The 102,253-nt window shown below is 41.8% G+C and carries 77 protein-coding genes and 3 tRNA genes; 24 read left to right on the top strand and 56 right to left on the bottom strand.

The annotated features are described in order from the left end of the window. Positions 1 to 221: 221 nt before the first annotated feature. The 12 genes from ACHWSC_RS07810 to ACHWSC_RS07755 all read right to left on the bottom strand — a co-directional run bounded on the left by ACHWSC_RS07810 (position 222) and on the right by ACHWSC_RS07755 (position 21,963). Positions 222 to 2,573 (bottom strand): glycosyl hydrolase family 95 catalytic domain-containing protein, encoded by a 2,352-nt coding sequence (locus tag ACHWSC_RS07810; protein WP_394676380.1) that lies wholly within the window; start codon positions 2,571 to 2,573, stop codon positions 222 to 224. Positions 2,574 to 2,579: 6 nt separating this feature from the next. After that, positions 2,580 to 4,565: a sialate O-acetylesterase gene (locus ACHWSC_RS07805; RefSeq protein ID WP_394676379.1), complete on the bottom strand. Its 1,986-nt coding sequence runs from the start codon at positions 4,563 to 4,565 to the stop codon at positions 2,580 to 2,582. A gap of 96 nt (positions 4,566 to 4,661) precedes the next feature. Beyond that, positions 4,662 to 6,860 (bottom strand): alpha-galactosidase, encoded by a 2,199-nt coding sequence (locus ACHWSC_RS07800; RefSeq protein ID WP_394676378.1) that lies wholly within the window; start codon positions 6,858 to 6,860, stop codon positions 4,662 to 4,664. A gap of 12 nt (positions 6,861 to 6,872) precedes the next feature. Then, positions 6,873 to 9,101, bottom strand: a complete 2,229-nt coding sequence (locus tag ACHWSC_RS07795) for a glycosyl hydrolase family 95 catalytic domain-containing protein (RefSeq protein ID WP_394676377.1) — start codon at positions 9,099 to 9,101, stop codon at positions 6,873 to 6,875. 34 nt (positions 9,102 to 9,135) lie between these two features. Beyond that, positions 9,136 to 10,731, bottom strand: a complete 1,596-nt coding sequence (locus ACHWSC_RS07790) for a solute:sodium symporter family transporter (RefSeq protein WP_394676376.1) — start codon at positions 10,729 to 10,731, stop codon at positions 9,136 to 9,138. Positions 10,732 to 10,747: 16 nt separating this feature from the next. Beyond that, positions 10,748 to 11,788 carry a GntR family transcriptional regulator gene (locus tag ACHWSC_RS07785; RefSeq protein WP_394676375.1) on the bottom strand — a complete coding sequence of 347 codons (1,041 nt, stop codon included), beginning with the start codon at positions 11,786 to 11,788 and terminating at the stop codon, positions 10,748 to 10,750. Between the two features lie 13 nt (positions 11,789 to 11,801). Continuing rightward, positions 11,802 to 13,823 carry an alpha-galactosidase gene (locus ACHWSC_RS07780; RefSeq protein WP_394676374.1) on the bottom strand — a complete coding sequence of 674 codons (2,022 nt, stop codon included), beginning with the start codon at positions 13,821 to 13,823 and terminating at the stop codon, positions 11,802 to 11,804. An 11-nt stretch (positions 13,824 to 13,834) separates the two neighbouring features. Beyond that, positions 13,835 to 15,013 (bottom strand): DUF4998 domain-containing protein, encoded by a 1,179-nt coding sequence (locus ACHWSC_RS07775; RefSeq protein ID WP_394676373.1) that lies wholly within the window; start codon positions 15,011 to 15,013, stop codon positions 13,835 to 13,837. 20 nt (positions 15,014 to 15,033) lie between these two features. Continuing rightward, complete coding sequence (locus ACHWSC_RS07770; protein WP_182983601.1) at positions 15,034 to 16,221, bottom strand: DUF5000 domain-containing lipoprotein; 1,188 nt, start codon at positions 16,219 to 16,221, stop codon at positions 15,034 to 15,036. A 25-nt stretch (positions 16,222 to 16,246) separates the two neighbouring features. Next, positions 16,247 to 18,172 (bottom strand): RagB/SusD family nutrient uptake outer membrane protein, encoded by a 1,926-nt coding sequence (locus ACHWSC_RS07765; RefSeq protein ID WP_182983600.1) that lies wholly within the window; start codon positions 18,170 to 18,172, stop codon positions 16,247 to 16,249. Between the two features lie 13 nt (positions 18,173 to 18,185). Next, positions 18,186 to 21,377 carry a TonB-dependent receptor gene (locus tag ACHWSC_RS07760; RefSeq protein WP_346069615.1) on the bottom strand — a complete coding sequence of 1,064 codons (3,192 nt, stop codon included), beginning with the start codon at positions 21,375 to 21,377 and terminating at the stop codon, positions 18,186 to 18,188. A gap of 280 nt (positions 21,378 to 21,657) precedes the next feature. After that, positions 21,658 to 21,963 (bottom strand): hypothetical protein, encoded by a 306-nt coding sequence (locus ACHWSC_RS07755; RefSeq protein WP_075993880.1) that lies wholly within the window; start codon positions 21,961 to 21,963, stop codon positions 21,658 to 21,660. 240 nt (positions 21,964 to 22,203) lie between these two features. Here ACHWSC_RS07755 and ACHWSC_RS07750 point away from each other — a divergent pair, with 240 nt between their 5' ends. The 3 genes from ACHWSC_RS07750 (at position 22,204) to ACHWSC_RS07740 (ending at position 25,013) form a co-directional block, all read left to right on the top strand. Continuing rightward, on the top strand, positions 22,204 to 23,076 hold the full coding sequence (locus ACHWSC_RS07750; protein WP_394676372.1) for an AraC family transcriptional regulator: 873 nt from the start codon (positions 22,204 to 22,206) through the stop codon (positions 23,074 to 23,076). A gap of 134 nt (positions 23,077 to 23,210) precedes the next feature. Continuing rightward, entirely contained in the window at positions 23,211 to 23,543 is a 333-nt protein-coding gene (locus ACHWSC_RS07745) for a hypothetical protein (RefSeq protein WP_394676371.1), read from the top strand. Positions 23,544 to 24,047: 504 nt separating this feature from the next. Next, on the top strand, positions 24,048 to 25,013 hold the full coding sequence (locus ACHWSC_RS07740; protein ID WP_394676370.1) for a DKNYY domain-containing protein: 966 nt from the start codon (positions 24,048 to 24,050) through the stop codon (positions 25,011 to 25,013). Between the two features lie 413 nt (positions 25,014 to 25,426). On the opposite strand, the gene ACHWSC_RS07735 is transcribed toward ACHWSC_RS07740, so the two are convergent. The 7 genes from ACHWSC_RS07735 to ACHWSC_RS07705 all read right to left on the bottom strand — a co-directional run bounded on the left by ACHWSC_RS07735 (position 25,427) and on the right by ACHWSC_RS07705 (position 39,639). Next, positions 25,427 to 26,890 (bottom strand): polysaccharide lyase 6 family protein, encoded by a 1,464-nt coding sequence (locus ACHWSC_RS07735; RefSeq protein WP_394676369.1) that lies wholly within the window; start codon positions 26,888 to 26,890, stop codon positions 25,427 to 25,429. Between the two features lie 28 nt (positions 26,891 to 26,918). Continuing rightward, a complete protein-coding gene (locus ACHWSC_RS07730; RefSeq protein ID WP_394676368.1) occupies positions 26,919 to 27,686 on the bottom strand; it encodes a hypothetical protein in 768 nt (255 codons plus the stop codon). A 24-nt stretch (positions 27,687 to 27,710) separates the two neighbouring features. Continuing rightward, positions 27,711 to 29,273: a RagB/SusD family nutrient uptake outer membrane protein gene (locus tag ACHWSC_RS07725; protein WP_394676367.1), complete on the bottom strand. Its 1,563-nt coding sequence runs from the start codon at positions 29,271 to 29,273 to the stop codon at positions 27,711 to 27,713. Positions 29,274 to 29,331: 58 nt separating this feature from the next. Next, positions 29,332 to 32,430 (bottom strand): SusC/RagA family TonB-linked outer membrane protein, encoded by a 3,099-nt coding sequence (locus tag ACHWSC_RS07720; RefSeq protein WP_394676366.1) that lies wholly within the window; start codon positions 32,428 to 32,430, stop codon positions 29,332 to 29,334. A gap of 204 nt (positions 32,431 to 32,634) precedes the next feature. Beyond that, positions 32,635 to 34,770: a TIM-barrel domain-containing protein gene (locus ACHWSC_RS07715; RefSeq protein ID WP_394676365.1), complete on the bottom strand. Its 2,136-nt coding sequence runs from the start codon at positions 34,768 to 34,770 to the stop codon at positions 32,635 to 32,637. Between the two features lie 6 nt (positions 34,771 to 34,776). After that, on the bottom strand, positions 34,777 to 35,916 hold the full coding sequence (locus tag ACHWSC_RS07710) for a glycoside hydrolase family 105 protein (protein WP_394676364.1): 1,140 nt from the start codon (positions 35,914 to 35,916) through the stop codon (positions 34,777 to 34,779). A 417-nt stretch (positions 35,917 to 36,333) separates the two neighbouring features. Then, positions 36,334 to 39,639 (bottom strand): TonB-dependent receptor domain-containing protein, encoded by a 3,306-nt coding sequence (locus tag ACHWSC_RS07705; protein WP_394676363.1) that lies wholly within the window; start codon positions 39,637 to 39,639, stop codon positions 36,334 to 36,336. Between the two features lie 465 nt (positions 39,640 to 40,104). Here ACHWSC_RS07705 and ACHWSC_RS07700 point away from each other — a divergent pair, with 465 nt between their 5' ends. Further along, positions 40,105 to 40,581, top strand: coding sequence for a hypothetical protein (locus ACHWSC_RS07700; RefSeq protein ID WP_394676362.1), 477 nt, complete (start codon positions 40,105 to 40,107; stop codon positions 40,579 to 40,581). A gap of 77 nt (positions 40,582 to 40,658) precedes the next feature. On the opposite strand, the gene ACHWSC_RS07695 is transcribed toward ACHWSC_RS07700, so the two are convergent. The 4 genes from ACHWSC_RS07695 to ACHWSC_RS07680 form a co-directional block, all read right to left on the bottom strand. Further along, positions 40,659 to 41,471, bottom strand: a complete 813-nt coding sequence (locus ACHWSC_RS07695) for a M48 family metallopeptidase (RefSeq protein ID WP_075994938.1) — start codon at positions 41,469 to 41,471, stop codon at positions 40,659 to 40,661. Between the two features lie 126 nt (positions 41,472 to 41,597). Next, entirely contained in the window at positions 41,598 to 42,248 is a 651-nt protein-coding gene (plsY, locus tag ACHWSC_RS07690; RefSeq protein ID WP_075993893.1) for a glycerol-3-phosphate 1-O-acyltransferase PlsY, read from the bottom strand. A gap of 15 nt (positions 42,249 to 42,263) precedes the next feature. After that, positions 42,264 to 43,121: a carboxylating nicotinate-nucleotide diphosphorylase gene (gene nadC, locus ACHWSC_RS07685; RefSeq protein WP_394676361.1), complete on the bottom strand. Its 858-nt coding sequence runs from the start codon at positions 43,119 to 43,121 to the stop codon at positions 42,264 to 42,266. Between the two features lie 77 nt (positions 43,122 to 43,198). Next, positions 43,199 to 43,657 (bottom strand): DUF4783 domain-containing protein, encoded by a 459-nt coding sequence (locus ACHWSC_RS07680; RefSeq protein ID WP_394676360.1) that lies wholly within the window; start codon positions 43,655 to 43,657, stop codon positions 43,199 to 43,201. A gap of 173 nt (positions 43,658 to 43,830) precedes the next feature. Here ACHWSC_RS07680 and gpmI point away from each other — a divergent pair, with 173 nt between their 5' ends. The 4 genes from gpmI to ACHWSC_RS07660 all read left to right on the top strand — a co-directional run bounded on the left by gpmI (position 43,831) and on the right by ACHWSC_RS07660 (position 48,917). Next, positions 43,831 to 45,363, top strand: coding sequence for a 2,3-bisphosphoglycerate-independent phosphoglycerate mutase (gene gpmI, locus ACHWSC_RS07675; RefSeq protein WP_394676359.1), 1,533 nt, complete (start codon positions 43,831 to 43,833; stop codon positions 45,361 to 45,363). Then, positions 45,344 to 45,931, top strand: coding sequence for a hypothetical protein (locus ACHWSC_RS07670; protein WP_205400572.1), 588 nt, complete (start codon positions 45,344 to 45,346; stop codon positions 45,929 to 45,931). The genes gpmI and ACHWSC_RS07670 overlap by 20 nt, the downstream gene beginning before the upstream one ends. Before the next feature lie 213 nt (positions 45,932 to 46,144). Beyond that, entirely contained in the window at positions 46,145 to 46,459 is a 315-nt protein-coding gene (locus ACHWSC_RS07665; protein WP_157626199.1) for a hypothetical protein, read from the top strand. A 163-nt stretch (positions 46,460 to 46,622) separates the two neighbouring features. Next, positions 46,623 to 48,917 (top strand): TonB-dependent receptor domain-containing protein, encoded by a 2,295-nt coding sequence (locus ACHWSC_RS07660; protein WP_394676358.1) that lies wholly within the window; start codon positions 46,623 to 46,625, stop codon positions 48,915 to 48,917. A 98-nt stretch (positions 48,918 to 49,015) separates the two neighbouring features. On the opposite strand, the gene ACHWSC_RS07655 is transcribed toward ACHWSC_RS07660, so the two are convergent. Next, positions 49,016 to 49,570: a ferritin gene (locus ACHWSC_RS07655; protein WP_120336483.1), complete on the bottom strand. Its 555-nt coding sequence runs from the start codon at positions 49,568 to 49,570 to the stop codon at positions 49,016 to 49,018. Between the two features lie 236 nt (positions 49,571 to 49,806). Beyond that, positions 49,807 to 50,463: a tetratricopeptide repeat protein gene (locus tag ACHWSC_RS07650; RefSeq protein ID WP_070563675.1), complete on the bottom strand. Its 657-nt coding sequence runs from the start codon at positions 50,461 to 50,463 to the stop codon at positions 49,807 to 49,809. 342 nt (positions 50,464 to 50,805) lie between these two features. Between ACHWSC_RS07650 and lon the strand changes: the two genes are divergently transcribed. Continuing rightward, positions 50,806 to 53,283, top strand: a complete 2,478-nt coding sequence (gene lon / locus ACHWSC_RS07645; RefSeq protein ID WP_394676357.1) for an endopeptidase La — start codon at positions 50,806 to 50,808, stop codon at positions 53,281 to 53,283. A gap of 242 nt (positions 53,284 to 53,525) precedes the next feature. On the opposite strand, the gene dctA is transcribed toward lon, so the two are convergent. From dctA to ACHWSC_RS07605, 8 genes are all read right to left on the bottom strand, one after another. Beyond that, entirely contained in the window at positions 53,526 to 54,788 is a 1,263-nt protein-coding gene (gene dctA / locus ACHWSC_RS07640; protein ID WP_394676356.1) for a C4-dicarboxylate transporter DctA, read from the bottom strand. 133 nt (positions 54,789 to 54,921) lie between these two features. After that, on the bottom strand, positions 54,922 to 56,832 hold the full coding sequence (locus ACHWSC_RS07635; RefSeq protein ID WP_394676355.1) for an amidophosphoribosyltransferase: 1,911 nt from the start codon (positions 56,830 to 56,832) through the stop codon (positions 54,922 to 54,924). 120 nt (positions 56,833 to 56,952) lie between these two features. Then, positions 56,953 to 58,830 carry an Nramp family divalent metal transporter gene (locus ACHWSC_RS07630; RefSeq protein ID WP_394676354.1) on the bottom strand — a complete coding sequence of 626 codons (1,878 nt, stop codon included), beginning with the start codon at positions 58,828 to 58,830 and terminating at the stop codon, positions 56,953 to 56,955. Positions 58,831 to 58,914: 84 nt separating this feature from the next. Next, entirely contained in the window at positions 58,915 to 59,517 is a 603-nt protein-coding gene (locus ACHWSC_RS07625; protein WP_309362345.1) for a 2'-5' RNA ligase family protein, read from the bottom strand. An 81-nt stretch (positions 59,518 to 59,598) separates the two neighbouring features. Then, the gene (locus ACHWSC_RS07620; protein WP_394676353.1) at positions 59,599 to 61,554 is read right to left on the bottom strand and encodes a gamma-glutamyltransferase family protein; all 1,956 of its coding nucleotides are present in this window, start codon (positions 61,552 to 61,554) and stop codon (positions 59,599 to 59,601) included. 121 nt (positions 61,555 to 61,675) lie between these two features. Beyond that, positions 61,676 to 63,352: a sodium/sugar symporter gene (locus ACHWSC_RS07615; RefSeq protein ID WP_394676352.1), complete on the bottom strand. Its 1,677-nt coding sequence runs from the start codon at positions 63,350 to 63,352 to the stop codon at positions 61,676 to 61,678. A gap of 51 nt (positions 63,353 to 63,403) precedes the next feature. After that, a complete protein-coding gene (gene xylA / locus ACHWSC_RS07610) occupies positions 63,404 to 64,732 on the bottom strand; it encodes a xylose isomerase (protein ID WP_075993907.1) in 1,329 nt (442 codons plus the stop codon). A gap of 1 nt (position 64,733) precedes the next feature. Further along, positions 64,734 to 66,218, bottom strand: coding sequence for a xylulokinase (locus tag ACHWSC_RS07605; protein WP_394676351.1), 1,485 nt, complete (start codon positions 66,216 to 66,218; stop codon positions 64,734 to 64,736). A 120-nt stretch (positions 66,219 to 66,338) separates the two neighbouring features. Here ACHWSC_RS07605 and ACHWSC_RS07600 point away from each other — a divergent pair, with 120 nt between their 5' ends. The 4 genes from ACHWSC_RS07600 (at position 66,339) to ACHWSC_RS07585 (ending at position 69,457) form a co-directional block, all read left to right on the top strand. Continuing rightward, a complete protein-coding gene (locus ACHWSC_RS07600) occupies positions 66,339 to 67,361 on the top strand; it encodes a LacI family DNA-binding transcriptional regulator (RefSeq protein WP_394676350.1) in 1,023 nt (340 codons plus the stop codon). Positions 67,362 to 67,457: 96 nt separating this feature from the next. Beyond that, the gene (locus tag ACHWSC_RS07595; protein WP_394676349.1) at positions 67,458 to 67,946 is read left to right on the top strand and encodes a hypothetical protein; all 489 of its coding nucleotides are present in this window, start codon (positions 67,458 to 67,460) and stop codon (positions 67,944 to 67,946) included. A 1-nt stretch (position 67,947) separates the two neighbouring features. Further along, positions 67,948 to 68,421 carry a hypothetical protein gene (locus tag ACHWSC_RS07590; protein WP_201667396.1) on the top strand — a complete coding sequence of 158 codons (474 nt, stop codon included), beginning with the start codon at positions 67,948 to 67,950 and terminating at the stop codon, positions 68,419 to 68,421. A 13-nt stretch (positions 68,422 to 68,434) separates the two neighbouring features. Next, positions 68,435 to 69,457, top strand: a complete 1,023-nt coding sequence (locus ACHWSC_RS07585; RefSeq protein WP_394676348.1) for a WD40/YVTN/BNR-like repeat-containing protein — start codon at positions 68,435 to 68,437, stop codon at positions 69,455 to 69,457. 124 nt (positions 69,458 to 69,581) lie between these two features. Here ACHWSC_RS07585 and ACHWSC_RS07580 read toward each other — a convergent pair whose 3' ends face one another. Beyond that, entirely contained in the window at positions 69,582 to 71,657 is a 2,076-nt protein-coding gene (locus ACHWSC_RS07580) for a Na+/H+ antiporter (protein WP_145329712.1), read from the bottom strand. 88 nt (positions 71,658 to 71,745) lie between these two features. After that, positions 71,746 to 73,128 (bottom strand): phosphoglucosamine mutase, encoded by a 1,383-nt coding sequence (gene glmM, locus ACHWSC_RS07575; protein ID WP_120336231.1) that lies wholly within the window; start codon positions 73,126 to 73,128, stop codon positions 71,746 to 71,748. Positions 73,129 to 73,328: 200 nt separating this feature from the next. Here glmM and ACHWSC_RS07570 point away from each other — a divergent pair, with 200 nt between their 5' ends. Both ACHWSC_RS07570 and ACHWSC_RS07565 read left to right on the top strand, forming a co-directional pair. Then, on the top strand, positions 73,329 to 73,910 hold the full coding sequence (locus tag ACHWSC_RS07570; protein WP_075993913.1) for a phosphatase PAP2 family protein: 582 nt from the start codon (positions 73,329 to 73,331) through the stop codon (positions 73,908 to 73,910). After that, entirely contained in the window at positions 73,910 to 74,719 is an 810-nt protein-coding gene (locus ACHWSC_RS07565; protein WP_075993914.1) for a ZIP family metal transporter, read from the top strand. The genes ACHWSC_RS07570 and ACHWSC_RS07565 overlap by 1 nt, the downstream gene beginning before the upstream one ends. 5 nt (positions 74,720 to 74,724) lie before the next feature. Here ACHWSC_RS07565 and ACHWSC_RS07560 read toward each other — a convergent pair whose 3' ends face one another. Next, complete coding sequence (locus ACHWSC_RS07560; RefSeq protein WP_075993915.1) at positions 74,725 to 75,174, bottom strand: MarR family winged helix-turn-helix transcriptional regulator; 450 nt, start codon at positions 75,172 to 75,174, stop codon at positions 74,725 to 74,727. Positions 75,175 to 75,303: 129 nt separating this feature from the next. Between ACHWSC_RS07560 and ACHWSC_RS07555 the strand changes: the two genes are divergently transcribed. The 4 genes from ACHWSC_RS07555 (at position 75,304) to ACHWSC_RS07540 (ending at position 79,617) form a co-directional block, all read left to right on the top strand. After that, positions 75,304 to 75,543, top strand: a complete 240-nt coding sequence (locus ACHWSC_RS07555) for a FeoA family protein (protein WP_046672175.1) — start codon at positions 75,304 to 75,306, stop codon at positions 75,541 to 75,543. Continuing rightward, positions 75,543 to 77,645, top strand: a complete 2,103-nt coding sequence (gene feoB / locus ACHWSC_RS07550) for a ferrous iron transport protein B (protein ID WP_088162631.1) — start codon at positions 75,543 to 75,545, stop codon at positions 77,643 to 77,645. The genes ACHWSC_RS07555 and feoB overlap by 1 nt, the downstream gene beginning before the upstream one ends. Positions 77,646 to 77,651: 6 nt before the next feature. Beyond that, positions 77,652 to 77,813: a FeoB-associated Cys-rich membrane protein gene (locus ACHWSC_RS07545; RefSeq protein ID WP_075993917.1), complete on the top strand. Its 162-nt coding sequence runs from the start codon at positions 77,652 to 77,654 to the stop codon at positions 77,811 to 77,813. 385 nt (positions 77,814 to 78,198) lie between these two features. Continuing rightward, positions 78,199 to 79,617, top strand: coding sequence for an amino acid permease (locus tag ACHWSC_RS07540; RefSeq protein WP_075993918.1), 1,419 nt, complete (start codon positions 78,199 to 78,201; stop codon positions 79,615 to 79,617). Positions 79,618 to 79,688: 71 nt separating this feature from the next. Here the strand turns inward: ACHWSC_RS07540 and ACHWSC_RS07535 are convergent, their stop codons facing one another. The 3 genes from ACHWSC_RS07535 to mnmA form a co-directional block, all read right to left on the bottom strand. Continuing rightward, positions 79,689 to 80,231 carry a GNAT family N-acetyltransferase gene (locus ACHWSC_RS07535; RefSeq protein ID WP_145329702.1) on the bottom strand — a complete coding sequence of 181 codons (543 nt, stop codon included), beginning with the start codon at positions 80,229 to 80,231 and terminating at the stop codon, positions 79,689 to 79,691. A 51-nt stretch (positions 80,232 to 80,282) separates the two neighbouring features. Beyond that, positions 80,283 to 81,347, bottom strand: coding sequence for a PA0069 family radical SAM protein (locus ACHWSC_RS07530; protein ID WP_145329700.1), 1,065 nt, complete (start codon positions 81,345 to 81,347; stop codon positions 80,283 to 80,285). 185 nt (positions 81,348 to 81,532) lie between these two features. Continuing rightward, the gene (mnmA, locus tag ACHWSC_RS07525) at positions 81,533 to 82,624 is read right to left on the bottom strand and encodes a tRNA 2-thiouridine(34) synthase MnmA (protein ID WP_046672147.1); all 1,092 of its coding nucleotides are present in this window, start codon (positions 82,622 to 82,624) and stop codon (positions 81,533 to 81,535) included. A 188-nt stretch (positions 82,625 to 82,812) separates the two neighbouring features. Between mnmA and ACHWSC_RS07520 the strand changes: the two genes are divergently transcribed. Both ACHWSC_RS07520 and ACHWSC_RS07515 read left to right on the top strand, forming a co-directional pair. Next, positions 82,813 to 82,885 (top strand) — tRNA-Phe (locus tag ACHWSC_RS07520). 42 nt (positions 82,886 to 82,927) lie between these two features. Continuing rightward, positions 82,928 to 83,000 (top strand) — tRNA-Phe (locus tag ACHWSC_RS07515). Positions 83,001 to 83,241: 241 nt separating this feature from the next. Here ACHWSC_RS07515 and ACHWSC_RS07510 read toward each other — a convergent pair. The 8 genes from ACHWSC_RS07510 to fucP form a co-directional block, all read right to left on the bottom strand. After that, complete coding sequence (locus ACHWSC_RS07510; RefSeq protein WP_120336224.1) at positions 83,242 to 84,033, bottom strand: SDR family oxidoreductase; 792 nt, start codon at positions 84,031 to 84,033, stop codon at positions 83,242 to 83,244. A gap of 181 nt (positions 84,034 to 84,214) precedes the next feature. Beyond that, positions 84,215 to 85,042 (bottom strand): amidohydrolase family protein, encoded by an 828-nt coding sequence (locus ACHWSC_RS07505; protein ID WP_394676347.1) that lies wholly within the window; start codon positions 85,040 to 85,042, stop codon positions 84,215 to 84,217. A 25-nt stretch (positions 85,043 to 85,067) separates the two neighbouring features. After that, entirely contained in the window at positions 85,068 to 85,925 is an 858-nt protein-coding gene (locus ACHWSC_RS07500; RefSeq protein WP_394676346.1) for a fumarylacetoacetate hydrolase family protein, read from the bottom strand. Between the two features lie 41 nt (positions 85,926 to 85,966). After that, positions 85,967 to 86,731 (bottom strand): SDR family NAD(P)-dependent oxidoreductase, encoded by a 765-nt coding sequence (locus ACHWSC_RS07495; protein ID WP_394676345.1) that lies wholly within the window; start codon positions 86,729 to 86,731, stop codon positions 85,967 to 85,969. 2 nt (positions 86,732 to 86,733) lie between these two features. After that, complete coding sequence (locus tag ACHWSC_RS07490) at positions 86,734 to 88,047, bottom strand: alpha-L-fucosidase (RefSeq protein ID WP_286735326.1); 1,314 nt, start codon at positions 88,045 to 88,047, stop codon at positions 86,734 to 86,736. Between the two features lie 49 nt (positions 88,048 to 88,096). Next, positions 88,097 to 89,755, bottom strand: a complete 1,659-nt coding sequence (locus tag ACHWSC_RS07485) for a UxaA family hydrolase (RefSeq protein WP_394676344.1) — start codon at positions 89,753 to 89,755, stop codon at positions 88,097 to 88,099. Positions 89,756 to 89,757: 2 nt separating this feature from the next. Beyond that, the gene (locus ACHWSC_RS07480) at positions 89,758 to 90,090 is read right to left on the bottom strand and encodes an L-rhamnose mutarotase (protein WP_046672141.1); all 333 of its coding nucleotides are present in this window, start codon (positions 90,088 to 90,090) and stop codon (positions 89,758 to 89,760) included. A 10-nt stretch (positions 90,091 to 90,100) separates the two neighbouring features. Further along, positions 90,101 to 91,366, bottom strand: coding sequence for an L-fucose:H+ symporter permease (gene fucP, locus ACHWSC_RS07475; RefSeq protein WP_201669475.1), 1,266 nt, complete (start codon positions 91,364 to 91,366; stop codon positions 90,101 to 90,103). Between the two features lie 144 nt (positions 91,367 to 91,510). Between fucP and ACHWSC_RS07470 the strand changes: the two genes are divergently transcribed. Then, positions 91,511 to 92,374 (top strand): AraC family transcriptional regulator, encoded by an 864-nt coding sequence (locus ACHWSC_RS07470; protein WP_394676343.1) that lies wholly within the window; start codon positions 91,511 to 91,513, stop codon positions 92,372 to 92,374. On the opposite strand, the gene ACHWSC_RS07465 is transcribed toward ACHWSC_RS07470, so the two are convergent. The 8 genes from ACHWSC_RS07465 to ACHWSC_RS07430 form a co-directional block, all read right to left on the bottom strand. Next, on the bottom strand, positions 92,363 to 93,334 hold the full coding sequence (locus ACHWSC_RS07465; protein WP_394676342.1) for an NAD(P)H-quinone oxidoreductase: 972 nt from the start codon (positions 93,332 to 93,334) through the stop codon (positions 92,363 to 92,365). The genes ACHWSC_RS07470 and ACHWSC_RS07465 overlap by 12 nt on opposite strands. Then, entirely contained in the window at positions 93,331 to 96,009 is a 2,679-nt protein-coding gene (locus tag ACHWSC_RS07460) for a TonB-dependent receptor (RefSeq protein WP_394676341.1), read from the bottom strand. The genes ACHWSC_RS07465 and ACHWSC_RS07460 overlap by 4 nt, the downstream gene beginning before the upstream one ends. A gap of 223 nt (positions 96,010 to 96,232) precedes the next feature. Further along, positions 96,233 to 96,760 (bottom strand): ferritin, encoded by a 528-nt coding sequence (locus ACHWSC_RS07455; protein WP_145329685.1) that lies wholly within the window; start codon positions 96,758 to 96,760, stop codon positions 96,233 to 96,235. Positions 96,761 to 97,134: 374 nt separating this feature from the next. Beyond that, the gene (locus tag ACHWSC_RS07450) at positions 97,135 to 97,527 is read right to left on the bottom strand and encodes a DUF6686 family protein (protein WP_286735318.1); all 393 of its coding nucleotides are present in this window, start codon (positions 97,525 to 97,527) and stop codon (positions 97,135 to 97,137) included. A 229-nt stretch (positions 97,528 to 97,756) separates the two neighbouring features. Continuing rightward, positions 97,757 to 98,119, bottom strand: a complete 363-nt coding sequence (gene hpf, locus ACHWSC_RS07445) for a ribosome hibernation-promoting factor, HPF/YfiA family (RefSeq protein WP_088162635.1) — start codon at positions 98,117 to 98,119, stop codon at positions 97,757 to 97,759. A 14-nt stretch (positions 98,120 to 98,133) separates the two neighbouring features. Beyond that, entirely contained in the window at positions 98,134 to 99,015 is an 882-nt protein-coding gene (locus ACHWSC_RS07440; protein ID WP_120336217.1) for a tyrosine-type recombinase/integrase, read from the bottom strand. Between the two features lie 101 nt (positions 99,016 to 99,116). Further along, positions 99,117 to 99,311 (bottom strand): 30S ribosomal protein S21, encoded by a 195-nt coding sequence (gene rpsU / locus ACHWSC_RS07435; protein ID WP_046672133.1) that lies wholly within the window; start codon positions 99,309 to 99,311, stop codon positions 99,117 to 99,119. Positions 99,312 to 99,401: 90 nt separating this feature from the next. Then, positions 99,402 to 100,034, bottom strand: coding sequence for an HAD family hydrolase (locus ACHWSC_RS07430; protein ID WP_394676340.1), 633 nt, complete (start codon positions 100,032 to 100,034; stop codon positions 99,402 to 99,404). An 89-nt stretch (positions 100,035 to 100,123) separates the two neighbouring features. Here ACHWSC_RS07430 and ACHWSC_RS07425 point away from each other — a divergent pair. Continuing rightward, a tRNA-Ile gene (locus tag ACHWSC_RS07425) sits at positions 100,124 to 100,197 on the top strand. Positions 100,198 to 100,728: 531 nt separating this feature from the next. On the opposite strand, the gene ACHWSC_RS07420 is transcribed toward ACHWSC_RS07425, so the two are convergent. Next, positions 100,729 to 101,142, bottom strand: a complete 414-nt coding sequence (locus ACHWSC_RS07420) for a hypothetical protein (RefSeq protein ID WP_394676339.1) — start codon at positions 101,140 to 101,142, stop codon at positions 100,729 to 100,731. A gap of 647 nt (positions 101,143 to 101,789) precedes the next feature. Between ACHWSC_RS07420 and ACHWSC_RS07415 the strand changes: the two genes are divergently transcribed. Next, on the top strand, positions 101,790 to 102,253 hold a 464-nt coding region (locus ACHWSC_RS07415; RefSeq protein WP_394676338.1), incomplete at its 3' end, for a hypothetical protein.

Raw genomic sequence — 102,253 nt, 5'->3', positions numbered from 1 at the left:
GAGCCCGTGTAGGGTACAGCTATCGAAAGACAGAGTGCCATTATACTGGCCTCAGGACCGAAGGACAGGCCCTTGATCAAAGGCCATTGTCTTGTCTTTTCTGTTTTCATATTTACTTTTTTTGTTTATAAGGTGCTTTTATCTTGAAATTTTTGACACAAAGCATCCCCTATCATGCAAAAAATTGCATGATCCAATTCGGTTGAGGACGCTATGTTTTGTTATTTTTCTTTTGTACGATAGGCGATCCAGTTATGATCTATACATACGTTAAGTTGTTGTGATTTGGGTGAATAAATCTGATAGTTCAGTATCTTACCATCTCTCCATTCCATATCTAGTGTGTGATTTCCCTTGATGCGCATCCCCCTCACCCGGCCTTCTTTTTTCCAGGCCTGAGGCACCGCCGGTAGAAGATACACCGTATCCTGATGGGACTGCACCAGCATCTCAGCAATACCAGCTGCTCCACCAAAATTACCATCGATCTGAAATGGGGGGCCTGCTGTTAGCAAATTGGCGTAAACACCACCACCGGCGCCATAATTGATATGTGTATCGACACGTGGGGTCATGAGTTGCCGAAATAATTTATAAGCCCGTTCGCCTTCATGCAATCTGGTCCAAAAGAGTAGTTTATGAGCAATAGCCCAACTCGGTCCATCATCCCCCCGCACATCTAGGCTTTTTTTAGCGGCAAGCTGCCAGTCTGGATGTTCATCATAACGAATCAGATAGCCCGGATACAAACCGTACAGATGCGAGATATGCCGATGCTGCGGATCCACCTCTTCATAATCTTCAATCCATTCCATGATGCGGCCATCTTTGCCTAGCTGCACAGCTGGTGCTAAGCGTTTCAGTTGCGCCGCAACCTGCGTTAAAAAAGGATCCGATTGTTTGCCCAATAATCCCGCTGCATGGATGATATTTTCAAATAATTCGCGTACGATCTGATTATCTATCGTTGGTCCCATCGTGACATTTGCCTGCTGCCCATTCGGGAGCTTGAAGGAATTTTCGGGAGATACAGAGGGCGAAGTCAACAGCCAGCCCTTGGTTGGATGTTCGGTCAGGGCACTGGAGTAAAACTGTGCTGCCCCATAGAGAATCGGGTATATCCGCCGTAGATAGTCCATATCTTCGGTATAGAGGTAATGCTCCCAAAGGTTATTGCAGAGCCAACCCGAGCCCGCATTGGCAATGCCCCAGGAAGCAGACTCTCCGGGTTCGGTATAGCCCCATACATTGGTGATCACATGGGCTACCCAGCCCGGTGCGTTATAATACGCTTTCGCGGTTTTTGCCCCCGGGGCCATAAGGCCTTCCACAAGCCCCACCAAGGGTTCATTGAGCTCGCCCAAATTGGCCGCACCGAGGTGCCAATGGTTCATCTGCACATTGATATCCAGGTGGTAGTCCCCATTCCAGGGCGTCTGAATCTGATTTGCCCATAAGCCCTGTAAGTTTGGTGGTAGCAAGCCTAAGCGCGTACTGCTGATACTAAGGTAGCGACCATACTGATAGAATAGAGCTGCTAATCCTGGATCTTGATCCGGTTCTTTACCGAAGGCCACCAAACGCTCATCGGTCGGCAAGTTGTCTTTCGACTGCCCTAATCGGAGCGACAAACGGTTGAACTTTGCCAAATAGTTTCGTAAATGTTCGGCATACTGCTGGCTATAGGATTTTTTCAACGCCTTTGTTAGCGTTTCAGCTGTCGCACGCTCAAAATCCTTACCTTTAAAATCAGTATCTGTTGCCACGTAAATTAGCACCTCGTCAGCCTGTTGAATAACAATAGATTGTCCTTTTACAAGCTGTTTCCCTCCTTTTATCTGCGCGCGGACACGTGTTTTAAACTGCATTCCTTTACCGTCCACACCATTGTCCAATTGTCCGAATAAAATAAGCTCGCCATCCTCGGTCTTGGTAGTAGCCTTTTCGGGGCGGTCAATCTTGATTTCCAAGCTAATCTGTCCTTTTTTGCTGCTCTGTAAACGAATAACGCCCAGGTCATCAGCAAAGCTTGTCCAATATTCGCGGCTATACCTGACGCCTTTGTGCTCATAGCTTGTTTTTGCCATCGCCTTATCGAGGTCCAATTCCCGGCGATAGTTCTGCACTGCGTTGAGATCCGTTTGTCCGTCAAAGGCAAGCATCAGATTGCCGAGCACTTGATAACAGCCCCATTGCTTGCCGCCCGATCCGGGGCCCTTGCAGATAAAATGCTGGTCTATCAGACGCTGAGCAAGGTCGTTTTTCCCACTTTTGATCAGATTTCGAATACTATCCAAATACCTGCTGGCCTCATAATTATTGGCATCCTGAGGGCTTCCCGACCATAGGGTGATATCATTGAGCACAATATGGTCATTCTTCAATCCACCATCGGGCATCATACCAATTTTTCCATTACCCAGTGGTAAAGTCTCCTCCCATTGTTTTGCCGGCTGCCGATACCAAAGTTTGCCGCCCTGCACTTGCCCAAATAAGTTGCCCGAAAAAAAGAAAACCACAAGCGTGCAGAGTAACTGACCTTTCCGAAGATTTATTTTTGATGATCTATTCATGTGGTTTTAGTTTTTTGTCCAGTCATCAGTTCGGAAGGGAGATCCGGGTATTCCGGCTTCGTTGTATAAAGTCAGATCCGGGTTATCGGCCCAGCCGTAGCGCACTGCGACAGGAGATGGTACTTCTTTGGCAGATACGATCAGCTTATTTCCGACCTGTTTGACTTCTGCAGGATAAAAAACCTGATCGGCACCAGCAATTGTGAAACTACCGTTGCGGTTATCCGCTCCTTTCAGCACCAGCTTTTTGCCCATGGGGTTAAAGCTAAGTTCCATTTCTGCTGCTTTTGTCGTCCAATGCTGAAGGACAGGACCCGAATAAGGGATCTTCTTGCCATAGAGCTGCGCTGTTGCGATCCAGCCAAGCCTTCTACCGACATCCTGCTTATTTTTCGGATGGATATCTTGTGCATCGCCGATATCCGTTATAACAGCCATACCTGTATAAGGCAATTTGAGTGTTTGGCGCTGGGCTTCCCGTAATCTCGCCCAGGAAGAAGGCTGCGGTGTTACACTTTTCGCTTTAAAGTTGGCCAGTTGAACAAAATAAAAAGGCATCTTTTCATTGTTCCACTGCTGGCGCCAGTCCTGAATCAGTGCAGGCAGCAGTTGCTGATAAGGAGCGTCTTTTGAATCTGCGTTACTTTCACCCTGATACCAAATGGCGCCTTTTATTTTAAAATCCACAAAAGGTTTAACCATGGCATTGTAGAGCACAGTCGGTCTGTTGGGCCCCTCCATCGCATTAGGTTTTGCCGGCAGCTTCGCCAGATCATAACCTACTTTACATTTCCAGTCTCCAACGAGAGATAGCTGTTCGCCATTTGGCCCTTCCAGTCGCGGTTGTTCTGTACCACCATATATTCCACCATCGCCGGCTCCATCAAATACGCGAACGGCGATATGCAATAGGCTGCCGTTGTTGGCCGTTGCAGGAACCGTATACTTCCGAATCTGGTCGTAACCGACAGTTTCACCCACTTTTGTACCATTGACATAAGTGATGTCGTTGTCATCAATCGCTCCCAAAATCAACTTGAGGGGTTTACCTTGCCAATGTGCCGGTAGTTCAACGTCTTTGCCAAAATAAACGACACCATCCATTCCCGGAAACAGGTTCTTGTCAAAAAAGCTCGGAATAGTAATCGTCGACCAGCTGCTTTTATCCAATTGTGGGGCAAACCACTCGTCTTGCGTTGCTGTCTTCACCTGATCCTGTTGCTCGGCGACGCGATTCCATTCGGCCAGATCTTTCGCATAGATTTCCTGTGCATCCGGACGTTGAATTTTTTCAATGGCCGCCGTATAGGTTGAAAAAGGTGAAAGTGCCTCCCGGCTCATCCAGGCTTCAATAATTGTTCCGCCCCAGGAGGAATGGATTAGGCCAATGGGAATGCCTGTTTTCTCGTAGATCTCGCGTGCAAAAAAATAGGCTGTTGCCGAAAACTCCGGAATACTTTGTGGCGTCACCGGATTCCATCCACCGGACTCGACCTTCACTGCGGTGGTAGGTTGATTGGCGGTTGCTTTTGGAATCTGCAAAATACGAATATTGGGAAAGTTGGCTGCTTTGATTTCCTGCTCAAAGTTATTGATCTTACCCCAGCCCGCCAGGGGCATTTCCATATTTGACTGTCCTGAACAAAACCAGACTTCACCGATCAGAATATTTTTTAGGATCAATTGATCACCATCGTTGATGGTAATTTGGTAGGGTCCACCGTATTTCGGTGTCTCCAGATAGACTTGCCAGCCTCCCTGCTGATCGACCTCAACCTGATAGTTCTTGTTGTTCCAGCTGGTGTTTATGCTAAGTTCCTTGCCGACTGCGGTACTGGTTCCCCAGATCTTGACCTTTTCTTTCTGCTGCAGCACCATATTGTCGCCAATAAAAGCCGGCAGCTGTACTTTGGCCTGTAGGGTAGAAAATCCACTGGCAACGCTGAGTAGCAGGGCCAACAAAGTCCGTTTATACTGTTTAGGTTTTATCATGATTTTTGAGTTTGTTGCTCAATTGGGTTTATACATTTGGCACATCCAAAGTCCCGGCTGTTGGAGTCGGAGCTTCAGATGTACCACCGTTATTTTTTAAAGTGCCGATATTTTTAGTAAAACACTGGGACGATTGCTATTCAGGTCTGGATTTACGCCAACTTTCATCAGGTAGTCGCCCGAATAAGTTTGTCCCTGACCTAAGCTCGACTTGGTTCCCGGATACAGGTTGATTTCCTCCACGCGGTATTGCTTTTGGGCATCCAGTCCTTTTAAACGGACAGGATCGGTTGTGCCGATACCATAGCGGTTATTGACCAGGTAGTTGAAAATGACAGCCTCGGTTTTTTGGCTATTCACGTAGCTAAGGGCGGCAAAGTCACCTTCACGTGGATCGGCCAGACGATACTGCTCCCCATGCCATATTGTTCCTTTAAGCGCGTCGTAATTCTTTACCGCCTGCTGGCAGAATAACAGATCCTGTTCTTTCAGGTGGCTCACCACAATATCAAAACCCAGTTTGCCCATCATGGCTACATCCGTACGGAATTTGAGGGACTGTTTTCCCCAGTCTGTCACATGGTTTGAGGTGCTGATTGCCGGGAAAAAGTACGAATACTCGTACTGCATAAAAATACGCTCCAGAGGGTCTGTATTGTCCGAAGGCCAAAATTCGGTAAAGTACCGAAGTGCCGCATAGTCCACACGACCACCACCGCCCGAACATAACATCATCGGCACTTTCGGATACTTCGAACGAATGCGCTCCAGCACTTTATAAAGACCTTCCACATAAGAAACATAGAAAGCACCCTGGTCTTTTAGAAATGCGGAATGCGCATTGTAAATGACCGCATTACAATCCCACTTGATATAGGCCAATGCCGGATTTTTGGTAAACAGGTCGTCCAGAATCTGGAAAACAAAATCCTGCACCTTGGGATTTGTCAGATCCAGGATCAACTGATTACGGAAGTAATGTTCTTCCCGTTGCGGCTGTTTGACAACCCAATCCGGATGTTGCTCGTAGAGTTCGGATTTGGGGCTAACCATTTCGGGTTCTACCCAGATACCGAATTTAACGCCTTGCTTGGTCGCTTCTTCGACAAGTGTTGCGATACCATTGGGCAGTTTTGTCCGGTTCGGTTGCCAATCTCCTAGACTGGAATGATCGCTGTTACGCGGATATTTATTTCCAAACCAGCCGTCATCCAATAAAAATAGATCTACGCCTAGTTTTTTGGTATCCTGGAGCAAACCTTTTAATTTTTGTTCATTAAAATCAAAGTAGGTCGCCTCCCAATTGTTGAGTAAAGTCAGGCGTTCGCCATTTCCATCCAGCAGCTGATATTTACGGGCCCAATTGTGCAGATTTCGGGAGGCGGTGCCTTTTCCCTTCGTCGACAAGGTATAGATCAATTTGGGTGTTGTAAACTCCTGGTTGCTGGCTAATTTTACATTGGAAGCATAGTTATTTATGCCGGCAATGATACGTAGGTTATTGAGGTAATCCACTTCAAAATCCACCTTAAAATTTCCACTATACCCAAGGCTTGCCATCAGTACTGTCCCTTCATCTTCGGATGCCGCCTTGCCCAGTGACACCATAAAGGAAGGTGGCTGGAATAAATTCGCGCGCGTTCCGAGCTTACTGTCCAGCACTTTAATGCCATGTGTTAACGGAGCCTCGTCCACCTGCATTTCTTTTGCCCAGTCGCCATGGTACTGCCGTAGCCAATACGCGTTGGAGCGCAGGGTCAGATTGGCCGAAGCAAATTTTTCCAGCGTGACGACTTTCTTTTCCTTATTCTGGATCGTTGCCCACTGCTCAATGATATCTTCATTCAAAAACGATTTGTAGTGTAAAACGACATAAATATCGTATACCGGATCTTTTAGGGTGATATCAAGCTGTTTGACATTGGCATCCAGGTCTTTCACCGCATGCTTTTCATAGCGCAGGTCCAGGGAGCGGTTACCATCGGCATGAACAACACTGATGGCTGGTTCCAGTAGGTTTTTCGAACCTGAGGGGGTATACGCCGCATTGGAGAGGCCACTATAATCGGTCAATTGCTTATAACCACTTGCAATGGTCGAGTACTCTTTAGAATCACTCAATTTTTCACCGTAATAGAGCATTTTCAGTGTTTTCGTGGAATCGTACTCCAACACTAAGGCATTCGATCTGGTTTCAATAGGAATCTGTTTGGACTGCGCCTGTGCCTCCAGATGGACAAGCCCCTGGGTCATCAAAAGCCCGAGTACAACATGTTTAAAATGATGGGTTGGCATATATAAATAGATTTAGGATTTGTTAACGAACTTGACTATTTTGTTTGCTTTCAATTGAATCTTATAAAGGTATTTACCATTGATTTCCTGCTGTGGACTTAGACCTGCCAATTGGGAAGGACTTAACACCTGAATCGTTTGATCTTGCGGCGATGAAAGAATAAGCTGCCTAATGCTGCTGTTGTTCCATTCCATCTTTTCGATGTGTACATTGCCCCGAGCTTTGAGTCCCTTGACTGTTCCGGCCGACCAGCGATCAGGCAGTGCAGGAAGTAATTCCAGCACATCCGTCTGCGACTGCAGCAACATTTCACTCACCGCAGCCACATAACCCAGGTTGCCATCAATCTGAAAAGGTGGATGTGCGCAGAGCAAGTTGGCGTAAACGCCACCGCCATTGTTGTAATCAATACCATCGCCGCCAACGAGGTTAATGAAATTAGTTAGGATTTTATAGGCGTGATTCCCATCCTGCAAGCGGGCCCAAAAAGCCACCTTCCAGGCCATGGACCAACCGGTGGATTCGTCGCCTCGCGCGGTCAGCGTAACTCGTGCAGCTTTGGCCAGTTCCGGTGTTTTTAAAACAGAGAATTGGTTACCGGGGTACAAACCAAACAGATGCGAAACATGGCGATGCTTGTCCTGTGGATCATCACGATCCGTTTCCCACTCCTGCAACTGTCCCCATTTACCGATTTTGGGTTTGAGCAGCGCATCGCGAAGTGCCATGATATGTTTACGGTAATCGGCGTCCATATTTAAAACTGTGCTCGCCTGGATGTAGTTGTTAAAGAGATCGTAAATAATCTGATGGTCATAGCTCACGGCATCCTCTGTGGGGCCATGTTCCGGCGACCAGCCCTTTGGCGCCACCACAGTGCCGTCTGCTCTTCGAACCAAACGATCATCCCAGAACTCACTTATTTCTTTTAAAATCGGATACGCGAATTCGCGTAGGTATTTCTCGTCCATGTTAAAGGCATAATGCTCCCAGAGCGCCTGTGCATACCAGGCACTTCCAGGGGTATTCCAAAGAAAGCTCTCCCCACCGAAGATATTATTTTCGGTCTTTACGGTCCAGCCCCTTACGCCCGGAAATTCCTTTTGTGTATTTATTTTTTTCACCTCACGCATGCTATTGATATAATCGAGGTAAGGCCAGGCCGATTCACGCAGATTAGCGACTTCTGCAGGCCAATAGTTCATCTGTACATTGATATTGGAATGGTAATCTGAGCGCCATGGTGGATTGTTACTGTTGTTCCAAAGCCCTTGCAGATTTGCAGGCAAACCACCTTTCCGTGAGGAACTGATCAGCAGGTAACGTCCATATTGGTATACCAATGCTTCCAAAGCCGGGATCGGCTGTTTTTTATACGCCTCCAACAGCGCTTTTGTTGTTTGCTTGGCGTCCAGCTGGCTATGGTCGAGATCAAGCTCAACGCGGTTAAACAGCGCTGTATAATCTGCAACGTGCCGTGCCAGGAGCTTATTTACGCCATATTTTTCCGCTTGCTGCAGATAACGTTCATTGACCTTCATCGGTTCTTCGGCCGACTTCCATTTGGTTGCCCGTGTATTGGCGTAATCTGTTGCGGCACTCAGCAGCAGAACAATTCGATCGGCAGATTTTACGTTAAGGACAGCCTGTCCTTTTTCATCTGTCGTTTTGGATAGTGAACCACCGACGACCTGCACGCGTACCTGTGCGGCATACCGCATGCCATTGTCGAGCGTTCCCTGAAACCACAGATGACCATCTTCTGCCTGCACCGGCTGCCCATGTGCATCCTGAAGTGCAATCTGGGCATTGAGTTTCCCTTTTTTACTGTTCGCATACTCAAATACCATGACCTGATCGGGCTGACTCGCAAAATACCGGCGATTGATTTGCTGTCCATCCTGCTGATAGGCTATTTCATGTAAGCCCTTATCCAAATTCAATTTCCGGCTATAAGCGGTAAAGGATTTATTGACGTCGGAGTCAAAGCGAACAAAAAGATCACCAAAAGCCTGATAGGCACCTGTTTCCTGTTCATCACCTGTCCAGAGGCTATTTTCATTAAATTGAATATGTTCCTGATTTACGCCCGCGAAGATCATCGCGCCAATTCGTCCATTTCCGATAGGGTATGCTTCGGTCATCCAATCTTTGGCAGGTCGATCATCCCATAAATAATACCGTTGGGCCTGGGAAGTGCCAAAACAAATGATCAAGAGTGTTAAGAGAACGTATTTCATTTTTGTGTGCATCAACATAGCGGTTTATACAATTTTATTGGGCAATGCCCAAAGGTGAAAAAACAAGGTATATGACAATCATCAGGACAATCAAAATTGCGCCCACACCATAGCGGCCTTTCCAATAAGCTTCTTTATCCTGGCCCGAAAACTCAAATTGATACTCCGATAGATAGTTTGGCTGGCTCAGTTTACTTCCCCCCCAAATGACCAGTGCCACAGCGATAAACAACAGCGCGAACAGGTGCAGATAGTGTAGCTCTGTTTTCCAGACAAACACCAGAAAAAAATAACTGAACATGTATAAAAACAATCCAATCTGTGCCATGCGCGGTGTCACACGGCGGGATAAAATCCCCAAGATCATAATGGTGAAAATGGGCATATTAAATAAGCCCGATACGGTCTGTAAATAGGTATAAAATCCATCGTGGGCAAAAAGGATAAAAGGGGCAATAAACATCGCTGAAATTGAAATAATCAATTCGAACAATTTTCCTTTTCGCACCAATTCCTTTTCACTGTATGGTCTCTTTCTATAAGCCAGATAGGGTTTGTAAATATTAAAAATAAATAAACTGCCGCAGCTCTGCAGTCCTGCGGTATACGTTGTCATCGCAGCGCCAAAGACCAAGGCCAAAGAAAAACCGATCAGGATATCGGGGAAAATTAAAACAATAAGTTTCGGAAAAACAGAAGCCGTAGGCTGTACATGCGGCAACAGATGCACAGCCAAAAGCCCCGGCAGATTGATCAGCAAGGGCATAAGGAGCTTACCACCCGCAGCCAAGGTCATCCCTTTTTGGGCCTCCTTTAAATTCTTAGCACTCAGGGTCTGCTGTGCAATATAGGGTTCCATCCCCCAGTAATAGAAATTGATCAGCAGCATTCCCGTAAATAAGGTCGAAAACGGGACCGCATCATGCTTTCCGCCGACAGCATTGAGGTGCTCTTTTTTTTCATGCAGTAACTGCGCTAGACCCGACCAGATATCGCCACCTCCAAGGTGCCAGAGCGCAAAAACAGGAATGAGCACAGCAAGTAAAAACAGACATAAGCCTAAGCTTAAATCTGATAAGGAAATCAGCTTGAGACCACCCAAAATACTATATAAACTACCTATCACGCCTAAAGCCCATACCAGCAACCAGATGCTCTGCCAGTACGTAATATGTAATAGTGCCGGGACATCAAACATGGTCGCAAGGCTCAATGCTCCACCATACAATACAGGAGGCAGCAAATTGACAATATATCCAATCAAGATGAGGATAGAAACCAGCATTTTTGTTTTGGTGTCAAATCGCAGCGCCAAGAAATCCGGAACCGTCCGAAAGCCATGCTTAAAATAAATAGGTAGCAGAAACTCCGATACCAAAAGCATGGCAACAACGGAACTAATGCCCCAGCCGATAACTGAAAGATTATTGATATAAACCGATTCGTTTTCACCTATAAACTGGTTGGCGCTCAAGTTTGTCAACAGCAAGGCTGAACCAACCATCCAAAAGCTATTGCTCTTTCCAGCAAGAAAGAAGCCGTTGAGCGTCGTGGAATAGGTGGTCTTAAATTTCCATAAGGACCATAGCGCAACCAAACCGGTAAAAAGACAAAAACTAAAAATTATCATCGTAAAACTTTCTTTTTTATACAGAGCCGCGATCTGCCAATGTTGTCGGCACCACTTCCCGGATCAATGTTCTTTCGAGCACAAACTTGGCTGCTTCCGATCCGATACGTGCAAAACTTGTCGAAAAGGTGGTAATACCACCGCTGATAATCTCTTTGATGACATCATCATTATGCGATAAAATCCCCAGATCCTCGCCCAAGGTCCAGCCCTTTTGCAGCACCTCTTTTAACATCTGATAGAGCTCCGGATTGTGAATGGTAAAATACAGTTTCCCTTTTTTTAGATCCCCTACATGGTACTGCTTTTCGATACGTCCTTTTATCTTATGGTCTTTCAGAAAGCGTAAGAAAGCATTTTTGATTTCATTGGGTTCGGCTGTATTTTCCCTAAAATAGAAGATCACTTCTTTATACTTTTTGATCTTTGGTTGTAGTTGCTGGAATACGGCATAGGTGGCTGCTTCAAATTCCTGAGAAACATAAGAATATTCCGCGCCCAAATCCATCAGCCGGTCGATAATCAATAGTTTTGACACAGGAATATTTCGCAATAAACGCTCAGAATCGGCATTTTCAATCGGAGCGACAATATATACCGTATAGCGTCCCTGAATACGATTGAAAATATCTTCAAAGGTTTCCATATTGTTGTGATGGAAAAAAAGATCGACCGTCACTTCCTCCGGAAGATTGGTCCGCAATTCGGATACCAAGGTATCCTGAAAAGTATCGTAAGCATATAACAAGACGGCAACTTTCTGTTTCAACTGCGTATTATTACTGACTACAAAATATCCTTTTCTATTTTTGGATTCCACCACGCCATGAGCAATCAGGTCGCGGTAAGCTTTGGCAAAGGTTTCGCGTGCATAGCCTAGGTATTGGATCAAGTTATTGACAGAAGGCAAACTGGCGTGCACCTCCAGTTCATTGGCATCAATGGCATCCAACACGCCCTGTACGATACATTCATGTTTCGAAAGCCCATTTAAAGCTTCCAATCGTTTGATCCGATCGATCAACGCCTTAAACTGTTCTTCTTTGGTTATCTTCATATAATATTATTAACTAAAGAGCAATCTCAAGCAATTTTGCTCCTGCTTGCTCAAAGGCAATGGGATTTTTAGCAGTAAATTCCTGCGCTGTTTTTTCAAACAGTTCCACCGCCTTATAGGTTGTATTTGGCTCCAGGCCAATCTGTTTAAAATCTATGTTTATTGCTGCCGGGGCTGTATTGTAATTAAATACGGCCACATACAGCGTTGTTCCAATCTTTTTGTAATAATACGTATTTGCTGCTTTTCCTTCTACAAATCCTGCCGGACGGAAGCTTTTACCGTCGGCTATAATTTTTAGAATTTCGGGATCCTGCAGATATTGATTCATCTTTGGCTGCCAGTTTTCTTTTTTCGATAGGTCATCACCAAGGATAATGGTCCCCGTTACCACACCGGAAAGCAATCTTGCCTTATTGACTTCGGGGCTTTCATCATGAAAGACCAGGTGGTCGGCATCGATAAAATCGTAAAGATAAGTTTGCCACCAGCCGTAACTAACGCTGTTTAGCGTATATTGAGTTTGATCGATCGTCTTCCAGGCGTCGCAGGCTATTCTGCGCATGTGTGCAAATTGGGCTGTCGCCAGGGATGGTGAAATTGCGGCATAGATCAACATTTTACCCTGCAGCACGTCGACGAGATGTTTCATCCCCACAGCATAAGCCTGCATACCTGTCTGAATTTTCTTATCGTAAAAACCTGTGGATTCGATTGCCGCATGAGAGAGGAAATCGACCTTGATCATTCGGAAGCCACAGTCGACCAATTTGCCCAAGATCACATCCATACGGGCCAACGTACCGGGATGTGTCGGATCAAGAGCCCGGCCACCGTCTAAATTGTGGTAGCCTTTTTGGGTTTTGGTCCAAAGCTGACCAAAGGTAAACTGGCTTCCCTCTGCCTTGCGGTCGGGGCCACTTCCATGCCCCCAGTCTGTAAAAGGAGCCCAATACACACCGGGTTTGAGGCCCAAAGAATCACAATAGCGAACAAATTGCTTCAGCTGCGTGTAGTCGCCTGACATACCTCCCGGCGTCATATTATCCCAAAAAGAGTCAAGATCTATAAAAGCCTCGCCATCTGCGTTCCGGAAATAAGGAATATCTTTTGCGAAATAGTCTGCTGTGCCTGTGGCATTCTGAAAATTAAGTTTTTCCTGTATCACACCCCAGCTGTTCCAGCCGACAGGTGTGGCTCCTTGCCACGATTTCACATAGGCCGGCGATAGCTTCCGGTGTATTTTAGCATAGTTTTCGAGCCCAATGCGCCAATCCTTGTCGTAAGACACGAGGTATTTTGGGGAGCGAATGACATCCCCCTTTACCGTCCCGTGCGCCATGGAATCACGTGTAATAGTTACATCTGTAAATCCCGCCTGTGCTGCCAGGTGAGTATATTTCCCCTGATCTCCTTCGATCGCGATACCCGATTTCCAGACGGATTGATCCAATGAACCAATCAACAGACCTTTTCCGCTGTCCTTGTCGTATACAACACCGACCTCGGCGCTGCGCTTACTATCCATTGCAAGGACATTGTTTTCATACGAAATAAACGTATCGTTATCAAAAGGAACAGCCAGCTGATACAAGGATTTTCCTAGACCGGCAATTGAAGCATTTGACCAGATCGGCACAAGTTCATTACTGGCTATATTTTTACCCCTAACTTCCAGCTCAAGGATGACACCATCTATTGTGTCGTAGAAATAAAAATGCTGCAGCAATGTGATGCCCTGTTGGGTTTTAACAGAAATGGTATACTGTATACCTTTGCCCAAATTATCCTGAATAGGCTTTTCTGTGACGCTGCGGGTTCCTTTCAGTTTATCAGTGCTAATTTTTTGTCCATTAGCAAGTGCCAGATAGGCACTTGCTTGATGTATATAGGCGACTTGATCTTTACTTAGTGAGTATGTTCCATCTTGTTTGTTATAAGTCAACGTTAGGCCGTTTTTCTTGACCTGAAAAGGCTGCGCGTATAACATGAAGGTACATAGCATAAAACTTAGCGCGAAAATAACTGTCTTCATTCTGCTTGATATTATTGTAAATTGATTTGAAAAGCGTTGATCTTCATGTAATGGTCAGGTTGAAAATTGACCAGCATTCCCATATTGACCGTAACCTTTTCTTTGATTTCAAAATAAACGCCATCTGATTTAACATCAGCATGGGCCATTGCCTGTTGAATCTGCTCAAGATCTGGAATTCCACTGTTTGCTTTGCTAACAACCAGTTTTGCTGGTGGTTGATCATAATTTGTCCAGGATAAGTTACAAAAAAAACGATACTTACCGGGTAATAAGGTTACTTTTTGCTCTATTTTACCATTTACGATAGCCGGAGCTCCCCAGCCTGCTTCTATGTTGACCACACCGCCATCGTCCGATCCAAAACCACCGTAACCGTTATGGTTTTTCATGGCGGCGTTTGTCATCCAGTTGTCCAAAACTCCCCAGCGATTGCCGTCATAGACCGTCGCTGTAAATGGTGTTTTGTAATTCTGGAGGTACCAAGGTGTGATATTGTCTTTTTTCACAGCCAATTTGGTCGATTTAACCATAAAGGTATCGATGGCCGAACTATCTGGTCTGAACACGGTGCGATACGAAACTTCGGCACCAGGAAGATAGCGTTGAAGACCAATCTTTTCATCCTGATTTTTAGTACGCACCACGGTATCTGTGGTGCCACCATCCCAATTTCTATACGCGATACGCAGTCCATCAAAGCCCATGGTTTCCGATACATTTTGCAAACCCAATTGCAGTTGCTGTCCAGCAATAAAATTCTGTTCGAGTACCACACGTTGGTAAAGTCCTTCGCGATAACGATCGCCATATACGTTCCCCACCACATAGGTCGGAACAGAAAAGCGCCCTGCGGCGTCCACACTACGAATTTCTAAATTCATAGGCCCTTCAGGCAGTTTGTCGATTAAATAACGTACGGTATCCACCTTACCCGTCAGTTTGACCGGTATTTTCATCGAATCCTGCTTACTGTTCCAATAGATCCGTAGCTCAGACACACCCGAGGAAGCCCTATAGACACCTTCTACTTGTATACGGTATTTTCCCGAACGAACTCTAATCGAGTCGAGCTTTGCCGGGTAGATAATTGCTTTCCCGTCTGTGTACTCGGTAAACTCGTCCATTTTGGAACAAGCCGCCAACAGCGCCACGATAAACAAAGACAGCAATACGATATATCTTTTCATAACTTTGCTTTTTAAATTGATTAATAAACGCCCCATACCTGAATTTGGTTAATCTGCATAAAATAACTACCCCGCCAATTGCGCAGATTGCGAATGCGCAGGTATTTGTATTTCGGAGCATCTTCCGGTAGATCAAATGACCAGCCAGAGGTACCATACACTTCGTCTGCATTGGTATTTGTTCCCGACGGTGTTCCCGATGGTTTACGTACCGTGCAGGTAGCCAGTTTGGCCCAGGACTCCCAAGAGCCATCCAAATTCGGCGTATTGCTTCCCCAGATCTCAAAATCACGTAAATTTCCCTTATCGTAGAAGCCATTTTCCCGTCTCGGAAAGATCACCACGCGGCTTAGTTTTGCTTCTCTACCGATCGAGAAAGTGACCGATTGCGGTACCCCGGCATTCTCTACCGTATAAAAGCTTGGCCATTTGCCCGTATTGAGATTGCCATCCCATAGATTATCCATAGAACCGTAGAGGATTTGCGCATCTCCAGGCAAGCGTAATGGCGTAAACAATTGCCGGTTAAACAGATTTTCCTCCAATGGCGTAATCGACGTGTACAGCGTATCGGATTTATTTAACCAGCGATCACGGACATAAAATGCGAACTTCATTTCTTTGGATTTCAATCCACGGACATTATATAGGATGATGGAATCCTGTCCATAGTAGTTATCTAAGGGCAGGTACTCCCCATTGTTGAGCGAGTCTACCATCGGTACGATTACCACATTTCCTTTTTCCTTATTGGTCGAGGTAATGCGGATACCGCCAAAGGCAGCTGTTACTTTCATCTCACCAAACACCAGATTAAAGATCGGCGTCTTCGGTTCAACAATGACATCTACGGGATCCGACACAACCTCAGCCTTGCTTACCGCGTATAATTTAACGGTTTGCGGCTTAGTATCGGGGAATCCATCAATTAAGATCTCATTGGTGTACGTCGATGATTTGACAACACGGGTGGCGCCACTCGCCATCACGTATTCGGCTTTGACATAAAGTATGTTGTCATTCTCCGGAAGGCTATAATGTATGGTTGCCTGTCCATAACCATTCACGACGGAGGGATGCTGTACCAGTCCCGGTTTGGTCTGGTCGTCTTCCATTAAGGTCCAGCCCTTTTCCTCTTTACAGCCGAGCAGTAAAAACAGCAGGCCAGCCATGACATAGATACTATTGCGATATATTCGTTTTTTCATGATTTTCTTCAATTTAATACGCTAATTACCAGCCTGGATTTTGTACCAAATTCGGGTTGACCAACAGATCGCTTTCTTTAATCGGCCAAAAATAGTCCCTTGGTGCCACGAATCGTTGTTGATAGAAGGTCTGTTCCTGATAGAAAAGCTCCGGATGGTCCTTATCCTGATTGCGATCCCAGCCCGTGATATTTTTGTTGAGTTCCTGCGCGGCAAGCTTCCAGCGTCTCAAATCCCAAAAGCGGGAACCTTCAAAGCTCATCTCAATATTACGTTCACGTTGTATAATTGCACGGAGCCCTTCTTTTGTCGTCGGTTTGGCGCTATTGAAAGCATACTTTGCCCAGGATTCTTTCACCCCTTCCAGACCGGCGCGCTTGCGAATTTTATCGAGATAGAGGAATACATCGGCTGTCGGTCCTTCACTTTCGTTCAGCGCCTCCGCATACATCAGATACAGGTCGGCAAGCCGTAGCATAGGCCAAGGATACTCTTCGATATGCGAGCTGTTTCCATCCTTAAAGGCAAATTTCCAGTTGACCAGCTTCTTTGGGTAATAGGTTGTGATCGGCACGGAAACACCACTACCAAATAGACCTAAACGAAGCTGTGTTGTCCAGGTATTTTCGTCTGTCTGACTTGGGCTGTTTTCCATGTACCAGACCCCACCGTCAAAGCCCACATTGGCGTAGAAACGATTTTCACGGTCAAAATGCAAACGCGCTGTTCGGTAATTTTCGATATTGTTGAAGCGCTCGTCATGCGTTCCGGCACGCAATTGGTTTTTATTGCTAAAATCAAGGGTTTTGTCTTCATCCATCGGCACCCCGTTTTTCGTATAAAACTGTTCAATGATTTTAATTGTCGGGGCCAAGGTACCGTTGACGCTGTTATTGCCGGCATTATTCGGATCGATGTGCGCCATGGACGAGTACTGCAGCTGCCATGTGCGCGAATTCGAATTCCCCCAGATGATCTCGCGGTTCCATTTTTCCGTCACAGCGTTACGAATGCTCATCTGAATCATTGTAGTATTCGACAGTGGGCGTACCGGTGTTGGAAATTCGTATAGATTCATGCCCAGCTCCTCGCAGGCAGCAATTGCTTCTTTTGCAGCCTGCGCTGCTTTACGCCATTTCTCGGCTTGGAAGCTCTGATTAAAAAATAAGGTGCCGTCTACATTTTTAAAGGTTGCATAATCCGTATTACCATTGAATAATGGGCTTGCTGCATATAATAGGACTTTCGCCTTGATGCCTAAGGCAATCGGTTTTGTGATATGCCCCAGATCAGTTACTGGCGACTGCACCGCACTTGGCAGCTTACTTGCGGCCTCATCCAGTACCTTCACGATATAATCCGCTACCTGGTCGATCGGCTGACGCTTTACCTGTGTCTCCTCAATTGGTGCTGTGACAGGAACATTGACATCCATAATGGGAATAGGTCCATAATGACGCATCAGCATAAAATGATAATAGGCTTTTAAGAACAGCACCTCACCCTCCCAGGTGGTACGTTCGTCTTGCGTCATATCGCGTACCTTTTCGGGATTTTGAATGTTTTCCAAAAAGATATTACAGTCGCGAATGGCATTGAACATCGACCGTTCGCGAACATTATTGATTATATGTCCGTCCCAGTAGTTGACATAAGGATCGGTGACACTTTGATTGCCACGAGCGATATTCCAGTTTGTCCCGTTGATACTCCGCGTTGGGTAATCCAGCCAGAGCTCATCTCCTGCCATAAAAGCGGGATTTATAGTCGGTTCACCGTCATTGGGCAAATAAGAATAGCAGGTTGCCAGATATTTGATTGCTTCGCTACGCATGGTAAAGGCATTATCTATTGTGGGGGCATTGTCGGGTACGACATCCAAATAGTTGCAGGATTGAAAAAACAATAGACCTGATACCACCATCGATTTAAATACAGTTAACTTTTTCATGATACATTGTTTTTTATAATCCTACATTGATTCCGATATTATATACCGCCTGAACCGGGTAACCCAAACCATCACCACCCATTTCAGGATCCCACATTTTAAATTTGCTCCATACGGCAAGATTCAGGGCATTGGTATAAATGCGGATATTGGACATCTTCCAGCGATCCAGGATCTTCTTTGGTACTGTATAACCCAATTCAACAGATTTTAGGCGAAGGAAGGCACCATTGCGCATCCACCAGGTCGAGAATTGATTATTGTTGTTATTGAATCCGTCGGTCAATCGTGGCCAAAATGCACGGATATCCTGATTATCTTCCGACCAGTGACTATCGGCCACCTGTTTTAACAGCCCGTTTTGATAGGGGCCATTGATGGCGAAAGGCGTGATATTTCCGGGATTGATAAAAAACGATGAACGTGCAGAGCCTTGTAGGAAAGCACTGACATCAAATCCTTTGAAACCGACGGTGAATCCCATACCGTAGATAATTTCAGGATCCGTTGGAAAACCGATGGGCACTTTATCCAGATCAGTTATTTTGCCATCACCGTTAATGTCACGGTATTTGATATCACCGCCCATTGTTTTCAATGCACCACCAAAATTTTGCAATGGCGAGTTATCGGCTTCAATATCATCTACAAATAAGCGTTCGGCGATCAAACCATATTGTTGTTTAATCGGATACCCTAAGTGTGTCAGGTAAGATAAATTTGCCGGATAGTTTGGCTCTTCGTTGGTCAGCAAGCGATTGGTCGCATAGGTCATATTACCGCGCAACTGCGTCCACCAGGTATTTGCAAAGGATTTGTTGTAATCCAGCGCCAGGTCAAATCCCTTGCTTTCCGCCTTGCCCATATTGGATTGAATATCGGCCTGAAAACCTGCAGTCGTCGGAATCGTTGAGCGTACCATTAAGATATCACTTCGCTTGGAATTGTAATAGTCGAAGACAACACCCAATCCATTTTTAAGATTCAGGTCAAAACCTGCATCAAATGTTTTGGCACGCTCCCAAGTAATATTGGGATTGGCGTAACGCGAGATGGAATAACCCGGTCTGGTATAATCCCAAAGATTTCCCCAGGAAAATCCTTTTCCGCCGTCATTTGGATTAACCTGTGATAAATAGAAAAAGCGGTCGCGGTCGTTACCGATCTGGTCGTTACCCACCAAACCATAAGTTGCCCGTAGTTTTAAACGAGATACCACCGGTGTCATAAACTCAAACATCGGCTCTTCCTGGAGGTTCCAACCTACCCCAAAAGAGGGGAAAAAGCCAAATCGTTTATCTTTAGAAAAGCGCTCGGAACCGTTGTAACCAAAGTTTGCTTCGAAAAGGTATTTATTTTTATACGCATACGTTGCGCGTCCAGACACACCAATGTTACGTGCTGGCAGAGAAGCCTGTAAATTGCCTCCATTTGCTGTCTGATAATTGCGCATGATACCGATGAGCATACCCGTGATGTCGTGATCCTTTCCGATGGTTCGGTTATAATTGACCGCAAATTCGCCATAGGTCGTTGTATTCTGTATCCTATCGCCTTGGCTGTAGTCCAGGTATTCCGTTCCCTGGTTTTCATTCAGCAAGCTCAATACCGTATTGTTTGTACCCGGTATTTTCAGCAGATTATAGTAGAAGGGTTCAAAGCTTCTGCGTACTGAAAAATACGAGTACCGTTGTGTATAAGCCATCAAACGGGCCGACAAACCTTTTGTGATAAAATCAAAGTTCTGTTTCAGCTCCAGTTGTACATTGACTGTTGAACTATTGTATTCCTGAAAACCGTTGACCATCTTGGCATAAGGGTTATTGTACAAAGTCTTTGTCGTCGGTATAAAGCTATTTCCGAAGAGCGGATGGGTTGTAAACGGTGCGTAAGAAGCTGGATAGACTGCGGGGAACATCACCGGATTGGACCAGATCGCCTCTTTAAATACCCGTTGGCCACCATTGATCAAATTGCCCCAATCATCATAACCACCGATGGGTCCCTTATAATCGTCAAATTGTGCCGAAGTACGGATAATTCCTATGGTCGTCGGGGTTACATTTAAAGTGATATTGGAACGTATCGAATAATTTTTGAGGTTAATGTTATTGTCAAAATTATTACCGCTTTCCGATTTCAAAATTCCCCTGTCATTGTTGAAAGTACCGGCGACATAATATTGTGCCAGGTTTCCCCCACCAGTTACGTTGAAATTGAAGCGCTGGTTGTTGGTATAATCTTTAATCAATTGATCGATCCAGTTATTATTCGGATAAAGCAGCGGATCGTCGCCCCTTGCGGTATGATCGATTTTATTTTGGTCATAAGGCAAAGCCCCTTTAGGATTGCGCGTCAATACCGCTTCATTTGCCAGGTTCATGTAGGTAATGTTATCGGCAAATTGGAAATTTCGTGTATTGGTAGAAATGGAGTTTTCGAAACGCGCATTAAATTTTGCCTTTCCCACGATACCACTTTTGGTATTCACCAGGACCACACCATTTGCACCTCTGGCACCATACAATGCAGAGGCGGCCGCATCTTTCAGCACCGAAAAACCAGCAATATCATCGGGCTGAAGCCGCGCTAAAGCTGTTGTATTCGATTCCATCCCATCGATGAGAATCAAAGGGTCTTTTTTTCCGGCACCAAAGGTCCCGACACCACGAATAAAGAACGAGGCATTATCATTTCCGGGTTCGCCACTACGCTGATACGCAATTAAACCCGCTACCCGACCTGCCAGCATGGTGGTCAGATTGGAGGTAGGGCCTTTAATTTCTTTTGGATTGATCGAGGTGATCGAAGCGACCATACTCGTTTTCTTCTGTGTGCCATAAGCGACGACAGTCACTTCATCCAGGTTTGAACTTGATGAAGACAGAAAGATGGTCATCCGGTTGGTACTGGTGACCTGAACAGTTTTTCGGTCGAATCCGACTGAAGTCAGGACAAGCTGATCATTGAGGTGTACATCTTTGATCAGGAACTGCCCCTGTGCATCCGTTGATACAACTGCATTCTTTCCCACGAAGGCAATTGTAACGTTGGAAATGGGTAAATGTCCGACACTATCTAATACAACTCCTCTTAATTCAAATGATTTGGACTGTGCGTTTACAAAGCCCGTTAGCAGAAGAAAAAGGAAGACAAGACTACATCGCTGCCATTTACAGATTCGGTAATACATGTGGTAGATCATAAATTGGTCTTCTTATAGATTGGTTATTAGTTTATAGTATAGCGGTTAGTAATCTATACTATTCTATACTACTTTACAATAGTAAAAACATTTTCTGACATGGGCAAATATTTTTTACAATAATAGGTTCAGGCTGTGTGTCATAACCAGGCTAGCGAGCCACTATTTACCACGAGGAAATAGGGGAAAAATAAAGCGGGATGTATAATCATGGCTGATTATACACCCCGCTTAATAAATAATTTAAAAAATTTTGATCACAAAAAAAGGTAGGCCTAGCCTACCCTTTTGTCAATGAGTGATGATATTTTAACGTATGATTGAGTGAATGTGCGGTCTGCCGGGCATCGTCCTGATAGGACGATAAATCTTGGCAGGCTCTGATATCTGCTACATCCACCTTGTTTCTTACTTTGCTGATGACCTGATTTAATTCCGATTTCCAGTTGCCCGGATCGCCAAAATCGTCCACCCAATTTTTGTTGATAAACCTTTTATAGTTCAAAAGCAAAATATACAATTCCTCACCACTACCGGCGCGATTGATTGACGTGCGCCAGTTCTCTAATTTTTCTTTAAAACTCATAACCAGCAATATACAAAAAAAATATTACTTTTTCAAATTAAGGAGCTTATACAGCCTTTCATTGACCTGAATATGACATGACTCGTATTTTTTTGACCAACAGCACTTGCATTGCACGGATAGGACCTCAATGCACGGATAGGACCTCAATTCCCTGTCAAGTAATATTCAGAAAAACTATTATATTTATTCATTGCGATTTTAACGCTTAGGCGTTTCCTATTGTTTGAAGACACTATTATGCGTTATTTTGATTTTGACGACAGCAAATACGGCTTTCCCTTAGCGATGGATGCCCACCGGTTCGAGGATAATACCGATCTGATTTTTGAGGCCGGTCCGCACACCATCAACTTTTTTGAGATCATGTTTTTTGAACAGGGAAACGGAGTCGCATATACCAATGAAAAACGTATCGAATTATGCCCAGGCACAATCTTATTCGCTTCACCCAACCAAATTAAGCAATGTGACTTTGATAAAAACGGTGTCAAAGGATTTCATTTAATCTTTAAACCCGAGTTTTTGGAATCTTTCTTTCAGGATAAAACACTGGTATACAAACTCCCCTATTTTTACAACTATTCATTTGCACCTTATATTGTCGCTATGGAGGGTGATTTTGAGTTGTTCAAGTCCATGCTCTCCGAAATTGTTTTTGAAATCGGCGCCTTCCGATCTGACAGCCCCAATATGATCCGCGCACTACTTGCCAGTATTTTACTTCGACTGGACCGGCTATTTCGTGCATTTCATCATATAGCCAGCGAAAGCGCGAATAACAATTTGCTCACTCGATTTAAAATGCTCATGGAAGAGCATGTCAACTCCAACCTGAACTGCAACCAATATGCTAGTTTACTAAAAATACACCGCAATGAGCTGAATCACAAAATCAAAGCCTACACGGGACATAGTCCAATTACCCTCCTCCAACACCGAAAAATACAGGAAATCAAACAGCGGCTTCTATTGGATGAACAGTCTATCGCCCAAATTGCCTTTGAACTTCATTTCAGCGATCCTAATAATCTTTCCAGATTTTTCAAAAAACTGACGGGCTTATCTCCTTCCGCCTACAAGCAGAAAATGCAAAATGATAGTTTTTCATAAACTTGTGATATTTATTCAATGACGCAGCAGGCTACCTTTGCATAGATCGTCATTCCAATCGCGCGGTGAGGATCTCCGTTTTAAAATTCATCAGCTGGATACCTGTATGTTATCGAGCTGCACAATGGAAAAATATGCTAAAACTACTGCTACTCTCTTGTTCACTGTATGGGCTGTTTACTACTCCGCCTTACCGTATTACCGGTCGGTTGGTTGACCATCAGTATAACCCCGTTGGGTATTTTATTATTGAAACCTATGCGTCCAATAAGGAAAGGGAACCCTTGGCTTTATTAGGTCGAGATACCGTTAGAAACAGCAATGGCGAATTTAAAATACAGGTGGTAAAAAAGGGCAGCTATCTCCTGCGGATAGCCGTTCCGGATTACACCGATTATTCCCTGTTTACCACGGTCCAGGATTCCAGCTACTCCTTTCCCGAAATACACTTACAGCCGACCAAATAAGTGCCATCTATTCAGCCTTGTATCCAGCCTTTCGCTGTTAGGAAGGTTAGCTTACCCATAGGCCCTGTTTTTGCGATTGCATTAGCCTTCTCTAGGATGATTGGTCGTATTCGCGTAAGGTATGCTAGGGGCTTACTGGCCCCCTTGCTTGCTTATTCTTTGCCTATTCTCTGCCGATTGGTTGCTATTTAATTACCATTTTAGCGGAGAAACAGCAGAGAAACAGCGAAGAAACACCAAAGAAACGGCAAACGAATAGCAAACCATTCTCGAAGCAGATACGAAGAAGCCCCGAAGAATAAGCAAAGAAACGGCAAAGAACCACCAATCAAACAGCAGAGAAACAGCAAAGAATCAGTAACTATACAGCAAACCAATCTCCGAACAAGTGCAAAGTAACAGTTCAAAAAAATTTAATTAATGACTAAACTTTACTAGTATTACCGGGTCTCATTAACAAGAGTACAACATGATTATTGCTTTAAATTTAACCCGATGCCCTATATGATGACAAAAGTCCCATTTAAAACCATGCTCGTTCTTCTTTTTTTGACTACTGCCACACAGGCTATTTGTGCAAATATTGCGCAATATAACCGTACTGCCCTTTTGCTTCAGGATCATCTGGGCGATGGTTACAGCAAAATCGGATCACGCGTTTATTATCGCGGTAAAGAAATTCCGAACGCCAATGCCGGTTCATTTCAATTTTTAGGTTCGGGTTATGCAAAGGATACCTGGAAGGTTTATTTTCGAGGAGCAATAATAGCTGATGCAAGTCCATCCACTTTCCAGTTCCTGGGAGACGGTTATGCCAGCGATGCCTGGAAGGTTTATTTTTATGGCAAGCCATTGTCAAATGCAACAGCATCTTCCTTCAAGATATTGGGAAATGGTTACAGCAAAGACCCCTGGAAAGCCTACTATTTAGGCAAAGAAATTAATGGAGCCAATGCTTCAAGCTTTGAAAATCTCGGCCGGGGTTATGCAAAAGATAATTGGTCGAGCTATTATAGAGGCGAAAAGAATGATAAATTTGCTGGTCCTACCACACAGCCCCTTGGCGGTCAATATGCTAAGGACAATTGGTCTGTTTTTTATAAAAATCAGAAAGTGGAAGAGGCTTCTGCTTCAACCTTTGAATACCTTGATGACGGCTATGCCAAAGATGCCTGGAATCTTTTTTATCGCGGAGTCAAAGTCGAGGGTGGCAGCCCCAACTCGTTCAAATTAATCGGAAACGGCTATGCAGCAGATCCCTGGGTAGTTTATTATCAGGGGGTAAAAGTTAAGGGTGCCTCGCCATCTACATTTAAAGCGCTTGGAGGAGGTTATGCAAAAGACTCCTGGGCAGTTTTCTATCGCGGCCAGGAGTTAAAGGGAGCAGGTGCTAGCACTTTTGAGTACTTAGACAACGGCTATGCACGGGATGCATATACGAAGTTTTATCGGGGCGAAAAATTGGATTAATTCATTCTATAATAATGTTGATACCGACCATTTTGGCCTTGTATTTAATTTTTTCGATAAGGCCATAGCAGCTCCAGTTGCGCAGCAGGAATTCATTGAACAACGGCCAATCCACCGAAAGATAGTATAGCTTCAGCAAACCAAGATCAGATGGTGATCAAGTTCGGCCTTTTTACAGTGCTCGTTCAGTGATTGTTCAGTGCTCGTTCAGTGCTTGCTCAGTGATGACTGAATAAACACTGACTGATTACTGTCTAAATACTGATTGAAAATTGTTTTTAGGTATAATTTGGTAGCAGTATATTGTTGCCGTTGATCTCGAAATTATATGCGGCAAATACAAGCATTATTTACCGCAAAAAAAGCGGGGAATAAACGATTTATTCCCCGCATAAAATAGTACTTAAGGTCATTTAAGGATTAATAACCAAGCTATTTCCCAGGCCGGTCATAAATACAGGGCCTATATTTTGGGCTTTCAGCAGATCGCGATGTTTTGTATCCAGTTTAGGCGCTCCAGCATCTACTGCCGCTGCAAAAGGATAATTTCCCACAAAGGCACCCAATACCGGGCTGCTACTTGTTGGCTCATAAATGCCATCTGTTGTTAGTGTGTATTGTGGATTAACTCGGGTAAATCCAGCCGGCAGCTGCTGACTTGTCGGCACATCAAAAACAATGTTTCCCTGATATACAAAATTGACCGGTTGATCGGTAAAGGTCAACATGGTAGACTGGGCAGATTGAGAAACCACGTTATTTGCGATATTCCCATCCGTTGGCGGCAATGTCCGGCTATTGCCGCCTTTACCTGAACCTATATCAAATGACTGCTTACACTTGATCATGGTATTGGCAACAACTTTTACGCGTTTTACCTGAAAGTAACCGCTTAAAGGTGAATTTGGCACACCGTCCATGATGGCCAACGCAGCTTTTTGTCCCGTGCCGGCCATATTCTGGAAGTAATTGTTGTAGACAAGATGATCTTCACCGATGATACGAATACCGCCAGCGGCGCTATTGCCATTACCAACAAAATAGTTGCCATAAACGGCTGATCCATTGCCATGCCGCAGGCATAGGGTTCCCTGGCTTTCATAGAAATAGTTGTTGCGGATCGTATCAGCCCCCATCTTATTGGATATAATTTCCGTTTCACCGTTACAGCGCTGGAAAATATTATCTTCAATGGTTGTCAGTGCATTTGTCATCGACCAGTCGCTAGTTCCGACACGGATGGTTTCCCCGCCATTGTCCGGTACCGCAGCACGCTCACCAAAGAAGTTGTGATCAATTCGGTGTTTCATTGGTTTACTGGTCCCCCATACGACCATGGTCGGTCCCTGATGGGTCTTTCCTTTTAAATAGCAGTGGTCAATGCGATGATAGGAACCATTGATGGAAACCCAACGGTAGTCGGTCGTTGCTGCCGGTGGATTATAGTCCACAATCGACGTATTGGTAAGGCGGCAGTTTGAAGAGGAAGAAGTGAAATCCACCACATTTTTGCCTGTCGTATACCCTTCCTGGAATACAAGTCCATCCACAACTAACCATTGTCCCGTGATACTAACAGAAGAAGTACCTTTCATGATAACTGCCCCCCGCTGCTCTGCCATCAATACAATAGGCTGCTGTTTTGTCCCCTGAGCACTGAAGGTTAGTTCCTGATTGGTCCATTGACCGGACTTCATAATGACCGTGTCTCCGGGCTGTAAGCTCAGTGCCTGAAGATCCGCTGCCGACTGAATGCTGTGGCATTGCACACAGGCAATACTGTTTAAAGTGAGTTTTTCGGCCGGCGATTTCTCACAGCTAGTTCCTACCGCCAATAGCAGCAGAAGTGAAGCAATAACTGAATTCTTTTTGATCATATTTAAATTTGTTTAAAAGGTTCTTTCGTTAAAGTGCTCCCGAAAAAGGATAAACTGTTGTATTGCCCTTGCTTCCAAAGACATGAACCACGCCATTCGTCACAATATACCCCCCGGACCGATTGGTTGTTTTATTGTTAATCTGAATCGGCGCCAAATCACTGTTATTGACCAGCCGTAACACCATCAGTCCTTCCTGATCAAAACCTTTGCCTTCATTCATGTATCCCAATAAAGAACTTTTGCTGGCAACAGTGTTCGCTGGAAGCATCGTTTTGGCTTTTGTATTTTCAATGGTCAGCTTACCGAAGTTATAATTCCCTTGTAACATGAGGTAAAGGAAATAGTTACGGACATCATCTTTGTTGTATTCTTCCCATTTTGTCGCCGGTCTCGTAATCGGTTTGCCTGTTCCATCCACTCCGGTCACAATTGGAAAGTCAAAAAACAGGCCTGCTGTCACCTTCTTCGTTTTAGTATCCCAGGTCTTTATGGCTTCATTATGTAAGAAAATAAAGGTTCGATCGTTTTTTTCAAATTCTTCCAAAGGAATTCCTGCATATTCTAAGCCCTTCCGCATCCATTTAAAAACTGTATCCGTTGGATTTTCTACCGTCTCATACGATCGGTTCTCCAAAAATTTCCGTGCACTTATCCCGATATTGGGATCTAAAGTTTTATGTTCGTAGTCGTAATCTTTTTGCAGTTCCAAATCGAAAAGTGAACAACTTGTCATTAATAGACTTGCTACGATGATAGCGCTATATGTCCATTTGGTCTTAAACATTCTTTTCATGACTCTCTGATTTAAATTCTTCTGTTAATCTGTATATCCTGGGTTTTGAACCAATGATTTATTGGAGTTTAAAACATTCCGGTGAATAGGCCAATACACTCTGTTTGTTGGATCTAGGAATCCAGGTTTATCTAAATTACCCGCTTCTTCCTGTCTACGTTTCAAGATTGGGTCCATCACGTCCTTCACACGTCCAGTGCGCACCAGATCAAACCACCTTTTACCTTCACCAAAAAGTTCCAGACGACGTTCATCCAAAATCGCCGTTTCCAATTGGTAGCTTGTGGCAATAGTTGCATCATTCGCATCATATTGTGGCAGGCGTGCACGCTTGCGGACAAAGTTTAAATATTTGAGGGCATTGGTTCGGTCACCGAGGCCATTCAACGCTTCAGCGTATAAGAGATACATGTCACTCAGTCGGTACATGGTCAAATAAACCGGCAGGGCCTGATTTGTCACCGGCCATGGATCCGCTTTGGTTGGATTTGCATCGGTTGGATACCACTTGATAAAGCGATCTCTCTTGTTGCTTGGCAATCCAAAATAGACATCCAATGTTTGCTGAGGTCGAATATCAGGACTTGGCGAGGTTGTCGTTTGTGGCTGAAACCAGGTTGCCCACACTCCTTCATCGACTATGATCTGCTTATTATTGGGAGACCACGACGTTTGCATACAGGCACAGCCATTTTTTAAGTAATCCCAGTGGATACTCCAAATCGTTTCTTTACTCGAAGTTGGATTGACAAAAATAGTTTTCCAGCTTGCGCCATCCTGCAAATTGGTTTCATTGGTTCCGGCATAGCTCACTCCTGTAGGAGACTTTGTCAAAAACAGGCGTGTGATCCATTTTGTTGCATTTTGATAATCCTTTTTCCACATATACACATCAGACATGATCGCGCATATTCCTGCCCCGCCGATTGTCCATAGGGCGTTTTTCGCATCTTTATCGACCAGAGAATAGGCTTTTTCCAGATCTGGAATAATGACCTCGTTCAATATCTTATCTTTCGGTTCGCGTGCGCTGGCAGCGGGCTGCTGTACATCCTCATAAGGTTCAAGCCATATCGGAGCATCGCCCCATACACGGACGAGATAGAAATAACACATCGCTCGAAGCGCATAACACTGCGCGAGATAATCCTTAAGCATCTCCGGGGTAATACGGCTATCCAATTCCGCTGCCTTTGGAATATACTTGATATTGTTATTGATACGCCCGATGGCGGTATAGAGCCCGCTCCAGTCTGAAAACTGGTTGGTTGGCGTAAGGCTATTTAGTACGATCTCGTCCACATAGTCTTTGGTGTAACTAATTGCCCGGTCAAAATTATCGGCACGATACTCGCCCCAATACAGGTACTTTTCGAGATAATTATCTTTGTTGTCCTGATAATTACCCTTACCAACCATTTCAAGCTGAAAGGCACTATACATTCCGGCTATTGCGGCCTGCACATCGTATAAGTTTTTATAATGCTGGTCCAGCGCAACTTCGGCCAGCGGTTTCTCTTCCAAAAATTTGTTACAGCCCCCCAATGTAGCTGACAGCAGTAACAGTGCTAAGATCTTTGTTTTCATGTCAAAAATATTTTTTCTGCTCCATCCTTCAGACGGAACTTACCCTAATCGATAAATGCTAAAAATTGATATTTACGCCAAATCCAAACTCCCGTCTCCTCGGATAACGGCCATCATCCTCTCCCGGTGTCAGCGGATTGTTTGTACTGAATTCGGGATCGTAGCCCCTATAATTGGTCCATGTCAACAGGTTGCTTCCATAAACGAAGGCTGTAAGCCCTTTCATTTTTAATCTGTTGATCAATTGCGGATCGAAGGTATAGGCCAACCGTGCACTTGACAGACGAACAAATGTTGCATCTTCGATATAAAGGCTATTCTGGTTTGTTTTTAGATTTCCACGGTTGTTTCTCTCCACATAATTTGGATATTTGGCCACATCGCCGGGTTTGCGCCATACATTATAGACCATATCCGGAGAGCCTGCTCCTGTGTTGGTCGGATAATTTTGACGTTGCAGCAACGCATTGTAAACTTCCCCACCAAAAGAACCATTAAAGAGTACATTTAGGGTAAATCGCTTATATCTAAAGGTCTGCATAAAACCAAAGTAGAAATTTGGTGTCGCATTACCGAGGATCATACGGTCTTCGTCATTGATCAAACTATCTTTCTTATTGTTAAGCCATTCAGCATCGCCACCTTTCAGTTTACCATCGGGCGCATATAGCTGATGTACTGTACCCTGGTAATCACTACCATTGAAGGTATAGACCGCTTTTCCATCACGATACATCGGTTTGCCCTGATCGTCAAGTACAAGTGTCAATTTCTCCCAATTATCATTGTAGGCATTGGACTCGTCCCAGGCGTAAACCCCTAAATTGCGCCAGCCATAGAAATTTCCGATACGGCCGCCTTCTTCCGCGTACCATTTATTGCCAGGGAAAAATGGAATTCCATCTGCCAGCTTCAGGATCTTACCGCGTTCAAAAGAAATATTACCATTCACTTCCCAGCTGAAATCAGGTGTTACGATTGGTTTTCCACTAATTACAAACTCCATTCCGCGGTTGCGAATTGTTCCCAGGTTGACATTCACTTTTGCGTAACCAGTTTCCTTGGCAAGCTCCCGTGGATACAGTAGATCGGTGGTGGTCTTGACATAGTAATCTGCCGTAAATCCTAATCGGCCATTTAAGAAGGTCAGATCTAAGCCCACATTGTTTTGGGTGGTTGTTTCCCATTTGATCCGATTATTTCCAAATGTACTTGTCAATGCAGCTCCGCCGACGCCATTATAAGACCCGCCGAAGGCCACTTTTGTATACGATTCATAATCGCCTACTTTATCGTTTCCAAGCTGTCCAATGCTGTATCTTAATTTAGCATCTACCAATGCCGGCTTCGCCCATTTCATGAAATTCTCGTCCGAAAAACGCCAGGCAGCAGATGCTGAGAGAAAGTTCCCCCATTTATTTGCTGCGCCGAACCGCGATGAACCATCCCTTCTGTAGGATCCCTGAACGAGATAACGTCCTTTGTAATTGTAGCCAATCCGGCTAAAAACAGAGGCAGAAGCGTTGGCCGTTGCTGTGGTATAGGTTTTTGACGGCGTGAGGTAATCTGGAAAAGTCACCAGAACTTCCTCATTGACGCTATTCATATATTCAGAATGAAAACGATCATAGCGTCTACGATCCGAACTGAATCCCAATAAGGCCGTGACATTATGGTCCTGTGCAAAAGTCTTATTATAATTTAGATAAGATTGAAACTCCCAAGTGAACGTTTTATTAAACTCGTTTGTTCCGCTATTCTGATCCTTGTTTGCCGATAAAAAACGTGGTGAGAATTGGGTATTCTGTAAATTGTCCAACCGCACATTAAACAAGGTCGTAAATTTCAGGTCGTCCCGAATTTGATAATCCAACTGATTGTTCAATTGCCCGGAATAGGTTTCATCGATATTTTTTTCAAACAAGGCGTTGGCGACAGGATTTCGCTTCGAACCGATGTAGCTTGTTAAAGAGCCATCAGGATAGTAAATCAAGGAATATGCCGGACGGTCCATGACGACGCGGATCGTATTGCCGATTGGAATCGTATTGCCTTTTTGCCAGGAAAAGGAAATATTGTTGGAATACCTCAATTTGGATGAAAACTGATATTCAACATTGATACGTGACTGTAAACGCTTGGCGTAACTATTCAAGATGATCGATTTATCATCCAGGTAATTCAAACTGCTGTAGTACCGGAGATTTTTCTGACCACCTGATACGCTCATCTTAATTTCCTTCTTTTGAGCAAGATTTCCCAACAAAAGTCTTTGTAAATCGTTATCCGAATTGAAACTTGGGTTGATGGAATCCGTATTGGTATTGAGGCCTTGAATATATCGGAAAGCCCTTACTTCGGCAGAATTACTTACCGGGATATAATGGGCTAGACGGCCGAAAAGATGATTGTAATTGACATTCACCATGGGTCTTCCCTCTGATCCGCGCTTGGTTGTGATGAGGATAACGCCATTGGCTGCACGCGATCCATAAATAGATGCCGAAGCAGCATCTTTGAGGACCTCGATATTCTCGATATCTGTTGGATTTATGGTCGCACCATCGGGGTTAATTACTCCATCGACCAGGTATAAGGGACCATTTCCCCCATTTAATGTGGAGGTACCCCGCACCTGAATAGATCCTGTCGCCCCAGGTGCTCCACCACCGTCATTGACAATAAGGACTCCGGCAGCCTGCCCCTGTAAGGCATCGAAAAGGTTAATGGGTTGACGCTCTTCGATTTTCTTTGCGTTGACGGAAGATATAGCGCCCGTAAGGTCACGTTTCTTTGCAACACCACCATAACCTGTAACAACAATTTCATCCAGCGCATTGTCACTATCTTCCAACGTGACATCAAGTTGTCGCTGGCTACCGACAGCGCGCTCCTGCTCTTTCATGCCTACTTGACTAAAGACAACGGTACTGGATGATACAACATCAAGCTGATACTTCCCCGTGGCATCTGTACTTGTCCCCTGACTTTTCCCTTTGATACGAACAGTGACTCCCTGCAGTGCCTCTCCTTTTTTGTTGGTCACCTTTCCTGAAAGCCGAATGTTTTGTTGGGCAAAGACCGGTAAGCCTATACTCCCCAAGGCTAGAAATAGGAAGAGTACAAAGCACCCCATTTTTGTGATACTTTTTATCATAATAAATCAGTTTTTATGGCGATTGTCTATCATGAGTAGATGATCGATAACTCGGCCATGCATTTAATAAATTGGTTATTTTTTATAATCAGTTATCTCAAATATCAGTCAATCTGCGAGGTTAAACAGTGTATTTTTTGGTCTTTTTAGCAGTAAAAAATGGTTTTTAGGCGCTTAAAAGATAGCTTATTGTTCAAAACAATATCATTGCCCCATAAATTCAAACTTTACTGTACCTATCGTATTCGGTTTATTTTTGGCTGGTGCCGAGATATCGCCTTCCAGTTTCCCGGACGCATTTCTTTTCAGAACAATCCTACGCCAAGAATAGGCCCCTTTCTCATAATCGAAACTCAGACCATCATCGTCATACAGGTTATACATCCCCTCCTTCTCCCCATAATGTCGGATAATTAGGTTCACTTTTTCTCCTGCTGCAGGCGCATGAAGCCGCGCTGTCGTCATTGGAATGATGCCACCATCTTTTACATAGACGGGTATCCGATCGTCTTCGGGTTTGGCAACGATTTCCTCGCCATTACCGACATAACGGCCCGAATAGAAATCGTACCAGTTACCCTTAGGCAAAAGCACCTTTCTAGTAGATTCGCCTGTAAATAAAGGCGCCACCAACAGATATTCGCCACACATGTACTGATCTTTCACCTCTTTGTTTACCGCTTCCAGATAAGGATTTGTTTCCAGATCCTGATTGCTCAGGCTTGCGGTTGTTTGTCCCTGAAATCCCTCTTCCAGCACCATGGCCCGAAAGGGAGGTGTTCCTTCAAAATGGTATTTTGCAAATTCAGAATAGAGATAAGGCATCAATTCCATCCGCAACTGCGCATAGTACTTCACTTTTTCGGCCACTTCAGGAAAAGACCAGGGTTTTGTTCCACTCGACCAAGCATTGATCATGGCCATTGGTGAGAATACAACAGTCTGGAAACGGCGCAACCATTCCTCGCCTGTTTTGGAGCCCCTTACCTCTGGTGTCCACAGTACGCCGCAAAATCCACTATTGACCAGTGCAGTGATAAAGTCCTGATGACTATAATAGTCGTTATAGATCACGTAGGGCATGTTGTTGGCTCCGGCGTTAGATGCACGTACCAGCCCAAATGTTCGTTTATTCTGCTGGCGGTATAGACTGTCGGTCAATTGTTGTGCAAGTACACCATAGGTTTGCCGCATTTGTATCCCACTGATGCCTGAGGGAAATTTGGCCATGTCCGGCCAAAGGTAGTAGTCGTAACCATCGACTTCATCAATCTTATATCCGCTGATGCCTATATCGATCTGCGAACGGCTCAGTTGGCCTGCAAGGATGCGTTTTGCGTCTGGATGATTCAGATCAGGAACAGTCCCATTCCACACCGTATGCGAGCCGGTAAAAGGTTCAATAGTTTTACTGATAGGAGATTCTGGAGAGATATAAGGGTTTGTCCATAGGTTTAAACGCACACCTTTATCGGCCAGTTTCTTTACCAAGGCTGCCGGATTTGGAAAACGTCCCTTATCCCATTCAAATGAGCAAGGGTAAGCCTTGGACTGCCAGCCGGGTTCGAGACCAATAAAATCAAGCGGGAAGCCATGTTCCTCAAATTCCGCTACCTCCTTGATCACTTCATCTGCCGTATAAAGCTTTTGTACACGTTGCGTAAAACCAAGCCCCCATTTCGGCGGCAGGGCGCCACCGCCACAAAAGAGGTTATAGCGTTTTATGGCATCGAGCGGATTGATGCCTGCAAATACATAAACTTCCGCTCCTTCTGCAGGGACGTATACTTCCACCGCATCGGAGTAAGGCCGGGAGTTCCAGCTTTTATCGGTATTGCGATCTTTTACTTCTGCAGGAACTTTAGCATCTTTCCGTACGCCTGTTCCCACATAATACGTTAAATATTGTGCTGAGTTGACTAATACACCATATCCTTTGGAAGAGACGTAGAACGGAACAGGTGCATGGGTGCGCCCATTATCTTTGCCACCATAATGGTCGACATGCAGGTTAAGAATCTTGCCCCGCTGATGTACCGTCTGAAAATTAAGTCCTAGTCCGTAGATCTGTTCGTTTTTTTGCAGCGGGAACCGCAGGTATGTTTTACCATCGATCAGTTCGGCATGCACCTCCATCTTGGGCAATGGAAAATCGACAGACTGCAACCGTTCGAGGGTCGCAGCTTGAGGTGTAGCCCCTGCTGCAGACAGCAGCGTATAATTATCGGGTTTGCCAAATGTTCCTTTCCATACACCCGGGTATTGTTCCTGCCAACGAATAGGTTGTGCCGATGCTTCAATCGCCAACAAAAGCAGCAAAATTGTCCATAATCTCATCATAGCTGGTTATTTTTTTAATAAAGCGTACACACACCAAAGTATGGGCGCCTGGCCGTGCATATCCCCAGTTTTCTGTTTTCGATCGAGGTAGTACTGATAATCATTTTTTCGGTTGGTACCTTCACAGACGTTGCTGATATCGCCGTCTTTGTTGATGTAGCCCGTCAGAGCAATCCATGCCTTGCGTGCGATGGGCGTATATTCCTCCGCATCAAGCCATCCCTGCCTTATGCCCATAATAATGGCATAAGTGAACATGGCAGAACCCGAAGTTTCTACCCAGGATTCAGGTTTATCAATCAATTGCCCCCAAAGGCCATCCGGCCGCTGATACTTCTTTAGACTTGTGATCATTTTGCGGTAAGCAGCCAATATTTTGGGTCTATTGGGGTTGTCTTTCTTTAATGAAGACAGCAATTCGCTCATTCCCGCGGCCATCCAGCCATTCCCGCGGCCCCAGAAGAAAGGCGCATCCGGTGCGTGATAAAAAAGACCATTTTCCTTTTGAATGGTATCGAGGTAGACAACCATTTCATGGGCGGCACGATCAATATAGTGCTGATCTCCCGTTACCTGAAAGGCTTTGGATTGAATCATGGTAATCATATACATATCGTCAATCCAGTAGCGGGTCTGCCAGGTAAGTCCTTTATCGAGAAATTTCTGATAACTATCTTTTACAACCTGAGGGGAGTCAATCGGAATGGACCATTGTGCATTTGCAAAACGCATTCCCATGGTATAGAATTTCTTGTTTTTCGTTTGCAAATAGATCTCCAGCGGAACCGTTCCAAAGACGGAAAAGTCCACATGCCAAGGTCGCGGAACAAGGTGCTTTTCCGTGTCAAACAAAGGCATAAAGCGTTGTGTCAATTGCGTAAACAATTTCTGATCATTGCTCACTTCGGCATACTTCAATGCTCCATACCAGGCACAGACTTCGGGATAAGTAATGTTTTTTGGTGGAGCTGGCGGTTTAAAACTGTTATGCGGACTTGCCACAAAACGTTGAGCCACGAGATCACCTATTAATCTGGGGTCAGCCTGCGCCGGCCAATTAACCAGGTCTGTGCTTTGCGCAAATACACAAAGGGACATGCAGACGCCAATACCCAAGAGTATGGACATACAGAACTGCTTCATCATCAGTTGGGTTTATAATTAAGTTATAAGGCAAATATCTGCAAGCCAGTCTGTATTAAGGGGGTAGTTTTTGTTCGTTTAGGTGGAAAGATTGGTAATGGATACTATCCGCATGGCATCACTTTACTTGTACAGTGTATCCCGAAAGTTAGCAGAGTTCGTGTCGGCAGTTTAGTTGTACGGAATAAGTACTCTTATTGTACTTTTCTCTTTTGCCAATAGGCTTACGCAACGTTTGCGTAAACCGTGCTATTACTGTGCTATATCTGTGCTTAGGCAGTGCTTTATTCGTGCTTCATCCATGCAGGGGATAGGAGTACAAAAAAACTAATTCATTATCAGCTTTTTCAAAATAAAAACACCCCAAAAGCTTTCATCAAGCTTTTGGGGTGTCGTAGATTAATTTACTATATATTCTTCTTAGTTAAATTTAAATTTAACACCGAACTGCATATAATAAGTTGAAGTAATTGTCTGATTAATACGTGTAGTTTCTCTAATTACATCACCATTCGCACCGTTTAATCTAAATTCCGGTTTAATGTTCCCTTGTACATCTAAAGCTGGAGTAGTTCTTGTGCTAGCCATATTTGTCGGAATCAACAATTGATTGTTGCTAATTTTATACACTCCCCAATCTGAATTAAAGAGGTTACCGACATTAAATACATCCCAGAAAAATTCTAAAGAATTCTTTTTACCACCGATTCCATTAAACAATTCTTGTGTAAATCTTAAATCGAATTGATGTCTCCAAGGCATTACACCACCATTACGCTCTGCATATTTTCCTTTTCTTGACTTCAAATAGTCATCACCATCAATCAAAGCAAAGAATATTTCTGATTGTTCTTTAGCTGTATAGCCTTTTCCACCATAAATTGAACCTGGTGTCGCAACAATATCAACAAATGAAATTTCAGATGCATCTTTAGGAACATAGATCAAATCATTATTTTGTCCATCACGATTAAAATCAGCTGAGTAAGCATAAGATACTCTTCCTGTCGATGATCCTGAATAGAATACTGTAATAGAAGTATTCAAGTTTTTAATCCATTTATTTGAATAACTTACAGATCCTACCAAACGATCAGGCAAAACATTATCAGTATATCCTAAAGTAGGATTATTTGAATTTCCGACAGATTGGTAAGGCAATGACCATAAATTTGCAATTTGGCTACCTGCTCCATCACCGTAATTTTTTGCACCACTACGTGTATAAGCTAAGCTCGCTGAAAATCCATCTTCAAATGCTTTTGCCAGTTGAGCAGTTACAGACCAATAATGCCCCCCTTTTTGGTTCGACATTTGAATGGCTGAAAATGCACCTGTAGCTGTAGGTGACGCTTGACCATTTGACAATTTATTGATGTATTTATCTACGTTAGCATCAGCATAAACAAAACGATTATCACCATAACCTGCAATGTTCATTTGTTTAGGGTCAGCTAGATTGACATTCTTTGCCACAGCAGCATTTATATCCTTATTATAGATAGCCTCTAACGTACCAACTACTCCAAACGGTAATTTATAATCAACCGCGATACTAGACTTCCATGTCGATGGGAATTTCAAATTCGGGTCCATAACCGAAATACTCGATGATGAAATCTGTGTCGTTGGATCAGCAATAGTTGCTGGATAATTAGCTTTAATATCAGGACTGAAAGCAGGAACATCAGCACCCGATTTTGTGATTGAAGCTTGTAACATTCCGGAATCTCCAGATTGTGAGACAATCCACACAAAAGGAATACGACCAGTAAAGATACCTGTTCCCCCACGAAGCATTAATGAGCGATCCCCCATGATATCATAGTTAAAACCAAATCTAGGTGATACCATTACTTTCGTTTTTGGCAATGCTCCAGTATTCAATTTTAAACCATCTGCAAAAGTTAGAGCAGAAATTAATGGATGTTCTTTAACTTCATTTACATTCGGATACCCTGGCAATTCTAAACGAATACCACCAGTCAATTTCAGCTTATCGTTAACTGTAAATTGATCTTGTACATACAATGACCATTGATTAAATTTAAAACCAGGGAAGGCTTGCGAGCCATCTGCAGTTAACGGATAAGTCAAAGCATAATTCGTAGCTTTTGCTCCATTTTTAAAATCATCCCATGAATTAAAGAGATAATATCCTGCTCCAAAACGTTGGAACCCATTTTTTACATCACTTGTTTCAAACTGTAGACCTCCTGTAAAATCATGGTTGTTATAAGTATAATTAAAATCCATATTCCCAGTCCAAGTTTTCACAGAACGTAAATTTCCATAAGAAAACGGTTCATAACCAAAAGTCGTGATAACGTTATCTCCTTGTTTAATATCTACAAGAGGAAATTCTCCACCGTTTACCGAACGAGGCTCATCTTGGTTTACGTAGGATATCCTTGCAGAAGTATTTACATTACCTAACTTTCCTGTATATTCCATTGTTCCCGAAAACAAATTCGTCTCCTGGAAATAATTTGAATTTGAAAAATGTAAAGCATTGCTTCCAGTACGGCTCAATCCTGAAACACCAGAACCAGTATATGAGTTACTAATTTCAGAAGGAGATTTAGCTTTAACTTGGTTATATCTAAAATTTATTTTATGGTTATTGGCAATATTCCAGTCAATACGAGCAAAGATTTTATCGTTATTACTTTTATTGGAATATCCTTGATAAGGTCCTGTTTCATAACCATACTTTTCTTTTAAAAATGAGGATACCTCATCCATAAAAGCTTCTGTAGGTCTAGCAACATAGGTAGGAGTTCCTGCAGCACCGAACGGATTAGAAGGTGAAGAAGCTATTTTAACAGGACCTGGTTCTTCTGTTTTATTTTGTTCCAAATTCACAAAGAAGAATAATTTATCTTTGACAATTGGACCTCCAAGGCTCACCCCATATTGTTTAACTGACAATTGGTTAACGGGAGTCAATACATCACCAATTCTAGTACCCTGTTGTTTATCAGAACGACCAGTATAAAAAGCCGAACCAAAAAATTCATTACGGCCTGAACGAGTAACAGCATTGATCGCTGCTCCTGTAAATCCAGACTGACGTACATCATAAGGAGTCACATTAACCGATATCTGTTCAATCGCATCAATAGAAATTGGAGATCCATTTGCAGGAACATTACTTCCAATACCAAATTGGTTATTGAAGTTGGCTCCATCCAACGTAAAGTTATTTGATCTAAAATTACCTCCACCGATAGAAGCCCCATTAGCTTGTGGTGTCAAGCGTGTTAAATCATTAACACTACGTGTAATAGATGGTAAATTTTCAATTTGACGACGTCCAACAATTGTAGAAGCGCCATTTTTTTCACTTTTCAAGGCTGCTCCTCGAGTTACTACAACTTCTTCAAGGTTAGTTGTAGCATCCCCAAAAACTGGATTTAAAACAAATGGTTCACCTAATTGCAAATAAACATCTTCGTAAACAACAGGCTTTTGACCAACATAAGTTACTTCAATTTTGTAAGGTCCCCCAACACGCATATTAGCTAGGTTAAACCGGCCAGCAGCGTTAGCCGAGCCAGAATAAACAGTTCCTGATGGCACGTGCGTAGCCTTAATTGTTGCTCCCGAAGTTAGACTGCCGTTTGCTTCTTTTACAATACCTGTAACGCTACTTGTTGTAACCTGAGCTTGTACAGCACCATAGCTGGCCATAACAAGAGCGAAAAAGAGTAAAGATCTTTTCATATAATGTGATTTGTTAAAAAATGTTAAGCAAAATTACTAAGAGATTTCAAATTACAAAGGACTTAATATAAACTTAACACACTAAACCACACATACTTCATGAAATACAGGCGATAATTACTATATTAACATACAATTTATTAGCAAAAAAAACGTTATAACATGTTTTAAACCAGCATTTCCCTCCACACGAAGCGATCAAAAATAATTTTCCACATCAAATCCGCAAAAATCTTTTGTAACAACATTCTTCCAATCGGAATTTAACTTTTTAAAAATTTTTAACTAATTTCCTTTCAATCGAGACTTTTATTAAACACCTCAGTTTCTTGTCGAATTTGAGCCACTGTAACCTATTCTGATCGAAAAAATCAAAACGATTGTATAGACGTGATGGTTTATATAAAAAATGTTTCAAAAACCGAGAACTTTTCAGAAATTCGCGCACCTAATAACTTATGCTTCATGGAAGACGGTATTCAAAATTCTTCTTTTCAAGAACCTGCAGACATTAAATTGTCCCCTGCAGGGCTCTCCTTCTTGGCTTCAGCGGCCAAATGGACCAATTTTTTGGCCATTGTCTGTTTTATTTTCATCGGCATTTCTGCCATAACCATGGTCAGCCTAATCTTTGGAGCCAGTGCATTATCACTCGGGGCCGACGAATATGTAACAGCAGGGGCTTTATCCACATTCGGTGTACTCTATCTCTTATTTCTTGCTTTCTTCTGCCTTCCCATCTATTACCTTTATAATTTCGGATCAAAAGCGAAAAAAGCAATCGAGAATCGCGACAGTATCCAACTCGAGTTATGCTTAGATGCACTCAAAAAACATTACAAATTTATTGGCATTATGGTCATCATCACCATCGCCTTTAATTTGATGGGACTAGTCGTTGGTGTCGTGCTCGGCATTAGTGATGCTTTTGCCGGCGTATAATACTTTCATAAATAAGGCTAATAAAAAAAGCGGAGTATGCACCTAGCATACTCCGCTTTTTCAATTGTATTGACTCTTTATTTTTTATAATATTTCATCGCATTTGGAATCAATTTCTGAATATCCGCAATCCGTCGCTCATCACTCGGGTGCGTACTCAAAAACTCAGGCTGCCCTTTTTGACTACCCGATGCCATACGTTTCCAGAAATCTACAGCCTCATTTGGATTATAACCTGCCAAAGCCATAATAATCAAACCTGCTGCATCCGCATCTGATTCATCACTTCTCGAAAATTTTAATTGCGCCAGGTTGCCACCTAAACCATACAGATTGTTAAAAACACCAAGCGTACTGTTTCCAGATACCCCTGCAGCTGAACCTAAAATCTGTCCTCCCAGCTGTAAAGCGATCTGATTCGAAGCCTGAGCTACAGAATGCTCCTCAATAGCATGTGCGATCTCATGTCCCATAACTGTTGCCAAGCCCGCTTCTGTACGTGTTACCGGCAATATTCCGGTATATACCGCAACTTTACCTCCAGGCATACACCATGCATTCACATCATCACTCTTCACCAAATTAAACTCCCAGTTGAAGTTAAATTGATTTGCGCGACCTGTACTTTGCAAATACTGGTTAACCGCCGTTGCAAGCTTGTTACCAACGCGTTTCACCATGGCTGCATCTGCAGTTCCGGTTACTACTTTAGCATTATTTTTCGATAAGAAATCTTTATAAGCTAATGCAGCTTGCTGGTTCACTTGATCTGCGCTGACCAATTTCAAATATTTTTTACCCGTAACAGCTGAAGTTGCGCAACCTGACAACCCCGATGCCAGTGTTACACACGCTAATACCATAGCCGAATACTTAAACACTCCGTTCATATGTATATATTTTCTTTCAATGGCCATATGGAATATCCGAGCGATGGTGATCGGCTTTCAGCTTTTCCAACATGGATATTTCACAATAAATTATTAAATACGTTTTAGAGGATGCAATTATTGTGCCTATTCTTTTTCCTTCGGCTTTTTCTTAAAGAGGTAAATCTTGGATTCATGCCCCTTTAACAGACGCTCTATATTCTTTTGGTGGGTAATTAACAATAGGATACAGATGGCTATTCCGTAAAGCAGCACAGAAGGTATGGTTGTTTTAAAAATAAAGGCCAAACTAAAAGGAAATGCAAAACCTGCAGAAATGGAACCGAGCGAAACATAATGGGTTGTCAGCAGGATGATGATAAACACTGAAACACAGACTAAAGCGGCAGGCGTATGTATAGCGAGGATCATACCACACAGGGTTGCCACCCCTTTCCCACCTCTAAATCCCGCAAATACAGGAAATAAGTGCCCCAATACCGCAATAACGCCAAGTGCCAACTGAAAGTTGACAAATTGGACATCGCTCGTATTTTGCCCCAGTTCTATTAAATAAGCCAGGTTTGTTGCTGTCCAGCCTTTAAATATATCTACAAACATCACGATCGACCCCGCTTTAGGGCCCAAGACGCGAAAGGTGTTAGTCGCCCCAGCATTACCGCTACCATACTCACGAACATCTACCCCATAAAATGCCTGTCCCAACCAAACGGCTGTAGGTATGGATCCAAACAAATAAGCTAGTAATACTGCAGTTACTAAATAAATTGATATCATTAATTAAATCAGTTCTTATATTAATTTGGCCTTCAGACTAAGATCCAGGCTCCTTACACTGTGTGTCAAAGCACCTACTGAAATATAATCTACCCCAGCCTCCGCATACGATCGGATCGTGTCGAAAGTTATTCCCCCAGAGGCCTCTGTCTTGAATCGATGGTCAATTAGCTGAACAGCTTTGGCTACATCTTGCGGCGAAAAATTATCTAACATGATTCGGTCCACTTCGCCAAAGTTAAGAACTTCATCAAGCTCCGCAAAATTTCGGACTTCAATTTCTATTTCTATTGGTTTATTTAGGTTCTTTCTGTAATCATTTGCGCGCTTTAGAGCCGGTACAATACCGCCACTATAGTCCACATGATTGTCCTTAATTAAAATCATATCAAAAAGGCCAAAACGATGATTGGTCCCACCTCCTATACGAACGGCTTCTTTCTCCAATACACGCAACAATGGTGTGGTTTTCCGGGTATCCAAAACTTTCGTATCTGTACCTTTGAGAAGGTCTACGTATTTTCGGGTAGTTGTCGCAATGCCACTCATACGCTGCATGACATTCAGCACCAAACGCTCTGCCAGCAAAATACTTTGGATATTTCCCCTCACATAGAAAGCAATATCACCTACTTTAACCTGACTTCCATCTTGGATAAACACCTCGCAGGCCAACGTATCGTCAATATAAGCAATAATCGCCTGCGCCACTTCAACCCCGGCCAAAATACCGTTATCCTTAACAATCAATTTGGCTTCACCTTGCGCCCCAGTCTCGATTGTAGAAAGTGAGGTATGATCTCCATCGCCCAAATCCTCAGCGACAGCCTGTTTTACAAAATGGGCCAAATAGTCCTTGATTTCCTTCTCCATAAATACTATTTATTGGGCTAAGATGTGGAATAATTTTTTAATCGAAAAATAGATTTATAAAAAAAGCATCGCTAGCTTTAATTTTTGTCGATTCTTAGCTCTTCAATCGAATGGTTATTATTTCCTACGCCGATCTTAATAAAAACACGATAGTTTGTTTGTTCTGTAGCTAATGTAAATGTAAAATATTGATAGCCATTGTTCGCATTGCTGGCTTGCGTCACTTTAACAGTCTTGGGTTTATGCTGATTAAAAAATGCCGCCAACATGATTTCCGACTGGTATTTTGTGTAGACGCCATTCTCCCCCAAAATAGATAAGGTTAAGTTTGAACCGAAATACTTGGCCATATTTTTTGCATTACCTTCTTTCAAATATGATTTCAGTTCCTCTGAAATACTTCCTAAAGAATCATCATCACCTGGTAAAGCTACCTTTACCGCTGTATTCACTTCTTTTAAATAATGCCCGAAGGCCGCAGTGTGTACAAAAAGACTATTAATAAGTATAAATGCGCAATAGCTTAAAAATTTCATATAGCTCAACATATTATAGAACAGCTTCTATCATCCATATCAATCATTAGGTAGCTCCGTTTTTTAACCGAACATAAACTATGCCACAAACCTATAAAATTATTAGGGATTAACAAGGGAACTTTTTAAGATCCGTTGATAGATTCTAAAATTAAGATTATCTTTGTTATACGATGAATAAGAAAAAAGTTGCACTCATGATCCTAGACGGACTAGGATATGGAAAACATGATAAATCAAATGCAGTTGAAGCTGCAAACACCCCATTTTTAGATCATTTATTAGAAGCTTATCCAAACTCGAGCTTAGAGGCCTCTGGTGAAGCTGTAGGCTTACCTGCTGGGCAAATGGGTAACTCTGAGGTTGGTCACATGAATCTTGGCGCCGGAAGAATCGTCTACCAAGAATTGGGTCGTATTCACAAAGCTGTTAATGACGGTGTATTCAATTCGGATCCTATTATTCAAGACGCATTTAAATATGCATTGGAAAATAACAAAAAGGTACATTTAATCGGATTGCTTTCCGATGGTGGTGTACACGCACATACAAAGCATTTAAAAGGCTTATGTGATGCTGCAAAACATGCTGGCTTGACAAGTGACCAAGTTTTTATACATGCATTTTTAGATGGCCGTGATACGGATCCAAACTCCGGCATTGGTTATGTTAAGGACCTACAAGACTATTTAAAGACAACAACAGGTACTTTTGCCTCTGCAATCGGTCGATATTATGCGATGGACCGCGATAACAGATGGGAACGCGTAAAATTAGCATACGATCTTTTGGTAAAAGCGGAAGGTGAAAAATCCAATGACCTTGTTGCATCGATCCAAAAATCATACGACGAAGGTGTAACCGATGAGTTTGTGAAACCAATTGCATTGGTAGACTCAAATGGTGCGCCAGTGGCAACAGTCCAAGAAGGAGATGTTGTATTCTGTTACAACTTTAGAACAGATCGTGGCCGCGAGATTACAATCGCTTTAACTCAAAAGGCATTTCCAGAATATGATCTACAACCATTAGATCTATATTATGTGACAATGACTTCTTATGATGAAACATTCCAAAATGTCAGAGTTGTTTTCCAAAAAGATAACTTGACCAATACCTTAGGTGAAGTGTTGGAAGCAAACCATAAAACACAAACGCGTATTGCCGAAACAGAGAAATATCCGCACGTGACATTTTTCTTTTCAGGAGGTCGTGAACAACAGTTTGAAGGTGAAAACCGCTTGTTGGTTCCATCCCCAAAAGTTGCGACTTACGATCTTCAACCGGAGATGTCTGCCAAAGGAATTACAGAAGCTATCGTTAATGACATGGAGACCCTTCAACCAGATTTTATCTGTCTGAATTTTGCAAACCCAGACATGGTAGGTCACACAGGTGTTTTTGAAGCTGTTATAAAAGCGGTAGAAACTGTTGATCAATGTACAAAAACGGTTGTTGAAACAGGCCTTAAAAATGGTTACTCCTTTATTATTTTGGCCGATCATGGTAACTCCGAGTTTATGGTCAATGAAGATGGATCGCCAAATACGGCACACACAACCAATTTGGTTCCGTGTATCTTAATTGACGATCAGTATAAGAAAATAGCAGATGGTAAATTAGGTGATATTGCCCCAACCGTCTTACAACTTTTAGGCGTCAATATCCCCGTTGAAATGACAGGAAATGTATTGGTATCAGAATAATAATTTACTTAAAAATAGCAGCAGAGCACTTTTCCTTCTTATGGGCAGTGCTCTGCTTTTTTGGAGCTGTGGATCTCCATCGGCGACAAAAAAAACACAAAAATCTTCAGCTATATTTTCTGTCGATTCGTTTTTTAATGCCGAAGTCAATCGCTTGCAGCAGCTCAATCCCGCAGTTCTGAAATCTGTCAGCAAAGACGGTGAGAAAGAACAACGCGAACTAAAAATTGGCAACTGGAAAAATGAACTCTCCGCTTTTCAGTCTGCCGATATCAGCAAAAACTTCGACCCATCACTGTATGAAGTCAAAGCTGTAGACTGTGTGACAGAATTTACAGCTAAAAAGAAAGAACTGCAGATACAGAAACTGCGTATCGAATTTGACAAAAACGAAAAGGTAAAACACATCCATATCGATAAAAAGATAACAAATACCTTATACGATAGTCAAGAAAAATTAGACTATTACAGCGACTCGCTGTATCGAATTGTCAAACTGCAGGATGTCCAAGGTTTGGATGCCAATCAATACGAAATTGAAGGCAAGTTTATTCCTTCCAAAAAATAGCCCGCCTGATCAGCACCATACACAGCCCTCAAGAATAGCATCCATTTTTGAGGGCTTTTCTGTAAATTCAGTTTATCTTTTAAGCGGACATTTATACAATGTCACAACAATAATAAATGCAACACAATTGCTTTATATTTTATTTTCCTTATCTTTGACCAGATTAACAAAATAACTCAACGGATAAATGGGTTTAAACGTAGTGATTTCAGCGTGAAAGATATCTCATTGAACAAATTCGCAGCATTCATGCTCTTAATGACCTTCTTAATTGGTCAGTTCATTGTGTATACCCATGCGCATCCGCAAACTGCACTCAGTATCGTAGACAGTCCTGCAAAAAAACACCATGCAGACCATCCGAAGTGTTCCATCTGTGACCAAAATTCACATCCACAAATTGTTTTTCATTTTACGCTACGCGAATTAATACTCCCGACACAGCAAGTTGAATTTGGCCTGTTTATCACGGGAGATCAAATTATTCGATCACTGCTTTCTGGCAACCGTGGTCCCCCCATCGCTTAGTTTTTACATAAGTCCAATAATGTCACTCCTATATTCTTCTCATTATTGCGACAAACAACTTCATAAAAGTTTTTAGAACTCGACAATCTCAAGAATTCATATGATGAGTTATCGGGTTGCTATTATCCTTGATGTTATATATACGTAAAAATTATTCGTACAGATGAAACTTAAAATTATAGGCTGCATTTTTATGCTTGTCTCCTATTTCTCCATATTTCCGGCCCTTGCCGCAACAATCAGCGGTAAAGTAACGGATGCAAAAACAAATCTTCCCATTGCCGGTGCTACAATATCACTGCAACAGCTTCGTTCGAGCACCGCATCAGACCAACAAGGTCAGTATAGCTTTAAATCACTTCCTTCAAGTGGACGCTACCTGGTTGAGGTCCGTTTCTTGGGCTATCAGTCCGTTGTCAAGACCGTCGATCTAACTTCGGAAAATCTTTCCCTTGATTTCGCCCTAACCGAAAGTATTATTGAAACCAATGAAGTCGTCGTTACAGGTACACTGGTCACTTCGCGGAGCCGGCGCAACAGTACCTCGGTTGCTGTAATCTCCAAAGATGAATTACAGGGAAATGCGACGAATCTTATTGATGCGCTTGCCCGACAAGTTCCCGGACTAAGCCAGATCACAACAGGACAAGGTATTTCAAAACCTGTTATACGGGGTCTTGGCTATAATCGTGTCGTCACGGTGAGTGATGGTGTCAAACAGATGGGACAGCAATGGGGAGACGAACATGGTATTGAAATCGACCAAAATCAACCGGATCGTGTGGAGGTCCTGCGTGGTGCAGCCTCTTTGATGTACGGATCTGATGCTATTGGCGGTGTAATCAATGTGCTTGAACCAAATGTTCCTACAGCTGGGCAAATTAAAGGTGAAGTATTGAGCAGCTACTCCACCAACAATGGACTAACCAATAGTTCGGTTATGCTTACCGGTAATGAAAATGGCTTCGTATGGCGTGGGCGTGGTTCTTATCAAAACGCCTATTCCTATAATACACCCGCAGGCCGATATGGCAATAGTGGTTTTAATACCAGTAATTTCAGTGGTATGCTTGGGTTAAACAAGCAATGGGGCTACTCTCATTTGAATTTTTCATACCTGAAAAATAATATAGGCTTTTACGACGCCGAACCTGGTGACCCGCTTTACATAAACTCAAAAAGCCGGACCTTAGATTTCCCTAAACAGGATATCCGCCATTACAAACTGGCCCTCAACAATAACTTTGTCATCGGTTCGGGTAGTTTAAAACTTGATCTGGGCTATCAAAAAAATCAACGTCAGGAGCTTGAAGAAGCAACACCTTCTTTATTCTTTGATCTGAATACATATTCACTTGACGCAAAATATTCTTTAAGTGAAAAAAATGGTTGGCAACATGTCTTTGGTATTAGTGCTAGCCAGGAACACAGTTTAAACAAAGGTGTTGAGTTCTTAATTCCGGCCTATGATCAGTTGGAATTGGGCGCTTTTGGCTATGCAAAGAAAACCTGGGGCGAAAACACCTTTAACGTCGGATTACGCTATGACTACGTCAACAACAAAGGCAAGCAGCTCTTTATTGAAGACGAAGAGCAGTTCGCTGGCTTTAAAAATAGCTTCAGTAATGTTAGTGGAGCACTTGGATATACCCATATTTTCAGCGAAGACCTCAATTTCAAAGCAAATGCCGGTTCAGCTTTTAGAGCGCCTAATCCTGCAGAATTAGGTTCCAACGGGGTACACGAAGGAACGTACCGCTATGAAGTTGGTAATGAAAACCTGAAACCTGAACGAAGTTACCAAGCGGATGCAACCCTCGAGTTTGGACATAGCATCGTTACCGGAAGTATCGGAATCTATGAAAACTATATCCACAATTTTATCTATGCCTCAACAACAAAAGGCGACACGAAAACCGTGGTAGGTGAAGATGGCGATTCGCATACCTACGACGTATATCGCTATGGCCAGGTAAACGCCAATCTTTACGGTGTCGAAGGAAGCCTGAATTTTCATTTGTTAAACTGGATACACCTGGATAATACATTTAGCTATACCCATGCACAGAACAATACCTTTAACAGACCCTTGGCATTGATTCCAGCTGGTGTTGTACACAATACGTTGCGGCTTGAGCCCAAGATTAGCGGCTTGAATGCTTTCTACGTTTCTGTAGGGCTGGACAATTATTTCAAACAGAACCGCATTGATGAAACCTTCGAAACGCCAGCAACCTCTTATACTTTATTGAACGCGGGAATCGGTACGACATTACATCTCGGATCGCAGCAACTGAAAGTATTTGCAGCAGCTTCAAACTTGACCAACAAACGTTATTACGATGCGTTGAGCAGATTGCGCCCAGGACGTCTTTCACAGGAAGACAAGAGCTTTGGTGTCTACAATATGGGAAGAAACATCACCTTCGGTGTGTATCTGCCATTGAGCATAAAGTAAATTAAGCCTGGTAATAAATGATCATGAGATCGATTAAGATTAGTACACGGCAAAATAAAAAAGCGGGATCTTGAAGATCCCGCTTTTTTATTTTATAATTATTTGGGGTCATCTGCTGTCGCTTCCCTTGCCAAGGCTACTTCGTCGGGCATGGCTTCCAGGGAGGAATCCAACGCAAACAAGGATTCATCTGAAGCGCGGTCACCACCGGCAATCTTCAGTTTATCCATCAATTCCAGCGCCAATTTCTCTTCTTCAATCTGTTCCTTCACAAACCACTGTGCAAAGTTCCATGTTGCCCAGTCCTTCTCGGCCATCGCTAAATTGACAATGTTATAGATCGCTTCGGTATTATCTACTTCATGTTTAAAAACGCGATTAAAGCATTCGGTCAGCGATTTTGGGTCAGCTGGCGGCGCTGCAATAGCCTGTATTCTAGGGCGTCCACCTCTTTCCAGAATATAACCCATAATTTTAGTCATGTGATTTCGCTCTTCCTGGGCATGTCTATACAGAAAATTGGCGATTCCGCCATAACCCTGATCATCTGCCCATACCCCCAACGCCAAATAAATCTGTGCAGCCTCAGCTTCTTTTGTCATCTGACTGATTAAAATTTGCTGCATTTCCTTTGACAATCGATTCGTTTCCATAATATTCATTTTGATTTAGAAAAAGAACAGTTTCAGTGCTTATTTCGTTTGAAATTTATCAAAGTAAAAACTGTCGAAAATTCACTCCTCTAAATGAAACTGGATCTCATTTGTGACCAACTGTTACATTCCAATAAGTACATTTCAACCGGCACAAATCAATAGGTACAAAATCAACAAGCACAAAAAAAGGGAATACCATTGGCATTCCCTTTTTCTATGCTTTTATAGCGATACTATTTTAAGTTATCTCTATATACTTTCGCTTTTTTGATTTCTGTTTGGATATCTTTTTTCGATGCATCAAAGCTCAACACTTTTTCGTAATCCTTTATTGCATTGTTATAAGCGTCAGTTGCCATTGCCTTATTGTAGTTAGGTGTGCCCTCCGTTCCGATCAAGATACCTAAATCGCGATTCGCGATCGCTCTATTTTGATAGAATTTCGAATCAGTCGGCGTAATAGCAATTGCTTTTGAATAATCCTCAATAGCAACTTTCAACAACTGCTCTTTGTTAGCAACAGATGTCTTATTTGTGGCTTGAGTAGCAAGATTGTTTGTTGCTTTCGCTTTGAAGTATAAAGCATTTGCATTTTTACCGTTCAATGCAACTACTTTTCCAAAAGTTTCAGCTGATTTTTTATAGTCACCATTTTGAAATTGAGAATATCCCAACATATATAATACGTCCGGATCTTTCCCTTCTTGAGGGAGGGCTTTAGTCAAGTATGACTCTGCATTCTTGAAATCACCATCCAAAAGAGCTTTCTGCCCCATTCTCACATTAGCGTTGCTATGCTCAGCCTGTTTTGGTTGTTGTGCATTCGCGCTAAAAGCAACTAAGGCAAAAACCCCAGTAAACAAACCCAATTTAAATGATTTTAAATTCATATCTAAATAGTTACGTTTTTATATTCGCTCTTTAATGATCACTTGTGATCGTTTCTACATCTGTAAAAAAGCATCCGATTGATTTCTTTAAACTTAAAAACTGCCATCGGCGACCTTTCACATTCCAATATTACAATTATTATGCCTATTTCTCCAACAAATGGCAGATAAATTTTATTTAACCTGCCTTTTTTTCCTATTCTAGAAAATAGATTTGTAATTTTGCTCACTTTTAGCAATTGGCACTTCCCTTGCAATATAGGGGAAACAATAATAGAAGCTTAAAATTTGAAAGTCAGCCGTCAACATGTCAGCGACTGCCAAATACACAAAATAAATACTATGAGCAAATTCGAAACTTTTGATTTCAGTCAAGCAATTCCAATCGTTGCAGAGGATACCGAATTCTTCCCCTTACTTACACAAGAGGATGAAGATAATATGGCGAATGCTGAAATTCCAGAAGCATTGTCTATTTTGCCTTTGCGTAATACCGTATTATTTCCCGGTGTTGTCATTCCGATTACCGTAGGTCGAGATAAATCCATCAAACTGGTCAAAGAAGCCTATAAAGGCAGCAAGACCATCGGTGTTGTTTCTCAAAAGGACATGACTGTAGAGGACCCAGGATTTGAAGAACTAAATAAAGTGGGCACCGTAGCTCATATCATTAAAGTCCTCCAAATGCCTGATGGTAATACCACCGTCATCATCCAGGGAAAACAACGGTTCAACTTGTTGGAAATTGTCGAAACTGAGCCTTATTTAAGGGCACGTGTGGAGAAATTCAATGAAGCGAAGCCGAAGATGACCAAGCACTTTAAAGCGACAATTTCTACCTTAAAAGAAATGGCGCTGCAGATCATCCAGCTTTCGCCAAACTTACCTAGTGAAGCTGGTATCGCGATTAAAAATATTGAAAGCCCTTCGTTTCTGATCAACTTTATTTCGTCGAATATCAATGTCGAAATGGTCAGAAAACAGGAGCTACTTCAAATACCTAAAGTAGAGAATCGTGCCAAACTTTTATTGGAGCTGCTGACAACAGAAATCCAGATGCTGGAACTAAAGCACCAGATTCAGAATAAAGTACGTGTCGACCTTGACAAGCAACAACGTGATTATTTCTTGAACCAACAGCTCAAAACAATCCAGGAAGAGCTGGGTGGAAACACGCCTGATCTTGAGCTGGAAGAGCTTAAAAAACGGGGTAAGAAAAAGAAATGGAGTGTTGATGTCGAAAAACATTTCACAAAAGAACTTGAAAAGCTATCGCGTATCAATCCTGCGGCTGCAGATTATTCGGTACAGCTTAATTACCTTGAGCTACTGCTTGATCTACCCTGGAATGAAACAACAAAAGACAATTTTGATTTAAACAAAGCACAAAAAGTGCTCGATAAAGATCATTATGGGCTTGAGAAAGTAAAAAAACGTATCATTGAATACCTTGCGGTATTGAAATTAAAAAATGATATGAAAGCACCTATTCTTTGTTTAGTAGGCCCTCCGGGAGTCGGTAAGACCTCTTTGGGAAGATCTATTGCCAAAGCATTGGGGCGTAAATATACCCGTATGGCTTTGGGTGGTGTGCGCGATGAAGCAGAAATCAGAGGACACCGCAAAACCTATATCGGCGCAATGCCGGGCCGTATCATCCAGTCCCTGAAAAAAGCAGGAGCAGCAAATCCGGTTTTTATTTTGGACGAAATCGATAAAATGAGTGCGGATTTCAAAGGAGATCCTTCGTCGGCATTATTGGAGGTATTAGATCCGGAACAAAACACACATTTCTATGATCACTATGTAGAAATGGAGTTTGACCTTTCCAAAGTGATGTTTATTGCGACGGCCAATTCTTTGAGCTCTATTCAACCAGCGTTATTGGATCGGATGGAAATTATCGAAGTGAATGGTTATACCATCGAGGAGAAAATCGAAATCGCGAAAAAACACCTTTTGCCAAAACAACGCGAAATGCATGGAATGGCATCCAAAGATGTCTCGTTAAAGGCTAAGATCATCGAACAGATTATCGAGGATTACACACGCGAATCTGGTGTCCGCGGATTAGAAAAAAAGATCGGCTCCGTGGTACGTGGTATTGCAACACGCATTGTCATGGAAAAGGATTACAGTCCGAGTATCAACGAACAGGATCTGCTCGATATCCTAGGTGCTCCAATATTTGATAAGGACATCTACGAAAATAACAATGTTGCCGGTGTCGTAACGGGCTTGGCCTGGACTTCCGTAGGTGGCGATATCTTATTTATAGAATCTTCTCTGAGCCCAGGAAAAGGACGTTTGAGCCTGACAGGTAATTTGGGTGATGTCATGAAAGAATCTGCGTCGATAGCACTAGCCTACCTGAAAGCCCATGCTTCGGATTTCGGCATTAACTACCGCGTTTTCGACCATTGGGATATCCATATTCACGTTCCTGCGGGTGCCATTCCAAAAGATGGTCCTTCAGCTGGTATAACCATGCTCACAGCACTGACATCGCTATTTACCCAACGTAAAGTGAAGGAGAAATTAGCCATGACAGGTGAAATTACGTTACGTGGAAAAGTATTGCCTGTTGGTGGTATTAAGGAGAAAATCCTTGCTGCAAAACGTGCGAACATCAAAGATATTATCCTTTGTAAATCCAATGAAAAAGACATTTTGGAAATCAAGGAAGATTATATCAAAGACATGCAATTCCACTATGTGACTGAAATGTCGCAGGTGATCAAACTCGCGCTATTGGAAGAAAAGGTAACTGGTGCCATCGATCTGGCTCAAGATATAGAAAATACCAAAAAAGAGAATTAACAGATACCTGAAAGGTTTTGAATAGAAATGGGCTATCCAAATTGGATAGCCCATTTGTTATATAATTTATAGGTATTCCCCTTACAGATTATACGTATTCCCTCATTATATGCATTCCTTCATTATATGGATTTCGCTCACAGAACCTTATCAGCTATTCTTAAACAGTTTGAGTTGATCTCCAAACACTTTCTTTTCAGTTGAAGCTAAGCTTCTTTTATCATAGCTTTTGATTGCAGAAATCATCGTTTAGAACCTAACTTTTCATGTAGGAGCTCCTCGTCCAAACTATCTTCATATTTTGAAATCACCAGCGTTGCCGCTGAATTTCCGATCAAATTGGTTATCGCTCTTGCTTCACTCATAAAACGGTCCACACCAAAGATCAAAGCAACAGATTCCACCGGTACATGGCCTACAACAGGCAAGGTCGCAGCAAGGGTAACGAAACCACTTCCTGTTACGCCTGCAGCCCCTTTGGAGGTCAATAGCAATACCAGCAATAAGGTAATTTCCTGTTCCAGGCTGAGGTGCATATTGAGGGCTTGCGAAATAAAGACCGCTGCCATAGTCAGATAGATACTTGTCCCATCGAGATTGAAAGAATAACCCGTGGGAATAACTAAACCCACAACAGGTTTGGCACAGCCCGCATCTTCCATCTTCTGCATAATGCCCGGCAATGCAGACTCGGAAGAGGAAGTCCCCAATACAATCAAAATCTCTTCTTTGATATATTTTAAAAACTTAAAAACATTCACCTTGAGATAAAAATACAATACCGCCCCAATCACAACGATCACGAAGATAAAACAGGTCAGGTAGAAGCTCAACATCAGCATACCGAGTTTAGATAAGGCCTGGATTCCAAACTTACCGATCGTAAAACCCATTGCTCCCATTGCCCCGATTGGAGCCAGGTACATGATCATTTTGATAATGGAGAAGAGAACCTTCAGAAAAGATTGCAATACATTGAGTACAGGCTCGGATGCTTTCTGCCCTATTTTTGTCATACCGATCCCAAATAGCACCGCAAAAACGAGTACCTGCAACATGTTGTCCGACGCTACCGCAGCAATCACATTACCTGGAATGATCCCGATGATAAAATCCATAAAACTATGTGGCTCCTTGGATTCTGAAATATAATGGGATATCGAAGACACATCAAGACTAGCCGGATCGGCGTTCATCCCGGTACCCGGCTTTATCCAATTAACAAAGACCAGACCGATAATCAGGGCAATGGTTGTCATGATCTCGAAATAGATAATGGAGGTTAAACCGATTTTCCCTACTTTTTTCGTATCCTGCATTCCCGCTATACCGATCACAATGGAGCTAAAAATCAATGGCGCAATAACCATCTTGATCAGTTTAATAAAAGCATCTCCTAATGGTTTTAGCTTAACAGCAAAATCGGGGTAATAGATACCACAGATGATCCCCACAAGTATACCCACGATGACTTGAAAATAGAGGCTCTTAAAAATATGCTTCATGATAGATTTATTTACGGACAGTAATTCCCTTTGCTTTAATTGGTTTTTTTATTTAGGATTCAGAATTTTCTGAGTACGAATATAAAAAAAAGGGATGCATAAATGCATCCCTTCCTATGATATTTTTTTGAACTTAATTACTGAAATATGCTCTCACATTCTTTCCTTCAATCCAGTTCATATAAGCTTTGTTAACAATCTTGTTTCCTCCAGGTGTTGGGTAATCACCGGAGAAATACCAATCACCCTTATGGTCTGGACAAGCTTTGTGTAAATTATCCAAAGTTTGGTAAATTACTTCGAGCTCTGCTTTCAGGTGGTGAGGTCTTACGATACGAGCAATTTCTTCCGAAATCTCTTCATCAGTAAAGGGTGCATAGATCGCTTTGACATAATTATCGATATCATTAACGTCCTGAGTCATTGATAACACACATTTTTGATAAACTTCATCGATAATATGTGCCATACCACGTTGTTTTAGGAGATTAATAGCGGCTTCGAACGCGACAAACTCACCCATACGTGACATATCGATACCATAACAATCTGGGTAACGAATCTGAGGAGCCGATGAAACAATCACGATTTTTTTCGGATTCAAACGATCCAGGATCGTTAAAATACTTTGTTTCAATGTTGTTCCCCGAACAATCGAGTCATCAATGGCAACAATCGTATCTTCGTGATCCTTTACAATACCGTACGTTGTATCGTATACGTGCTGTACCATGTCTGTACGGTCCGCATCCTGCGTAATGAAGGTACGCAGTTTAGCGTCCTTCACGTTGAGTTTTTCAAAACGAGGTTTAATACTCAAGATCTCATCCAATTCTTCATCAGAAATTTTTTCCGAGCGATTCAATAAAGTATCTTTTTGAAAATCCCGAACATAAGTGTTGATACCATCCATTAAGCCATAGTAAGATACTTCAGCTGTATTTGGAATAAACGAAAATACGGTATTTTTGATGTTATTTTTGACAGATTCCAATACCTGAGGTACCAGTAATCTTCCTAATTCTTTACGTTCTTGATAGATATCAGCATCTGATCCACGTGAGAAGTAAATCCGTTCGAAAGAACAAGAACGTTGTTCTACGGGCTGTCTAAACATCTCTTGGGATACTGTACCATCTTTTTTAGCGATCAGGGCATGGCCTGGTTTAATTTCCTTCACAGCACCAATAGGAATATTGAATGCAGTTTGGATGACCGGTCTTTCCGATGCTACAACCAGGATTTCCTCATCCTGATAATAAAACGCCGGACGGATACCAGCTGGGTCGCGCATAACAAAAGCATCACCATGACCAAAGATACCTGCGATGGTGTAACCGCCATCCCAAGTTTTGGCCGAACGCTTCAATATTTTGGTAACATCAATATTTTTAGCAATCAGCGAGCTGATCTCAATATTAGAATGACCTTCTTTTTTGAATTTATCGAAAAGATCTTGGTTCTCATCATCTAAGAAATGGCCAATTTTTTCCAAAACGGTTACGGTATCCGCTTTTTCCTTTGGATGTTGTCCCAACTCATATAATTGTTGCAACAATTCATCCACATTGGTCATGTTGAAGTTACCCGCTACCACCAAATTACGAGACATCCAATTGTTTTGTCTTAAAAATGGGTGACAGCTTTCGATACTGTTCTTTCCATGCGTTCCATAGCGCAAATGTCCTAAAAGTACTTCTCCCGTAAAACTTACGTTATCTTTTAACCATTGCGTATCTTTTGACTCTTCTGGAAATGCTTTCTGAACAGAAGCAAATTTTTTCTGTACATATTCGAATATGTCTGCCACAGCAGTTGAGCCCATTGCTCTGTAACGCGAAATGTAACGATTTCCAGGTTTAACATCAAATTTAATGGTTGCAATTCCAGCCCCGTCTTGTCCACGGTTGTGCTGTTTTTCCATTAATAGGTACAATTTGTTGATGCCATAAAATGGCGTACCATATTTTTCCTGATAATAAGATAAGGGTTTTAACAGGCGAATTAGTGCGATTCCGCACTCGTGTTTAATAGCGTCGCTCATATCTTGATTTGATGTCGCAAAAGTACGAATTATTTAGCATTTACCGACCCCTCCCTTCACTTTTTCAGCAATAAAATTACAGTGAATAGACAGAGGCTCTTTGGGATAGCTCCTTAAGACCTATTGGGCGATAAAAACAGGGACTTTCACCGCATGCCGTAGCTTGTTAACTGTCTCACCAAAAACAAAATCCTTCACACCACTGTGCCCATGGCTTCCAACGACCAGTAGATCGGCACCGTATTTTTCACATACTTCTGCAATACTCTTGATCCGGTTATTGTATCCAAGTTCATATTCAGTTTGATGTCCTTGCGACAATAGAAAATCAGCATACAATTTCAGCCGTTCCAAATCCTGACGCGATTCATAATCATCCGTAGAATCCCCGGTATATTTCACCGATGCACTCTCAACAATATGGACAACGACAAAGGTCGTGTCGTCATGCGACAGCTGTAAAGCATATTGGATTACTTTCTGATCTGAATTTGAGAAATCCAATGCGATCACAACTTTCTTAAAAGAGCCCTTATGTTCAAAATGCAATGCCTCGAATGGTGGGTGAACTTCAAGCTCCGTTGGTTTCGATTTGAGTAAAATAGGGTACAATACCGTCATCATTAATAAGGCAAACAAACCCACAGCGCCCAAGATCAATAATACGGTTACCACAATATTATTGGCTTCACCAATCCAGCCGACCACTTCGTCGTATACCAATTTAAAATTCAGAACAGCGATAATGGCCGCTATCAACCAGGCCGCAATTTTTGTTAGCGGTTTAATGGCAAAAATACCCATCTTGACTTTATCACTCACAAAATGGATCAACGGGATGACAGCAAAAGCGAGCTGCATACTCAAGATCACCTGACTAAAAATCAACAGCTGTCCAACGCGACCTTCCCCCGAAATAAGAATCACCAATACAGCCGGGATAATCGCCAAAAGCCGGGTTATAATCCTTCGCAAAGTCGGACTAATCCGCAATCTAAGGTATCCCTCCATCACAATCTGACCGGCTAGGGTTCCCGTCACCGTTGAGCTCTGCCCAGCAAGAATCAAGGCAACAGCAAACAATTTTGAGGCCCATTCCGTTCCAAGAAGATTGCCCAGTAGGTGGTAAGCATCTTCAAGTTCGGCTACGTCGTGCATACCGTTTTTGTGAAAAACAGAAGCTGCAAGAATCAATATCGCGGCATTTACCAAAAATGCCAGGTTCAAGGCAATGGCACTATCCCAAAAGTTATACTTGAGCGATTTTCGAATAGAAACCTCATTCCGGTCAATCTTCCGTGTCTGTACAAGAGCCGAGTGCAAATATAGATTATGCGGCATGACGGTCGCGCCTATAATGCCTATGGCAATATATAGTGCGGCACTATTCGGGATACTGGGTATAAATCCAGTAGCTACCTCTGCAAAATCCGGTTTCGCCAAAAACATTTCTACCATGAAACACATGCCAATAAGCGCGATGAGTCCAATGATAAAAAGTTCCATTTTCCGCATCCCCAGCTTCTGAAGATAAAGCAACAAGAAGGTATCTGCAAAACTGATCATTACCCCCCAGAGCAGATCAATGCCGAAAAGGAGGTTAAGACCGATTGCCATACCCAAAACCTCCGCCAGGTCACAGGCTGCTATCGCAATTTCAGCAAGCACATAGAGCACAAAATTCATCCGTTTAGGATAGGTCTCCCTGTTACACTGCGCCAGGTCTTTACCGCGTACAATACCTAGACGGGCACATAGATTCTGTAGCACTAGCGCCATGATATTACTCATCAACAGCACCCAAATCAGGGTATAGCCAAACTGGCTTCCTCCAGCAAGATCGGTAGCCCAGTTACCTGGATCCATATACCCCACACTAATGAGATAAGCTGGACCAAAGAAACTAAGTATCTTCTTAAATTTGGATTTCCCTTGATTGACATCTACACTTTCATGGATATCAGATAGGGATTTATGATGAGATTCGTCGTAATGCATAAAATACTGTAAGTGCAATATCGTCTATTGTCAGCCTTAAAGATAAAAAGCTTTACATTATTAGGCAATTAAACCGCGATATTATTAGAATTTAAATGCCAGCTGGCCAGAATTTTCCTTCGATTGGTTGCCAAATTGGATGAAATCGATGATCTCATACTGCCCTAAATCAGGTTTAAACTGCCGCACATGAACGCCCTTGCACATAAAGCTCAGGTCGACAGACCGCAACTGTTCTTTTGCAATTTCAAGCTGTTCTGGTTCCAGACGTCGTCCAATCGAAATATGGGGTTCGTCGCTAATCTCGATCAAATCAAACTCCGATAAAGTTTGAACAACCTTTCGCGCCCGGTCCTTGAGATAACTCCGGGCATGTACTGTCGGTGCAATATAGTACGCACCTCCAGCAAATGACGAAAAATGATCAAAATAAACATACTGACTCCGCTCATAGACCAAAGTCTCCTGCAAAGCCTCAATAGCCATTGTCAGTTTACTCCCATCTGCTTCAAAAGCACATATCGTTACATGGGCTTTGGAGTTGCAACTGGGGTACCAGCCTTTGTTTTTGTCGGGAAACAGTTCGGCTAACGATGCACGTAGTCGCCGCTTCAAGCCATCGACCAAGACAATACCAGCTTCATCAGGCTGAAAAACAAACGAATATTTATTGACACTACCCTCCATAACAAAAATCAGTTTCCGATCAGTAGGTAAGATAACAAATACCGCGGAGATAACAAAACCAAGCAGCAGGCTAATGACAAACTACCACCCGATGCCATAGTCCTCCCCATTGTTGCTGCTGCCACCCCAAAGTGTATGGTGCTGCTGGTCGAAATAAATAGCATTGATAGGTCCACTGGTACGATCACCGAGCTGTATGCTATACCCCATTTTCTTCAATTGTTCAATAATTTCAGGTGCTGTATTTTTATCCAATAGAAGGCTACCTGAGCGCGGTTTTCGATCATCGGTCTTCGTTCCTCCCAGCGATAGCCAAAGCTGGTTACTGTTGATATTGGCCGCCTCGCTGGCTTGTTGTGGCGTCATACCAAACTCGACCATATTCAAGAAAAACTGCAATAGGTTTTGATCCTGTGTATCTCCTCCCTGCACAGCAAAAGAAAGGTAAGGTTTTCCGTTTTTCAAAGCCATCGAAGGCGTAAGCGTTACACGCGGTCTTTTGCCTGGCTCGACCACATTGAACGGGTTAATCAACGAATCTAAGACAAAACTCTGCAAACGTTGGCTCATGCCCACCCCGGTATTCCCGGCGATACAGGCAGGGAGCCATCCACCACTCGGTGTGATCGAAACGACCCAACCTTCTTCATCCGCAGCTTCAACGCTTGTGGTTCCCCGTAATAAACGGTCGACATAAGCACTATCCACCGTTAAAGACGCCAAAAGAGCTGTTTTTGGCAATTCCCTTAGTGACGAACTTGCGCGTGCGTCATGTTTAGGGACAAAATCATTTTTCAGCTCCGTATGTGGCGTAAACTCCTTCTTACGCTGCTCCAGTAACGATAGATACGGATTCTGCTTACCTTCGTAGGGATAAGGGTCTCCGGGAAGTACATTCGGGTTATTTTGCTTAAGATCAATGGTTGCGGCCCTCGCCTTGGCATAGGATTCATGCAAAAGGCCTTGAATAGGTGTCTTAGGTTTACCGTAGGGATCACCGTAATAAAAATCCCGATCGGCAAAGGCTAAGTTCATAACCTGATAGAGTGTATGGATATAAAGAGCCGAATTATAACCCATTGCCTTTAGATCGAAATTTTTCAGCAACTGCAAACTCTGCAGCATGGCTGGTCCCTGTGTCCATTCTTGTAATTTATATACATCAACACCCTTATAATTGACATACAATGGTTCCTCCTCAATAGGTTTCCAATTGGCTAGGTCTGCTTTCGTGATTAAGCCTCCTTGCTCCTTACTGCCACGGACAAATTCATCTGCAATATCGCCGGTGTAAAACCGATCATAAGCAGCCATGATTGCTGCCTTCCGGTCTTTACCCGCTGCAAGAGCCTTCTTTTCCGCATCTACCAATTTGGATAGGGTCTTATGCAGATCCTGCTGTACAAAAACCTCTCCGGCCTCGGGAGCTTCCCAGGATTTACCTTCATGTACTAAAAATACCTTTTTACTGTACGGCCATTCTTTAATGCGCTCTTTGCCACGTTCAATACTCGTTGCAGTTTGCGCGTCAATCGGGTACCCTGCAGCCATTTCAAGAGCAGGCGCTAATACTTCTGCTAGACTTTTCGTTCCATAATGAGCCAACATATAGCACAAACCGCCGGGTGTACCCGGTGTGACAGCAGCAAGAGGACCGTATTCTGGTGGAAATTCGTAGCCCTTTGATCTAAAAAAATCGACTGTCGCTCCACTTGGTGCTACCCCCAAGGCATTTATCGCAATGACCTTCTTTAGTTTCGGATGATAAATCAAAGCCTGCGTCTCTCCACCCCAACTCAGTACATCCCACATCGTACAGGTCGCTGCGAGCATTGCACAAGCAGCGTCCACCGCATTTCCCCCTTGTTGAAATAGCTGGGCACCCGCTGTTGCCGCCAAGGGCTTACCCGTAATAGCCATCCAATGTTTTCCATGTAAAGGTGGTTTCTGTGTACGCTGAGCGGTACTCAGCATCGGCGTACAGGTAGTGAGCAATCCAAACAGCGTCATCAGTAGCAAGGGGGATCTTCTTTTCATAGCAGCAATCTTTCGTTAAGCAATGGTTTTAGTAAAACCAAGATAGGTATTTTTAAAACAAACAAAAAACTCCTATCAACCGAGATTGATAGGAGTTTTTAAAATCTTATTTGCTATTGGATTACCAATAAATAGAATATAATGCTGTAACCAATAGCGCTACGATCAATGCAATGACCAAAAACGCCCGGTGTGGTTTAAACATCGTGGTATCAACTTCCAATCCAGCTGGCACGACACCACGCTTATTGTCGATAATACTGATGAGAATCATACCGATAATACAGATGATGAAGACGAATCCCATTCTATCCAAAAATGGAATTTCGTAGACTCCTGTTGTTGGATTTGGAACGGAGAAACCTGTCGATGACAAGAATGACAGATCGACCCAATCCGGCAATTTTTTGAAGATGATGGAGAAAATAAAACCACCAATTGTTGCAAACAAAGCCGCATTTGAAGTTGCTTTCTTCCAGAAGAATCCTAAAATGAACATCGCAAAAATACCTGGAGATACAAAACCCGTATATTCTTGAATATATTGGAATCCACCTTTTTTATCAATACCCAAATGTGGAGCAATCAGCACACCCAAAATCATGGCAACCACAACAGTTAGCTTGCCGATATTGACCAATTTCTTGTCCGATGCTTCTGTATTGAATACTTTTTTATAGATATCCAAGGAGAAGATTGTTGCGATACTGTTTGCTTTACCTGCCAATGAAGCGACCACTGCAGCTGTTAATGCCGCAAAAGACAAGCCTTTTAAACCTGCTGGCAATAAATTCAACAAAACTGGATAAGCGTGGTCAGGGTTTACCTCACCATGTTGCATCATTTCATTTTGGAACAAGCCATCTTTCCACATTACATAGGCTGCAATACCCGGCAACACGACAATGATAGGCATTAATAACTTCAGAAATGCGGCAAACAAGATACCGTTTCTCGCGGTTTTCAGATCTGCACCCAAGGCGCGTTGTGTGATGTATTGATTACATCCCCAGTAATTCAAATTAACGATCCACATCCCCCCGATCAAAACGGTTAACCCCGGTAAATCGAGATAGTTCTCATTTTTTCGATCCAGAATCATATGAAAGTGGTCGGAAGCTTTTTCGGTCATCAAGTGATAGCCTTCCAATACTCCTGAGCCACCATAGTGCTCTGAAACGAGATTCAAGGCTAGGTAAGTGGTAGCCAAACCACCCAATACCAAAAAGAAAACCTGAATAATATCCGTATAACCGATTACTTTCATTCCTCCCAATGTAATGATCACAGCAAAAATCGCAATGGCATACATACAGGCATCCAGACTGATACCGGAAATACTACTTACCGCAATGGCTCCCAAATAGAGGATGGATGTCAAATTAACGACAACATACAACAGTAACCAGAAAACGGCCATGATCATCGCAACAGTTCCATTATATCGTTTATGGAGAAACTGTGGCATCGTAAAGATCTTGTTCTTTAAATATACCGGGATAAAAAATACCGCAACGACAATCAGTGTAATGGCAGCCATCCACTCGTAAGTCGCAATAGCCAATCCCATCTTAAATCCGGAACCGCTCATACCGATAAATTGCTCGGCCGAAATATTGGACGCAATAAGTGAAGCTCCGATAGCCCACCAAGTCAATGACCCCTCAGCCAAAAAATAGTCTTTGGAACCTACAGATTCAGATTTTTTGCGATAATACACCCATAATCCGTAACCTGCTACAATAACAAAGTATATCAGGAAAACGATGTAATCTTTTGTGCTTAAATAATTATTCATGTATTGGTAATTGGTTTAATTTGATCGCCTAATATAGAAATATTTTTAGAACTATATATATCTATTGACCAAATTTTCTAAATACTCCTGCTTACCGCTAATCGTTTTGGGTTCCCCCAATTCTACAGCTAAATCCCTTAAGTTCTCCAGAGTCAATGTCCGTTCTTCAAATGAAGCACCATGGCCTGTATCAAAAGAAGCATAACGATCGGCCCGTATTTTTTTGTAATCCGAGTCTTGCAGGATACGATCTGCCGTAATAAGCGCGCGTGCAAAAAGATCCATACCACCGATATGTGCATAAAACAAATCTTCGGGATCTGTCGAGTTCCGACGGATTTTGGCATCAAAATTCACACCTCCACCTTGGAATCCACCACCTTCTAAAATAATCAACATGGCTTCGGTCAATTCATTGATATCGTTCGGAAATTGGTCTGTATCCCATCCATTTTGATAATCACCGCGGTTAGCATCAATGGAGCCCAATTTACCTGCATCTACAGCAACCTGTAGCTCATGCTGGAACGTATGTCCGGCCAATGTCGCATGGTTTACCTCTAAATTTAATTTAAAATCTTCCAAAAGATTATACTGGCGCAGAAAGCCCAGCACGGTAGCCGCATCATAATCGTATTGATGTTTTGTAGGCTCACATGGTTTCGGCTCGATAAAGAAAGTTCCTTTAAAACCATTTTTGCGGGCATAATCCTTAGCCATATGTAAAAACTGTGCAAGATGTTCCTGCTCACGCTTCATATTGGTATTTAAAAGGCTCATATACCCCTCTCTACCACCCCAGAACACATAATTTTCACCACCAAGAGCAATCGTTGCGTCCAAGGCTGCCTTAACCTGTGCGCCACCATGTGCAAGAACATGAAAATCTGGGTTAGTTGCTGCTCCATTCATGTAGCGTTTATGGCTAAAAAGGTTGGCTGTTCCCCAAAGCAATTTTATACCGCTTTCCTGTTGTTTTTCCTTCGCATAATCGACTATAGTGGAGAGACGTTTTTCATTTTCAACCACATTATCCGAATAATCAACTAAGTCCACATCATGGAAGCAATAGTAGGGTATATTTATTTTACTGATAAATTCGAATGCCGCATCCATTTTATCTTTTGCCCTTGTGATTACATCGTTGCTTTCATCCCATGGAAATTGATGTGTCGGTCCGCCAAATGGATCAGACCCATTACCATTGAAAGAATGCCAATACGAACAGGCAAACTTAAAATACTCTTCCATGGTCTTGCCACCAACAATTTGTTTTGGATTATAATAACGGAAAGCCAATGGATTTGTACTGTCCTTTCCTTCGAATTGAATTTGGCCAACGCCTTTAAAAAATTCTTTTTTCCCTTTGATAATATTCATCTTATTTACTATTTATTTGTTTGTTTAATAATTCCTTCCATTGCTGATAATGCTCCTCATATTGCGCTACAAATTGAGGTTCCACTGTATATACAGGTTTCAAAGAACGAAAAGCTTCTGTAGAATCCGCATAATACCCACTTCCTATACCTGCTCCAAGAGCGGCTCCAATACTGCCATCATGATTAAAGATTTCAACTGGAACGTCAGTGGCTCCCACAAATGACTCCCTGAAAACAGCGCTCAAGAATAAATTTGCATAACCTGCACGAATCATATTTGGATACAGGTTGTTTTCGCGCATGATATCCAAACCATAGCGAAAAGCAAATGCAATCCCTTCCTGTATAGCGCGAAGTATATCGCTTGTCTCATGCCTATTCAAATCTATCGCTGAAATTGAAGCTCCAACCGTTTGATTGTTGAGCATCCGCTCGGCACCGTTGCCAAATGGGATAACCTGCAAACCTTTGCTACCGATAGGAGATGCACCAGCCATGGCGTTAATCTGTTCGTAAGACAAATCGCGTCCCAACAACCGTCTACCCCAGCTATTCATAATGCCTGTTCCATTGATACAGAGCAGTACACCTGTACGGATATCATTCTCCTGATAATTCACATGAGCAAATGTATTTACGCGCGATTCGCGGTCGGCGATCAGCTTGTCGCTGACGCCATAGATAACCCCTGAAGTACCTGCTGTCGCAGCAACTTCGCCAGGTTGAAGGACATTCAGCGAAAGTGCATTATTAGGCTGGTCGCCGGCTTTATAATTGATGGTCACTGTACTAGATAGCCCAAGTTCTTCAGCAACAGCGGATTTAATTTGACCATGCGTTGAAAACACAGGTAAGATCTCAGGAATAAGATGATCATCAAAGCCATAATAGTCCATAATCGTACGCGACAATACATTATCCTTGAAATCCCAGAATATCCCCTCAGATAGGGCTGAGATGGAAGTTGTCACCTGCCCCGAAAGTTTCATGGCTATGAAATCCCCCGGCAACATGATCTTATCTATTTTTTCATAAATTTCCGGCTCGTTTGCTTTTACCCAGGCCAACTTTGACGCTGTAAAATTACCCGGTGAATTCAGATGATGACTCAGATTAAAAGACCTTCCGATTTCTTCAAAAGCGATATTTCCTAATTCAACAGCCCTGCTGTCGCACCAGATAATGGCATTTCGCAGCACATGCTGATCTTTATCGACCACGACTAAGCCGTGCATCTGGTATGCAATGCCAATGGCCGAAATTGCTTTGGGGTCATACAGGCCCAGCCTGTTTGCCTTCAACAGAGCCTGTTTAAAGTAGTCCCACCAATCGAGCGGGTTCTGTTCTGCCCAGTTGGGCTCTAAAGTAATTATGGGAGCCTCTACGTCCGGATATTGCACCGAGCAAACCTTACGTTGTGAAGATGCCTCGACAATCGAAACTTTTACAGAAGAAGTACCTACGTCTATACCTAATAAATACATGGTAATCAATTCAAATTGGTTATAAAAAACAACATCGGCCTAATATTGCAACCGGTTGCATAAAAGTAGGGTATGTTTCTGAATTATCAAAATATTAAATAAAATTATTTACTTTGGAGCGTGAATAAAAAAACGACAATTTATGATATAGCCCGTGCGCTTGGAGTGACAGTCTCTACCGTATCGCGCGCATTGAATAATGTGCCTACGATCAGCGAGGCGACACGAAAACTGGTGCTCGACAAAGCAAAGGAATTGAATTACAGCGTCAATAAGTTGGCCTCTTCTCTTTCCTCCGGCAAGTCCAATACCATCGGTGTCATTGTTCCTACCATGCAAATCCATTTTTTTGCAGAAGCCGTGCATAGCATTGAAAAAGAGTTAAAAAAATACAACTACAGCCTATTGCTCTATCAATCGAATGAATCGTTTGAAGATGAAGTCAATGGCGTGAAAACTTTACTTGAAGCTCAGGTAGACGGCATCATTGCTTCGTTGTCGCTGGAGACGCAAGAAACCCAGCATTTTCAGGAAGTGATCAATCAGCGCAAATGCCTGGTTATTTTTGACCGTACCCATAAAGATATTCCTGCTCCTGTGGTCAAACTTGACGATTTTAGAGCCGGCTACCTTGCAACACAGCACCTACTCGAACAGGGCTACAAAAACATTGCCTTTATCACAACGGACAAAGAAATCGCTATTTTCCAGGATCGTTTCCATGGTTTTGAAGCGGCCTTAAAAGATGCGCAGATTTCCCCACGGGAAGACTTTATCATTCGCGGCGACTTATCCATTGAAGCCGGCATCAAAGGAACCGAACAGATTCTAAAATCTGCAATCCAACCAGACGCCTTTATTGGTGGTGATGACTTCACAGCTGTCGGGATTATACAGGCCCTAAAAACTGCAAATATTGCCATTCCAGCGACAGGAGTGATCGGTTTTGCAAACCAGACCTTTTCTTCTTTTATCAGCCCTACACTGTCAAGTATTGATCAACAGGCCAACAAAATGGGGGAAGAATGTGCCACGCTTTTTCTAAAAATGGTCAAACAAAAAAATCCGTACGAAGCAATCGAACAGATTGTTCTTGATCCCATATTGATAAAAAGAAAATCTACCAATAGAATAGACAAATAATCAGTACCTTTGCCTAAATTTGTTTAAATGCAAGCCCGGCAGAAATTTAGGATAATAAGCATCTGCTTATTATTTGTCATTCAGGCCCTTTTTTTAGTGGCCATCTTTGTAGAAAATACACATTCTTATATTGTATTGGCTTTTATCGGCCTATTGTCCTTACTGATTTTATACAGTTACCTCAGGTCGCCCATTCATCATCACAGGCATGAATATGAATCGATTAAAATTGCTATTTGGGTACCTATAGGTGCGATTTCATCCTACTATTTCAATCAGATCTTCGGTTTGGGCCCTGTTTTGGGGGCGGCGCTGACAGGTACCATAGCCTCTTTCATTCCCAATATCAACAAAAATTCGACTTATCTGCCCCACCTTCCAGCAGCAATTTATTGCGGCGCATTTGTAGGAATGTCCAACGCGCAGGTGGCTCATGGATTCTCTTTTATTTTAGCAGCCAGTATTTTTACAGCGATCTTTCTGATTGTATCGAAAAGTTTATTAAATGGTGTCGGCGGTAAACTAGGCACATTGGCCTTTCTTGGTGTTTCACTGACCTACCTGCTGTTATATATTTTTAAGTAATATGGAAACATTCATTTTATACCTAGTTGGCATCATCGGGAGCACCGCGACATACTATGTCAACACCAAGTTTCACCAAGGGGCAGTGCGCTCATCCGCATTGCTGACCTTACTTGTTGCAGGTTTCCTTCACTTCTTCCCACAAAGTGTTTCTCCTTATCTCGCACAATACATCCCCCCTATTTTTATAGGCGCTTCATTTATAGGCATGGTCTCCAAAAACCAGCTATCAACCTATTTCGGTTTGGCTCTAGCTGGTGTTATTTTTACGACAATTCTGCTCAATACTAGTAAATTTTTTACTGGTTATGGTGGGGCCCTCGGCACCTCTGCCTGCATCGCGCTGTTGGTCGTACTGAGCATTCCTTATTTTAAATCACCACGGAAAATGACCGTTGGATTTCTTCAGCTCCGCAAAACAATCTTAAAAAAACAGGGAAAAATTTCAAAAAGACGAGTAGATTTGTTTAAATAAAAAGCATAACCACATGAAACCTTTATTTCTGGTCTTTATTATCCAAATCTTCTTACTGAGCCAGCTGAGCGCTCAACAATCAAAAATTAACATTGTAAATCAAGAACGTAACAGCAGCTACAGAGGCCTAAGTGTGGTCGATGATACAACTGTATGGGTAAGCGGAAGCAATGGTACCGTCGGGCTCAGCACCGATGCCGGAAAAAACTGGCAGTGGGTCAATCCAATTGGCTACGAAAAAACAGATTTTAGGGATATCGAAGCATTTGATGAGAATGAAGCCTTAATTATTTCGGCAGGCTCCCCTGCCATCATCTTAAGTACCCATGACGGCGGTCGAAGCTGGAAAGAAGTATTCACAGATAAGCGACCCGAAATATTTTATGACGGTTTTGCTTTTACACCAAAAGGGATCGGCATTGCCTTTGGCGACGCCATTCAGGGGAAAATGCCCCTATTAAAAAGCATCGATTTCGGAAGGTCCTGGAAAGATATATCCGCGAATATGCACTTTACAATTACCGAAGGAGAGGCCGGTTTTGCGGCCAGTGGAACATCCATATACTGCGATAATAAAGGGACATACTGGATTGCCACCGGTGGAACAGCGGCCAATATCTACAGCAGCAAAGATCAGGGGGACACATGGCAACGTTACAGCTGCCCCATCATTCAGGGGAAAAATAGCACCGGTCCATTTTCCGTAGCATTTTACTCGTCGAAAACTGGTATCGTAGTCGGTGGCGATTACAAAGAGGATAAAAACAAAGACAAAAATAGCCTACTAACTAACGATGGCGGTAAAACATGGTTTGCACCAGAAACAGCTCCCGCTGGCTTTAAGTCGGCCGTTATTTACCTTTCCAAAAAACAGCTGATCAGCACGGGTACCTCGGGAACAGACCTCTCGAATGACGGCGGAAAAAACTGGACGCCTATCGGAAAGGAAAGCTTCAATGCCGTACAAAAGGCAAAAAAAGGCCAAGCGATATTTTTAGTGGGTGATAAAGGAAAAATAGCGAATTTAGCATTATAAGCTAAATTCGCTATTTTTTGCACCTCTACACGCTATTTCTTACAACAACGGCGCACTATTTTTTGCAACACTGGAGCTAGGTTTCGCAGTGCAAAAAAACTGAGATTTACTCACTTATAAACAACTACTTGCGCGACAAACGCGATTCTTCCAAATCCAGGGAATACTCGATCTCTTTAATAACATCACTGTCAAAGGCCTTGCTTTCCTTGATCTTGTACAGGCCGTCACGACGTAGCGCCAAAAGTTCCAACATAATTTTATTATAGAGCCCCCTTACTGCAGAAAGCTGCGCACGTGTATCCTCCTCTTTCGCTCGTTCGGATGCATTTACACTCCGGATGATCTGCTCTTTAACACGGGCAATTGTCTCATGCTCCAGCATTTCCTTTGCGTAATGTTTATCCAGATACGCAATAGATTCTTTACCAAGACGTACCCGAATCTCATCGATTTGCTCCTCCATTGAAGCTTGCTCATCGACCTCTTCAATTTTTATCAATTTAATCAACAAAGGCAATGTAAGCCCCTGAAAAACAAGCGTCACTAAAATCACCACAAACGTAATGAACAAAATCAGATTTCGGTGTGGGAAGGCCGTTCCATCATATAAAGTCAATGGTATTGCCAATGCTGATGCCAAAGAAACCACTCCGCGCATACCGGCCCAACCAACGACCAGGGGTAATTTCCACCCTGGACTCTTTTCCTTGATGCGGACCCGTTTGAATAATATCCTGGGAACAAAAGCCGAAAGATAAACGGCGATTAATCGCAAAACAATAACAATTACACAAATCGCCAATGCATAATCAATAGCTTCCTCCATGGAGTATTCCCCCAAACCATTGATGATCACCGGGAGTTCAAGTCCAATGAGGATAAAGACAAATCCATTTAAGAGAAAACCCACTGTCGCCCACACTTCTTTGGTTTGGATCCGTGTATGATAGTTGAGGTAATCCCCTGCCCGGAAGGAAAGAAACAATCCGCCACTAACCACGGCCAAGACCCCCGACCACTCAAAATGCTCCGCAACAATATACATCAGGTAAGGTGCAATAAGGGTTATGGGTGTTGAAATACTCGAAGACTTAGCAACATAACGTAGGAATATATAGAGGATGTGACCGATGACCAGACCAACGACAACCCCCATGACCGATAACATCAGAAACTGCGTCGTCGCATTGCTCATCACAAACTGGCCAGTAAGAATCGCAATGGATGCAAATCTAAATACCGTCAATGAGGCTGCATCATTCACCAGGCTTTCCCCTTCCAATATCGCAATTCCACGTTTAGGAATACTTACCCCTTTCAGGACAGAACTAGCAGCCACGGCATCTGGAGGAGAGATAATCCCACCCAGTAAAAAGCCCAGCGCCAAGGTAAATCCCGGAATAATACTGACCGAAAAGTAGGCAATCGCCAGCGATGTGAAGAAGACCAAACCAAAGCCCATGATAAAAATAGACCGTCGCCACTTTAGAAAATTCCCCCAATTGGTATACCAGGCTGCTTCAAAAAGTAAGGGTGGCAAAAATACCATAAACACGATATCAGGATCAACACTTATGACAGGTGCCCCGGGGATCAACGAGATCACAAGTCCGCCAACAACCAACAGAATGGGGTAAGAGATCTTGAGGCGTTGACTCAGCACAAATAACATGGCCATAAAGAAAAACAGCACCATCACCAATAACAGGTTACTGTGAATTTTCTGACCTGCCTTTCCACCTACGGCCGCTTTCACATCCGCATAAGGTGCCGACATGGACATGCTGTATTGACGAAGCTTCCATTCATTGTCCTGCTTACTTAATACGCCCACGCCACGAAAGGACTTGGTATTGATCTTAAACGTTTCATCAAACCAGGCCGTCGTGCTATCGGCATTAAAGCTGATATGCCGCTTGTCATAGGTGTAAGTCCAGGCATTTTTGGGATTGAAATATTGATCGCTGAACTTCTCTGCATGGGCTTTATCCCACCTTTCATCATGATCAGTACCCAAAATAACTCCATCTGAAGCAATAACATTCAAAAATGGACCATACTTTACCTCACCCGAAGTTTTGTGCCAACGATCCAGTAGCCCATTGATTTCGTCCATAGGCTGCTGGGCACTTGTCGGAAAGACAAATAAAATTAAACTAAGAAAACAATACGTACCTAAAATGATCTTTCTAATCATACATTATAAAACTTCGTAATAGCTAAGACAATCCTCTTCCGATGAGATCAGTCTTAAAACAAAAAGCTGCATAGGCAGCTTTTTATCTTTATTTAATTATTTCTTCAATTTCGCGGATAATCTTCTGCGCGATCTGCTCAGCAGCTTCAGGCGTAGGTCCCTCCGAGTAAATCCGAATAATCGGTTCGGTATTCGATTTACGTAAATGAACCCATTCATTTTCAAAGTCTATTTTCAATCCATCGATTGTTGAATGGTCTTCATTTTTATATTTTTCCTCCATTTTGGCCAATAAGTTGTCAATGTCCAATTCCGGAGTCAGTGTAATCTTGTTTTTTGACATAAAGTACTGCGGTAAAGAGGCGCGGTATTCGGAGGCTTTTTTACCAAGTTTAGCCAGATGTGTCAAGAAGATCGCTACCCCTACCAGTGCATCACGGCCATAGTGAGATGCAGGATAGATAACACCGCCATTTCCTTCTCCGCCAATTACCGCATCCACTTCCTTCATCTTTGTAACCACGTTGACTTCACCAACAGCAGCGGCATAATATTCGCCACCATGTGCTTTAGTCACATCACGCAGTGCGCGTGTAGAAGATAAATTAGAAACTGTATTTCCTTTTTTATGCTGCAATAAATAATCTGCTACTGCCACTAAGGTATATTCTTCACCAAATAACTCACCATCCTCCATCATAAAGACCAATCGATCTACATCTGGATCTACAGCAATCCCTAAATCAGCTTTGTTTTCAATAACCGCAGCTGATAGATCTGTCAAATTCTCTTTTAATGGTTCGGGATTATGCGGAAACTGACCATTCGGCTCACAATGGATTTTATAGATTGTCTGCACACCAAGCGCATCCAATAAGGCAGGTATAAATGTACCACCTGTACTGTTTACGGCATCCAAAGCAACTTTAAAATTAGCGGCTTTAATAGCTTCCTTATCAACATATTCCAACGCTAATACAGCGTCTACATGTTTCTGTAAATATGAATAGTCTTTATGAACCTGTCCTAATGCTTCAACTTCGGAAAAATCAAAGTCTAAGGATTCACCAAGGGCCAATACCTCTTGCCCTTCGGCATCTGAAATAAATTCGCCCTTTGCATTCAGTAACTTTAGCGCATTCCATTGACCTGGATTGTGTGAAGCAGTCAAAATAATACCACCAGCAGCTTTTTCCATAGGTACAGCGATCTCTACCGTTGGCGTTGTTGAAAGACCTAAATCAACCACATCAACACCGATGCTTTGCAGGGTTCCAATCACCAAATTACTTACCATCTCACCAGAAACACGCGCATCTCTTCCAACAACAATTTTTTTGATACCACTCTGCTTAACAATTATTTTGCCATAAGCAGCTGTAAACTTAACGATATCTATTGGGGTAAGTGCCTCTCCAGCACGCCCGCCGATCGTACCTCGTATTCCTGATATTGATTTAATTAAAGTCATTTCTTTTGAATTGATTAACGTGTAAATTTAGCACAATGGCAATAAAATATCGAATTAAAATTATAATTAATGAATATTTAACGTATATTTGTTGCAACAAAGTTGTTTTTAAAAGAAACAACCGTTTGCAATGAAATTATTTTTACTTTTGAAAAGTGAGTTTTTAAAGTTTAGGAATTTCATTGTCATCAGCAACATTTATGATTCAACAATTAGTACACATCGATCAAGAGATTTTTCTGGCCATTAATCAGGGCTTGAGTAACCCCGTGTTTGATTGGTTATTGCCTATACTACGCAATCCATATACCTGGGCCCCCTTGTATTTATTTCTGATCATATTTTTCATAAAGACCTATGGAAAAACGGGAATTCTAATTGTTGCCATGACCTTGGTTACCTTCGGAATTTCCGATGGTATATCATCTCATTTGATCAAAAAGACTGTAAAAAGGATTAGACCATGTAACGACGTGGAGTTTAAAGAAAATGTCAACATCCGGGTGCGATGCGGCTCCGGCTTTAGCTTTACCTCCTCTCATGCGGCCAATCATTTTTCCCTTGCTTTTTTCTGGATTGTACTTTTCCGGAGAAGATGGAAACATGTGCTTTGGCTTTGTATTACCTGGGCAACCCTAATTTCAGTCTCTCAAATTTATGTTGGTGTCCATTACCCGTTTGATGTCCTCTGTGGTTCAGCCTTAGGTATCCTGGTTGGATTGGCAACAGGCTACTTATTCAAACGGTTTGTGCCTAGCTTTTTTAAAACTGAACACGTATAATGAATTCAATTTTATTGATTTTAATTTTATTCATACCTGCATTTGCAAGTGGAATTGCTGTATTTTTTGTACAAAAGAAAGGAACCAGTTTCCTTAAACTCATCCTTTCTTTCAGTGGAGCCTATTTATTCTCTATTACGGTACTGCACCTCATTCCGCATGTCTATCAGTCTAACAATACTTCACCTGAGGTATTGGGTATTTATGTGCTTGCTGGATTTCTTTTCCAGCTCTTTCTTGAACAGTTCTCCCAAGGGATCGAGCATGGCCATATCCATACCGACAATGATCACGACCACCACAATCATCGTTTTCCAATAGGTATTATGTTCAGTCTATGTCTTCATGCTTTCCTTGAAGGCATGCCACTCGCGGCAACACATCAGACTGAACTTGCACTAGGCATATCCATCCACCACATTCCGGCGGCATTTGCATTGGGAAGTATTCTAATAAGCACGCATTTAAAGAAAAACACCATCCTCATTACACTAGCTTTATTTGCAGCAATGACCCCTTTTGGCTTTTTGCTGAGCAAAGCCATCAGTGCAGGTGAAGTAGGCAATATCCAACAATATTTTGATAAAATCATGGCCGTGGTTATTGGTATCTTCTTGCACATATCGACAACGATACTTTTTGAATCGGGCTCAATTGACCATCATAAATTCAATAAAAAGAAAATGATTGCTGTGATAGCCGGTGTTGCTATTGCACTCGGAAGTTTCTTATTTGTCGGAGAACATGATCATGGGCACGATCAGCATCAACAACCGCATGATCATGAACATCATGACCATGCGCATTAATTTCTTTAGCCGCGAAGTTTATCCAACAGTGCACTTAAAGTCATTGCCTCTTCTTCGCTAATTCGATCGGGTAAAAGATCCTTCATCAACATATCCTCATCTAAACTCTTAAGAATCTCGAGGCCCTTCTCAGTGATAACCAAATCCACTGCCCTTTTATCACCACCCGATTGACAACGTGAAACCAATTCTTTGGAAACCATGCGATCAATCATACGCGAAATATCTGGTGTAGTACTCAACATTCTTGATTTAATCAGATTATTGGTTGCAGGCTTGGGATATTGGCCCCTCAATATGCGCAAGACATTAAACTGTTTCAAAGTGATTCCTTCTTTGGCAGCACGCTGTTCAAGCTCATTGTTAATCCAATTGTACGTGTAAAGAATATTTACCGTACAACGATGCCATTCATTGCTGAATTTACTTACTTTGATTTCGTCCTCAATCTTCATTCTGGTTGATAATTAATCGTTCTGAATAGTAAAGATAGCTGTTTTTTACTAAATACATAACTATGACATTAGAATCATTCTAAATGGTAGAAATTCTGTATATTTGAAGAATTCAAAAAAAACAGGCAGATGCGTAATAGAACTAGCTTAGATAAGCTAAAAAAAGGGGAAAAAGCGGTAATTATAGATTTTGATTCACACGAAATTCCAGCTAAATTTTTCGAATTGGGGTTTATACCCGGTACTGAAGTAGAGGTGAAACATATCGCACCTTTGGACGGTCCTATATGTCTAAATATTAGTGCTAATAACGCCTTAATTGCTATCCGCAAATCAGAAGCTAAAGTCATCCTTATTGATCAGAAATAATGAATAACCCGATTATTGCACTTTTGGGTAATCCAAATGTGGGTAAAACATCTCTATTTAACCGGATTACAAAATTAAATCAGAAAGTAGGAAATTATCCCGGTATTACGGTCGAAAAACGTGAGGGGCAAGTTAAAGCCAACAACAAAGTTTATCGTATTATTGACTTACCGGGCACATATACCCTGTTCCCAAGTTCATTGGACGAAGAAGTTGTTTTCAACACTTTAGTCAATAAAGAAAGCAGTTTCAGACCAAACCTCGTCGTTGTCGTCGCTGAACCTACGAACCTAAAACGGTCTATTATTCTTTATCAACAAGCCCGGGAACTCGGTCTGCCGGCCATCTTTGTCATCAATATGATTGATGAAGCCAAAGAAAAAGGAATTACAATCGATGTTCAAAAACTTGAACACCTATTAAATACTAAAGTATACGAAACCAATGCACGTACGGGGCAAGGTATCGATCAGCTGATCAAAAACTTTGATGCTGTTCCGCCCATGTATATCAGCAAATTCAGTCTACCAACGGAAGCTGATGCAGCATTAGAGGAAACTAAACGTCTTTTCCCATTAGATACGGAATACCACACCTGGCAATACCTGGCCAAAGGCGAAGTATCCTTTTTATCGAAGGAAAAAAATCAGGCTATTCAGCAAATCCGTGAAAAATATCAATTGCGGGCCGAGAAGCTGCAAAAAGACGAAGCCATATTGCGCAGTAAATCCCTAGATAGCAGCCTTGCTGAAATCTATGTAAAGGATGAATCCTCGAATAAAAACAAAACCAATACGATTGATAGCATCCTGCTTCACCCAATCTTTGGTTATGTCATCTTCTTTGGTATCCTCTTTTTAATCTTCCAGGCAATTTATACCTGGTCTGGACCAGCCATGGATTTTATCGATGGCTTATTTGGTGATCTTGCAGCCTATACGCAAACAGCACTTCCTGCAGGACCTCTGACCGATTTGCTCAGCAATGGTATTATCAAAGGTATTGGCGGGATTGTAATCTTCATTCCACAGATTGTTATTTTATACATCTTTATCTCGATCATGGAAGAAACGGGCTATATGAGCCGTGTTGTTTTCCTGATGGACCGCTGGCTGCGTCCCTTTGGTCTAAATGGAAAATCAGTGATTCCATTGATTTCCGGAGTGGCCTGTGCTGTTCCTGCAGTCATGTCTGCACGTAACATCGAAAATAGCAAAGAAAGACTGGTCACTATTCTGGTAACACCTTTTATGACCTGCTCAGCACGTCTCCCTATTTATATCGTTCTGATCGGACTGGTGATACCGGACACGAAATTAGGAGGCTTTCAAATACAAGGGATTGTATTGTTTGTGATGTACCTGCTTGGCATATTCGCCGCTTTGCTATCCGCGATTATCCTGACCAAAGTCATCAAATCAAAACACAAATCATTTCTCATCTTTGAACTCCCCACCTATAAGACTCCGGATTGGAAAAATGTAGCCTTAAATGTCTGGGAAAAAGCATCAAGCTTTGTCTTCGGCGCAGGTAAAATTATTTTAGCCATTTCTGTTATACTCTGGGCATTAGGTAGTTTTGGTCCAAACGACAAATTTAGCCAAGCAGAAGAATATGTAACAAAAAATAACCCCAACCTGTCCGAAGCAGATTTGGAGCATGAAGTTTCATCATATCGTCTGGAACACTCCTTCCTTGGTTATCTTGGCATGGCTATTGAACCTGTTGTTAAACCATTGGGCTATGACTGGAAGATGGGCATAGGTCTCATTTCTTCCTTTGCTGCCCGTGAAGTGTTTGTGGGCACAATGGCAACAGTATATAGCCTTGGTGATGAAGTGGATATCGAAGATGAAGCATCTAAAACAACGGTATTAGGCAAAATGAAAAGCGAAATTAACCGGAATACCGGTTTACCGGCTTACAATTTAGCTTCCGGTGTATCCTTATTACTGTTCTATGCTTTTGCTATGCAATGTATGAGTACAATTGCGGCAGTAAAAAGGGAAACAGGCTCATGGAAATGGACTTTAATACAGCTTGGTTTTATGACAGGTTTGGCCTATTTCAGTGCCTTAATTGCTTATCAACTTTTAAAATAAAAAGCTATGGATAATTTAACAGTACAATATCTCATCGTAGGAATTCTCGTCTTGGCGGCTGTATGGTATGTCGTTAAAAATGTCCGAAAATCATTAAAGGGCAAGTCGAGCTGCTCGAAAGGCTGTGGATGCGACTGCAGCGTAGAAAAAACACAAAAAGCAAATTAATTTATCTTTTTGAGTAGCATTTGTAAATAAGATTTCGTTATTAGCTAGAGTGGCCAAAAATCACACTAGCTACTAATTCATAAAGCGCCGTATTTCTAAATTACGGCGCTTTCTATTTCTTAGCCAAAAACATGGCTCCGGCCATTGTTTATAAAAAAACAACGAAATACATTAAAAGCACAACAGAATGTGCACAAATACCTAAGTGTTTTATTAACTTTATGCGCTTAGGGCAAAAGATGCACTGGGAGCCACGTTATTCGTCGGCACATCATACAGCGGCAGCAATTTTGACCAATTCGATTCTGGTAAGGAGTAAAGTCTTCACAGGTTTCCCCTGCCAAGGATCGGTCAAAACAGACTAGTAACCGTATTAACCATACACATGGAGAAACAGAACAATAAGGAAGAATTAAAAAGAGGACTTCAAAATAGACATATTCAATTAATTGCCCTGGGTGGTGCAATTGGTACAGGCTTATTTCTAGGTATCGGAAAGGCTGCCACACTGGCTGGGCCGGCAGTTATACTCGGCTATGCTTTCGCTGGAATTATTGCTTTTTTTATTATGCGCCAATTGGGCGAGATGGTCGTTGAAGAACCTGTTTCAGGAAGTTTTAGCTACTTCGCCAATAAATATTGGGGTTCTTTTGCAGGTTATGCTTCGGGCTGGAACTATTGGGTCCTGTATATCTTGGTAAGCATGGCCGAACTTACAGCAATAGGTGTTTATGTGCAGTTCTGGTGGCCTGAAATACCCCTATGGGCATCAAGTTTATTTTTCTTCTTTGCAATCAACGCCCTTAATCTTGCCTCTGTCAAAATTTATGGCGAGACGGAATTTTGGTTTTCTATCATTAAGGTTATTGCGATCATCGCAATGATTGTTTTTGGTGTATACTTACTGGTAAGCGGTACTGGAGGTGAGCAGGCAAGTCTCAGCAACCTGACTTCACATGGCGGTTTTTTCCCAAAAGGCTGGTTTAGCGAAACATCGGATGGCAATTTTGAAGGTCTCCTTTCGGCCATGGCATTGATTATGTTTTCTTTCGGTGGTCTAGAGTTGGTTGGTATTACTGCTGCAGAAGCCGAACATCCCGAAAAGAACATCCCCAAAGCGACCAACCAGGTGATCTATCGGATCTTGATCTTTTATGTAGGTGCACTCATTATTCTTTTCTCTTTGACACCGTGGACGAATATCACCGCCGATACAAGTCCTTTTGTACTGGTATTTGACAAACTTAATGGATTTGAATTTACCCTCTTTGGAAAGACTTTCTATTTCACAAAAATTATCGCAAATGCGCTAAATCTCATTGTTCTTACCGCCGCATTATCAGTATATAATAGCAGTGTGTACAGCAACAGCAGAATGCTATATGGACTGGCAGAACAGGGGAATGCCCCTCGTTTTCTTTCGAAACTCAACAAGAATCATGCGCCTATTAACGCAATTTTGGTCTCGGCACTTTTCGCTGCGATCTGTGTATTTATCAACTATATTGCGCCGAAAAATGCCTTGGAGATCTTGATGTCGCTTGTGGTATCTTCACTGATTATAAATTGGGTCATGATTTCCATTACACATTTGTATTTCAGAAAAAATAAACTCGATGCCCACTTGCGGACCAAGTTCCCATCCTTTCTATATCCCCTAAGTAACTATATCTGTCTGATCTTTTTGATCGCTGTACTTGGCATCATGTGGATCACAGGAATGAAACTTCCGGTAGAATTGATCCCCGCTTGGCTTATATTACTCTATGTGAGTTATGTTTTGATCAAAAGAAAGAAATCTTAGTTCACAGAACCTCGATCTTATCAATAAAAAAAGCCTGATTCATTGCATGAATCAGGCTTTTTTGCTAAAATTTAAAGCGGGTATTCCTCCTCGAGAATAGCAAATTCATAATTATCGCTCCAACCATCTTTTAACGGTAAAATTTTCCGTCTGCGAGCCTCTTTGACCATGCCGACTTTCTCCATTACTTTAGCGGAAGCGATATTTTCAACCGCACAACCGCCCTCAATTCTATGAAAATTAAGTTCCTTGAAACCAAATGTCAGGATTCGGTTCAATGCCTCTGTTGCATAGCCCTTATTCCACATTGTCGGAACAAGCTTAAACCATACTTCTGCATTTCGATAGCGTAGCTTGACAACGCTGATATTAATTAGACCAATAAACTCCTTTCCTTCTAGAGTTTCTATATAAAAGGTATAATCCTTTCGGACATCGGATTCATGGATTTGCGCTGACCAAGCTTCCACCATTTGCGCCGTATGGGCTATTCCATCCGGAAATCCACTCGGATTAAACAATGCAGATTCAGGGTACATTAATAGGGAATGGATATTTTCCAAATCTATTTTCTCTACGGATCTGAGCTTGAGCCGTTCTGTTTTAATTTCCATTTTTAAAATTACACAAATGGCTTATTTTCTGCTGCCATTTGACACTAATAACTAAAACAATCCCAGCTGTGTGCCTGCATCGGGTAAGCGAAAAAGATCCCTTCTCAAGGATGGGAGCGTCCCATTATTCATATATTTCTTGACAGAAAGCTTGAATAAATGCTGTAAACTCTCGGCCATATGACCATCCCCTTTTATCCTCCGCCCGAAATCGGTATCGTTAATTTTTCCACCATGACAGGCTTCAATCCAATGTAATACCTTCTCAGCACGGTCAGGGTAGTTCTGATAGAGCCAATCCTTAAAGATACCACCGATCTGTCCATTGAGCCGCACGATGGTATAAGAGGCTGTAATTGCGCCCGCATCTGCCCCCGAACGAATCAGATCTGAAATCTCATCACTATTGATCCCCGGAACAATGGGTGCCATCATCAGCATGACGGGTACACCAATCCCTGTCAATCCCTCGATCAGTTTCAACCGGGCCGATGCCGTTGCAGTACGTGGTTCCATTTTCTGACGTACCTCCTCGCGCAACGAATTGATGGTTACTGCAACGGAAACCAGATTGCGTGCTGCAAGTTCACGCAAAAGATCAAAATCCCGCCGCATCAGTACATTTTTGCTGATGATAGAGACCGGATGCTGGTATTTGACCATCAATTCTAAAAGCGAACGTGTGATACCCAGCTTCCGTTCAATAGGTTGATAACAGTCTGTATTACCGGAAAGCATAATCAAATCGGGCTGATAGCTCGATTTTCTAAACTCCTGTTCGAGAAGCTGAGCGGCATTATGTTTTACCAAGATCTTACGCTCAAAATCCAATCCTGCACTAAAACCCCAATACTCATGCGAATTGCGCGCATAACAGTAAATACACCCATGTTCACAGCCCTGATAGGGATTAATGGATCTTTCAAAACGGAGATCCGGACTATTTGACTTGGAAATAATGGATTTTGGATGAGTCGGAATAAATTGTGTTTTTTCGGCCCCCAAAAACTCCTCATCCAGCCCTTCAACATGCTCCTGCACGTATTGGTTAGAAAAAAATTTGTTATTGGGATTGATCTGCGCCCCTCTACCCTTAAAATATTCTGACGAATTCATAAATTAAAATTACTAAAATTATTAGTAATATCAAATTAAGATTTCTCAATCTTTATAGCGGAAAGTGAATATCTTCGAATTAGAAGCCCAGATAAGTCGCATTTTAAACCAAACAAAAAATCCCTATACTGTCGTTACAGGATAGGGATTAAAATTCTTATGCTAGATCTCAATCCAGCTTCTTATTATTTCATTAAGAAACCACCACCGAGTAGATCATTGCCTTCATAAAAAACGGCCGATTGTCCAGGAGCAATACCTTTCACATTGTGTACAAAATCAATGCGCACTTTATCGCCTTCTTGGGAGATGGTCGACAAAGCACCAGAATCTTTATAACGTACCTTTGAAATTGCTTCCATCGGTTGATCCAGTCCGGCATATTTCACAAAGTTCACATTGCGAACATAGGCATGTGACTTTTCAAGTTCGTGTTCTTCACCCAATACCACCGTATTACTTTCTGGAAGGATTTCGATCACAAACATCGGTTTACCCAAGGCAATACCTAGGCCTTTACGTTGACCGATGGTGAAATAAGGATAGCCAATATGTTTACCGACGACGGTACCATCGGAAAGGATAAAATTCCCCGGACCAATTTGTTGATCCAATGTTGGCACCTTATGTCTCAAAAACGCACGGTAGTCGTTGTCAGGAACGAAACAGATTTCATAACTTTCAGACTTATTGGCCAATTCTTTTTGCCCCATATCCAAAGCCATCTGACGAATTTCCTTTTTCGTGAAAGATCCTAAAGGAAACTGCGTCCGCGCAAGGTTTTCTTGAGACACGCCCCATAGAACATAAGATTGATCTTTATTTTCATCCTTACCTTTTGATATCACATAGCGACCATTGTCGTGCATACGGATATTGGCATAGTGCCCGGTAGCGATAAATTCACAGTCCAATTTGTCAGCACGTTTCATTAAAGCCTCCCATTTGATGTGGGTATTACACAATACGCATGGGTTAGGCGTGCGTCCAGCAATATATTCTTCTACAAAATTATCAATCACAAAATCTCCAAACTCATCACGTATATCTAATATATAATGAGGGAAACCATAGTTTACGGCTAATGTACGAGCGTCATTGATACTATCAAGGCTACAACATCCGGTCTCTTTCGACGAACCACCTGCGGATGCATAATCCCATGTCTTCATCGTGATACCGATAACTTCATATCCTTGTTCGTGGAGCATGACAGAAGCAACGGAGCTATCTACCCCTCCACTCATTGCAACTAAAACTCTTCCTCTTTTACTCATCTCTAATTATTGAAATGCAAAGATACAGCTTATTCCTTTTCCTATATGTTAGTTTCTTGTAATTTTATCTCGATCAAAATCAACACGTTCGAAAAAAGTATAAAAATAATCTCCATAAAAGTTTTAGAATTCAAATTATCGGACTATATTTGCATCGCAATAGGGGAACAAACCCATAGCAGAAAAGCGGTGCCATAGCTCAGCTGGTAGAGCAAAGGACTGAAAATCCTTGTGTCCCTGGTTCGAACCCAGGTGGCACCACGCTTCAATCTGATGATCACAGATTTAAATAAAAGGTCAACTGGTGCCATAGCTCAGCTGGTAGAGCAAAGGACTGAAAATCCTTGTGTCCCTGGTTCGAACCCAGGTGGCACCACAAAAAAAGCTTGTTCATTGAACAAGCTTTTTTTGTTTTAGCTAACTGCATTTCATACAACTTCCCCTTCATCTTCGCTATCTAGAACATTCGCCATACCACTACTACCCGAGTTCGATGGGAGATGTTTTCATTGATTGAAGGGCAATATCAAAAAACGATCAAGGATTTTGGAAATGAACCGGAGTTGTCACTTTAAAAAACACACAAGTTTAATTTCCAAAATCCAATCGCTGCTCTGCTACGATTCAGCAATAATAGAGCGATCCAGATGCACATAGCCACCGTCCACATGGATCAATTGGCCAGTTGTATGACTTGACTTGTTAGACAGCAAAAAGACTGTTGTATCAGCGATTTCTTCTGCTGTCGTCATGCGATGCTCCAATGGAATGCGATCCGTAATTTTCTTCAAGGTCTCCTCCGGATTTGATAAGGTTTGAATCCAGGTATCGTATTGCGGAGTGGCACATTCTGCTACGATAATGGCATTTACACGAATCGAATAAGGCAACAATTCTACAGCCCACTCGCGTGTAAGCGCATTACGTCCGCCATTGGATGCCGCATAAGCCGAGGTATTCCCCTGTCCTGTTTCGCCAGTTTTGGACGAAATATTCACAATACTGCCCTTAGAAGCTTTCAATGCATCCAAAGCGTGGTGTGCCATCAGATAGTAGTGAATTAAGTTCTTATGCAGAGAAGCAACAAATTTTTCATAATTACCTGAAGCTAATCCGACACCATCATTTTGTCCGGCATTATTCACCAAACCATCGATACGGCCATATACTTCCAATGTTTTCTGGACGGCTCGTTCACAATCTTCGGGTTTAGATAACTCCGCCTCAATACAGAGTGCATCCACACCAAATTGCTTGATTTCTTCCTTGACTTTTTCATTATCCGCCTGTTTACGGCCAACAATGACCGGAATAGCCTGTTCTTTAGCTAACGCATGAACTACGGCCCGCCCGATTCCTTTTGCTCCGCCGGTAACAATAACAACTTTATCTCTTAAATGAAGATCCATAATACTTTTATTGAATGGTTTGTTTCATTGATTGTGATTAACAATCGCAACAATGAACTCGTTCTATGGTTATTGATTAATTTTATATTGACTTTATTCAGCCCATTTATCCGGCTTCATGGCCAATAAAAAACTTCAGCATGCTATTTTTCCCTTTCATAACATGCTGAAGTTTTTCTTTTTAAAGATTATACACGCGTATAGCGTTCTCTGCCCAAAATGCGTTCTTCTCTGCAGCTGTAAATTGCCCTAGTTTATCTTCAACTATGGCAATACTTTCTTCGTAAGATGCCGCCAATAGACATACCGGCCAATCTGACCCGTACATAATGCGCTCCTTTCCAAAACGTGCAAAGATATGCTCCAGATATTGTTTAAAATCATCAAGCTTCCATCCCTCCCAATCGGCCTCTGTTGCAAGTCCAGAAACTTTACATACAACATTCGGAAAAGCCGATAGCGCATCGATAAACGTTGCCCACTCATCAAATGCTTTCGACTTGATTGGCGGTTTGGCAATATGATCCAACACAAATTGTAGATTTGGATTTTGCTGCACACAATCCAGTGTTGCTGCATAATGACGTGGACGGATGAGCAGATCATAAGTATAACCATAATCTGCCAATGCCTTCAGTCCATTTAGTATGGCAGGGCGGATAAGAAAATCAGGATCCGCTTCGCCTTCAACAATGTGACGAAATCCTTTGATGACCGTATCTGATTGATAGCCATCCAACTGTTGTCGAATATCTGCTGCTTGAAGATCAATCCAGCCCACAACGCCTTTAATAAAAGGATAATCATTAGCCAGCTGAACCAAATAAGCAGTCTCTTCTTTGGATTGATCTGCCTGAACAGCAACACTCCCTCCGAATCCATTTCGTTCAAGCACAAACTGAATATCTAAAGGGCTGAAATCACGTTTTATGACCTGCATTTCTTCGGTAATCCAACTATCTCTAATTGGGTCGAATTTCCAGAAATGCTGATGGGTATCTATACGCATAATGAAATGAAAACCTGATGAGCAATTAATTTTTTGAATACGCTACAACAGTCTGACGGGACTCCCCAAGACCATCTGCTCCTAACTCGATAACATCGCCAGGCTTCAAGTAAATCGGTGGATTAAATCCTAACCCAACACCTGCAGGTGTACCTGTTGAAATAACGTCGCCAGGCAACAAGGTCATAAATTTAGACACATACGATACCACATGTGCTACCGAAAAGATCAAATCCTTGGTATTGCCATCCTGATAAGTTTTTCCGTTTATCTTTAACCATAGACGCACATTGTTGATATCTTTGATTTCTTCTTTTGTCGCCATAAAGGGTCCCATTGGCGCAAAAGTATCACACCCTTTTCCCTTATCCCAAGTACCGCCACGTTCCAACTGATACTCACGTTCGGAAACATCATTGTGCAACACATAACCAACCACATAATCTAAGGCCTCATGCTCTTCTACATAAGAGGCTTTTTTACCGATCACGATACAGAATTCCACTTCCCAATCTGTTTTTAAAGAATCTTTAGGAATCATCACATTATCGTATGGACCTACCAACGAAGTGGTCGATTTCATAAAGATGATCGGTTCAGCAGGAATAGGTGCATTGGTCTCCTTTGCATGGTCTAAATAGTTCAATCCAATACAAACAATTTTGGATGGGCGAGCAAAAGGTGCTCCGACACGCTCGCCTTGAGGAACTTCAATCAACTTACCTTCATTTGCCTTCACAAATTCTTCTAAACGAGCTACACCATCCTCAGCAAAGAATTGCTCATTGTAATCACCACCAAATGCGCTTACATCGTAATTTACACCATCGATCTGAACACCGATTTTCTCTTTGCCTTGAGCTCCAAAACGTATTAATTTCATTTTTATAGTATTGAGATAATAGATATTTTATTTTTAGCTTTTTAATTGTTCAATTTAATAAAACCACCATCAATTGGATAGTCATTTCCAGTGATAAAGCCCGCGTCATCACTACACAGGAAAAGTGCTAATTTGGCAATTTCCTCCGGTTGTGCCATGCGGCCTATTGGCTGGCTTGCTGATAATTTTTCAAACATTTCTTCCTCTTTTCCAGGATAGTTTTTTGCGATAAATCCATCCACAAATGGCGTATGTACACGTGCAGGCGAAATGCTATTGCAACGAATACCGTATGCCATGTAATCCCTTGCAACAGACATTGACATCGCGTAAATAGCACCTTTGCTCATCGAATAAGCAAAACGATCCGTGATACCAACCCATGCAGCGATGGATGCTAGATTAAGGATTGCTCCAGAACCCTGCGCTTTCATCATCGGCACGATAGCATGCAATGCATTATAAGCGCCCTTAACATTCACATTAAAAACACGCTCAAAATCTTCTGATTGACAATTTTCCAAATTACCAACATGAGCAATACCTGCATTATTTACTAAAATATCAATTTTTCCGATATTTTGTGCTATAGCAGTAATTTCTTGCTGGTCAGTTACATTACAACTATTAAACACAGCCTGACCACCCAAAGCCAAGATCTCATCAACCACAGCATTACCACCGTCTTCATTCAAATCCAGAATATGAACTTTTGCTCCTTCTGCAGCAAATTGCAGACTGATCGCACGGCCTATCCCACTACCACCACCGGTAATTACAGCTACTTTTTGTTCTAATTTTCCCATTGTTATTTAATTGTTAATGTCAATACCAAATCTGCTTCATCTGTCGATGTTGGCAAATCCACGCGTAGACTATTGTTCTTATGACTAAACTTAATCTCTTTCTTTCCGATAAATGTGCTTACTTTTTTCACCTGATAAGGCAGGTTATTGATCAACAATTCCTTTTTATCCGTTTTAAACACATGTAGATACACCTGATTTCCTTTTTTTGTCAACGCATAATCGTCTGTTGGCGACACCGCTCCCCCCTCTGTTCCATAGATTGTTTCACCATACACCGATAGCCATTTTCCAAGTTCTTTCAAACGCTCCTGTTGATAGTCCTGAATCTCACCGTTCGGCATCGGACCTACATTGAGCAATAAATTGGAACCATGACCAGCTGCTTTGACCAGGTATTTCAACACTTCCTGAAAAGATTTTCGTGTCCGATCTTTCAGCTCAAATCCCCACGATCCTGCAATTGTTCCACATACTTCCTTCGGCAATTTCCCAACATCATGTGCTTTCGTGCCGAACCCAGTGGTATTCTCCCCAGGTAAATCACGTTCGAACATCTGAAAATCTTCACCTTCAAATGGTGCCAAATGGTGATTGTTACCGACCAAACATTGCGGCTGTAACTTATGAATCAATTCATAGATTTCTTTGAAATGCCAATCTTCATTGGGCTTGTCCCAATGACCATCAAACCAAATCCCATCGATGTTGCCATAATTGCTCAACAGCTCCGTTAATTGGCTTTTCATAAACTGGACATAATGATTCCAATCCCCTTTTGTTGAATCGCGGCCCGCAATGCCGCCACCCGTTTTACCAACGGGTAAATAATCATCCCGGTGCCAATCTAAAAGTGAATAATAGAACATCACTTTTATCCCTTCAGCATGGCAAGCTTCCACCAACTCTTTCACAATATCGCGTTTGAAGGGCGATTTCTTCACCACGTTATAATCCGAAATCTGGCTATCCCACATCGAAAACCCATCATGATGTCTTGTGGTAAAGGTGATATACTTTGCTCCGGCCTGTTTAAATAACTTCGCCCATTCTTTCGCATTGAAGGAAATTGGATTGAAAAATTTAGGCAGCAATGCATATTCATCCAAACTGATATTTTGATTGTTCATGACCCATTCACCATCTCCCAGCACACTATATACCCCCCAATGGATAAAAACACCAAACCGAGATTGTTCAAACCATTCCCTATTTTTTAGATTTTCGGGACTCGGTTGATAATGTTGCTGGCTATAGCTCGCGGATATGGATCCCATCAGCAAGGCCAAACCACAGATTACATGTTTAAGTTTCATATGTAAATAATTAGTTGTCATGGATTTTCAATAAATTCATTATACTCAACTACAATGAAACACCTCTGCGCCATGGAATGAAATCGTCTTGCCCCAACAACACCGCTTTTGGTTTCACTTCACCGGAAGCAACTTCTATCACATAATCCAAAATACGGTGTGCAGCCTCCTCAATAGTCTCTGTACCTTCGATAATGGTACCACAGTTCAGATCCAGGATATCGGGCATTTTCTCAAAAGTTTTGGTATTTGTTGAAAGTTTCACAACCGGTGTAATCGGGTTACCTGTAGGTGTACCTAGGCCCGTCGTAAACAAGACGATATTGGCACCTGCGGCCACCTCTGCAGTGGTACTTTCCACATCATTGCCAGGAGTACATAGTAAGTTTAACCCCGGACCGTTGGCCAATTCAGGATAATCAATCACCGCTGCAACAGGTGAGGTTCCTCCTTTTTTGGCTGCCCCTGCAGACTTAATCGCGTCAGTAATTAAGCCATCACGAATATTTCCCGGAGAAGGATTCATATAGAAACCCGAGCCATCAGCTTCGGCTTTTGCATTATAAGTACGCATCAGCGACATAAAACGTTCCGCAGTTGGCTCATCGATACAACGATCACTCAACTCCTGTTCCACGCCACATAACTCAGGGAACTCCGCCAGAATCACCGATCCGCCTAAAGTCACCAAAATATCCGACACAAAACCGAGCGCAGGATTGGCAGAGATACCCGAGAATCCGTCCGAGCCACCACATTCCAGTCCAATACACAATTTGTCCAATGTGGCTGGTTTGCGCTCATTTTTATCAGCTTGCATCATCCCCGCAAAAGTTGCCTTAATAGCCTTTTGCATAAGTTCCTTTTCAGTTCCTTCTTTCTGCTGCTCGAAAATATATAGCGGGCGATCAAAACCCGGGCTTCGCTTTTCAATTTCCGCCTTCAGAATAGAAGCCTGCGCATGCTGACATCCTAAACTCAATACGGTTGCCCCCGCAACATTCGGATGGGTAATATAGCCAGCCAAAAGACCGCATAAAGCATCCGAATCCATACGCGTTCCACCGCATCCCATCTCATGATTCAAAAACTTGATTCCATCGACATTTTTGAATAGGCGTTCCTGCTCGCTGGAAGTCGAATTAGCAAGTAGATCCTGACTAAGGATCGCATTTACATCAGCACCGGACTTATATAAGCCAATGAGATCTTCTACTTCAGAGATGTAATTATTCGCTTTTACTTTATAGCCGAGTTTTTCCTCAAAAGCAGCTTTCAAGGTCAATACATTTCTGTTTTCGCAAAAAACCAATGGAATAACCAACCAGTAATTGGCCGTACCAACAGTTCCATTTGAACGGTGGAATCCATTGAACGTTTTATCTTTAAATGCAGCAACATCAGGTTTTGTCCAAGCTGTCTTACGGTTGCCCATTCTAAAATCTTCCGACGCATGACGCAAGTTTTCGGTGGTAATAAGTTCCCCTTCAGCTAAGGGTGTATTCAATTTCCCTACCAGAACACCATACATCAATATCTCTGTATCTTGTTCCATTGGCTGGATCGTGAATTTATGTTTGGCAGCAACAGCTTGCTTTAATGTAAATTCCTTACCTTCAAAAACAATCGTTGTTCCCTCCGCCAAGTCCTGTAATGCAACAAGGACATTATCCATTGGATGGATCTGTAAATAGCGCTGTATAGCCATAATTATACTAATTCAAATATTTTTGTCATCATTACCCATTTCTCTCCTGGCTTTGCCCCCGGAATAGCCGCCTGATATTTCCACATCAGCTGTTCCCATTCCTGAACTTTTTCATTGGCAGCATCCATAGCTGATTTTTTCTCAAATGAAAAATCTTCACCCACCTCCATGTTCATAAACAATCTATTTTCAAAACGATAGATCTCCATCTGCAAAATACCTGCATCCAGAATCGAGCGTTTTATTTCCGGCCACACTTCACGGTGGTAATCCTCATATTCCTTGATCAATTGTGGATCGTCCACAAGATCCAAGGCCATGACATATCTTTTCATTACTAACTAATTAATGTGATTTAAGATTTTCCGTTTCCGCAATACTGACATTTCTATTTTGGAAAGCAAACAACAAGACAACAATAAAACAAACCAATGGTACAAAATAGCCATATTGGAAATGTCCCGTTTTATCGGAGATAAAACCCAATATTGGAGGCAATAAAGCGCCGCCAACAATAGACATGACGATCAAACTAGAAGCAGATTTGGTATCGGCACCGATACCTTGTACACCAAACGCGAATATTGTTGGAAACATAATGGACATAAAGAACGCAATGCCAATCAGCGCATATAAAGTCTGAATACCTGATCCGAAGATGACAAATAGGGATAGAACGATCGCTATAGCGGAATAGATGATCAGAAGCTTGGATGCTGATACAAAACGCATAAAAAATGTACCGATAAACCGGCCCAACATAAATGCCAATCCAGCAAACCCAGCATAATCGGCACCATCCTTACCTGATATGCCGGCAGCTTCTGTTGCATATAATACGAGGAAACTTAAAATACAAACTTGCGCTCCGACATAGAAAAATTGAGCCACCACTGCCCAACGCACATTTTTATGACGCAACGCGTGAAAAAAACCGGCTCTACCTTCTTCCTCAGCATCTTTGATATCAGGTAATCTGGTAAAGAAAAACAACGCAGCAATCAATAAGATCAATATCCCTAGTACCACATAAGGCAATTTCACAGCAGCTGTTTCCGACTGAATATACGCCATCTTTGCCTGCTCGGCCATTTGCGCCAGTTCTTCCTGTGATTTGGGTTCATGGGATAAAATAAATTTCCCCCCAAAAATCGGAGCAACAAAGGCCGCTAACCCATTAAAGGACTGCGCAAAATTAAGTCGTTGTGCCGACGAAGCTGGATCTCCCAAAATCGCTACATACGGATTTGCAGCGGTTTCCAGAATGGTAAGACCACAGGCTACAACGAACAAAGCCCCCAAAAAGAAAACATAACTTATCGTATTAGCCGCAGGTACAAAAAGAAAACAGCCAATGGCGAAAAAGATCAATCCGATCAAAATACCGGCTTTATAGCCATATTTTTTCATGATAATTCCAGCAGGAATCGCCATCACAAAATAAGCGATAAATACAGCCGAATCGACTAAGGAAGCCTGGAAATGGGATAAACTAAACGCATTCCTCAAATGCGGAATTAAGATTGGATCAAGGTTATGAATAAATCCCCAAAAAAAGAACAAGGATGTCACCAAAATCAAGGCAAATGCGTAACTCTTTTTATTCGTCATATTTTTCAAATGGTTATAAGTAGTTATTTAATGTAAAATAAGCTTAAAAATGCTAGACAATATTCAAGTATATTATCAAATTATTAAGCTATATTACCATAGCTAAACTGAATTATGTAACTTTACTGCATATATTTCATAATTATGAAAGCACAGCTGCTTCATTTAAATAGCAATCTTGAGCATTCGTTCAACGCGAGAAGAGACAATACGCCCCAATACCACAATCTTTGGCATTACCATGAAGAACTGGAATTAATTTATTTTGCCAAAGGCTCAGGCACCCAATTTATTGGCGATAGTGTCCGGCGCTTTGAATCAGGCGATATTACCCTTGTTGGTTCAAACCTGCCTCACTATTGGTTATTTGACGAGATTTATCTTCAAGAGGAAGGAGCAGAAAGCGCAGATATTCGTGTAATTCATTTTAAGGAAAACTTTTGGGGAAATGATTTCATTAATTTACCTGAAAATAAATCCATCAAAGACCTTATACGTGTATCCAAAAGAGGCATTTCATTATTGGAAAGCAGCCGACTAAAAACTGTGCAGTTAATTGACGCTATCTTGGCAGCAACAGGTACCAAACGTATTATTCATTTATTAGAAATCTTACAATTTATTTCGGCAGAAGAACAACATGATCTATTAACGAGCCCCACTTTTACCATCCAGCTGCAAGATCAGGACGCCAACCGTATGCAGATTGCCATGAAATATATCGGTGAAAATTATCGCGACCAGATACGGCTGCAGGAACTTGCTTCCCTAACGGGAATGACACCCAATTCTTTCTGCCGTTATTTCAAATCACAAATCGGAAAAACACTCTTTCAGTTTCTGATCGAAATGCGTGTGAAGACAGCCTGCAATTTATTAATAGAAAACAAACAGACGGTGAAGCAGATCTGCTTTGAATCAGGTTTTCAAAACTTTTCGAGCTTCCATAAATACTTCAAAAATGTAACTGGCACTACACCGCTCAGCTTTCAGCGATCAAAAACTTAAGACAATTTTACCCAATAAGTTTGAATCTTCCATCAATCGATGGGCTTCAGCAGCCTCCGCAAAAGGAAGCACACGGTATAAAGTAGGTTTGAAATCGCCAACGCTGAGCTTCGGCCATACTTGAGACCAGATATCATCCCGTAGCACTTGCTTAAATTCACGGTCTCTCGCCCGTAGCGTACTTCCCGTTAGAACAATCCGTTTCTGCATTAATTTGAGCAAATTTAACTCGACTCTTGCGCTTTCCATCGCATTAATGTAAACCAATCGACCATCAGGATTCAATAGATTGATATTTTTCTCAAAATATGATCCGCCAATACTATCTAAAATAACATCAACTCGCAAAGGCTTCAGCACCTCCAGAAAATCCTCCGTTTTATAATTTATTGTTTTGACAGCTCCCAATGATTTACAAAAGCTAGCCTTTTCAGATGAGCTGACTGTCGTATATACTACCGCACCAAACAAGGTCGCTAACTGAATGGCCGTACTGCCAATCCCTCCAGCACCACCGTGCACCAAAAAATGATCGTCGGCCTGCAACTTACCCCTTCGAAAGACATTGTCCCAGACCGTAAAAACGGTCTCGGGCAGCGAGGCTGCCTCCGCAAAACCCAAATGGTCGGGAATAGGTAAACAATGTCCCTGATAGACTTTCGCATAGGAAGCATAGCCCCCACCGGCAACAAGCGCACATACACGATCACCAATAGCCCAATCGACCACATCCTTCCCTTTAGCGACTACAATCCCTGCTATTTCCAAGCCCGGTATTCGCCCATCCACACCGGCTGGTGCCGGATAGTTACCTTTACGCTGAAAGACATCAGGTCTATTCACTCCTGCAGCCTTTACTTCCACCAAAACTTCAAGTTCACCGATCTGCGGCATCTCCACATCGCGGACTTCCAAAACTTCCGGTCCTCCCGGTTCAGTAATAATGACGGCTTTCATCATGATTTTTTTGGGTATTTCTGTAATCTTATATTAAGCGAAAGCATAAAATAACGAGCCAGACGATTGTTTCGAACGTCTAAAATATCATTTCCCACCACGGCACGTGAAATACCAGTATTCTGATTCATCAGATCGAATCCCTGAAATCTCAACATCCCCAAGTTATTCCTTCCAAAAGTATATTCCATATAGGCATTGATTATCGTCGGATTAATATTGTTCCATGAGCTCGAATAACCCGCATTAAATTTTTGAGAAAGCTCAAGTCCCATGGTAAAATGTTTCCCTAAATAAGCTTTAGATCCCAACCCAACAATCCCTGAATGTGCCGTGATATTATCTTGTACAGGCCAGTCAAATGTCGCCCTGTTTAAAGAATAGTTTCCATTTAATTCGGCTTCAAAGATATCACTCCAAGTATAGCGGAATTGAAGAGCCTGTGTAAACAAAAAGTGTCCACCAAAGCTCTTTTTATCATTAACATAGGAAATATTGTTGTAATAATCTGCATTACCATTCAAGCTCATCTGCAAATTATCCGACAATAAAGAAGCTGTAAACAAATAATAGCTCTTAATATCATAATAACCTTCTGTATTGCGATAGGTCGTTTTCTGTATCGTTGAATTGGGTTCAATTGTCCGGTTTGCTACAATCTTGTCATTTACCAAGTTAAAAGCCAGACTCGCTTCTAAATATTGACCCCTTCGTGTAATGGACTTCCGATACTTTGAAACAATACTATGTGCAAATTCGGATTTCAAATCCTTATTTCCGATCACAATATTTTGTGTGTTGGTATTATCTACCACAGGCTGTATCTGATAGAAGCTAGGCTGGTTATTACGTCCATAATAGTCCATGGAAAGATCCTCTTCTTTGGTAAACTTCCATTTTAATCCAGCAGAAGGCACGAGATTAACATTTGAATAGGAGGTTTTTATCAGTTTGTCCGTTGAACTTCCCGTTAATTCGGAAGGCTGAACAGCAAAACCGAAGTTCACTTTCACTTTGTCGCTTAAATCTTGCCGATAAATCATGCCGACTTTATTGCTAGCAAAGGAATAGTCGTACTTCAAACTAAGGGAGTCTACCAGTATGGGGCCGTTGTTAAAATTATTGTTATTATCAAAAGTGGAGCGGCGAGCATCAATTTTGGTATAGTCGAAATCGTAATTGATCTCCAAGGTACCACCTAAATCAACAGGCTCCACCAACGACAACCGACTTTGGATATTTTTATTCTCATTGCTGGAACGTACCATTTGATTCAGATAAGTCTCTGTTATTTTTGGCACGTTCGTGCTACTGTCGATCGCTCTATTAAAATCGCGTACTTCCTCATCTTTATCCAGGGAATTAAAATCCGTATGCAATGTATAAAGTACTTTCCGCCCCGGTTTAGTAAAACTTCGCACGTAAAAAAGATCTAAAGCTGCAGCAGGACTTTCTGTACTATTGGCCGCGCCATAGTTTCCCGTACTGCTCAACCGATTATTTTGAATCCTTCTATCTTTTAACGTATTGCTGGTCGAATTGGTCCAAGATAGTTTAGGCGATATTTTAAGCTGATCTTTGGGCGACAGCTTCATATCAAAATCCCAGTCCATTTTATGTATACGATCGATTGATTTTATCTTGTAGTCTTCATAATTACTAATCAAATTATTCGCTGCTTTGCCGTATCCATATATCGATTGTAATAAGGAATTTCCCTGGATATAATTATTGCGCTGCGTAAAGGAATATTTACCGCTTGCTGTTACCGTTTTAGAAAGCGGACTAGAGAAACTCCCCCCAACAGATCCGATTTTATTGACCCCATCCGTTGGATCCGCAAAGTCGGCTAGCTCGCCCATTTCCCGTTCCCGCTCCCCTCCATTGGGAGAGCCGAAAGAAAAGAGATTGGTATTCGTATTATTCACCGATGCAATAACAGAGTACTCTTTACCGTCATTGAAACGATTCAGTCCAGCACTCCCCAAATAACGATCTACCGAACCACCGCCAAGCGTGGCTTGACCAAAAGTAATTTTCTTCTTATCATCTTTGAGCACGATATTCAGGACTTTCTCAGATTCAGCGCTTTTAATTCCTTTTGCCGTCGCCTCATCACCATAAAAATCAATAACCTGTACACTTTTCACAAAATCTGCAGGAAGGTTACGTGTAGCGGTGAGCACATCACCACCAAAAAATTTTTTTCCATCCACCTTAACAGAGGATATGGGCTTACCGAAGGCATAGACAGAACCATCACGGGACACCTGTATATTGGGCAATGCTTTAAGAGCCTCTTCTAAGAGTGCTCGACGATCAAATTGGAAGGCATCCAGGTTAAATTGAACAGTATCCTGCTTATATACTATGGGTTTATATTTTAGTACAACAACTTCTTTTAAAAGAGATACATGGGGAAACATGGTCAATTTTCCGACATCCAATTTAGCTGTCGTGCTATTGTACAAGGGATAACTGCGCTCCAATATACTTAAGCCCAGCTGGCTACAGCTAATACGAATATCATTACCGAGTACACGACTAAAATGAAAATAACCTGTTACGGAAGTGGATGAGAACAAGGTATCGCGAGAACTCGTCAGATGAACACTGACGCCATTTAAGGGCCTTCCTGCAGTATCTACAACAATTCCATAAACTTCTTTTTTTGACACCTGCCCTAAAGCGCTTTTGGGTAAAAAAAACAAGTTCGTTATAGCTAAAAAAAGTACTAACCGGATAATATTCCCGCCCCTTAGTTCCATCAAATAGACTTTGCAATAATACAATTCAATATAAGAATTCTTAAGCTATTAACGTAAAAAGTTGTGATTTTGTATATAAAAAAACGAGCTGTTTTCTCAACAGCTCGTTTTTTACACTATTTTTTACAATTTATTATTCACCTGCAAAGGTAACCTTAACCAGGTGTTTGTCAATTTCCCAACGACCAGTACCGTCTTCACCAATTACATCGAACAATTCAAGGATACGTCTTGCAACAAACTCCTCTTCTACTTGCTCTTCCAAGAACCATTGTACAAAATTAAAAGTAACATAATCCTTCGCTTTAGCACATTTATCGGCGATGTTGTTGAACTGTTCAGTAACAAACATCTCTTGTTCCAATGTTTGTTCAAAAACGCCACGGAACGATTCAAAATCTTGAGGGATACCTGTAACTTCCGGAGAAATTGCACGACCACCGCGGTTGTTGATATAATTGAAAAGCTTCAACATGTGCTCGCGCTCTTCGTTGGATTGCTTCGCAAAAAATTCTGAAGCATTTTCCAAACCTTGATCATCACACCATGAAGACATTGCCAAATATAAGGCTGAAGAATGAGCTTCAACTTTAATTTGTGCATTCAATATATTTTCGATTTCTTCTTTCAAAGAAGATTTTAATTTCAATAAATCTTTCATATTTACCTTAAGTTTAATTTCTAAAACATTAACAGGTGAAACACATTATCACCTGATTACACTACAAAGATACAGCAGATCTTTAAAATGTGTATCAAGAATATGCAATACAAATTCAGTCTAAATTAGACATGGAAATCGCAACTTGTTTAGAATCAATATAATTACAAATACGTAATATTGATACTTTCAATAAGCGATAAATTAAAACAATAAGTAGCTTAAAGGCCTAAAAAACATTGAATGTCAATAAAACCAGCGGGCGGTCTCATTGATACTTATTTAAATTAAAATTAAATAAGGTCTTTCCAAACAAAAAGCGGTGTACATCACAGACGTACACCGCTTTTTTCAATTCATTTATATGTATAGCCTTATGCAAACACTGCAAATGGCGAAACCTGCAAACAAGTTCTGACGACGCTATTCAGTTCCATCATAAATTTAGCGCCATCTAACAATTCGCGCAACTGAAGTACTTCCTCTACAGCTAAGATGAAACATCTTTCCGTACGGAAAGGCATGATGATTTCAAAATCCGATGAACGTGTTGTATCGTGAAGCATGTGCTCAACATCAATCGCATCGATACGTTTCTTAAACTTCAAAAAATCCGATACCGAGAAAGAGGTGGTTTCATTATTATATTCCAACCAGAAACAATTTTTGCGGCTACATTGATAGACTGTACCCGCTGTGGTTGAAAAAACTTCCTCAACATTTGCTAACGGACAAACCAATTCTGACATTTCTATTTCCCTTATCATTTAAATCGATCAAAAATAAATATTATTTATAATCAATCCAAGTAAAACAGAAGATTATTTTGATTTAATATAAATAAGCCTACCAACAACTCATGCAAAATAAATCCTTCCTAATTTCGCACGCTCCAAATTTTGAAAACCGACCGACGTTTTTTTCTGACCAATCGCCACAAAAAAGGAGGTCAGTTGCCACTGACCTCCTGTATGTATTTCTATATTTTAATAGTTATTAATCGTATTCTTCTTCCTCTTCTTCTTCCTCTACGGCAAGAACTTCATTACGCCCATTGATAACTGTATTTTTCGTCTTTGTTTTATGTTTGTTAATCTGTCTACGCAAGGATTCTACAGCAATATCTGTCGCCTCCTCAAAGCTTTTCGCTTGCCCTTTCGCAAAAAGCTGGCTTCCCGGGATATTCAATTTAATTTCTGAAATTTTATTTGCCTCATCATCGACATTTTCCAATCGCAGGTAGCATTCGCCCCCAATAATGGAATCCAAAAACTGCTCCAATTTTCCTGTTTTCTTTTTGATAAACTCGATTAGCTTTTGATCAGCAGTAAATCGAATGGATTGCACAGTAATGTTCATTTTTCCTCCTTTTTTTAAGCTTTTGGATGAGCTTGTTTATAAATTGACTTCAATCGTTCTGCTGAGTTATGCGTGTACACTTGTGTTGCCGCAAGCCCTGCATGCCCCAGCAGCTCTTTAATTGCATTTAAATCCGCCCCATTGTCCAACAGGGCCGTTGCGAAAGTATGTCTCAAAATATGAGGACTTCTCTTACCTTGAGTAGAAATCAGCGTCAATTGCCGATGTACAATATCATAGATCAGCTTGGCATATGCCGGCTTTCCTTCTTTCGTAACGATTAGTAAGCTGTTATTAGTATCAACAAATTGCGTCGCCTTTTGTTGCAAATAGTTTTTCAATTCTTTCAATAAAAGATTATTGATCGGAACCAAGCGTTCTTTGTTCCTTTTACCTAATATAAGAATATTTTTATTAAAAAAATCGATATCCTGCTCCTTAATTTTCAACAATTCGGCCAAACGAATCCCGGTACCGAACAACAATTCCATAACCATATAATCGCGACAGGATTCAAATCCATCCTGCTCCTGTTCCATCTGATCCAATAAACGCACCAGCTTTTCCTTTTCAACGACTACAGGTAGTTTTTTAGCAGTTTTTAACGCTTTAATGAGCGTCATGGGATTTTTCGCGATACACTCTTCTCTTTGCAAAAATTTAAAATAAGTTCGCATTGAAGACATACTCCGGTTGACTGAACTTGCATTTTTTCCGGACTCTACCATTTGCGCGAAATAATGACGTAAATCACGGTATACGATATCCTGCACAGTCAGTCCCTCACGATCCAAAAAAGACTGGAACATCTCCAGCTCATGCTTATAGGCAATAACCGTATGTTCTGAATACCTTTTTTCAATCTGCAAAAACCGAATAAACTCCTTTTCCAACATATTTTCCCTTGCTATATAGCTTAAATTACAAACTTAAAAGCACAAAAAAAAGGGAAAAGCAATGCTTTTCCCTTTATATTTTAAAATTCTCAGCGAATCAATTAGTTAGCTACATCTTGATTCAAAGATTGTTTGTAAATCGCTTTTTTCACTTGAATGCGACGAGTTACAGATCTCTTTTCGTAAGCTTGACGTGAACGCAACTCTCTTAAAACTCCAGTTTTTTCGAATTTCTTTTTGAAACGTTTCAATGCTCTATCTAAAGATTCTCCTTCTTTTACATTTACGATAATCATGCGTTATATATACCTCCTTTCGCCGCTTTTAAATTTAAAGTGGGACAAAGGTAAGCTATTTATTTTTAAAAAGGAAAACAAAATTATTTTTTATAACAATTCGAATTCTTCCAACAAAATTCTTAGCGGTTTCTCCTTCGTACACAATGCCGTATGCCAACCCAATTGTTTTGCTGTCGCCAGATGTTGAGGACTGTCATCAATAAATAAAGTCTCCGCCGGATCCAATTGTTGCTCTTGCATAACCAATTTAAAGATCTCCGCATCCGGTTTGCGCATCCCTACTAAATGAGAGTAATAGGTCTTTTCAAAAAAAACTTCATTGTCGGCAACACCATACTTCTCATGAATATCATTCATACAATAGGCATAATGAATTGCATTGTTGTTACTTAACAAAAAGGTACGGTATCGATCTTTCAACTGGACTAAAATCTCATGATTACCCTGTGGTACACCAATCAGTAAACTGTTCCAGGCCGTATCAATCTGTGCGTCCGTCAGTGCTGGATTTTGGGTTAATGCTCTTATCCCCTCACGAAATTGCGTCGAATCAATTTTTCCTTTATCAAAATTATCAAAAAGTGCACTTTGACCATGATGTCCAAATACGGCATCAACATTTTCTATACCTAACTGAGTAAAAGCATCTTTCAATTTTACAAAGTCGATCATAAAGATCACATTCCCATAATCAAGAACAATATTTTTAATTTTTTCCATCGAATTATTTTGAAATATCGATACAAATATCGATAATTGCATCGTCAAAACGGCACAACAGCTATTTAAATTGACAAAACAAAAGACCTGCTCCTATAGCTCAGTCGGTTAGAGTAGAAGACTCATAATCTTTTGGTCCCTGGTTCGAGCCCAGGTGGGAGCACAAATAAATCCTCATAGCAATATGGGGATTTGTTGTTCAAAACCCTCTTTAATAGCTTTAAATCAACAACTTAAATAAGTATTCGTAGGTTGAGCAGTTAAACTTTAATTTATTCTTTAACAAAGATCACAAATCTTTATAACAATAGTGTATAATCGAGAAACATTTGGCGCATTTTTGGCGCACTTTTCAAGTCGATTTCTTTAGTTAGGACATAATATTTTAAGGTTTAAACCCAGTAATTATTGTGTCTTAATCCATTATAATTTTTACTGTTATAAATTTTAAGTTTTCTTGTTAAGTTTCTGCAACCATTATTTTAAATGGTTACTGTTTCTGCTTATTTTGTTTAGCAACATCTTTCAATAAGATTTGCGCAGTCATATATGCTATCCTCCTTTCCCTCTCTTCTTTTACTTTAGTGACTTTGTTGAATAACGCTTTGTGTATCTCTGCTATTTGCTTATTCGCTCAACCTGTCTTCTTTTACAAATATCGCTTCGGATTTATCTCACAAAATCGTTACTAATTCTAGCGTTTTAGAAGTCTATCTAATGGATTTGGACCTCTTGTCATTTTAATTTCCGTTGAATCAGATTTCAAATATAATGTCATTACATTTGTCTCTGGATCAATTTGAAGTTCAGTGATATACTTTCCTGAGAAAGGTACACTATTTCCTTCTATTACTAAAGTATCTCCCTTAATATGCCAGTTTTCAGTTTTTAAATCCTTAATTTTGATGTCATCAAATCTAGCTGTACCATCCTTGTGAAAAACGACAACATTATCTCTCAGGTCTTTATAGATATTAATTGAATTATATCTAATTATTTGCACTGTCCATCCTCCATCTTCAAGCCTTTCCTGCAATATACTTTTACAAGAAAATAGCATAAGTAATAGTATTGTGATTCCTATCAAATAGAGATGATTTTTTTTCATACTGCTGGTAAAACTGGCTTAAATAATATCTTTTATTAAATATAAGAATATCCAAATTAAAAAGATCGGATTATGAGCTTTTAGAATAAAGTTTCATCGCTCGCCGTCCTGCGAGTTGAGCGAAGGTCGCTGAAAAGAAATGCGCTAGCATGATTCAGCGATATATACGAAGTATACGGAGACTGTTGGCGGTATTTTTGATATGCTGGATCGAGTGTCAGCGGTTAAAAATAGTGACAACATCGTAGCCTGAGCGATCAGCAGGCGAGCCAAACTCTAAAAGCTTGAAGATTTTTAATGGGTGCATGGCACTTATTAAAAAGATTTAGGTGCTTTTATGAAGTGAAGGGATTACTAAGGCATCAAGTATGACAAACTGCAACGCATTAAAAACGAATTTGGATGTAGTCCGATTTCTTTTTTAACTTTGTTTGGCATATCTTTATGCTAGTGATTCCCTAACAGAATGCCATATAACCTCCATGTGGATTTGATCCATAAGTCTTATTTATATACACAATTGTGTAGTATTTTGATTTTTTTTAATCATAAAAGAAATAAATACTATATTCAATGTAAGTGTTTTTGTTGAAAAAATGCATTTATTTCATGAATAGCCATAATAATAAATTTAACCAATTAAAATTGTGTATAGAATTTTAAAGGTGTTTACCTTGCTAATTTTATTTTTCTCTTGTAAGCATATCGAAACTTATGAAGGGTCATCTGATGATGAGGTTGTCGTTGCGTTTGATAAAGTGAAACAGAGTTCAATCAAAAGGGATATTAGTTATTTGCCGCGATGGCAAGAACGGATTGAATTTGAGGGAAGTCTTTTTATTCCAATGAGTACAGATAAAAAACTATCTTCTTATACAACGAACAATACTAAATATTCATTGAACCGGAGAATTTGGCTAAAGGCGATCAAGTACGCCGACAAATGGACTTTTACATTAGTAACGGTTTTACCAAATGATAATCGTGATAGCAAGAATTCAGGTGTTTTTTTATATGAAGATTATGAGACAGGGGGCAAGAGTTACGAAGGCTATATAGGACAAAGATTATTGAAGGGTGAGGTTTATGAACGAGAAATACGAAAAATTAG

This window comes from uncultured Sphingobacterium sp., assembly GCF_964277905.1.
GTDB lineage: Bacteria > Bacteroidota > Bacteroidia > Sphingobacteriales > Sphingobacteriaceae > Sphingobacterium > Sphingobacterium siyangense.
The sequence above is the reverse complement of the archived record's forward strand: the minus strand, read 5'-3'. Positions and strand labels throughout refer to the sequence as shown.

What these genes read in the sequence shown, in the direction of transcription:
- ACHWSC_RS07505 (WP_394676347.1), bottom strand. Translation starts at nt 85,042, where the DNA reads ATGCGTATAGATACCCATCAGCATTTCTGGAAATTCGACCCAATTAGA.
- ACHWSC_RS07625 (WP_309362345.1), bottom strand. Translation starts at nt 59,517, where the DNA reads ATGGAGGGTAGTGTCAATAAATATTCGTTTGTTTTTCAGCCTGATGAA.
- ACHWSC_RS07670 (WP_205400572.1), top strand. Translation starts at nt 45,344, where the DNA reads ATGTATTGGTATCAGAATAATAATTTACTTAAAAATAGCAGCAGAGCA.
- ACHWSC_RS07450 (WP_286735318.1), bottom strand. Translation starts at nt 97,527, where the DNA reads ATGATAAGGGAAATAGAAATGTCAGAATTGGTTTGTCCGTTAGCAAAT.
- mnmA (WP_046672147.1), bottom strand. Translation starts at nt 82,624, where the DNA reads ATGAGTAAAAGAGGAAGAGTTTTAGTTGCAATGAGTGGAGGGGTAGAT.
- ACHWSC_RS07660 (WP_394676358.1), top strand. Translation starts at nt 46,623, where the DNA reads ATGAAACTTAAAATTATAGGCTGCATTTTTATGCTTGTCTCCTATTTC.
- ACHWSC_RS07440 (WP_120336217.1), bottom strand. Translation starts at nt 99,015, where the DNA reads ATGTTGGAAAAGGAGTTTATTCGGTTTTTGCAGATTGAAAAAAGGTAT.
- ACHWSC_RS07510 (WP_120336224.1), bottom strand. Translation starts at nt 84,033, where the DNA reads ATGGATCTTCATTTAAGAGATAAAGTTGTTATTGTTACCGGCGGAGCA.
- ACHWSC_RS07630 (WP_394676354.1), bottom strand. Translation starts at nt 58,830, where the DNA reads ATGCATTACGACGAATCTCATCATAAATCCCTATCTGATATCCATGAA.
- ACHWSC_RS07590 (WP_201667396.1), top strand. Translation starts at nt 67,948, where the DNA reads ATGGAAACATTCATTTTATACCTAGTTGGCATCATCGGGAGCACCGCG.
- ACHWSC_RS07790 (WP_394676376.1), bottom strand. Translation starts at nt 10,731, where the DNA reads ATGATAATTTTTAGTTTTTGTCTTTTTACCGGTTTGGTTGCGCTATGG.
- rpsU (WP_046672133.1), bottom strand. Translation starts at nt 99,311, where the DNA reads ATGATTATCGTAAATGTAAAAGAAGGAGAATCTTTAGATAGAGCATTG.
- ACHWSC_RS07730 (WP_394676368.1), bottom strand. Translation starts at nt 27,686, where the DNA reads ATGAAAAGAATGTTTAAGACCAAATGGACATATAGCGCTATCATCGTA.
- ACHWSC_RS07535 (WP_145329702.1), bottom strand. Translation starts at nt 80,231, where the DNA reads ATGGAAATTAAAACAGAACGGCTCAAGCTCAGATCCGTAGAGAAAATA.
- ACHWSC_RS07655 (WP_120336483.1), bottom strand. Translation starts at nt 49,570, where the DNA reads ATGGAAACGAATCGATTGTCAAAGGAAATGCAGCAAATTTTAATCAGT.
- ACHWSC_RS07430 (WP_394676340.1), bottom strand. Translation starts at nt 100,034, where the DNA reads ATGGAAAAAATTAAAAATATTGTTCTTGATTATGGGAATGTGATCTTT.
- nadC (WP_394676361.1), bottom strand. Translation starts at nt 43,121, where the DNA reads ATGGAGAAGGAAATCAAGGACTATTTGGCCCATTTTGTAAAACAGGCT.
- ACHWSC_RS07480 (WP_046672141.1), bottom strand. Translation starts at nt 90,090, where the DNA reads ATGAAAAGATATGTCATGGCCTTGGATCTTGTGGACGATCCACAATTG.
- dctA (WP_394676356.1), bottom strand. Translation starts at nt 54,788, where the DNA reads ATGAAGCATATTTTTAAGAGCCTCTATTTTCAAGTCATCGTGGGTATA.
- ACHWSC_RS07700 (WP_394676362.1), top strand. Translation starts at nt 40,105, where the DNA reads ATGGAAGACGGTATTCAAAATTCTTCTTTTCAAGAACCTGCAGACATT.
- ACHWSC_RS07770 (WP_182983601.1), bottom strand. Translation starts at nt 16,221, where the DNA reads ATGAAAAAACGAATATATCGCAATAGTATCTATGTCATGGCTGGCCTG.
- glmM (WP_120336231.1), bottom strand. Translation starts at nt 73,128, where the DNA reads ATGACTTTAATTAAATCAATATCAGGAATACGAGGTACGATCGGCGGG.
- ACHWSC_RS07545 (WP_075993917.1), top strand. Translation starts at nt 77,652, where the DNA reads ATGGATAATTTAACAGTACAATATCTCATCGTAGGAATTCTCGTCTTG.
- ACHWSC_RS07465 (WP_394676342.1), bottom strand. Translation starts at nt 93,334, where the DNA reads ATGATGAAAGCCGTCATTATTACTGAACCGGGAGGACCGGAAGTTTTG.
- xylA (WP_075993907.1), bottom strand. Translation starts at nt 64,732, where the DNA reads ATGAATATTATCAAAGGGAAAAAAGAATTTTTTAAAGGCGTTGGCCAA.
- ACHWSC_RS07635 (WP_394676355.1), bottom strand. Translation starts at nt 56,832, where the DNA reads ATGAGCGACGCTATTAAACACGAGTGCGGAATCGCACTAATTCGCCTG.
- ACHWSC_RS07740 (WP_394676370.1), top strand. Translation starts at nt 24,048, where the DNA reads ATGATGACAAAAGTCCCATTTAAAACCATGCTCGTTCTTCTTTTTTTG.
- ACHWSC_RS07710 (WP_394676364.1), bottom strand. Translation starts at nt 35,916, where the DNA reads ATGATGAAGCAGTTCTGTATGTCCATACTCTTGGGTATTGGCGTCTGC.
- ACHWSC_RS07775 (WP_394676373.1), bottom strand. Translation starts at nt 15,013, where the DNA reads ATGAAAAGATATATCGTATTGCTGTCTTTGTTTATCGTGGCGCTGTTG.
- ACHWSC_RS07725 (WP_394676367.1), bottom strand. Translation starts at nt 29,273, where the DNA reads ATGAAAACAAAGATCTTAGCACTGTTACTGCTGTCAGCTACATTGGGG.
- ACHWSC_RS07570 (WP_075993913.1), top strand. Translation starts at nt 73,329, where the DNA reads ATGATTCAACAATTAGTACACATCGATCAAGAGATTTTTCTGGCCATT.
- ACHWSC_RS07500 (WP_394676346.1), bottom strand. Translation starts at nt 85,925, where the DNA reads ATGAAATTAATACGTTTTGGAGCTCAAGGCAAAGAGAAAATCGGTGTT.
- ACHWSC_RS07620 (WP_394676353.1), bottom strand. Translation starts at nt 61,554, where the DNA reads ATGAAAAGAAGATCCCCCTTGCTACTGATGACGCTGTTTGGATTGCTC.
- hpf (WP_088162635.1), bottom strand. Translation starts at nt 98,119, where the DNA reads ATGAACATTACTGTGCAATCCATTCGATTTACTGCTGATCAAAAGCTA.
- ACHWSC_RS07765 (WP_182983600.1), bottom strand. Translation starts at nt 18,172, where the DNA reads ATGAAAAAGTTAACTGTATTTAAATCGATGGTGGTATCAGGTCTATTG.
- ACHWSC_RS07420 (WP_394676339.1), bottom strand. Translation starts at nt 101,142, where the DNA reads ATGAAAAAAAATCATCTCTATTTGATAGGAATCACAATACTATTACTT.
- ACHWSC_RS07805 (WP_394676379.1), bottom strand. Translation starts at nt 4,565, where the DNA reads ATGATAAAACCTAAACAGTATAAACGGACTTTGTTGGCCCTGCTACTC.
- ACHWSC_RS07760 (WP_346069615.1), bottom strand. Translation starts at nt 21,377, where the DNA reads ATGATCTACCACATGTATTACCGAATCTGTAAATGGCAGCGATGTAGT.
- ACHWSC_RS07470 (WP_394676343.1), top strand. Translation starts at nt 91,511, where the DNA reads ATGAAAGCACAGCTGCTTCATTTAAATAGCAATCTTGAGCATTCGTTC.
- ACHWSC_RS07555 (WP_046672175.1), top strand. Translation starts at nt 75,304, where the DNA reads ATGCGTAATAGAACTAGCTTAGATAAGCTAAAAAAAGGGGAAAAAGCG.
- ACHWSC_RS07695 (WP_075994938.1), bottom strand. Translation starts at nt 41,471, where the DNA reads ATGAACGGAGTGTTTAAGTATTCGGCTATGGTATTAGCGTGTGTAACA.
- ACHWSC_RS07490 (WP_286735326.1), bottom strand. Translation starts at nt 88,047, where the DNA reads ATGAAACTTAAACATGTAATCTGTGGTTTGGCCTTGCTGATGGGATCC.
- ACHWSC_RS07705 (WP_394676363.1), bottom strand. Translation starts at nt 39,639, where the DNA reads ATGAAAAGATCTTTACTCTTTTTCGCTCTTGTTATGGCCAGCTATGGT.
- ACHWSC_RS07650 (WP_070563675.1), bottom strand. Translation starts at nt 50,463, where the DNA reads ATGAATTTAAAATCATTTAAATTGGGTTTGTTTACTGGGGTTTTTGCC.
- ACHWSC_RS07795 (WP_394676377.1), bottom strand. Translation starts at nt 9,101, where the DNA reads ATGAAATACGTTCTCTTAACACTCTTGATCATTTGTTTTGGCACTTCC.
- ACHWSC_RS07605 (WP_394676351.1), bottom strand. Translation starts at nt 66,218, where the DNA reads ATGTATTTATTAGGTATAGACGTAGGTACTTCTTCTGTAAAAGTTTCG.
- ACHWSC_RS07785 (WP_394676375.1), bottom strand. Translation starts at nt 11,788, where the DNA reads ATGAAGATAACCAAAGAAGAACAGTTTAAGGCGTTGATCGATCGGATC.
- feoB (WP_088162631.1), top strand. Translation starts at nt 75,543, where the DNA reads ATGAATAACCCGATTATTGCACTTTTGGGTAATCCAAATGTGGGTAAA.
- ACHWSC_RS07800 (WP_394676378.1), bottom strand. Translation starts at nt 6,860, where the DNA reads ATGCCAACCCATCATTTTAAACATGTTGTACTCGGGCTTTTGATGACC.
- ACHWSC_RS07680 (WP_394676360.1), bottom strand. Translation starts at nt 43,657, where the DNA reads ATGAAATTTTTAAGCTATTGCGCATTTATACTTATTAATAGTCTTTTT.
- ACHWSC_RS07585 (WP_394676348.1), top strand. Translation starts at nt 68,435, where the DNA reads ATGAAACCTTTATTTCTGGTCTTTATTATCCAAATCTTCTTACTGAGC.
- ACHWSC_RS07540 (WP_075993918.1), top strand. Translation starts at nt 78,199, where the DNA reads ATGGAGAAACAGAACAATAAGGAAGAATTAAAAAGAGGACTTCAAAAT.
- ACHWSC_RS07735 (WP_394676369.1), bottom strand. Translation starts at nt 26,890, where the DNA reads ATGATCAAAAAGAATTCAGTTATTGCTTCACTTCTGCTGCTATTGGCG.
- ACHWSC_RS07720 (WP_394676366.1), bottom strand. Translation starts at nt 32,430, where the DNA reads ATGATAAAAAGTATCACAAAAATGGGGTGCTTTGTACTCTTCCTATTT.
- ACHWSC_RS07755 (WP_075993880.1), bottom strand. Translation starts at nt 21,963, where the DNA reads ATGAGTTTTAAAGAAAAATTAGAGAACTGGCGCACGTCAATCAATCGC.
- ACHWSC_RS07560 (WP_075993915.1), bottom strand. Translation starts at nt 75,174, where the DNA reads ATGAAGATTGAGGACGAAATCAAAGTAAGTAAATTCAGCAATGAATGG.
- ACHWSC_RS07455 (WP_145329685.1), bottom strand. Translation starts at nt 96,760, where the DNA reads ATGAAAGATTTATTGAAATTAAAATCTTCTTTGAAAGAAGAAATCGAA.
- lon (WP_394676357.1), top strand. Translation starts at nt 50,806, where the DNA reads ATGAGCAAATTCGAAACTTTTGATTTCAGTCAAGCAATTCCAATCGTT.
- ACHWSC_RS07715 (WP_394676365.1), bottom strand. Translation starts at nt 34,770, where the DNA reads ATGATGAGATTATGGACAATTTTGCTGCTTTTGTTGGCGATTGAAGCA.
- ACHWSC_RS07580 (WP_145329712.1), bottom strand. Translation starts at nt 71,657, where the DNA reads ATGATTAGAAAGATCATTTTAGGTACGTATTGTTTTCTTAGTTTAATT.
- ACHWSC_RS07750 (WP_394676372.1), top strand. Translation starts at nt 22,204, where the DNA reads ATGCGTTATTTTGATTTTGACGACAGCAAATACGGCTTTCCCTTAGCG.
- gpmI (WP_394676359.1), top strand. Translation starts at nt 43,831, where the DNA reads ATGAATAAGAAAAAAGTTGCACTCATGATCCTAGACGGACTAGGATAT.
- ACHWSC_RS07565 (WP_075993914.1), top strand. Translation starts at nt 73,910, where the DNA reads ATGAATTCAATTTTATTGATTTTAATTTTATTCATACCTGCATTTGCA.
- ACHWSC_RS07780 (WP_394676374.1), bottom strand. Translation starts at nt 13,823, where the DNA reads ATGAAGACAGTTATTTTCGCGCTAAGTTTTATGCTATGTACCTTCATG.
- ACHWSC_RS07530 (WP_145329700.1), bottom strand. Translation starts at nt 81,347, where the DNA reads ATGAATTCGTCAGAATATTTTAAGGGTAGAGGGGCGCAGATCAATCCC.
- plsY (WP_075993893.1), bottom strand. Translation starts at nt 42,248, where the DNA reads ATGATATCAATTTATTTAGTAACTGCAGTATTACTAGCTTATTTGTTT.
- ACHWSC_RS07615 (WP_394676352.1), bottom strand. Translation starts at nt 63,352, where the DNA reads ATGAATAATTATTTAAGCACAAAAGATTACATCGTTTTCCTGATATAC.
- ACHWSC_RS07495 (WP_394676345.1), bottom strand. Translation starts at nt 86,731, where the DNA reads ATGGGAAAATTAGAACAAAAAGTAGCTGTAATTACCGGTGGTGGTAGT.
- ACHWSC_RS07810 (WP_394676380.1), bottom strand. Translation starts at nt 2,573, where the DNA reads ATGAATAGATCATCAAAAATAAATCTTCGGAAAGGTCAGTTACTCTGC.
- ACHWSC_RS07485 (WP_394676344.1), bottom strand. Translation starts at nt 89,755, where the DNA reads ATGGCTATACAGCGCTATTTACAGATCCATCCAATGGATAATGTCCTT.
- ACHWSC_RS07745 (WP_394676371.1), top strand. Translation starts at nt 23,211, where the DNA reads ATGCTAAAACTACTGCTACTCTCTTGTTCACTGTATGGGCTGTTTACT.
- fucP (WP_201669475.1), bottom strand. Translation starts at nt 91,366, where the DNA reads ATGACGAATAAAAAGAGTTACGCATTTGCCTTGATTTTGGTGACATCC.